Source organism: Pannonibacter indicus (assembly GCF_001418225.1).
Classification (GTDB): Bacteria; Pseudomonadota; Alphaproteobacteria; order Rhizobiales; family Stappiaceae; genus Pannonibacter; species Pannonibacter indicus.
In genome coordinates this window covers 114240-216090 of the sequence record NZ_LIPT01000005.1, presented here as the reverse complement: position 1 = coordinate 216090, position 101851 = coordinate 114240, and the positions used below count along the sequence as shown (strand labels likewise).

General features: G+C 63.5%; 85 protein-coding genes and 1 pseudogene. 56 read left to right on the top strand and 30 right to left on the bottom strand.

Going from position 1 to position 101851, the window contains the following annotated elements; genetic code table 11:
• A pseudogene (locus ASC48_RS19955) lies at nucleotides 1–125 on the bottom strand (IS3 family transposase); the annotation flags it as partial.
• On the opposite strand from ASC48_RS19955, the gene ASC48_RS10440 reads away from it, so the two are divergent.
• The 14 genes from ASC48_RS10440 (at nucleotide 125) to ASC48_RS10375 (ending at nucleotide 10042) form a co-directional block, all read left to right on the top strand.
• Nucleotides 125–1288, top strand: coding sequence for a methyl-accepting chemotaxis protein (locus ASC48_RS10440; RefSeq protein ID WP_208975648.1), 1164 nt, complete (start codon nucleotides 125–127; stop codon nucleotides 1286–1288). The pseudogene ASC48_RS19955 and the gene ASC48_RS10440 sit on opposite strands and share 1 nt — an antisense overlap.
• Nucleotides 1289–1639: 351 nt before the next feature.
• Nucleotides 1640–2203 (top strand): hypothetical protein, encoded by a 564-nt coding sequence (locus ASC48_RS20100; protein ID WP_055455686.1) that lies wholly within the window; start codon nucleotides 1640–1642, stop codon nucleotides 2201–2203.
• Nucleotides 2184–3428: a DNA-packaging protein gene (locus ASC48_RS10430; RefSeq protein WP_055455709.1), complete on the top strand. Its 1245-nt coding sequence runs from the start codon at nucleotides 2184–2186 to the stop codon at nucleotides 3426–3428. The genes ASC48_RS20100 and ASC48_RS10430 overlap by 20 nt, the downstream gene beginning before the upstream one ends.
• Nucleotides 3429–3515: 87 nt before the next feature.
• Nucleotides 3516–4709 carry a phage portal protein gene (locus ASC48_RS10425; RefSeq protein WP_055455685.1) on the top strand — a complete coding sequence of 398 codons (1194 nt, stop codon included), beginning with the start codon at nucleotides 3516–3518 and terminating at the stop codon, nucleotides 4707–4709.
• Nucleotides 4706–4900: a hypothetical protein gene (locus ASC48_RS10420; RefSeq protein ID WP_019962746.1), complete on the top strand. Its 195-nt coding sequence runs from the start codon at nucleotides 4706–4708 to the stop codon at nucleotides 4898–4900. The genes ASC48_RS10425 and ASC48_RS10420 overlap by 4 nt, the downstream gene beginning before the upstream one ends.
• 335 nt (nucleotides 4901–5235) lie before the next feature.
• Nucleotides 5236–5724, top strand: coding sequence for an HK97 family phage prohead protease (locus tag ASC48_RS10415; RefSeq protein ID WP_055455684.1), 489 nt, complete (start codon nucleotides 5236–5238; stop codon nucleotides 5722–5724).
• 11 nt (nucleotides 5725–5735) lie between these two features.
• On the top strand, nucleotides 5736–7022 hold the full coding sequence (locus ASC48_RS10410) for a phage major capsid protein (protein ID WP_244270041.1): 1287 nt from the start codon (nucleotides 5736–5738) through the stop codon (nucleotides 7020–7022).
• Between the two features lie 111 nt (nucleotides 7023–7133).
• Entirely contained in the window at nucleotides 7134–7700 is a 567-nt protein-coding gene (locus tag ASC48_RS10405) for a head-tail connector protein (protein ID WP_055455683.1), read from the top strand.
• Entirely contained in the window at nucleotides 7697–8020 is a 324-nt protein-coding gene (locus ASC48_RS10400) for a phage head closure protein (RefSeq protein WP_050471122.1), read from the top strand. The genes ASC48_RS10405 and ASC48_RS10400 overlap by 4 nt, the downstream gene beginning before the upstream one ends.
• Entirely contained in the window at nucleotides 8017–8424 is a 408-nt protein-coding gene (locus ASC48_RS10395; protein WP_055455682.1) for a DUF3168 domain-containing protein, read from the top strand. The genes ASC48_RS10400 and ASC48_RS10395 overlap by 4 nt, the downstream gene beginning before the upstream one ends.
• Nucleotides 8425–8455: 31 nt before the next feature.
• A complete protein-coding gene (locus ASC48_RS10390; RefSeq protein WP_055455681.1) occupies nucleotides 8456–8869 on the top strand; it encodes a phage major tail protein, TP901-1 family in 414 nt (137 codons plus the stop codon).
• A 14-nt stretch (nucleotides 8870–8883) separates the two neighbouring features.
• Nucleotides 8884–9234: a gene transfer agent family protein gene (locus ASC48_RS10385; protein ID WP_055455680.1), complete on the top strand. Its 351-nt coding sequence runs from the start codon at nucleotides 8884–8886 to the stop codon at nucleotides 9232–9234.
• Complete coding sequence (locus ASC48_RS10380) at nucleotides 9231–9479, top strand: phage tail assembly chaperone (protein WP_055455679.1); 249 nt, start codon at nucleotides 9231–9233, stop codon at nucleotides 9477–9479. The genes ASC48_RS10385 and ASC48_RS10380 overlap by 4 nt, the downstream gene beginning before the upstream one ends.
• A gap of 50 nt (nucleotides 9480–9529) precedes the next feature.
• Nucleotides 9530–10042 (top strand): phage tail tape measure protein, encoded by a 513-nt coding sequence (locus ASC48_RS10375; RefSeq protein WP_425270019.1) that lies wholly within the window; start codon nucleotides 9530–9532, stop codon nucleotides 10040–10042.
• 99 nt (nucleotides 10043–10141) lie between these two features.
• Here the strand turns inward: ASC48_RS10375 and ASC48_RS10370 are convergent, their stop codons facing one another.
• Nucleotides 10142–10378, bottom strand: a complete 237-nt coding sequence (locus ASC48_RS10370; protein ID WP_055455677.1) for an HP1242/YdcH family protein — start codon at nucleotides 10376–10378, stop codon at nucleotides 10142–10144.
• 94 nt (nucleotides 10379–10472) lie between these two features.
• Between ASC48_RS10370 and ASC48_RS10365 the strand changes: the two genes are divergently transcribed.
• From ASC48_RS10365 to ASC48_RS10290, 16 genes are all read left to right on the top strand, one after another.
• Entirely contained in the window at nucleotides 10473–11105 is a 633-nt protein-coding gene (locus ASC48_RS10365; RefSeq protein WP_055455676.1) for a DUF2460 domain-containing protein, read from the top strand.
• 55 nt (nucleotides 11106–11160) lie between these two features.
• A complete protein-coding gene (locus ASC48_RS10360; RefSeq protein WP_055455675.1) occupies nucleotides 11161–12054 on the top strand; it encodes a DUF2163 domain-containing protein in 894 nt (297 codons plus the stop codon).
• Nucleotides 12044–12499, top strand: coding sequence for an NlpC/P60 family protein (locus tag ASC48_RS10355; protein WP_082440074.1), 456 nt, complete (start codon nucleotides 12044–12046; stop codon nucleotides 12497–12499). Before ASC48_RS10360 ends, ASC48_RS10355 begins: the two co-directional genes overlap by 11 nt.
• Nucleotides 12487–16353 carry a baseplate multidomain protein megatron gene (locus ASC48_RS10350; protein ID WP_055455673.1) on the top strand — a complete coding sequence of 1289 codons (3867 nt, stop codon included), beginning with the start codon at nucleotides 12487–12489 and terminating at the stop codon, nucleotides 16351–16353. Before ASC48_RS10355 ends, ASC48_RS10350 begins: the two co-directional genes overlap by 13 nt.
• On the top strand, nucleotides 16346–17071 hold the full coding sequence (locus tag ASC48_RS10345; RefSeq protein ID WP_055455672.1) for a DUF2793 domain-containing protein: 726 nt from the start codon (nucleotides 16346–16348) through the stop codon (nucleotides 17069–17071). Before ASC48_RS10350 ends, ASC48_RS10345 begins: the two co-directional genes overlap by 8 nt.
• Nucleotides 17072–17116: 45 nt before the next feature.
• Entirely contained in the window at nucleotides 17117–18001 is an 885-nt protein-coding gene (locus ASC48_RS10340) for a glycoside hydrolase family protein (protein ID WP_072242586.1), read from the top strand.
• 24 nt (nucleotides 18002–18025) lie between these two features.
• Entirely contained in the window at nucleotides 18026–18226 is a 201-nt protein-coding gene (locus tag ASC48_RS10335; RefSeq protein WP_050471135.1) for a hypothetical protein, read from the top strand.
• 120 nt (nucleotides 18227–18346) lie between these two features.
• Entirely contained in the window at nucleotides 18347–18604 is a 258-nt protein-coding gene (locus ASC48_RS10330) for a PepSY domain-containing protein (protein ID WP_055455670.1), read from the top strand.
• 57 nt (nucleotides 18605–18661) lie between these two features.
• Nucleotides 18662–19324: a response regulator transcription factor gene (locus ASC48_RS10325; RefSeq protein ID WP_055455669.1), complete on the top strand. Its 663-nt coding sequence runs from the start codon at nucleotides 18662–18664 to the stop codon at nucleotides 19322–19324.
• Nucleotides 19321–20721: an ATP-binding protein gene (locus ASC48_RS10320; RefSeq protein WP_055455668.1), complete on the top strand. Its 1401-nt coding sequence runs from the start codon at nucleotides 19321–19323 to the stop codon at nucleotides 20719–20721. The genes ASC48_RS10325 and ASC48_RS10320 overlap by 4 nt, the downstream gene beginning before the upstream one ends.
• Before the next feature lie 303 nt (nucleotides 20722–21024).
• The gene (locus tag ASC48_RS10315) at nucleotides 21025–21480 is read left to right on the top strand and encodes an RT0821/Lpp0805 family surface protein (RefSeq protein ID WP_055455707.1); all 456 of its coding nucleotides are present in this window, start codon (nucleotides 21025–21027) and stop codon (nucleotides 21478–21480) included.
• A 274-nt stretch (nucleotides 21481–21754) separates the two neighbouring features.
• A complete protein-coding gene (locus ASC48_RS10310) occupies nucleotides 21755–23113 on the top strand; it encodes a hypothetical protein (RefSeq protein WP_208975647.1) in 1359 nt (452 codons plus the stop codon).
• Nucleotides 23114–23216: 103 nt separating this feature from the next.
• Nucleotides 23217–24362, top strand: coding sequence for a c-type cytochrome biogenesis protein CcmI (gene ccmI / locus ASC48_RS10305; RefSeq protein WP_055455667.1), 1146 nt, complete (start codon nucleotides 23217–23219; stop codon nucleotides 24360–24362).
• Between the two features lie 41 nt (nucleotides 24363–24403).
• On the top strand, nucleotides 24404–24856 hold the full coding sequence (gene ccmE, locus ASC48_RS10300) for a cytochrome c maturation protein CcmE (protein WP_055455666.1): 453 nt from the start codon (nucleotides 24404–24406) through the stop codon (nucleotides 24854–24856).
• A gap of 48 nt (nucleotides 24857–24904) precedes the next feature.
• Nucleotides 24905–26896 carry a heme lyase CcmF/NrfE family subunit gene (locus tag ASC48_RS10295; RefSeq protein WP_055455665.1) on the top strand — a complete coding sequence of 664 codons (1992 nt, stop codon included), beginning with the start codon at nucleotides 24905–24907 and terminating at the stop codon, nucleotides 26894–26896.
• Nucleotides 26897–26901: 5 nt separating this feature from the next.
• The gene (locus ASC48_RS10290; RefSeq protein WP_055455664.1) at nucleotides 26902–27399 is read left to right on the top strand and encodes a cytochrome c-type biogenesis protein; all 498 of its coding nucleotides are present in this window, start codon (nucleotides 26902–26904) and stop codon (nucleotides 27397–27399) included.
• A gap of 25 nt (nucleotides 27400–27424) precedes the next feature.
• Here the strand turns inward: ASC48_RS10290 and ASC48_RS10285 are convergent, their stop codons facing one another.
• Complete coding sequence (locus ASC48_RS10285; protein WP_072242582.1) at nucleotides 27425–28504, bottom strand: DUF2336 domain-containing protein; 1080 nt, start codon at nucleotides 28502–28504, stop codon at nucleotides 27425–27427.
• A gap of 274 nt (nucleotides 28505–28778) precedes the next feature.
• Between ASC48_RS10285 and ASC48_RS10280 the strand changes: the two genes are divergently transcribed.
• The 4 genes from ASC48_RS10280 to ASC48_RS10265 all read left to right on the top strand — a co-directional run bounded on the left by ASC48_RS10280 (nucleotide 28779) and on the right by ASC48_RS10265 (nucleotide 35596).
• A complete protein-coding gene (locus ASC48_RS10280) occupies nucleotides 28779–30326 on the top strand; it encodes a Do family serine endopeptidase (RefSeq protein WP_055455662.1) in 1548 nt (515 codons plus the stop codon).
• 192 nt (nucleotides 30327–30518) lie between these two features.
• Nucleotides 30519–31205 (top strand): winged helix-turn-helix domain-containing protein, encoded by a 687-nt coding sequence (locus ASC48_RS10275; RefSeq protein ID WP_019962717.1) that lies wholly within the window; start codon nucleotides 30519–30521, stop codon nucleotides 31203–31205.
• Complete coding sequence (locus tag ASC48_RS10270; RefSeq protein ID WP_055455661.1) at nucleotides 31189–32652, top strand: sensor histidine kinase; 1464 nt, start codon at nucleotides 31189–31191, stop codon at nucleotides 32650–32652. Before ASC48_RS10275 ends, ASC48_RS10270 begins: the two co-directional genes overlap by 17 nt.
• Nucleotides 32615–35596 (top strand): bifunctional [glutamine synthetase] adenylyltransferase/[glutamine synthetase]-adenylyl-L-tyrosine phosphorylase, encoded by a 2982-nt coding sequence (locus ASC48_RS10265; RefSeq protein WP_055455660.1) that lies wholly within the window; start codon nucleotides 32615–32617, stop codon nucleotides 35594–35596. Before ASC48_RS10270 ends, ASC48_RS10265 begins: the two co-directional genes overlap by 38 nt.
• Before the next feature lie 92 nt (nucleotides 35597–35688).
• Here ASC48_RS10265 and ASC48_RS10260 read toward each other — a convergent pair whose 3' ends face one another.
• Both ASC48_RS10260 and pepN read right to left on the bottom strand, forming a co-directional pair.
• Nucleotides 35689–38001 (bottom strand): ATP-binding protein, encoded by a 2313-nt coding sequence (locus ASC48_RS10260; RefSeq protein WP_244270040.1) that lies wholly within the window; start codon nucleotides 37999–38001, stop codon nucleotides 35689–35691.
• A 207-nt stretch (nucleotides 38002–38208) separates the two neighbouring features.
• Entirely contained in the window at nucleotides 38209–40842 is a 2634-nt protein-coding gene (gene pepN / locus ASC48_RS10255) for an aminopeptidase N (RefSeq protein WP_055455658.1), read from the bottom strand.
• 187 nt (nucleotides 40843–41029) lie between these two features.
• Between pepN and ASC48_RS10250 the strand changes: the two genes are divergently transcribed.
• The 7 genes from ASC48_RS10250 (at nucleotide 41030) to ASC48_RS10220 (ending at nucleotide 51141) form a co-directional block, all read left to right on the top strand.
• Nucleotides 41030–42208, top strand: coding sequence for a CaiB/BaiF CoA transferase family protein (locus ASC48_RS10250; RefSeq protein ID WP_055455657.1), 1179 nt, complete (start codon nucleotides 41030–41032; stop codon nucleotides 42206–42208).
• 97 nt (nucleotides 42209–42305) lie between these two features.
• Nucleotides 42306–44180 (top strand): adenylate/guanylate cyclase domain-containing protein, encoded by a 1875-nt coding sequence (locus ASC48_RS10245; protein ID WP_208975646.1) that lies wholly within the window; start codon nucleotides 42306–42308, stop codon nucleotides 44178–44180.
• Nucleotides 44181–44390: 210 nt separating this feature from the next.
• A complete protein-coding gene (locus ASC48_RS10240) occupies nucleotides 44391–46280 on the top strand; it encodes an ABC transporter ATP-binding protein (protein WP_055455655.1) in 1890 nt (629 codons plus the stop codon).
• On the top strand, nucleotides 46277–48193 hold the full coding sequence (locus tag ASC48_RS10235; RefSeq protein ID WP_055455654.1) for an ABC transporter substrate-binding protein: 1917 nt from the start codon (nucleotides 46277–46279) through the stop codon (nucleotides 48191–48193). Before ASC48_RS10240 ends, ASC48_RS10235 begins: the two co-directional genes overlap by 4 nt.
• A gap of 78 nt (nucleotides 48194–48271) precedes the next feature.
• Complete coding sequence (locus ASC48_RS10230; protein ID WP_055455653.1) at nucleotides 48272–49297, top strand: ABC transporter permease; 1026 nt, start codon at nucleotides 48272–48274, stop codon at nucleotides 49295–49297.
• Nucleotides 49294–50457 (top strand): ABC transporter permease, encoded by a 1164-nt coding sequence (locus ASC48_RS10225; protein WP_055455652.1) that lies wholly within the window; start codon nucleotides 49294–49296, stop codon nucleotides 50455–50457. Before ASC48_RS10230 ends, ASC48_RS10225 begins: the two co-directional genes overlap by 4 nt.
• Nucleotides 50458–50547: 90 nt before the next feature.
• Entirely contained in the window at nucleotides 50548–51141 is a 594-nt protein-coding gene (locus ASC48_RS10220; protein ID WP_055455651.1) for a class I SAM-dependent methyltransferase, read from the top strand.
• On the opposite strand, the gene ASC48_RS10215 is transcribed toward ASC48_RS10220, so the two are convergent.
• The 5 genes from ASC48_RS10215 to ASC48_RS10195 all read right to left on the bottom strand — a co-directional run bounded on the left by ASC48_RS10215 (nucleotide 51125) and on the right by ASC48_RS10195 (nucleotide 57166).
• Nucleotides 51125–52798, bottom strand: a complete 1674-nt coding sequence (locus ASC48_RS10215; protein WP_055455650.1) for an ABC transporter ATP-binding protein — start codon at nucleotides 52796–52798, stop codon at nucleotides 51125–51127. The genes ASC48_RS10220 and ASC48_RS10215 overlap by 17 nt on opposite strands.
• Entirely contained in the window at nucleotides 52795–53613 is an 819-nt protein-coding gene (locus tag ASC48_RS10210) for an ABC transporter permease (protein WP_055455649.1), read from the bottom strand. Before ASC48_RS10210 ends, ASC48_RS10215 begins: the two co-directional genes overlap by 4 nt.
• On the bottom strand, nucleotides 53610–54560 hold the full coding sequence (locus tag ASC48_RS10205; protein ID WP_055455648.1) for an ABC transporter permease: 951 nt from the start codon (nucleotides 54558–54560) through the stop codon (nucleotides 53610–53612). The genes ASC48_RS10210 and ASC48_RS10205 overlap by 4 nt, the downstream gene beginning before the upstream one ends.
• Nucleotides 54561–54621: 61 nt before the next feature.
• Nucleotides 54622–56124 carry an ABC transporter substrate-binding protein gene (locus ASC48_RS10200; RefSeq protein ID WP_055455647.1) on the bottom strand — a complete coding sequence of 501 codons (1503 nt, stop codon included), beginning with the start codon at nucleotides 56122–56124 and terminating at the stop codon, nucleotides 54622–54624.
• 115 nt (nucleotides 56125–56239) lie between these two features.
• Nucleotides 56240–57166 (bottom strand): pirin family protein, encoded by a 927-nt coding sequence (locus ASC48_RS10195; protein WP_055455646.1) that lies wholly within the window; start codon nucleotides 57164–57166, stop codon nucleotides 56240–56242.
• A gap of 122 nt (nucleotides 57167–57288) precedes the next feature.
• On the opposite strand from ASC48_RS10195, the gene ASC48_RS10190 reads away from it, so the two are divergent.
• Nucleotides 57289–57810, top strand: a complete 522-nt coding sequence (locus tag ASC48_RS10190) for an AAA family ATPase (protein WP_055455645.1) — start codon at nucleotides 57289–57291, stop codon at nucleotides 57808–57810.
• Nucleotides 57811–57822: 12 nt separating this feature from the next.
• Here ASC48_RS10190 and ASC48_RS10185 read toward each other — a convergent pair whose 3' ends face one another.
• Nucleotides 57823–58704, bottom strand: coding sequence for a LysR family transcriptional regulator (locus tag ASC48_RS10185; RefSeq protein ID WP_055455644.1), 882 nt, complete (start codon nucleotides 58702–58704; stop codon nucleotides 57823–57825).
• Between the two features lie 133 nt (nucleotides 58705–58837).
• On the opposite strand from ASC48_RS10185, the gene ASC48_RS10180 reads away from it, so the two are divergent.
• From ASC48_RS10180 to cydX, 6 genes are all read left to right on the top strand, one after another.
• Nucleotides 58838–60337, top strand: a complete 1500-nt coding sequence (locus ASC48_RS10180) for a CoA-acylating methylmalonate-semialdehyde dehydrogenase (RefSeq protein ID WP_055455643.1) — start codon at nucleotides 58838–58840, stop codon at nucleotides 60335–60337.
• A 402-nt stretch (nucleotides 60338–60739) separates the two neighbouring features.
• Nucleotides 60740–62548 carry a thiol reductant ABC exporter subunit CydD gene (gene cydD / locus ASC48_RS10175; RefSeq protein WP_055455642.1) on the top strand — a complete coding sequence of 603 codons (1809 nt, stop codon included), beginning with the start codon at nucleotides 60740–60742 and terminating at the stop codon, nucleotides 62546–62548.
• Complete coding sequence (gene cydC / locus ASC48_RS10170; RefSeq protein ID WP_055455641.1) at nucleotides 62545–64209, top strand: thiol reductant ABC exporter subunit CydC; 1665 nt, start codon at nucleotides 62545–62547, stop codon at nucleotides 64207–64209. The genes cydD and cydC overlap by 4 nt, the downstream gene beginning before the upstream one ends.
• A 256-nt stretch (nucleotides 64210–64465) precedes the next feature.
• Nucleotides 64466–66049 carry a cytochrome ubiquinol oxidase subunit I gene (locus ASC48_RS10165; protein WP_055455640.1) on the top strand — a complete coding sequence of 528 codons (1584 nt, stop codon included), beginning with the start codon at nucleotides 64466–64468 and terminating at the stop codon, nucleotides 66047–66049.
• 4 nt (nucleotides 66050–66053) lie between these two features.
• Nucleotides 66054–67208 (top strand): cytochrome d ubiquinol oxidase subunit II, encoded by a 1155-nt coding sequence (cydB, locus tag ASC48_RS10160; protein WP_055455639.1) that lies wholly within the window; start codon nucleotides 66054–66056, stop codon nucleotides 67206–67208.
• Between the two features lie 12 nt (nucleotides 67209–67220).
• Complete coding sequence (cydX, locus tag ASC48_RS10155) at nucleotides 67221–67334, top strand: cytochrome bd-I oxidase subunit CydX (RefSeq protein ID WP_019962693.1); 114 nt, start codon at nucleotides 67221–67223, stop codon at nucleotides 67332–67334.
• Between the two features lie 146 nt (nucleotides 67335–67480).
• On the opposite strand, the gene ASC48_RS10150 is transcribed toward cydX, so the two are convergent.
• A complete protein-coding gene (locus ASC48_RS10150; protein ID WP_055455638.1) occupies nucleotides 67481–68026 on the bottom strand; it encodes a peroxiredoxin in 546 nt (181 codons plus the stop codon).
• Between the two features lie 258 nt (nucleotides 68027–68284).
• Here ASC48_RS10150 and dusA point away from each other — a divergent pair, with 258 nt between their 5' ends.
• Entirely contained in the window at nucleotides 68285–69376 is a 1092-nt protein-coding gene (gene dusA, locus ASC48_RS10145; protein ID WP_072242581.1) for a tRNA dihydrouridine(20/20a) synthase DusA, read from the top strand.
• Between the two features lie 74 nt (nucleotides 69377–69450).
• Nucleotides 69451–70272, top strand: a complete 822-nt coding sequence (locus tag ASC48_RS10140; RefSeq protein WP_055455704.1) for a sulfite exporter TauE/SafE family protein — start codon at nucleotides 69451–69453, stop codon at nucleotides 70270–70272.
• A gap of 284 nt (nucleotides 70273–70556) precedes the next feature.
• On the opposite strand, the gene ASC48_RS10135 is transcribed toward ASC48_RS10140, so the two are convergent.
• From ASC48_RS10135 to cobS, 4 genes are read right to left on the bottom strand one after another with little or no spacing between them, the layout of a single operon-like run.
• The gene (locus tag ASC48_RS10135) at nucleotides 70557–71261 is read right to left on the bottom strand and encodes a retropepsin-like aspartic protease family protein (protein ID WP_055455637.1); all 705 of its coding nucleotides are present in this window, start codon (nucleotides 71259–71261) and stop codon (nucleotides 70557–70559) included.
• 12 nt (nucleotides 71262–71273) lie between these two features.
• Nucleotides 71274–71492: a DUF1289 domain-containing protein gene (locus ASC48_RS10130; protein ID WP_055455636.1), complete on the bottom strand. Its 219-nt coding sequence runs from the start codon at nucleotides 71490–71492 to the stop codon at nucleotides 71274–71276.
• 32 nt (nucleotides 71493–71524) lie between these two features.
• A complete protein-coding gene (locus tag ASC48_RS10125) occupies nucleotides 71525–72694 on the bottom strand; it encodes an alpha/beta hydrolase (protein WP_055455635.1) in 1170 nt (389 codons plus the stop codon).
• A gap of 17 nt (nucleotides 72695–72711) precedes the next feature.
• On the bottom strand, nucleotides 72712–73551 hold the full coding sequence (gene cobS, locus ASC48_RS10120) for an adenosylcobinamide-GDP ribazoletransferase (RefSeq protein ID WP_055455634.1): 840 nt from the start codon (nucleotides 73549–73551) through the stop codon (nucleotides 72712–72714).
• Between the two features lie 111 nt (nucleotides 73552–73662).
• Here cobS and cobT point away from each other — a divergent pair, with 111 nt between their 5' ends.
• On the top strand, nucleotides 73663–74682 hold the full coding sequence (gene cobT / locus ASC48_RS10115) for a nicotinate-nucleotide--dimethylbenzimidazole phosphoribosyltransferase (RefSeq protein ID WP_208975652.1): 1020 nt from the start codon (nucleotides 73663–73665) through the stop codon (nucleotides 74680–74682).
• A gap of 13 nt (nucleotides 74683–74695) precedes the next feature.
• Here cobT and ASC48_RS10110 read toward each other — a convergent pair whose 3' ends face one another.
• On the bottom strand, nucleotides 74696–76249 hold the full coding sequence (locus tag ASC48_RS10110; protein WP_055455632.1) for a sensor histidine kinase: 1554 nt from the start codon (nucleotides 76247–76249) through the stop codon (nucleotides 74696–74698).
• Between the two features lie 169 nt (nucleotides 76250–76418).
• On the opposite strand from ASC48_RS10110, the gene ASC48_RS10105 reads away from it, so the two are divergent.
• Together ASC48_RS10105 and ASC48_RS10100 are read left to right on the top strand one after the other, a co-directional pair.
• A complete protein-coding gene (locus tag ASC48_RS10105) occupies nucleotides 76419–77051 on the top strand; it encodes a uracil-DNA glycosylase family protein (protein ID WP_055455631.1) in 633 nt (210 codons plus the stop codon).
• 172 nt (nucleotides 77052–77223) lie between these two features.
• On the top strand, nucleotides 77224–77715 hold the full coding sequence (locus ASC48_RS10100) for an Lrp/AsnC family transcriptional regulator (RefSeq protein ID WP_462686816.1): 492 nt from the start codon (nucleotides 77224–77226) through the stop codon (nucleotides 77713–77715).
• Nucleotides 77716–77781: 66 nt separating this feature from the next.
• Here the strand turns inward: ASC48_RS10100 and ASC48_RS10095 are convergent, their stop codons facing one another.
• The 8 genes from ASC48_RS10095 to ASC48_RS10060 all read right to left on the bottom strand — a co-directional run bounded on the left by ASC48_RS10095 (nucleotide 77782) and on the right by ASC48_RS10060 (nucleotide 92429).
• A complete protein-coding gene (locus ASC48_RS10095; RefSeq protein ID WP_055455630.1) occupies nucleotides 77782–82131 on the bottom strand; it encodes a translocation/assembly module TamB domain-containing protein in 4350 nt (1449 codons plus the stop codon).
• A 6-nt stretch (nucleotides 82132–82137) separates the two neighbouring features.
• The gene (locus ASC48_RS10090; protein WP_208975644.1) at nucleotides 82138–84111 is read right to left on the bottom strand and encodes an autotransporter assembly complex protein TamA; all 1974 of its coding nucleotides are present in this window, start codon (nucleotides 84109–84111) and stop codon (nucleotides 82138–82140) included.
• Nucleotides 84112–84358: 247 nt separating this feature from the next.
• Nucleotides 84359–85270 (bottom strand): bifunctional methylenetetrahydrofolate dehydrogenase/methenyltetrahydrofolate cyclohydrolase FolD, encoded by a 912-nt coding sequence (gene folD, locus ASC48_RS10085; protein ID WP_055455629.1) that lies wholly within the window; start codon nucleotides 85268–85270, stop codon nucleotides 84359–84361.
• A gap of 136 nt (nucleotides 85271–85406) precedes the next feature.
• Nucleotides 85407–86612 carry an AGE family epimerase/isomerase gene (locus tag ASC48_RS10080; protein WP_072242584.1) on the bottom strand — a complete coding sequence of 402 codons (1206 nt, stop codon included), beginning with the start codon at nucleotides 86610–86612 and terminating at the stop codon, nucleotides 85407–85409.
• A 211-nt stretch (nucleotides 86613–86823) separates the two neighbouring features.
• The gene (locus ASC48_RS10075; RefSeq protein ID WP_055455628.1) at nucleotides 86824–88494 is read right to left on the bottom strand and encodes a formate--tetrahydrofolate ligase; all 1671 of its coding nucleotides are present in this window, start codon (nucleotides 88492–88494) and stop codon (nucleotides 86824–86826) included.
• Nucleotides 88495–88580: 86 nt separating this feature from the next.
• Entirely contained in the window at nucleotides 88581–90575 is a 1995-nt protein-coding gene (locus ASC48_RS10070) for a putative bifunctional diguanylate cyclase/phosphodiesterase (RefSeq protein WP_055455627.1), read from the bottom strand.
• 31 nt (nucleotides 90576–90606) lie between these two features.
• Complete coding sequence (locus ASC48_RS10065; protein WP_141658917.1) at nucleotides 90607–91092, bottom strand: putative pterin-binding protein; 486 nt, start codon at nucleotides 91090–91092, stop codon at nucleotides 90607–90609.
• Between the two features lie 290 nt (nucleotides 91093–91382).
• Nucleotides 91383–92429: a GlxA family transcriptional regulator gene (locus ASC48_RS10060; protein ID WP_055455625.1), complete on the bottom strand. Its 1047-nt coding sequence runs from the start codon at nucleotides 92427–92429 to the stop codon at nucleotides 91383–91385.
• Between the two features lie 326 nt (nucleotides 92430–92755).
• Here ASC48_RS10060 and ASC48_RS10055 point away from each other — a divergent pair, with 326 nt between their 5' ends.
• Entirely contained in the window at nucleotides 92756–93568 is an 813-nt protein-coding gene (locus ASC48_RS10055) for a ferredoxin--NADP reductase (RefSeq protein WP_055455624.1), read from the top strand.
• A gap of 87 nt (nucleotides 93569–93655) precedes the next feature.
• Here ASC48_RS10055 and ASC48_RS10050 read toward each other — a convergent pair whose 3' ends face one another.
• Nucleotides 93656–94351, bottom strand: coding sequence for a TylF/MycF/NovP-related O-methyltransferase (locus ASC48_RS10050; RefSeq protein WP_055455623.1), 696 nt, complete (start codon nucleotides 94349–94351; stop codon nucleotides 93656–93658).
• 220 nt (nucleotides 94352–94571) lie between these two features.
• On the opposite strand from ASC48_RS10050, the gene ASC48_RS10045 reads away from it, so the two are divergent.
• Both ASC48_RS10045 and ASC48_RS10040 read left to right on the top strand, forming a co-directional pair.
• Nucleotides 94572–96269, top strand: coding sequence for a Rieske 2Fe-2S domain-containing protein (locus ASC48_RS10045; protein ID WP_055455622.1), 1698 nt, complete (start codon nucleotides 94572–94574; stop codon nucleotides 96267–96269).
• A complete protein-coding gene (locus tag ASC48_RS10040; protein ID WP_082440070.1) occupies nucleotides 96266–96985 on the top strand; it encodes a class I SAM-dependent methyltransferase in 720 nt (239 codons plus the stop codon). The genes ASC48_RS10045 and ASC48_RS10040 overlap by 4 nt, the downstream gene beginning before the upstream one ends.
• 31 nt (nucleotides 96986–97016) lie before the next feature.
• Here ASC48_RS10040 and neuC read toward each other — a convergent pair whose 3' ends face one another.
• From neuC to ASC48_RS10020, 4 genes are read right to left on the bottom strand one after another with little or no spacing between them, the layout of a single operon-like run.
• On the bottom strand, nucleotides 97017–98138 hold the full coding sequence (neuC, locus tag ASC48_RS10035) for a UDP-N-acetylglucosamine 2-epimerase (protein ID WP_055455620.1): 1122 nt from the start codon (nucleotides 98136–98138) through the stop codon (nucleotides 97017–97019).
• Nucleotides 98135–99184: an N-acetylneuraminate synthase family protein gene (locus ASC48_RS10030; RefSeq protein ID WP_055455619.1), complete on the bottom strand. Its 1050-nt coding sequence runs from the start codon at nucleotides 99182–99184 to the stop codon at nucleotides 98135–98137. Before ASC48_RS10030 ends, neuC begins: the two co-directional genes overlap by 4 nt.
• Nucleotides 99181–99870, bottom strand: coding sequence for an acylneuraminate cytidylyltransferase family protein (locus tag ASC48_RS10025; RefSeq protein WP_055455618.1), 690 nt, complete (start codon nucleotides 99868–99870; stop codon nucleotides 99181–99183). The genes ASC48_RS10030 and ASC48_RS10025 overlap by 4 nt, the downstream gene beginning before the upstream one ends.
• Before the next feature lie 6 nt (nucleotides 99871–99876).
• Complete coding sequence (locus ASC48_RS10020) at nucleotides 99877–101742, bottom strand: tetratricopeptide repeat protein (RefSeq protein ID WP_055455617.1); 1866 nt, start codon at nucleotides 101740–101742, stop codon at nucleotides 99877–99879.
• Nucleotides 101743–101851 lie beyond the last annotated feature (109 nt).

Here is a 101851-nt window from a genome sequence, read left to right as displayed (position 1 = left end):
AACGTCAGCTCGGAAACGCCGATCTGGCGAACGGCATCCGCCATCGCCATGCCTTGGCCGCGCAAAACCTCAACCTGCCGAAGCTTCGTGACGATCTCGTCGGGCTTGTGTCGCTTGTTTGCCATTGTGGTCCTCCTTCAGGGTCAAAACCATACTTCAAGGTGGACCCGTTCAATGGGGGTGGATCACGGCGCTGGAGACAGGCAGCAAACTCTCGGCCATCAACCGCTCGAACGCCATCATTGAATTCGAGCCGGATGGCACGATCGTCGAGGCTAACGAGAACTTCCTGAAAACGGTCGGCTACCGCCTGGATGAGATCAAGGGGCGCCATCACAGCATGTTCATGCCTCCGGAAGAGGCCAAGAGTGCAGACTACCGGGCATTCTGGGAAAGTCTGAGCCAGGGAAAGTTCCGGGCCGGCGATTTCCATCGCCTTGGCAAGGGGGGCGTGGATATCTACATCGCCGCAAGTTACAATCCGGTCTTCGATGAGGCTGGGCATGTCGTGAAGGTCGTCAAGTTTGCCGTGGATCGGACTGAAGCTGTCCGCAGGCGGATGGAGCGCGAAGAAATCCAGCGGCAGATCGTGGCAGAACTGGCGAATATTGCCGGTGAGGTGGATATTGCCAATAGCCAGATCCGCGAGGTTTCGGCTGCGTCATCGAACACGTCCAGCAATGTTCAGACTGTTGCCGCGGCATCTGAGGAACTGGTGGCTTCGATTGCCGAAATCAGCCGTCAGGTGAACCAGGCGAGCGAAATTTCTGCGCAGGCGGCAGAAGAGGCGGCCCAGTCCCGCCAGATCATGGAAGGGCTGAATGCCAACTCGCAGAAAATCGGCGAGGTTCTGGAACTGATTGAAGCGATTGCCGGTCAGACCAACCTTCTGGCGCTCAACGCCACCATTGAGGCTGCGCGTGCCGGTGAGGCAGGCAAGGGCTTTGCGGTGGTGGCTTCGGAAGTGAAGAACCTCGCGTCCCAAACCAGCAAGGCGACGGAGGACATTGCGGCGCAGATTGCCTCGGTGCAAAGCTCTGCAGACCGTGCCGGCAACGCAATTGGCTCCATTCTGGCGACGATCGAGAGTATCCGGAATATCTCGTCTACGATTGCCGCTGCTGTGGAGCAGCAGACATCGGTGACACGGGATATTTCGCACAACATGCAGGCGGCCTCGACAGGCGTGCAGTCGATCACATCCAGTATGGATGATATCAGAAACTCCTCGCAACGCATTGCGCAGGCGACGTCTGAAGTACGGGAAATGTCGCGCAGGATTGCCTGAGGCTCAGAGATTTGAAACCGGCCCCTGACCTGGGCCGGTTTTTTCTTGCAATGGAATAGGAAAATAATCCTTGACACCCGCACGCTGTTTGGGTAGGGTTTTGTCATGATCCGAAAAGTGCAGCTGCGGCGCGCATCTGGGTTCAGTGGCAGTTTAGGCTGACGTGGACCGGTGAGGGATAGAATTCGGATGAAGATTTTGGCGGGCGCCAGCGAGGGCTGGGTGGCCCGCTTTTTGTTTGAGCTGGAAAGAGCCCGGGCAGGCTGCGGCCTGCACCGGCTTATGAGACTGGTGCAGGCGGTTTGCCTGTGAGCGCTGCACGCGCGTTTTGAACACTCCGGAGACGGCGGGATGACTGGGGATGCAACGGCGGACGGGCCGGGCAGGGATGGGACACGTGTGCTTGCAGCGCGCAAGGCTACGCGCAGCTGCAAGGCGGCAGCTTCTCCACCCGAGGCAGGTGGAGAAGGGCTGAAAGCCGAGGCAGTGGCCAAGGCGCCGGTGCGGCGCAAGCGGACGGCGAAGGGCGCGGCAGAGGCTGTGGCGCTTTCGCTGGATGCGGCGGCTTTTGCGGCAGCGGGGCCTGAGGCGCGGGGCGTGATGGTGGTCCGGCTCTACCGGGCCTTCGAGGCGCAGGTGGCGCAGCTGGAAGAGCGGCTGGCGGGACTGGCCAAGGGCGAGCTGAAGCTGACCGAGATGGATCAGGGCGCCAAGACACTGGCGAGCCTGGCCCGGACGCTCGACACGCTGCTGGAATTGCACAGGGACCAGAGCGGGGAGGCGGATGAAACAGGCGATCCCGAACAGATGCGCGAGGAACTTGCGCGCCGCCTTGGCAGCCTGCCGGACGGCGGGGCGGATCGGCACGGTGCTGGACAGCCTGACCCCGGCGGAGATGGCGTTTCTGCTGCATGACTGGCCGACCTTCGCCCATGAGCACCAGCTGCCGCCCGAAGGGGACTGGGGCATCTGGCTGATGATGGGCGGACGCGGGGCGGGCAAGACGCGGGCGGGGGCCGAATGGGTGCGGGCGATGGCGCTGGGCCACCGCTGGTGCGCGCCGTACGGACCTGCCGGCCGGATCGCCCTGGTGGGGGAAACCTATGGCGATGTGCGGGAGGTGATGATCGAGGGGGTCTCGGGCCTGCTCGCCATTCACCCCAAGACAGAGCGGCCGCAGTGGAATGCCAGCCGCAGGCGGCTGGAGTGGCCGAACGGCTCCATTGCACAGGCCTTTTCCTCGGAAGACCCGGAGGCCCTGCGCGGGCCGCAATTTGACATCGCCTGGGCCGATGAACTGGCCAAGTGGCGCCACGGCGAGGAGACTTTCGACATGCTGCAATTCGGACTGAGACTGGGGCTGCGGCCCCGGCAGCTGGTGACGACGACACCGCGTGCGGTGCCGCTGCTGAAGCGCATCATGGAGATGCCGGCAACGGTGCTGAGCCGGGCGGGGACGCGGGACAATGCGCTGTTTCTGGCGCCGGGATTTCTGGAGCAGGTGGTGGCCCGTTATGCGGGCACGCGTCTGGGGCGGCAGGAGCTGGACGGCGAGCTGATCGAGGACCGGCCCGGTGCGCTGTGGCGGCGGGACCTGCTGGAGGCCTGCCGGGTGAGCCGGGCGCCGGAGAGTTTCGCCCGCATCGTCATTGCCATTGATCCGCCTGCGAGTGCGACCAAGCGGTCGGACGCCTGCGGGCTGGTGGCAGCAGGCATCACAGATGCCGGGCAGGCCTATGTGCTGGGGGATCATAGCATGGCACAGGCGCACCCTTCCGACTGGGCGGCGAAGGCGGTGGCCTTGTGGCATCACCATCAGGCGGACTGCCTTGTGGCGGAGGTGAACCAGGGCGGTGACATGGTGCGGGAGGTGATCCATGCGGCGGACCCCACTGTACCGGTAAAGTCTGTCCGCGCGAGCCGGGGCAAGTTTGCACGGGCCGAGCCGGTGGCGCTTTTCTACGAGCAGGGGCGGGTGCACCACGTTGGCACCATGCCGGAGCTGGAAGACGAGATGGCCGACTTCGGGCCTTCGGGTCTTTCCAGCGGGCATTCGCCGGACCGGATGGATGCGCTGGTTTGGGCGCTGACGGAGCTGCTAATGGGCGGGCGGGCAGAGCCGCGCCTGCGCCAGCTTTAACCCTCCGCACGAATTCTCCTGCACTGAATCACAGTCTCAAGACGCTGACTCATCACGTGAAGACGGCGCAAAAAGGAGTCTGAAATCATGAACTTGCGATGGCTTCTGGACTCTTTTCGCAAGGCGCCTGCGGTTGAAGAGAAAGCTTCAAGAACGGCGCCGGTGATCGCCTGGCAGACGGCGGGGAGGCCCGTCTGGAGCCCGCGTGACTATGGCGCCCTGTCCCGCGAAGGTTATTGCCGGAACCCGGTGGTCTACCGGGTGATCCGCATGGTGAGCGAGGCAGCGGCGAGCGTGCCGCTGCTGCTGTTCGAGGGGGAAGAGGAGCTGGTGCGCCATCCGCTGCTCGCGCTGCTGGGGCAGCCCAATCCGGGACAGAGCGGACCGGATTTCCTCGAGCAGGTCTATGGTCATCTGCTGACGGCGGGCAATGCCTATGTGGAGCAGGTGCCGCTGGACGGCAGCCCCCGCGAGCTGCATGCGCTGCGCCCGGACCGGGTGAAGGTGGTGCCGGGAGCTGACGGCTGGCCGGCGGCCTTCGACTACAGCAGCGGCGCAAGGACGGTGCGGTTGTCTGGCGAAAGCGGGGGGGCGGGAGAGCCGGCGCAGGTGCGGCAGTTGAAGCTGTTTCATCCGCTTTCCGATCACTATGGCTTTGCGCCCATCGAGGCGGCGCAGGTGAGCCTCGACATCCACAATGCGGCGTCGGGCTGGAACAAGGCGCTGCTGGACAATGCGGCGCGGCCCTCCGGCGCGCTGGTCTATGGGGCGGGGGAGGGAGTGAACCTCTCGGCGGACCAGTTTGAGCGGCTGAAGGCGGAGCTGGAGGCGGGCTATCAGGGTGCGCGCAATGCGGGGCGCCCGCTGTTGCTGGAAGGCGGGCTGGACTGGCGGCCCATGGGACTGACGCCAAAGGACATGGACTTCATCGAGGCCAAGCGCGAGGCGGCGCGGGAGATCGCGCTGGCCTTCGGCGTGCCGCCGATGCTGATCGGCATTCCGGGCGACAATACCTTCGCCAACTATCAGGAAGCCAACCGGGCCTTCTGGCGGCAGAGCGTGCTGCCGATGGTGCGCAGAACCGCACTGAGCCTTTCAGCCTGGCTGGGGCCTGCCTTCGGCGAGGGGTTGAAGCTGGAGCCGGATATGGATGCCATTGATGCCTTGTCCACCGAGCGCGAAGCGCTGTGGCGGCGGGTGGGGGAAGCGGACTTTCTGAGCCGGGACGAGAAGCGGCAGGCGGTCGGATACGGCACGGAAGGCGGCGAGGCCGGGGCATGAGCGGGGTGACGCAGGCCGTCATCGAACGGGGCGACCTGGCGCATCTGGCGCTGTTCCTTTGGGCGGCTTCCGCCTCGGCGCTGGCCGTTGCACTGCTGAAGGAACTGGCGGCCTGCAACCGGCGTTTCGGCGACTTCGTTGATGAGATCGACCGCTTGAATCAGATCTTCAACGACCGTGATGCGGGTTGAAGGGATGCAGGCAGAGCGTTGGAATGACTCATGGAACGGGCTTCATTCTGACCCTGGGTGAAATTGGCCGGTACGGTATTCCGGACTCAGGATGTGAAGCATCTGACGTGCGTCAGAAAAGCCTCGTCCGGAATCAAACCGGACAAAAGAGGGAAGAACCTCATGACATTGCTGGGATTTTTGCGAGGGCGGGCACCGGATGCCCGCCGCGAGGGCTCAAGCTTGCCCAAACACACGGGTAACCGCTGCCACCACCGCTTTGTTTTTGCGGCCTTTGTCTGCCGTCTGGCGCAGCTGGCCGGAGCTGGTGAGCGGACCGGTGACGGGAGGGCCTCATGAAGGCTCGCCTCAAGCGCCTGGCGGCTGCTTCTGCCGGTGAGCCCGCCTTGCGGATCGCGGGCTATGCCAGCCTGTTCAACCTGAGTGATGGCGGCGGCGACGTGGTGGCCAAGGGGGCGTTCCGGACGGCGCTGGGCCGCCGGGGCGCCTCCGGCGTCCGCATGCTCTGGCAGCATGACCCGTCGCGCCCCATCGGCATCTGGGACCGGATCGAGGAGGACCAGCTGGGCCTTTATGTGGCCGGGCGGCTGCTGACCGGGCTGGAGCTTGGGCGGGAGGCGGCGCTGCTGATCACGGCGGGGGCTCTGGATGGCCTCTCCATCGGGTTCCGGGCGATCAAGGCTCAGAAAATGGCAGGCGGCGCGCTGCGGCGGCTGGCTGAGATCGATCTCTGGGAAGTGTCGCTGGTGACCTTTCCGCTGCTGGATGCGGCGCGGCTGAAGCCCGTGCCGTCTCTGTCCTCTTCTGCAACTGGAGACGCATGATGGATTGCGAGATGAACGGCATGACAGTGGATCACGGCCTTGAGACCAAGAGCCTGCCGCCCTATGAGACCAAGGCGGGCGCTGCTCCGTCCGTTTCCGGCGAGCATCCGCTGAACGAGATGTATGCGGCCTTCGCGGCCTACCGTGAGGCCAACGAGGAGCGGCTTTCGGATATCGAGCGGCGCGGTTCGGCCGATGTGCTGACGCTGGAGAGGCTGGACCGGCTGGATACGGCGCTGGATGCCACCCGCCGCCGCCTTGACGAGCTGTCGCTGAAGAGCCGCCGCCCTGAGCTGAGCCACAAGAGCTTTGAAGGCAGCACACAGGTGCTGGAGCACAAGGCCGCCTTCGAGGGCTACATGCGCTCCGGCCGCGAGGAGGGGCTCCGGCCGCTGGAGGTGAAGGCCATGTCCATCGGCTCGGATCCTGATGGCGGCTATCTGGTGCCGGAAGAGACGGAAGCGGGCATCCTGAGCCGCCTTGCGGCTGTCTCGCCGATCCGTGCCATTGCGGGCAACCGGCAGGTGTCGTCGAGTGTGTTCAAGAAGCCATTCGCCATCTCCGGCCCGCAGACCGGCTGGGTGGGCGAGACCGCAGCACGGCCGCAGACGGCCGCTCCGGCGCTGGCTGAGCTGACCTTCCCGGCGATGGAGCTCTATGCCATGCCGGCGGCCACTGCCTCGCTGCTGGAGGATGCGGCGGTGAATGTGGATGAGTGGCTTGCCGAGGAGGTGGAAACCGCCTTTGCCGAGCAGGAGGGCGCGGCCTTCGTCAATGGCGACGGGGTGAACAAGCCGGTTGGCTTCCTGTCGGTGCCGCGCCTTGCGGACAGTGCCTGGGCCTGGGGCTCGCTTGGGACGCTCAACACCGGTGTCAATGCCGCTTTTGCCGCCACCAGCCCGGCGGACAAGCTGATCGACCTCGTCTATGCGCTGAAGAGCGGCTACCGGCAGAACGGGCGCTTCGTCATGAACCGGCGCACGCAGGCGGCGGTGCGCAAGATGAAGGATGCTGACGGCAACTACCTGTGGCAGCCGCCGGTAAGTTCCGATGCGCCGGCGACCCTGCTGAACTTCCCGGTCAGCGAGGCGAAGGCGATGCCGGATATTGCCACGGGAGCTGCGGCAATTGCCTTCGGTGATTTCCGCCGCGGCTATCTGGTGGTGGACCGCACGGGCGTGCGCATCCTGCGTGATCCCTACTCGGCCAAGCCCTATGTGCTCTTCTACACGACCAAGCGCGTCGGTGGTGGCGTGCAGGACTTCGCGGCCATCAAGCTGCTGGTGTTCTCCGCCTGAGGACAGGCTGAGCCGATGAGATGAGGATGGGCCGTCCCGGCAGACCGGGGCGGCCTTTTTTCTGCCCGTCTTTTTCTGGCCGCGCGGGTGGCGTGATTTTCCGAGGACAAGATGACCCATATGGTGACGAGCCCGCCAGCGGTGGAGCCGGTGAGCGTGGCTGAACTGCGGGCGCAGGTGCGCCTTGTTCACACGCAGGAAGATGCCCTGCTGGAGCATTACATCAAGGCGGCGCGCCAGCATGTGGAGGGCCTGACGCGGCGGGCGCTGATCACACAGACGCTTCAGGTGGTGCTGGATGCCTGGCCTGCAGGGCGGGTGGTGCGCCTGCCGGTGGGGCCGGTGCAGGACGTGCTGGCGGTGAGCCTGATGGACGGGGACGGGGTGCTGCAGCCGCTGCCGTCCGGTGCCTGGCGGTTCTACCGCGGTTCCGAGCCGGGAAGCCTCAGGGCGGCGCCGGGAATGGGGCCGGTTGAGCCGGTGAACGGGATCCAGATCGAGTTCATTGCCGGATACGGGGCTGATGGTTCGTCGGTGCCGGAGCCTTTGCGGCAGGCAATCCTGCTGCTGGCGGCGCATTGGTACGAGAACCGGGAGGCCTCCGTCGAATTCGGCAACGGCACCATGCCGCAGGCGCTGGACCGGCTGCTTTCCACCTATCGTCTGGTGCTGCTGTGAGCGGGGCAGGGGATCTGCGCCGTCTGGTGCGGCTGTGGAAGCCGGAGCGGACGGCGGATGCCGGGGGCGCGGCGCAGACAAGCTTTGAGGACATGGGCGCCGATCATGCGGCGGTGCGGCTGCGCAGCCAGGCAGAGCGGGCGAGTGATGCCCGGGCCGATGGCGTGGCAACGCATGAAATCCGCCTGCGGCACCGCGAAGACATTGCAGGCGGGTGGCGCATCGCTGACGGGGCGAAGAGCTACCGCGTGCTGGCGGCGGCGGACCCGGACGGGCGGCGGCGCTGGACCCAGTGCCTGTGCGAGGAGGAAGAGGCATGACCGGCGAAATGGCGCTGCGCGACGCGCTGATTGCCAGGCTTTCAACTGACGCAGACCTGACGCTGCTTCTCGGCGCGGGGCACGTGCATGACGGGGCGCCGCGCAGTGCGGCGCATCCCTATCTGACGCTGGAGAGCATCACGTCCCGGCCTTTGGCCGGTGAGCCGGACGAGGGCATGGAGCATCAGGTGGTGCTGGCGCTCTACTCCCGCGCGGACAGCCGCGATGAGGCGGTGAAGGGCGTGATGGCTGCGGCTGCGGCGCTCTTCGGTTCCAGCCTCAGTCTGAACGGCTGGCATCTGGCTGACCTGCGGGCCGTCGAGACTGCCAGCGAACGGCTGAGGGACGGGCGGAGCTGGCGGGCGGCATTGCGCCTGCGCGCCGTGACCGGCCCGGAAGACTGACTGCAACACATCAAACGGCAAGGAGCGCGCAATGGCGGCGCAGCGTGGACGTGACCTTTTGCTGAAGCTCGGCACGGGCAGCGGCAATTCCTTTGTGACACTGGCGGGGCTTCGGGCCCGCAGGATCGCGCTCAATGCGGCGGCGGTGGACATCACCAATGCGGACAGCGCCGGGCGCTGGCGGGAATTGCTGGCCGGGGCTGGCACCCGCAGCGCCAGCATCTCGGGCTCTGGCCTTTTCCGTGATGCCAGTGCGGACGAGACGGCGCGGGCGCTGTTCTTCAGTGGCGAGATACGGGCCTTTCAGGTGGTGATCCCGGATTTCGGCACGCTTCAGGGGCCGTTCCAGATTTCGGCGCTGGAATATGCCGGACAGCACGACGGAGAGGTGACCTATGAAATCGCTCTCGAGTCGGCGGGCGAACTGGCCTTTACGGCCCTTTGAGGGGAACGGCGGTGATGACGAACCGGCTGAGAGGCGAAATCAGCGCCATGCTGGACGGGCGGGAATGGACGCTGGTGCTGACGCTGGGCGCGCTGGCGGAACTGGAGGCGGCCTTTGCCTGCGAGGATCTGCAGGGGCTGGTGGAGCGCTTTGCCAGCGGGCGGCTGGCGGCGCGGGACATCATCCGCGTCCTTGGTGCGGGGCTGCGCGGGGCGGGCAACAGCGTTTCCGACGAGCAGGTGGCGATGATGCGGGCGCCCGGCGGCGTTGCCGGTTTCGCGGCGATTGCGGCAGATCTGCTGCGGATCACCTTTGGCAGTGACGATGAGATGGCGGAGGCAGCAGGGGCCCCCACGCACCCTTGAGGGGCGGCGCGGGGCAGAAGGCTGCGGCGGGCGGGGCCGGGGCGTTTCCATGGGAGGCGGTGCTTCATGCCGCCATGGGGCGCCTCGGCTGGAGTCCGGCCGGAACCTGGGCCGCGACGCCGCGTGAACTGGCCTTCGCGCTGGGCCTCCGGCGGGGAGCGGGCGCTCTCAACCGCCGTGGGCTGGAGGCGCTGATACAGCGTTTTCCGGATGAAGGAGGAACTGGATGGCAGACGACAGCCTGATTGGTGCGGGGAGCGCGGACCTCGACCGCATGGCCCAGTAGATGCAGGACATGCAGAGGACAGCGGGCGACTTCTCCCGCGTGCTGAATGCCGGACTTCGAACGGCGGTGGTTAGCGGAAAGTCACTCGACAGCGTGATGAAGTCGATGGTTCTGAGCCTGTCGTCGCGGACGCTTTCCAGCGCGCTGGCACCGCTGACAAACCTGGCGGGAAGTGCAGTGAGCAGCCTGCTGGGTTCGGCAGCCTCAAGCGTTGCAAGTGGTGTGTCCGGGCTGTTCAGCTCCGGTGTATCGTTGTTCGCAGATGGGGGCGTGGTGTCCTCACCGACCTTTTTCGGTCATGGCAGCGGGCTTGGCCTGATGGGAGAGGCAGGGGCAGAGGCCATTTTGCCCTTGCAGCGCGGCGTGGACGGGCGGCTGGGGGTGGCTGGACCTGGCGGCAATGGCGGGGGAACGGTGGTCGTCAACGTGACCACGCCGGATGCGCCCAGTTTCCGCAGGTCGGAAGCGCAAGTGTCGGCAATGGTGGCCCGCGCCGTCGGACGGGGACGGCGCGGGCTCTAACACCGGCTTGAAGAGGAGGGGCTCAATGGCCGGTGTTCCCGGGAAACATTGGCCGGTCAGGTGAGATACCGGACCGGCCGATGCTTGCATCTGTAAACTTCAGGCAGCCAGCATGGCTGCAATCTGGTCCTTCAGGTGAAGGCGTTTCTTCTTGAGGTCTTCCGTAGCTTCATCAGAGGCAGGAGCAATGCCGCTCTCGATCCTGTGAAGCTCCCTGTTCACTTCATGATAATCGTCGGCCAGTTTCGCAAAGTGGGCGTTGGACAGCTTCAACGCGTGAAGCGCCCCGGCCGCCTCCGGAAATTCCTCATGAAGTTCGTGGGCAACGTGGCTCATTCAGGTCCTCCTTATGTGTGCTGACCATGGCCGGGCGACCCGGAACCGTCTTTGAGCAAGATCAAAAAACCGCAAGAACACGGGGGAGCATGCCGTGGCTGGATTTCTGGATGAGAGTTTTCCATTGCCGGTGACCTTTGGTGCCAGAGGCGGGCCGGAACGCCGGACCGAGGTGGTACAGCTGGCGAGCGGTCAGGAAGCGCGAAACGCCAGATGGGCGGACAGCCGCAGGCGCTATGATGCGGGCTCCGGCGTGCGGTCTTTGATGGACCTGCGGGCGGTCGCCGGGCTTTTCGAGCGGGCAAGGGGGCGGCTCTACGGGTTCCGGTTCCGAGATCCCTTTGACAACAGTTCTGCCTTGGCCGGGGGGGCGCCCGGGGCAGGAGATTGTCTGCTGGGACAGGGGGATGGATCGCGGACCCGGTTTGCGCTGGTGAAGACCTACGGGACAGGCAATCTTTCCTATACGCGCAGTATCACGCTGCCGGTTGCCGGAAGCCTGCAGGTCAGCGTGGAAGGTGTGGCGCTGGCTCCGGCGGCGTTCAGTTTTGATGCCGGGACGGGCGAGGTGGTGCTGACCGCCGCGCCTGCAAACGGGGCGAGGGTGCGGGCGGGGTTCCTGTTCGATGTGCCGGTGCGGTTTGACACCGATACGCTGGATTTCAGCCTGACCCACTTTGAGGCAGGCGAGGCGCCGGCCATTCCGCTGGTGGAAATCCGGCTCTAGGAATTTTGCCGCGAGCTGCGGAAAGCGCCGGTACTGCGAAGCAGGAAAATCATCCATGAAAACAATCGACGAGGCACTGGCCGCCCATCTGGCGGGCCGGATCACGACGCTTTGCGCCTGCTGGCTGGTGACGCGCAGTGATGGGGTGACGCTTGGCTTCACCGACCACGACCGGGCGCTGACCGTGCAGGGCGTGATGTGCCACCCGGCCAACGGGCTGGAGCGCAGCGCGGTGACGGAAGGGCCGGGATTGGCCGTTGGTGGCGGCGAGGTGAGCGGCAGCCTGACGAGCGAGGGCCTGAGCGACGCCGAACTGGAGGCGGGGCTGTGGGATGGGGCCGAGGTGCGGGCCTATCTCGTCAACTGGGCTGATCCCTCGCAGGTGCTCCTGGAGCGGCGGGCGACGATCGGCGAGGTGACACGGGCGGGGCTTGTGTTCCGGGCCGAACTGCGCGGCCTTTCGCAGGCGCTGGAGGCGCGGCGGGGGCGGGTGTTCTCCGGCCAGTGTGACGCGGATCTGGGGGATACGCGCTGCGGCGTGGATCTGGCCTCGGCCACCTTTCGGGGAACAGGAACGGTGCTCCTTTCGCATGACGCACGGCGGCTGCGGGTGTCAGGACTTCATTCCTACGCCGTCGGCTGGTTCGACGGCGGGCGGCTGGTGGTGACGAATGGTGCGCTGGCGGGCTTTGCCTGCGAGGTGGCCCGGCACGGCCGGACGGATGAGGGCGCGGAGCTGGTGCTGTGGCTGGCGGCGCCGCAGGTGCTGGCGCCGGGGACCGGCATCACGGTGACGGCGGGCTGTGACAAGCGTTTTGCCACCTGTCAGGCGAAATTCGCCAATGCGCTGAACTTTCAGGGCTTTCCGCATATGCCGGGGACGGATTTCGTCCTGTCCTACCCGAACCGCAATTCAGGCCAGAACAATGGAGGGGCGATTGTCTCCTGACGGGATTTCACGGGCGGTGTTGCTGGCCGAAGCGCGCAGTTGGATCGGCACACCCTACCGGCATCAGGCCTCGCTGAAGGGCGTGGGGTGCGACTGTCTTGGACTTGTCCGGGGGCTGTGGCGCCAGTTTGTGGGGCCGGAGCCTGTGCCTGTGCCGGCCTATTCGCCGCAGTGGGCGGAAGCGGGCAGTGCGGGCGAGAGCTTGCTGAAGGCGGCCGGGACCTGGCTTGTGCCGGCGTCAGGGACTGGCGCGCCGGGCGATGTGGTGCTGTTCCGCTGGCGCAACGGAGCGCCAGTGAAACACGCGGGTCTCCTGAGTGAAACGGGCGGCCTGATCCACGCCTATGAGCGGGCAGGCGTGATCGAAAGCCCGCTGGTGCCTGCGTGGTCGCGGCGCATTTCGCATGTGTTTTCCTTTCCCGGAGTTCTGCCATGGCAACCCTGATCCTTGCAGCGGCCGGTCAGGCCCTTGGCAACATGGCTGGAATTGGAGCCATCGGTGGCATTCTGGGGCGCGCGGCGGGCGCTGTGGCCGGGAGTCTGATCGACAATTCCCTGTTCGGCAGCAGCCGGACGGTGGAGTCCGGCCGGCTGGCCGACCTTTCAGTCCAGTCCTCTGTTGAGGGGGCCTCCCTGCCATTGATCTATGGCCGGGTGCGGCTGGCGGGGCAGGTGATCTGGGCGACACGTTTCGAGGAGGAAGTTAGCGAGGAGACCTCCGGCGGAAAGGCGGGCGGCGGATCACGCACGACGGTCCGCAGCTACAGCTATTACGGCAATTTGGCCGTGGCCCTGTGCGAAGGGCCGGTGGCGCGGATCGGGCGCGTGTGGGCCGATGGCAAGCTGCTGGATCTCACCGGCATCAATCACCGCATCTATACGGGCACGCGGACGCAAGGGCCGGATCCCTTGATCACAGCCGTGCAGGGTGTGGCCCCGGCCTATCGCGGAACGGCCTATGTGGTGTTCGAGCGGCTGCCGCTGGAGAGCTTCGGCAACCGTCTGCCGCAGCTTTCCTTCGAGGTGGTGCGGGTGGTGGAGCGGCTGGAGCCGATGGTGAAGGCTGTGACGCTGATCCCCGGTGCGGGCGAGTTTGTCTATGCTCCCACCAAGGTCACGGACGAGCCCTCCACCGGCACGACGGTGGTGGTTAACCGGCATACATCCATCGCCGCCAGCGACTGGCACGCGGCACTGGATGAGTTGCAGGTCCTGTGTCCGGCGCTGGAGAGCGTGGCACTCGTGGTGGCCTGGTTCGGCGATGACCTTAGAGCCGGACAGTGCTCCATCCGGCCGAAGGTGGAGACAGCGAGCCGCAACACCTCCGGTATGACCTGGCAGGTGGGCCCGGTGACACGAGCGGGTGCGCAGCTTGTTTCGCAGATTGACGGGCGGCCAGCCTTTGGCGGAACGCCTTGTGATGCCAGCGTGATTGCAGCCATCCGCGATCTGAAGGCCCGGGGGCTGAGGGTGGTGCTCTATCCCTTCATCCTCATGGATATCCCGGCTGGCAACAGCCTGCCTGCGCCTGAGGGCGGCGCGTCGCAGCCGGTCTATCCCTGGCGCGGACGGATCGTGCCCTCGGGGAGTGTTGCGGCAGATGTTGCGGCCTTCATGGGAAGCGCGATGCCCGCCCATTTCAGTGTGAGCGGCGAGGCGATCGGGTTCAGCGGCAATGCGGAGGACTGGGGCTACCGGCGTTTCATCCTGCATCTGGCGCATCTGGCGGAAGCGGCGGGCGGTGTTGATGCCTTTCTGACCGGCTCGGAAATGCGCGGGCTGACCAGGGCAAGCGCTGGCGGCGGCATCTATCCCTTCGTGACGGCACTGAGAGCGCTGACCGCAGAGGTGCGCGGCGTGCTGAGGGCCGGGACGAAGATTTCCTATGCGGCGGACTGGTCCGAATATGGCGCGCATCAGCCACATGAGGGCGAAGTCCGGTTTCCGCTGGATTCGCTGTGGGCTGACCCTGCGGTGGATTTCGTCGGCATCGACAATTACCTGCCGCTGACGGACCTGAAGGGTGCAGACGATGAGGCACCCTACGATCTTGAAGCCTTGCGGGCCGGAGTGGCGGGCGGGGAGTATTTCGACTGGTATTACCGCTCGGCTGCGGAGCGGCGGGCCGGACAGCGCACGCCGATCACCGATGGGGCCTATGGCAAGCCGTTCGTCTACCGGGCCAAGGATATCCGGGGCTGGTGGGAAAACCCGCATGTGGAGCGGGTGGGCGGGGTGGAGCTTGGTGCGGTGACGGCCTGGGTGCCCATGTCCAAGCCCATCTGGTTCACCGAGTTGGGCATTCCGGCGATTGACCGGGGGGCGAACCAGCCGAATGTGTTCGTCGATCCGAAATCGTCGGAATCCACCCCGCCGCATTTTTCCAGTGGAACGCGTGACGACGCCATGCAGCGGATGGGGCTGGAGGCGGTGCTGAGCTACTGGGGCGGCAGTCATCCGGAGCTGGCGCGCGGGGACAATCCAGTCTCACCCGTCTATGGCGGGCGGATGGTGGATGAGGCCAATCTGCATCTTTGGACCTATGATGCGCGGCCCTTTCCGGCCTTTCCGGTCTATGGCGACGTCTGGTCGGACGGGGGCAACTGGGAGGTCGGGCACTGGCTTAACGGGCGGCTTGGCTCGGTGAGTATTGCCGGATTGATACGGCAGATGCTGGAGGATTTCGGCATCGATGGTCAGGCTTGCGACGTGCTGGGGCCTGCGGCGGTTATCGAGGGGATGACGCTGGCGGGGCCGGTTTCCTTGCGAGATGCCATCGAACCGCTGCTGGAGGCCTTTGGCGGGCAGGCGCTGGATCTGGGGGACCGGCTGCGCTTTGCCATTGCCGGGACGGGCAGGGTGCATGCACTGGATGGGCACCTGCTGGCAGAAGAGGCGGAAGACCAGCCGCTGCTGAGCCGGGTGCGGGCGCAGAATGCCGAGCTGGCGAGCGAGATCCGGCTTTCAGGCGAGGACCCGCAGCAGGATTTCCGCCGGCAGGTGGTGGCCAGCCGCCGCCTGGAAGGAGGAAGCCGGACGGTGAGTTCGCAGGATCTGGCCGTGACCGCCAATCCGGTGGTGCTGATGCAGGCGGCGGATGCGCGCTTGCAGCGGGTCTGGGCGGAGCGCGAACGGGTGGAGTTTTCCCTGCCGCCCACAGAGGCCAGATTTCAGGTGGGCGATCTGGTGGAGATTGCGGAAACGCCGGATCAGGTGTTCTCGCCTGCGCTGCGTCTGCGGATCGAGCGGATCGAGACTGCGCAGACGCGGAAGATCGAGGCGGTGCGCAGCGCGCCGGTTCTGGCGGTGTCCCGCACGCCGCAGAGCCGGGCGGCTGTCTGGCAGGATACGGAAGCGGGGCCGCCGCATGTGGTGATGATGGACCTGCCGCTGCTGCAGGACGCGGATGGTGCCTTCTCTCCCGTGGTTGCGGCTTTTGCGCGGCCCTGGCCGGGGGAACTGGCGGTGCTGCGCAGCCGGACGGGCGACAGTTTCGAGGAAGTGGCGCGGCTGGAGCGGCCGGCCACGACGGGCACGCTGAGGGCGGATCTGCCGCCGGGGCCGGTGTGGCGGTGGGATGAGGCCTCCGTCTGCGAGGTGGAGATCCATGGCGGGTTGATGCAGAGCCGCAGTGCGGAAGCTGTGCTTTCCGGTGCCAATGCGCTGGCTGTTCTGAGCCGGACGGGTGGATATGAGCTGCTGCAATTCCGCAATGCGCAGCTGATGGGTACGCGGCGGTACCGCCTGACCGGGCTGCTGCGCGGGCAGAAGGGCAGCGAGGCAGAGGCGGCGGCTGGAGCTGAAGCCGGTGCGGTCATCGTTCTGCTGGATGGCACCCAAGGGGTGCTGCCGCTGGAGGCGGATCTGCTGGGGCGTTCGCTGACCTATCGAATCCTGCCCGCCGGTGCGGCTTTGGACACGGCAGCCCGGAGGGATGTGGACTTTGCGGCGAGCGGCCGGGCGGCCTTGCCGCTGGCGCCGGTGCATCTGAGGGCATCACGGGAGAGCGGAGGCATCCGCCTGTCGTGGATCCGGCGGACCCGAAAGGGCGGCGACAGCTGGGACCTTGCCGAGGTGCCGCTGGGCGAGACGGCGGAAGTCTACCGTGTGGACATTCTGTCCGCCCCGGGCGGAAGCGTTCTGCGGTCGCTGACCAGCACGGCCACCAGTCTGGTTTATCCAGCAGCGGATGAAGTTGCCGATTTCGGCGGGCCGGTGGCGAGCCTTGCGGTGCGGGTCTGCCAGATTTCGCCCGAAGCAGGGCCGGGCGCATTCCTGAAAGAGGTGTTGAATGTCTGAGACAGCAAGGCTGGGCCTGCCGCTGATTGCGGCAGCGCAGGCGCAGAAACACGTAACCCACAACGAGGCGCTGGCGCGGCTGGATGCGCTGGCGCATCTGCGGCTGATCGAGGAGCGGCAGGCGCCGCCTGCCTCTGCCGGAGAGGGCGATACCTTTCTGGTCGCCTCGGGTGCCTGGGGGGATTTCACCGGACACGAGGGCAAGGCGGCGCATTACAGTGGCGGTGCGTGGGTGTTTTATCCGGGCTTTGAGGGGCTGCGGGCGTTTCTTGCGTCCGAGGGCAGGCTGCTGGTTTTTTCCGGCGGGGGCTGGCGGGACTATGCCGCACTGCTCGGCCCGCAGATGGTGCTGGCACGCAGCGGCGGCGGAGCGACGGCGGGTCTCTCCGTGCTGGAGGCGACGCTCTCAGGGATGAGCGGCGCTCATGTGGAGGCGCCGGACCTGATCCCGGACCGGGCGGTGGTCTTTGCCGTCTCCTGCCGGACACTCACAACAGTCACAGGTGCAGCGTCCTACGACTGCGGACTTTCTTCCGAAAGATCGAAGTTTGGCGGAGCTCTGGGCATCAGCGCCGGAGCGCAGAATGCGGGGGTGATTGGCCCTACCGCCTTCTATGCGCCCACCAGCGTGCGCCTGTCGGCCAATGGCGGGAACTTCACCGGCGGTGCCGTCCGCGTGGCCGTGCAGTGCCTGATCGCGGGAGTGCCTGCAGCGTGAAGGCGCAAGGCCACGAGTTCAAGTGTTGTCGAGGGAGTGATGATCATGAATGTCAGTCCTGAAGGGCTTGCCTTTATTGCCCGGCACGAGGGCTTTTCCTCGCGTGCCTACATGGATCCGGCTGGGGTGCCGACGATCGGCTACGGCTTCACCCTGGCCTCCCGGCTGTTCCGTGACTGGTGGGCGAAGCGGGGCCGCAAGGACCTCAAGGCCGGAGACATGATCGACCGCGCTGATGCCAATACCGTGCTGAAGACGCTGGCGGATCATGAATATGGCGCTGCGGTGCTGCGCCGCTTCGGCAAGCTGCCGCAGAACCAGTTCGATGCGGTTGTTTCGGCTGTCTACAATCTCGGGGAACAGTGCCTCTCCTGGCGCTGGGCGGCGGCGCTGGCGGCCGGAAACGTGGCCGAGGCCGCGCGGCTGCTGGCCATGACCGGCATCCGGGCCGGAGGGCGGATACTTCCGGGACTGGTCCGGCGCAGGTCCGAAGAAGCCCAGCTTCTTCAGGGCGGCGATTATGGCTTCAACGGGCATGACTCCTTGCCAGAGCCGGACCCTGAGGTGATGCGGGGCCAGCAGATGCTGGCACGGCTTGGCTTCAAGCCCGGCCCTGCCGACGGGATCGAAGGGCCGCTTACGCGGGCGTCCGTGCTGGCGTTCCAGATCGAGCACCCGCCGCTGAAGCTCGACGGCAGGCTGGGCCCGGCAACCCTCTCCGAACTGGAGCGTGCCGTCGGAAAGCAGAGAGGTGTGGCCGGAACACTCATCTGCGGTGCGACTGGCGCGGGCGTTTCCGTTTCGAATGGCGACGCCTGGGCGGAAGTCCTTGGCTGGGGGCTGGCGCTGGCTGGCCTTGCCTTCGTGACCTATCTGGTGTGGGCAAACCGGGGCCGTATCCGGCTGCTTGCCCGCCAGCTCATTTCCTGAAACCTGATGCGGAAGGACTGGCACATGAATGGTTGGAAGACACTTGCCTTCAATGGTGCGGTTGGTATCGCCAGTCTGGGTGGCGGAGTGCTGGACCAGCTGGAGGTGATCGACTGGAGCAAAATTTTACCGGGCGGCTGGGGGCCGTTTGCCGTCATGGCGATCGGCCTCATCAACATCCTCCTGCGGCATGTGACGACGGAGCCTGCGGCCTGGCGCAAGTAAGCGGGGCCTGAAAGGATGCCCGGGGCTGACGGCAGACTGTCAGCCCCGTTCATTTGCCATTCAGGCAGAGGCAGTTACAAAAGGGATACTTCCGGCCCGAACCGAAGCAGGAACAGTCCCGTGACCAGATCTTTTGCCGCCGCCCTTCTCTTTCTTCTTGCCGGACTTGTTCCGGCCGCCGCCAATTGCCTGTCGCAGGGCGAGGCACAGCAGGCCGTGGCAAGCGGGCAGGCGCAGCCGCTGGGTGCTGTCGCAGGCTCCGTGGGCGGCGAAATCGTCAAAGCGCAGCTGTGTATCGAGGGCGGGCGCTATGTCTACCGTCTCTCCGTGCTGGCCAACGGACAGGTGACGACAGTCGTTGTCGACGCCAGCCGGTAGGCACAGGGCGAAGACTCGCCTAAATGTGACGATAGACAGATCCATCCGGGAAGACAGATGCGCCTCCTCATTGTTGAAGATGACAGGGACCTGAACCGCCAGCTTGCCGAGGCGCTGACCGAAGCGGGCTATGTCGTGGACCGTGCCTATGATGGCGAGGAGGGGCACTATCTCGGTGATACGGAGCCCTATGACGCAGTGGTGCTGGATCTGGGTCTTCCAGTCCTCGATGGTCTCTCGGTACTGGAGAAATGGCGCCGCAACAAACGCACCATGCCTGTGCTGATTCTGACCGCCCGTGACCGCTGGTCTGACAAGGTGGCTGGCATTGATGCGGGCGCAGATGATTACGTGGCCAAGCCATTCCATATGGAAGAGGTTCTGGCGCGGGTGCGGGCGCTGGTGCGCCGCGCCGCCGGCCTTGCCTCCAATGAAATCGAATGCGGTGACCTGCGCGCCGATTTGCGCACCAGCCGGGTAACGGTGGGCGGCAATCCGGTGAAACTGACGTCGCTGGAATACCGCCTTCTGGCCTACCTGCTGCACCACAAGGGCAAGGTGATCTCCCGAACTGAGCTGGTGGAGCATCTCTACGATCAGGATTTTGACCGGGATTCCAATACGATCGAAGTTTTTGTCGGACGCCTGCGCAAGAAGCTGGGCGGTGACTATATCGAAACCATCCGTGGGCTTGGCTACCGGATGGGAGAACCAGTGTGAGCGGGCCGGATCAGGCTTCGCGGAGTGAGGCGGCAAGGCCGCCGCGGCGCAGGTCCCTGGCAGCACGGCTGGTGCTCGCTGCCTCGCTCTGGTCGACGGCAGCGCTTGTGATCGCGGGCGGCATTCTGGTTGGCCTTTACCGCGAGGCGGTGGAACGCGGCTTTGACAGCCAGCTCGAAGTCTACCAGAAGAGCATCATCGGCGCGATGGCTCCTGCCGCTGCCGGAGAGCCGCTGAACCGGCCGGACAATCTGGGAGAACCGCGCTTCTCCCTGCCGCTTTCGGGCTGGTACTGGACGGTGACGGATCTGGGAGGAGGCGAGCGGGTGTTCGCCTCGCCTTCGCTGCTCGGAGATCCGTTGAACCTTCCCGCGCTGGGCGAGGGGGAGCGCAGCGGCAGCGCTGCCATGACGGGCCCCGGCAACGACGAATTGCGGGTGACGCAGCGGATCATCTCTTTCGACGGCAAAAGCTATCTCATTGCTGTGGCCGGGCGCACTGCGGGGCTGCGGCAGGATGTGAGAGCCTTTGCCGGGCAGGTGGCGCTGACGCTGTTCGTATTTAGCCTCGGGCTGGTGGCTGCGGTGTTTCTTCAGGTCCGCTATGGACTTATGCCGCTGAAGCGCCTGCAGGCATCGCTGGCGGCGGTCCGTCAGGGCGACGCCGAACGGGTGGAGGAGGATCTGCCCTCGGAACTCGCGCCGCTTGCCGTGGAGCTGAATGCGCTGATTGCCTCGAACCGGGAAGTGGTGGAGCGCGCCCGCACGCATGTGGGCAATCTGGCCCATGCCCTGAAGACGCCGCTGAGCGTGATTTCCAATGAAGCCAGAGCACAGGGCGGGCCATTTGCGGAAAAGATGGCCGAACAGGCCGGCATCATGCGTACGCAGGTTGACCATCATCTTGAGCGGGCGCGGATGGCTGCCCAGCGGCGGGTGATTGGCGTCGCAACTCCGGCTGAACCGGTTCTGACGAAGCTGGCCCGCGTGATGGAACGCATCCATGATGCCAAGGGGCTGGATATCTCCGCCGATTGCGCCGAGGGGATGCGCTTCCGGGGCGAGCAGCAGGACCTTGAGGAAATGGCCGGGAACCTGTTGGACAATGCCTGTAAGTGGGCAAGGTACGAGGTGCGGCTGACATCGCGGCTGACAGACACCGGAGCCCCGGGCCGTCAATTTATCGAAATCATCGTCGAGGATGACGGGCCCGGCCTGACGGAGGAGCAGCGCAAGGAAGCCGTGAAACGCGGCAAGCGGCTGGACGAAAGCGTGCCCGGCACGGGGCTCGGGCTGTCGATCGTTGCAGATCTTGCCGGGCTTTACGGCGGCAGTTTCGAGCTGTCGTCTTCGGAACTTGGCGGACTGAAAGCACGCCTGCTGCTGCCTGCGGTCTGATGCCAGGTCTTTCGGTGCTGACGCACCACACCGTGACACAGCCCATGCGCAGCACGGGTTTGTAGGAGGGACCCTGTAAGGTTGGGTAATGCAGCTTTACTGGACGTCCGCCACCTTGTGACCTACATCACTAAGAGTGCGCTGCAACATCCCTAATGTTTCATCAAGATGGCGTGATTCGGCCATAAATTTGGGAAATTTTAAGGATAACGGGCGCAATATGGGAACCTTGTTACCATTCTTGCGTTGTCGCGTTTGAGAACGCGCGAACCGGTCCTTGGCGGCCGGTTGATGGAGTGCGAGATGCGGTTGAGCAAAATTGGGTTGATTGTGCTCTTGTCCGCAGGCCTGTCGGCTTGCGGCTCGCTCGGCAGTGACAGCAGCACCGGCGGTGCGGATCTGTGGGGATCGGCATTCGGGCGCTCCGAGAAATCGATTGCTGAGGCAGAAGCCAATGCAGCTATCAACAAGCTGCTGGAAGGCACCCCGGGCCTCGTGCTTGAATCGAGTGACCGGCGCGTGGCAGCAGAAGCGCAGAAGCAGGCGCTGGCTACGCCGGGCGCTGGTGGTGCCGTGCGCTGGGATAACCCCCGCACCGGACGTCAGGGTGAAGTGCGTCCCGGCCCCAAATATCAGGTCAACAACACCGAGTGCCGGGAGTTTACCCATCAGGTGACGTCCAAGGACAATCCTGTGCCTGTGGTGGCCCGCGCAACGGCCTGCACCGACGAAAAGGGGCTGTGGCGTCCGATCGGTTGAGCCGCATCGAATCTTTGTATATCCCGTTCCGACTTGCGGCCCGCCGGTTCCCGGCGGGTTTTCTGTTTTTGTAAGCAACGCCGTGATCTGGAGGACGTGCAGGATTTTAACGTTCAGATCAACCAATCGGAAAGGAACACTTAAGCCCTGAAGTGCTAGGCTTCCCGCCAGTCATATCCGGTTGATCAAAGTTCTGCGTATCATGACCGATCAGGATCTTCTGAAAAGGAAGATACAGTCCTATCTCGGAGAGCTCTCTCCGGGCGCTGTCTCCATGCTGGCCAGAAGCCTGGAGAGGACACATGCACTTGGACAGAACGAGCCACATGCAGAGCTTATTCTGGCTGCCGCGCTGGCTCTGTTGTCTGGGCAGACCTCCGGCGAAGAGCCTGAGAATGCAATTCCAACCCGGCGGCATGCCGGCCGCGACGGGCGCCAGAAGCTGGAGCGGAGCTTTTTCGCGCCGCTCGATGCCTTTGCCATAAATGAACAGCTTCCCCACAAGCAGGAAGGCCGGATTTACCGGCCTTATCTGAGTGAATTCTGGAGCTGGATGGAGCGTGATGTCCTGGCGGACGAGATTTCCCGGGCGGTCGAGTTTCTGGAAAAGCGTCCGGATGATGACGAGCGGGTTCACCGTGTGGCTGCGGTTTTGCGCAAGAAGGCGGGAGAGGCGTTGACGGGCATTCTGGAGGCCTGTGCCGCATCTGAACGCGAGCAGCGCCGGCTGAAGATGATGCTGGGCGGTGAACGTGCGCTGCAGGATCTTGCCGATGTGGCCAAGGTGTTCAAGGCGGAGCCCTGGCTGAGAGCGTTCCTCCGGCGCATTCCAGACACGCTGAGCGAGCGGGCGTTGAAACAGGATGGGGATATCCTTGATCTGGTTTCCGCCTATGCGGCGCGTCATCCCGAAGATGTGCCGGTGATCGCGGCAGCTATGCTGGACCGGACGGAGGCACCCTGGTCGCTGGGCCCCTTTGCGGAGAGGCTGGCGAAGGTGCGCGGCGCCAGGTGGCTGACGAAGACCCGGTTTGCGCCCTTTGTCTCGATTGTGATCTCGGAGGTGGAGCGGCTGCATCTGCTGGCCCATGAGCACCGCAAGAACAACCCCGACCCCGTTGGTTTTGCTGCCGCGCTATCCGCCTATGTCTGTGTGGTCAAAGGGGTGGAACTGGACATGGATCTGACGGGCGCCGACCAGTGGCGCAGCCGGATCGCCGAAACCCGCCGGAGCATTTCGGGTGCTGTTGCTGATGAGCTTTCCGGGGCTGCGGGCGCTGTCCGCCGCGCCTTGCTGGTGCCCAAGGCCGGAGAGCCTGGTGAGAATCGGCCGGATGAGGCGGCCCTTGATGCGGCCGTTCGCGCGCTCCGTGTGCTGGACCTGAGCCGCAGCGCTGCCGAGGTCCTGGCCGTGAACGAAGCTGGAAAGCGGGCACGCCAGTCGGTCGAGCAGACGCTGGAGATTATCTCGCGCTCCCTGATTTCCGATCTGGGAAAGGCGAAAGGAGCCCAGAAAGAGGCTGTTGCTTCTGCCACCGAGGCAGCCATTCTGCTGAGTGAAATCTGTTTCGGGCAGGAATATGCCGCTCATCTGAGGCGAAGCCGGCAAAGCGCGATGGCCGCAGCAGCCTGAGGGCGCCGGTCTTTCCGTGTTTCCAGATCCGTGTTTTCACCGCGACCCAAGGTCACACACTCTTTTGTTGCCAGACGGGGTGTGTCTCGATCTATATGACCGCATGACACTGTGGATCTTTTTTGCCGTTCTGACCGCCCTGGCTGCGCTGACCATTCTCGTGCCCCTGCGGCGCGGGCCCGCCACGTTTTCCAAATACGGCGAAGCGTCTGCGGGCGAAGCTGTCTATAAGGCGCAGCTCGACGAGCTGGAGAAGGATCTTGCCCGGGGCGTCATTGACGAGACCGCGGCCAAGGCGGCGCGCACCGAAATTGCCCGGCGTCTTCTGGCTCTGCGCAAGGGCGCAACGGAAGAGGCCGGCGGGCCGCTGGCTGGGTCCGGCAGCGGCGGGGCCCGGCACACGGCAGTCTTGATGCTGGCGCTGGTTGCGGTGCCTCTGGCCACTGTCGCTGTTTACCTGGCCATCGGTTCTCCAGCTTACCCGGACCAGCCGCTGCAGGCGCGGCTTGATGTGCCGGCTGAGACGTTGCCGGTGAGCCAATTGATTGCCCGCGTCGAGCAGCACCTCGCCCAGAACCCGGCCGATGGACGCGGCTGGGAAGTTCTTGCACCCGTCTATCTGTCGATGGGGCGCCCTGAAGAATCTGCAAGAGCCTACAGCAACGCCATCCGCCTGAACGGCAGCCGAGAGGATCTGGAATCGGGATTGGGTGAAGCGCTGACCGTTGCCGCCCGCGGTGTGGTGACAGCGGATGCCAAGATGGCTTTCGAGCGGGCGGCCGCTCTATCGCCTGATGCTGTGAAGCCCCGGTTTTTTCTGGCCTTGGCATTGGGGCAGGACGGCAAACGGGACGAAGCCATCAGGGCATGGAAGCAACTGCTGGCAAGTGCTGATGGCAATGAGCCCTGGGTGCCTGTCGCCCGGCAGGAGCTGGCAGTTGTCGAGGGGCGCGTCCCGTCTGCTGCATTGCCAGACCCGGCGGCAGAAGACATAGAGGCCGCCAGCGAAATGGCTGCAGAAGATCGTCTGTCCATGATCCAGAGCATGGTGGACGGCCTTCAGCAGAGGTTAGATGCGGGTGGTGGCTCGATTGATGAATGGGAACGGCTCGTGCGCTCCCAAATCGTTCTCGGGGCGCGTGGCGCAGCGAGGGACAGCCTCCGCAAGGCACGCGAGGCGATGGCGCAGGATCAGGACGCACTGGCCCGCCTGAAAGGCCTGGAAAAGGAACTCGGGCTCGGATCCTGAGGACCTGAAATAGCTGGAACCGTGAGGGAGCGGAGCGGGGAATGACCAGAAAACAGCGCCGCCTTACGCTGATCGGAGGAGCCGGAGCCGTGCTTGCCGCTGCTGCCGGCCTGATCCTTTATGCGCTGAGCGACCAGATTGTCTTCTTCCAGACACCGACCGATGTGGTCACGAAGCAGATTGCGCCGGGCCAGCGAATCCGTCTGGGCGGGCTTGTTGAAAACGGCTCGGTCGAGCGGCGTGCCAACGCGGAAGTTCTGTTCCGTGTGACTGACACTGCGAACACCGTGCAGGTGACCTATAAGGGCATATTGCCCGACCTGTTCCGCGAAGGGCAGGGCGTCGTGACAGAGGGCATGATCGGACCCGACGGGGTGTTCAAGGCTGACAACGTGCTGGCCAAGCACGATGAGAATTATGTACCGAAAGAAGTCGCCGATGCCCTGAAGGAACAGGGCGTCTGGAAGGGCGGTGAGGATCACCAAAGCAATTGATGCCGTCCGTGCCGGGGAGCCGGACTGGCGTGAGGGAGAACGGGACGCATGATCGTTGAGGCCGGCCATTTCGCCCTTGTACTGGCGCTTGTCATGTCGCTGGTGCAGTCGGTGGTGCCCGTGTGGGGCGCCAAGACCGGCGATCTGCGCCTGATGTCCGTTGCGGCGCCTGCCGCCAATCTGATCTTTGTGCTGGTCGCGATTTCCTTTGCATCGCTGACCTGGGCCTATCTGAGTTCCGATTTTTCCGTCCTGAATGTCTGGGAGAACTCCCATTCGGCCAAGCCGCTGATCTTCAAGATCTCCGGCGTCTGGGGCAATCACGAAGGCTCCATGCTGTTGTGGGTGCTTATTCTGGTGCTCTTTGGGGCCTTGGTGGGCCTGTTCAGCAGCAACGTGCCCGCGCCGCTGCGTGCAACCGTTCTTGCCGTCCAGTCGTGGGTGGCATCGGCCTTCCTTCTGTTCATTCTCGTCACGTCGAACCCGTTTCAGCGGATTGCCGAGGCGCCTTTCGAGGGCAATGACCTCAACCCGATTCTGCAGGACATTGGCCTCGCGATCCATCCGCCGTTGCTCTATCTGGGTTATGTCGGCTTCTCGATCACTTTCGCCTTTGCGGTCGCTGCGCTGATTCTCGGGCGGATTGATGCGGCCTGGGCGCGCTGGGTGCGGCCCTGGACGCTGCTGGCGTGGCTTTTCCTGACGCTCGGCATCTCCATGGGCTCCTACTGGGCCTATTATGAGCTCGGCTGGGGCGGCTGGTGGTTCTGGGACCCGGTGGAGAATGCCTCCTTCATGCCCTGGCTGGCTGGCACAGCACTGCTGCATTCGGCCATCGTCATGGAAAAGCGTGAGGCACTGAAGGTCTGGACGGTTCTGCTCGCCATCTTCACCTTTTCCCTGTCGCTGCTTGGAACATTCCTCGTCCGCTCGGGCGTTCTGACCAGCGTGCATGCCTTTGCAGTCGATCCGGCACGCGGTGTGTTCATTCTGGGGATTCTTTGCGTCTTCATTGGCGGCTCGCTGGCGCTCTACGCCTGGCGTGCGCCGATGCTGAAGCAGGGGGGGATCTTCTCGCCGATCAGCCGTGAAGGTTCGCTGGTCCTGAACAATCTGTTCCTGACGGCGGCCTGCGCGGCGGTGTTTGTGGGCACGCTCTATCCGCTGGCGCTCGAGACGCTGACTGGGGGGAAAATTTCCGTAGGGGCACCGTTCTTCAACCTGACTTTCGGCCCATTGATGATTCCGCTGCTGATTGCGGTTCCTTTTGGTCCTCTGCTGGCCTGGAAGCGCGGCGATCTGCTGGCAGCCTGTGAAAGGCTCTATGCAGTGTTTGGCCTGACACTTTTGGCTACGCTCTTTGTCTTCTGGCTTTGGGGCATGGACCGTGTTCTGGCGCCGCTGGGTGTTGGCCTCGCAGTCTGGGTGATGGCGGGCTCGATTGCGGAAGTCATCTCCCGCAGCAGGCTTCTCGAAGTCGGCCTTGCGCGTGGTCTGCCGCGCCTGTTTGGTCTGCCGCGTTCGGCCTGGGGAACGGTGCTGGGGCACTTTGGCCTTGGCATGACCGTTCTGGGCATCGTGGTGGCTTCTGCTTTCCAGATAGAGGTGGTGCGCAACGCCAAGCCGGGCGACACGTTTGACGTATCCGGCTATCAGTTCACGTTTGACGGTGTCGCGCCCCAGCAGGGGCCGAACTTCACGGCGCAGGTGGGGCATTTTACCGTGCGCTCGGGCGGAAGCGAAGTCGCAAAGCTGGATCCCTCGAAGCGGGTCTATACGGCGCGGGGCATGCCGACGACCGAGGCGGCGATTGCCACTTTCGGTTTCTCGCAGCTCTACATCTCTCTGGGCGAAAGCCACGCGGACGGCAGTGTGGACCTGCGCGCCTATCACAAGCCGCTGATCACCCTGATCTGGCTTGGCACGCTGGTGATGTCGCTGGGTGGAGCCGTATCCCTGACTGACCGGCGCCTGCGGGTCGGTGCGCCCAAGCCGGCCAAGGCGAAGGCAGGCAAGCCGCAAACCGTGGCAGCGGAGTAGGCCGGATGAGACGTTTTCTTGCAAGCCTGCTCATGGTCTTTTCGCTGTGCGGAACTGCCCTCGCCATTGGACCGGACGAAATCCTGCCAGATCCTGCGCTGGAAGCGCGCGCGCGGGAGCTCTCTGCACAGCTGCGCTGCATGGTTTGCCAGAACCAGTCGATCGATGACAGCGATGCGCCGCTCGCCAAGGATCTGCGTGTGCTTGTGCGTGAACGCCTTGTCGCGGGCGACAGCAATGAGGCTGTCATCGACTATCTCGTCTCCCGCTATGGTGAATTTGTGCTGCTGAAGCCGCGGATCGGCTGGAACACGATCTTTTTGTGGGCCTCTGCGCCCCTGGCTCTCTTCGCTGGCGGTATCGCGGTTCTGGTGGCGTCCCGGCGTCAGAAGCGAAGGGCAGCCATAGCCGAAGCAGAGCCTCTGACAGCTGCCGAAGAGGCAGAGCTGGCGGCGATCCTCAAGGAGGAACCAGAGGCAGACGTATCCGGGCAGGGCAGGTAATACCACGCCTCCCGATGCGGGCTCCTCACGCCGCCGCAGCTGCCATGACAGACAGGCGGACCTTGATGAAGCGCATGGTGCGCTGTGCTTCTGCTTCCGAGAGGATCCGGTATTCTCCTGCCCAATGATCCACCTGAGTGGAGGGGCAGCGCATGTGGCGGCAGCGGGCCTTGCAAAGCGCGCCAAAGGCGGTGTCGCTTACTCCGACTGATTTGCACAGGACGGCGATGGCCTCAACATCTGGGCGCACCATGATATTGCGGACAAACCTTTCGTCGATCTGGGCGGACTGGCCGAGCAGGAAAGCGAGCTCGTAGAGTTCGTTGGACAGACTGTACTCGATGACAGCCTGGTCCAGCTGCTTGTGACCGTCGCGCAGATCCTTCAGGGTTGCCTTTGAATTCAGGCGCGATTTGCGCCGCTCCAGCTTTCCCTCGTCAACAAGAGCGCTCGCCTCCTTGAACAGGTTGCGGGCCATCCGCTCGTTGTTTTCAAAGATGTAGCGCAGCTTGGCCTGACGGTCGGCGGGCAGCATGGACAAAAGCCTGTCGAAGTTCGGCTTTGACAGATCATGCCGTTCGGTCAGAGCCTCGCGCAGCTCCCGGTCACTCTCGGCGAGTTTCACCAGAAGCCGCCCACCCCAATCCGAAAGCTTTGCGCCCGTATTGGCCGCAACCGAGTGCTGGACAGGCTTTTCGCCCCGTTCCAGCAAGACATCGGTGATCCGTGGCTTGAGGCTTTCGCGCTGCGCAATGGCGAGCAGATGCTCCTGTCCCTTGGTCCGGGCCAATGTGAACAGGTCGTCGTCTGTCAGCACCTCAGAGTGCTGCAGAACTGGAGCTGCCACATCTGCCTTGTCATTTGCCAGCTTGAGGATGAGCGGCCTGGGGGTTTCCGCAACGTGGGCTACCTTGCCGGAGAATTCCCTGCGGTCTTCGATCTCAACGAGATCCAGGAGATTTGTGAGGATGTCATTGAAAAGCGATAGCTCGTCATTCGAATATCGGTCTGCGCCTTCAAAGAAAAGACTGGCGATATGCCCCATCAGTTCGCGGCGTTTCTCGCTACAGCTCTCCTTAGCCAGATCTACAAGCGACCTCAGCATTCTTTCCTCTGTCCGGTGTTCTGCATTCAGATTGGATATTGCAGAAAACAGATTTACGAAGAGATAAGTTGAATGCTGAAAGTTTGATGTTTCCTATTGTATTTTGCTAATTGTTACTTGTAACAGTGTCTGATTTTTCATGCGTGAAAATACATTACGAAGGTTTAATCCGCCGGTCAGGCGCCTGTAATGCGGCGCTCTCCATATTCATTTGCAACAAGGCGCGGTGCCCCGCCTGCGCCGGAAAGACAGTCAGACGATGAGGAGTGATTTCATGTACGAGCAGCAGAATTCTGAGCAGTCCGGCAAGCCGTCCGCCGGGTTCTTCGCCCGCCGCAAGGCAAGCCTGCTGGCTGGTGCCATGGCTCTTGGCCTTGCCGGAGCTCTGACCGTTCAGGGTCTCGTTCCTTCCAATTATGCTTTTGCCGCCCCCGTCGAGGTGAGCCAGCCCGCACCGCTGAATTTCTCCCACGTCGTATCCGCCGTGCAGCCGGCCGTGGTCAGCGTCAAGGTGAAGCAGGCCGCCCAGCCGCGCATGATGAATTTCCGTGGCGGCGAAGACTTCTTTGGCCTGCCAGGGATGGATGAGCTGCCGGACGGTCATCCGCTCAAGCGCTTCTTCGAGCGCCGTGGCCAGGGAGGACAGGGCGGGGGGCAGCAGAATTCCCGTCCTTATGAAATGTCCCAGGGCTCCGGCTTCTTTATCTCGGATGACGGCTATGTGGTGACCAACAACCACGTGGTCGACAAGGGCACGGAGTTCACCGTGACCGACAACGAAGGTCATGACTACAAGGCCAAGCTGATCGGGACGGACCCGCGCACGGACCTTGCTGTCTTGAAGGTGGAATCGGACAAGAAATTCACCTACGTGGCTTTCGCAGAGGACGCCCCTTCCGTCGGTGAGTGGGTCGTGGCCATTGGCAACCCCTTCGGCCTTGGCGGAACCGTGACTGCCGGTATTGTCTCGGCGCGTGGCCGTGACATTGGCGCCGGCCCCTATGACGACTTCATCCAGATCGATGCCCCGGTCAACCGCGGCAACTCGGGTGGCCCGGCCTTCAACATGAAGGGTGAGGTGATCGGCATCAACGCCGCCATCTACTCGCCGTCCGGCGGCAACGTTGGCATTGCCTTCGCCATCCCTGCTTCGACGGCGCGTGATGTTGTTGCCTCGCTGCAGAAGGATGGCGCGGTAACGCGCGGCTGGCTGGGTGTCCAGATCCAGCCGGTAACGGATGACATTGCAGCCAGCCTCGGCCTCGCCGATGCTCAGGGAGCAATCGTCTCCGATCCGCAGAACGGCAGCCCTGCCGCCAAGGCCGGGATCGAGGCCGGCGACACGATCCTCAAGGTCGATGGCGTGGATGTGAAGGGTCCGCGGGAGCTGTCCCGCATGATTGCGGCCTATGCGCCGGGAACGAAGGTGAACCTGACGGTCTGGCGCAATGGCAAGGAAAAGAATGTCTCCGTCACGCTCGGCAAACTGACCGACAGCCAGCAGATGGCGTCCGCCGGTGATGAGGGTGCGGGCAAGACCGAGCTTGAAGATCTCGGAATTGATCTGGCATCCGCTTCCCAGGCCGGACTTGATGTCGAGGGCGTGGTGGTCCTGAACGTGGACCCGGCTGGGCCTGCCGCAGACAAGGGCCTTGCCCGTGGTGATGTGATTGCCGAAGTTGCCGGTCAGAAGGTCTCAACCCCGGCGGACGTTCAGGCGGCGCTGGCCAAGGCCGAAAAGGATGGCCGCAAGGCCGTGCTGATGCGGGTCTTCCGCGATGACAGCGCCCGTTTCGTCGCCTTGCCGCTCAACGTCGGTTAAGCCGCATGGATTGGGGTGGGGCAACCGGCGGCCTCCGGTGATCCCCCGCCTCATGCCTGGCCTTTCGGGTCTCCGCGGCCCCCGATCCCACCCCGCAGAGGTCAGGCCAAGTGTCCGCAGCACCCGCAAGAGGGTTGCTGCGGACACTTCTTTCCGGTTCTTTCCGGGCAAAAGCTCAGGTAAAAGATTGGCATGTTGAAAATTCTCATCATCGAAGACGACAAGCAAGCCGCCGCCTATGTTGCCAAAGGGCTGCGCGAGGTCGGCCACTCTGCAGATCTTGCCGCCGATGGCGAGGAGGGGCTGCAGATGGCGCAGGACAGCCGCTATGACGTGCTGATCGTCGACCGCATGCTGCCGCGCCTGGATGGTCTTGCGATCATTCAGTCCCTGCGCAAGAGCGGCGACCACACGCCCGTGCTGATCCTCTCGGCGCTCGGCCAGGTCGATGACCGGGTGACGGGCCTCAGGGCAGGGGGCGATGACTATCTGCCCAAGCCCTTCGCCTTCACCGAATTGCTGGCCCGTGTCGAGGCGCTGGGGCGCCGGCCCAAGGCCGGTGGTGACAGCGAGACGACCTACCGGGTTGCGGATCTTGAGCTGGACCGCCTTGCCCACCGCTGCACCCGCAGCGGCAAGGACATTCCGCTGCAGCCGCGCGAGTTCCGCCTGCTTGAGTATCTGATGCAGCACGCCGGTCAGGTGGTGACGCGTACCATGCTGCTGGAGAATGTCTGGGAATATCACTTCGACCCCCAGACCAATGTGATTGACGTGCATGTGTCCCGGCTGCGGTCCAAGATCGACAAGGATTTTGACGTGCCGCTGCTTCACACTGTCCGTGGTGCGGGATACACGATCCGTGACAGCGCTGGCTAGGCTCATCCGCACGACGGCTTTCAAGCTGTCGCTGCTCTATCTGGCTGTGTTCACCGCGCTGTCCGGGTTTCTGCTTTTCTCCATTTCCAGCAACACCAACACGCTGATCACCGGTCAGGTGGTGCAGACCGTTGATGCGGAAATCGAAGGCCTTGCCGACCAGTTCGCACGCGGCGGCGTCCGGGCGCTGGTTACTGCCATTGACGCCCGGGCGCGCCGTCCTGACGCCAGCATCTATCTTCTCATCGATTTTGCAGGCAATGCGCTTGCCGGGAACATCTCCCGTCTTCCTACGACCGTGCTGGAGGAGGCGGACGGCGGCGTGCGCCGGGTGACCTATTTCCGCCGCGAGGCTGATGGCGAGGTCAACCGGGAAAGCGAGCGGCAGGCCGTTGTCCGGACCTTCGAAATCCCCGGCGGCTTCCGTCTGCTGGTCGGGCGTGATCTTGGGGAGCAGCAGCGCTTCAAGGAAGTGCTGGCCGGGGCCATGCGGGTATGGCTTCTGGTGGTTCTGGCCATGGCGGGCGTGTCCTGGCTCTTCGTCTCGCGCTATGTGCTGCGCCGCATCGACGCGATGGCTGCGACCAGCAACCAGATCATGGAAGGCAATTTGTCCCGCCGCCTGCCCGTCGCCGGAAACGGCGATGAATTCGACCGTCTGGCCCTCAGCCTCAACGGCATGCTGGAGCGGATCGAGCAGTTGATGCAGGGCCTGCGCGATGTGACCGATAACATTGCCCATGATCTCAAGACGCCGCTCACCCGCATGCGCACCCGTATCGAGGCAGCGCTGCGCGATGGCGGAACCGGGGCGGACTACCGGCAGGCCATGGAAGAAACGCTTGAGGACTGCGATGGCCTTCTGCGGATCTTCGATGCCTTGCTGCGGATTGCCCGTGTTGAAGCCATGTCGCCGGAAGCCGGGCATGAACAGGTCGATCTGAAGCAGGTCGCGCTAGAAGTGGCGGATCTTTATCAGCCCGTCGTCGAGGATGACGGCGGAAGCCTCACCGTCGTGGGGGAGGGTGAATTCCGGGCTCTGGCCAACCGCGAGCTTGTCGCCCAGGCGCTTGTCAACCTCATTGAGAATGCTCTGAAATACGGCCATCCCGAGGATGGACAGCCGCTCGCGATCACCTTAAAGCTCGAACAGGGGCATGACCGGATCGCCATAAGTGTCGCTGACAACGGGCGGGGCATTGAAGAAAAGGATCGCGGGCGTGTTCTGGACCGCTTTGTCCGGCTGGAGGAGAGCCGGACCGAGCCGGGATACGGGCTGGGCCTGAGCCTTGTGAAGGCGATTGCCCGGCTGCATGGCGGATCCCTTGCACTGGGGGATGCCGGGCCGGGGCTGGTTGCGAGGATTGATCTTCCGGCAGCTCAAGTGGACATGCCGGGAGGCGCAAGACGTGACGACAGAAGCAGAGAAGCGGGAAGCCGGAGCTGAAAAGGGGCCGCTGCGCCATCGCATCAAGGTCGTTCCGCGGCCACAGTCTCCCGAAAGGGCTGATAGCGTTCTCTCCGATCTGCTGATCCGGGCGGCGGAGGATGCAAGCACCTCGGATCTTGCGGCATGGCTCGGCCAGGACCCTCAGCTTCGCGCGTTTCTCGCCGGTGTCTTTGCCAATGCCCCTTATCTGCGGGAACTTGCCATGGTGCGCCCGCAGCGTTTGCAGCGGGTGCTTGGGGAGGATCTGGAAGGCCTGATCTCCGGCACGATCCATGCTGCCCGGGAGGCGCGGCCTGCTGATGAGGCCGGGCTGATGCGCGAGCTGCGCCAGCTCAAGCAGGATCTGGCCCTTGCCGTTGCCCTTGCCGACATTGGCGGGGCGATTGACCTTGATGATGTGACGCGCGCGCTGGCCGAACTGGCCGATGCCAGCCTCACCGCCGCCATCCGCCTGTGCCTGCGGGAGCTGGCCGCGCGCGGCAAGTTCTCGCCGCAGGACTTGGACGAGCCGGAAAAGGGCTCCGGCCTCATCGTTCTTGCCATGGGCAAGCACGGTGCTTTCGAGCTGAACTACTCCAGCGATATCGACCTCATCGTCTTCTATGATCCGGAGATCGCTCCGCTGTCCGCCAATGCCGAGGCTCCGGTGGAGTTCGTGCGCCTGACCAAGCGGCTGGTGAAGATCATGCAGGAGCGCACGGCGGACGGCTATGTCTTCCGCACCGATCTGCGGCTCCGGCCGGATCCCGGCGCAACGCCAGTGGCCATCTCTGTGCCCGCCGCTCTCGCCTATTACGAAGCGCTGGGGCAGAACTGGGAGCGTGCGGCACTGATCAAGGCGCGGCCTTGCGCCGGTGACATTCCGGCAGGCGAAGCCTTCCTGCACGAGATCGTGCCCTTCATCTGGCGCAAGTATCTGGACTTTGCCGCCATTGCGGACGTGCATTCCATCAAGCGCCAGATCCACATGCACAAGGGGCACGGCAAGATCGCCGTTGCCGGGCACAATGTGAAGCTGGGCCGGGGCGGCATCCGCGAGGTTGAATTCTTCGTCCAGACCCAGCAGCTGATCGCAGGCGGGCGCAATCCCGAACTGCGCGGGCGCCGCACGCTCGACATGCTCGACCGGCTTGTCACCTTCAACTGGATCAAGCCGGACACCCGCGACGACCTGAAAGAGGCCTACCGCTTCCTGCGCAAGGTCGAGCATCGCATCCAGATGCTCAATGACGAGCAGACCCACCTGCTGCCGCAGCTGGGCGAAGGCTTGCAGCGCGTGGCTTTCCTCGCCGGTTTCGAGGACCTGCCGTCTTTCGAGGCCGAACTGCTGAAGCAGTTGCAGACCGTGCAGAAGCATTATGCCGGTCTGTTCGAGGATGAGCCGGAGCTGGCGTCGGATCTGGGCAATCTTGTCTTCACCGGCGACGACGATGACCCGGACACGCTGGAAACCCTCTCCCGTCTTGGCTACCGCCAGCCTTCGGATGCGGCGAAGATCATCAAGGCCTGGCATTTCGGCCGCTATCCGGCCATGCGCTCGACCAAGGCGCGCGAGCGGCTGACCGAGCTGCACCCGGCGCTGATTTCGGCACTGGCCCGCACCGACAATGCGGACGCGGCATTGCGCGCCTTCGACGCGTTTCTGGCCCGTCTGCCGGCAGGTGTGCAGCTTTTCTCCCTGCTGCGCTCCAATCCCCAGCTTCTGCATCTGATGGCAACGGTCATGGGTTCCGCCCCGCGTCTGGCCGAAACGGTGGCGCGCCGGGTGCATGTGCTGGACGCCGTGCTGGACCCGGCTTTCTTCGGTGCCATGCCGAGCCGCGAAGAGTTCCGCGCTGGTCTTGATCAGACACTTGCTCTTGCCCGCTACTATGAAGAGGCGCTCGACAGGGCGCGCATCTTCGCGCAGGAGCAGCAGTTCCTGATCGGCCTGCGGCTGCTGTCGGACACCCTGTCAGCCGATCAGGTCGGCCATGCTCTGACCCGGCTTGCCGAAGTGGTGCTGGACCGCATTCTGGCGCGGGTGGTGGAACATGTGGCTGCGTCCCATGGGTATGTGCCGGGCGGGGAGTTCGCGCTTCTGTCCATGGGCAAGCTAGGCGGCGAGGAGATGACAGCCAGCTCCGATCTGGATCTCATCCTGCTCTATGATGTGCCGGAAGATGCCTCCGGCTCTGATGGTGCGAGGCCGCTGCCGGTCAGCCAGTACTACATCCGCCTGACCCAGCGGCTTGTGACGGCCCTGTCCGCACCGACGGCGGAAGGCAGCCTGTATGAGGTGGATTTCCGCCTGCGGCCCTCCGGCAATGCCGGTCCGCTGGCCACCAGCATCGCCGCTTTTGAAACCTATCAGCGCAATGAGGCCTGGACCTGGGAGCATATGGCCCTGACCCGGGCACGTGTGCTAACCAGCTCGTCGGAAGCCTTCTCCGCCAAGGTCTCCGCCTTCCTGCAGGAAATCCTCTGCAGGCCGCGTGAGGCGCAGAAGATTGCCGCTGACGTGGCATCCATGCGCGGGCGTATCGAGAAGGAGAAGGGCACCAAGGATATCTGGGACCTCAAGCAGGTGGCAGGCGGACTCGTCGATATCGAGTTCGTTGCCCAGTATCTGCAGCTGGTGCATGGCCACGCCCATCCTGAAGTTCTGGCTCAGAACACGGAGATTGCCCTTGGCCGGGCGCTGGAACTCGGGCTCCTCAATGCAGATGACGCGGGCGGACTCTTGCAGGCGTTGCGGCTCTATCACCGCCTGACCCAGATCCTGCGCATGACGCTGACGGGCAAATTCCAGCCGGTCGAGGCGCCGGGCGGCGTGCTCGCGCTGCTGCTCAACGCAGCGGCAGCACCCGATCTCGCCCGTCTTGAGGTGGAACTGGCCGAGACACAGGCCAACGTCCGCAGAATCTTCGAAAGGTTGGTCGGCCCGGTCAATCCGGACTGACATGCTCTCTTTCTTGAACGAAGAAGAAAAAAATCCCGGGATGTGCTTCGGTGCATCCCGGGATTTCTTTGGTTCAGGAAGCTGTTCCTGCTTCACGCCGCCACGGCGTCCTGCGTCAAAGGCAGAGTGAAGGAGACGGTGGTGCCCTGGCCGGGAACGGAGTCGATCATCATGGCGCCGCCCTGCATTTCGATCAGGGACCGGGCGATGGCGAGGCCGAGGCCCGAGCCCTTGTGCGTCTTGGTGAACTGGTTCTCCACTTGGACGAAAGGCTTGGCGAGGCGTTCCACATCCGACTTGCGGATGCCGATGCCTGTGTCCGTGACTTCGATCCGGGCAAATCCGTCCGCAGTCGTGGCCTTGAGGCGCACCTCGCCGTGGTCCGGCGTGAATTTGATGCCGTTGGACAGGAGGTTCAGCAGCACCTGCTTGAAGGCGCGGCGGTCGGCGGTGATGTCTAGCCCGTCCTCGACTTCACAGGTGACCTCGATGTTCTTCTCCTGTGCCGGGGCGCGGATGATGCGCACGGCTTCCTCGATCACCGACTGGGCATCGAAGGGCGTTATGCTCATGTCCATGCGGCCAGCCTCGATCTTCGACATGTCGAGGATGTCGTTGATCACGTTGAGCAGGTAGGTGCCGCTTTCGTAGATGTCGCGGCAGTATTCTGCATAGCGCTCCGAGCCGATGGGGCCGAACATGGCCTTGTCCATGATGTCGGAGAAACCGATGATGGCGTTCAGCGGCGTGCGCAGTTCATGTGAGATATTGGCAAGGAACTCGGACTTGGCACGGTTGGCGTTCTCCGCGTTGGTCTTTTCCTGGGCGTATTTGTCGGCCAGTTCCACCAGCTGCTGCGCCTGCATTTCCAGCGTCTGGCGCGACTTGCGCAGGTCCGAAACGGTGGCCATCAGGCGGCGCTCACTCTCCATCAGCCGCTCTTCCTGCCGCTTCAGCGGGGTAATGTCCGTACCCACAGACACGAAACCGCCGTCCTTGGTGCGCCGCTCGGAGATCTGCAGCCAGCGGCCGTCATCCAGCTGCGCTTCATATGCGGTATTGCTGCCCGGTATCAGCGTGGAGGGCAGGGAGGGCACGGTCTTGATGTGCGAGTTGCGCGCCGCTGCCATGACGGTTGTGTAGGGCGTACCGGGGCGCACCACCGTATCGGGCAGATTATGCAGCGACTGGTAGTTCGAGTTGCAGATCACCAGCTCGTTGTCCGAGTTCCACAGCACGAAGGCTTCGGAGATCGTCTCGATGGCGTCGCGCAGGCGCAGGTCGGCGGTGCGGCCCTGCTCGGCAAGCTGATGCTGCTCGGTCACGTCGATGCAGATGCCGATCAGATGCGGCTCATGGCGGCCCGGCTCGGTCTGGACTTCACCGCGGGCCCGCAGCCACACCCAAGAGCCATTGGCATGGCGCATGCGGAACATGCGGTCCACAGTCGTCTCGCCATCCGCCAGCAGGCTTTCGGCCAGAGCGTAAAGGTTGATGTCTTCCGGGTGCGTCAGGTCGGAAATCTCGGCAAAGCCAAGGATATCGTCCTTCGGCTCGCGGCCCAGCAAGTGGTAGAGCGAGGCAGACCAGAAGATCCGTCCGCGCGACAGGTCCCAGTCGAACAGGCCGCAACGGCCATGGGTGAGGGCCGTATCGATGCGGCTGCGGGTGGCGGCGTAGATTTCGTCTGCCTGCTCGGCGCGGGTGGCCTGCGCGAAGAAGCCGTAGATCATCACCAGCAGAACCGTCGATGTGCCGACGAAGAGGGTGACGTTGGTCGAAACATCCGAGCGCCATCCGGCGAAAAGCTGATGTTCCGGCTGCATCACGGCAACCATGCCCAGCCGGCCGGCCAGATGATGCACGGTGGCCAAGGCGGCCTCGTCGCTGCCCTTGTTGATCGTGAGCACACCGGCGCGGGCGCCGAACACCGTCAGCGGCTGCGAAGGGCCGAACAGGTCAGCAATCATCGTGCCTTCCAGCTCCGGACGCATCGGGGAGGAGGCAACGATCTGGCCTTCCGGATCGGTCAGCAGGATCTGGCGGCCTTCGCTGGTGGCACCTGCCGGCAGGGCGTCGGCCAGCACGCGCTGCAGCGCGGTCCGGTAGCCCACTTCCGGCATGGCGCTTTCCTCACTGACGAGCCGCGACGACAGGACCGAGGCGATCAGCGCGATCTTGTCGCGCGCCTGCTGCTCGGTCTCCTGATAGGCGAATGTCAGCTCCAGCACGCGGTAGAGCGCAAGGCTGGCGATAAAGACGAGGCAAAGCGCCGGGATCAGGCGGCGGAACAGGGGTTCGGTCCGCAGCAGCCGCTGATAGGTCGGCTGAGCCAGAAGCCGGATGTGCCCGGTCAGAGAATTCGTGGCCTTGTTAGAGCCTGTAATTTGGGCAAGGCGTCGCATGGACGCGCTGCCGGCAAAAGCCCGCGCCATCGGCAAGGTCCCGATTGTGATGAATTTCGTTGATCCGGTAATTGGTTACGTCCGAATCAACTGCATTTGAATCCAGCTTTAACAGTTTGTCCAGATGCAAAATGAAAAAAATGGTTAACGCCAGAGGCTTGGCAAAACCTCTGGCGTTAACATTTCCCGGTGTGGTTTTTCTGCCGCTCAGGCGAGGCAGCGTTCCACGATGTCGCGGCAATCACGAGACAGATCCGGCTGCGCCGCGATGGACTTCAGCGCCGCTTCAGCAAGAGCCGCCCGGTCCGGCTCATAGGCCTTCCACGAGCGGAACACCGTCAAGAGCCTTGCGGCCACTTGCGGGTTCTTCGGGTCCAGCCGCTTGATTGCCTCGGCGGCAAAGATGAATCCGGCCCCGTCCGCTCTTGCAAATTGCGACTGGTTCCCGGTGGCAAAGGCGCCGATCAGCGCGCGCACCCGGTTGGGGTTGAACCAGTCGAAGGCGGGATGGTGGGTGAGGCTGTCGGTGGTGGTCAGCGCGGAAGGATGCGGCCGCGTGGCTTGCACGGTGAACCATTTGTCCATTGCCAGCGCATGGCCTCCGTGCCGGGCCTCGAAACTGAGCAGCGCCTCTTCGGCAACCGGCAGCCCTTCGTGAACGGCGGCCGTCAGGGCCGCCAGACGGTCGGTCATGTTGCCAGCGCTCCGCACGGCACGGGCCACAAGTTCCGGCGTCTCCGGCAGCCCGGAAGCCGCGGCATAGCTCAGGCACAGGCCTTTCAGGGCGCGCTGCCCGGCGCTGGCTGCATCCGGGCGGAAGGGGCCGCCGTCATCCAGTCTGACCACCATGTCCGCAAGAAGTGCCCCGTGCTGACGGCCGATGGCCTGACGCAAGGTCTTGCGTGCGGCAAGGATTGCGTCGGTGTCCACGTTGCTGCCGATGTCGCGGGCAAGGTCTGCCTCGCCCGGCAGGGTCAGGATCTGCGCCCGGAAGGCATGGTCCAGGTCCTCGTTGCCCAGAACGTCTCCCAGCGCATTCACCAGAGCCATGTCGCAGGCGAGCGTTCCGCCCCGGCGGGCCTCTTCGTAAAGCCGCATCAGTTCGCGCGTTGCCAGATCCTGCCCGGCCTGCCAGCGGTTGAAGGGATCGCTGTCCTTGCGCAGCATCATCAGCAGATCGGCCGGTGTCAGTCCCGACTCCAGCTTCACCGGCGCTGAGAAGCCGCGCAGCAGCGAGGGCAGGGGCTTTTCGAAGATACCTTCAAAAGTGAAGCTCTGCCGCCGTTCCGTCAGAACCAGCACGCCTTCCGGGCCGCCATCCCGACGCTCAAGCGGCAGATCCCTGCCATCGGGGCCGATGAGGCCGAAGCTGACCGGAATTTCGAAGGCATAGCACCCGGCATCCTGCGCCGCCTTGGAGAGTTCCTGCGTGAAGGTCAGGGTCAGGCGCCCGGCTGCCGCATCATGATGAACGTCTGCCTGCAGGCGCGGCGTGCCGGGATGATCGTACCAGCGGGCAAATTGCGTCAGATCCCGGCCTGAAGCCCCGGCGAAGCAGGCGATGAACTCCTCGATGGTTGCCGCCGTCCCGTCATGCCGTTCCACATAAAGGTCAAATCCCTTGCGGAACGCCTCAGCCCCCAGCAGGGTCTTGAGCATGCGGATGATCTCTGCACCCTTTTCATAGACCGTGGCCGTGTAGAAGTTATTGATTTCCTTGTAGGCGCGCGGCCGCACGGGGTGGGCGAGGGGGCCGGCATCCTCGGGAAACTGATGCGAGCGCAGCAGCCGCACATCGGCGATGCGCTTCACCGGGCGCGAGCGCATGTCCGAGCTGAATTCCTGATCCCGGAACACGGTCAGCCCTTCCTTGAGGCACAGCTGGAACCAGTCGCGGCAGGTGATGCGGTTGCCGGTCCAGTTGTGGAAATATTCGTGCGCGATCACGGCTTCCACGTGGGCATAGTCCTGGTCGGTCGCCGTTTCCTCATCGGCCAGAACGTATTTGTCGTTGAAGATATTGAGGCCCTTGTTCTCCATCGCGCCCATGTTGAAATCGGACACAGCAACGATGTTGAAGACATCAAGGTCATATTCGAGGCCAAAGACCTCCTCGTCCCAGATCATGGAACGGCGCAGGCTGTCCATGGCCCAGCCGCACATGTGCTCCTTGCCGGGCTCAACATAGATGCCCAGTTCCACTACGCGGCCCGATCGGGTGGTGAAGCTCTCCGTGAGCCGGGCGAGCTTGCCCGCAACCAGCGCAAACAGATAGGCGGGCTTGGGGTGCGGGTCATGCCACACCGCATAGTGACGGCCGGTGCCTTCGATCCGCCCGTGCTCCACCGGGTTGCCGTTGCCCAGCAGCACCGGTGCCTCGGCCTCATTGGCTTCGATCCGGGTGGTGTAGATGCTCAGCACATCCGGCCGGTCGAGGAAATAGGTGATGCGGCGGAAGCCTTCGGCCTCGCACTGGGTACAGTAGGTGCCCGACGACCGGTAGAGCCCCATCAGCGTGCTGTTGGCCTCCGGGTTGAGGCAGGTCACGAATGTGAGGGTGAAGGGCGCCTGCGGCGTCTGCTTCAGTTCAAAACGGCTGGGTGAAGCCTCGTAGCTGTCCTTGTCCAGAGGCTCGCCATTCAGATGCACCTCCAGTAGAGCGAGCCCGTCACCGTCCAGAACGAGGGCGCTGCGATTCTGGCTGGTAGGCTCGATCTCCAGTGTGGCTGTTATGCGCGTGTCATGCGGCGCCAGATGCACATCCAGCGAAATGCGGGGAATCCCGAACTCGGGCGCCCGGTAGTCTTCGAGGCGTATGATGGCGTTTTCCTGCGATGACATGGGGCACTCCTGAAGGCTGGCTGGATGCCTGTTCAAACAGACCCGGCGGCTGCTTGCAACCCCGTGGAAAAGCGAAGTCCCTGCTGGCAGCTAGTTTGCATCCGTCAGGCCGCAGATTGTGGTGATTGCACCCGTGCGCCCAAGGCGCTACGCAGGGTCCGGCAATCGTTGATGAGGAGATTCCATCGTGGGCGCACCGCTCGAAGGTCTCAAGGTACTGGAACTTGCGCGCATTCTGGCAGGCCCCTGGGCTGGGCAGACGCTGGCAGACCTCGGCGCGGATGTGATCAAGGTGGAAAGTCCCGCCGGCGACGACACCCGCACGTGGGGGCCTCCCTTCCTGACCGGCGCGGATGGCGAGCCGTCCGATGCGGCCTATTACCATGCCTGCAACCGCGGCAAACGCTCCATCACAGCGGATTTTACCACGGCGGAAGGGCAGGCGCTGGTGCGCCGCCTTGCGCAGGATGCGGACATTCTCATCGAGAATTTCAAGGTCGGCGGCCTCGTGAAATACGGGCTGGACTATGACAGCCTGAAAGCGGTCAACCCGCGGCTGATCTATTGCTCCATCACTGGCTTCGGTCAGGATGGGCCCTATGCCCACCGGGCCGGCTATGACTTCATGATCCAGGGCACTGGCGGGCTCATGGATCTCACGGGAGACCGGGACGGCGAACCGCAGAAGGTTGGCGTTGCCATTGCCGACATCTTCACCGGCGTTTACGGCGTCATCGGCATTCTGGCAGCGCTCCGCCGCCGCGACATGACCGGTGAGGGCGAGCATGTGGACATGGCGCTTCTGGACACGCAGGTGGCGGTGCTGGCCAATCAGGCGGAGAATTACTTCATCTCCGGCAAGGCGCCGCGCCGCCTGGGCAATGCCCATCCCAACATCGTGCCCTATCAGGTGTTCCCATCCAGCGACGGGCACCTGATCATCGCCTGCGGCAATGATGGCCAGTTCCAGCGTCTGTGCGGCATCCTCGGCTGCCCGCAGTTTGCCACAGATCCGGCTTATGCCACCAACGCAGGCCGCGTTGCCGGGCGCGATGTGCTGGTGCCGCAGCTGGCGGATCTCACGGCCCGGTTCACGCGGGATGATCTTCTGGCAGCGCTTGAGACGGCAGGCGTTCCCGCCGGTCCGATCAACACGGTCGCTGATGTCTTTGACGACCCTCAGGTTCTGCACCGCCAGCTCAAGGTGGACCTTCCGGCAACCCATGTTGCCGCCGGCTCCGTGCCTTCGGTGCGCACGCCCATCCGCTTCCGCAACGCGGAGCTGTCCCTTAAAACGGCCGCTCCGGGCCTTGGCGAGCATACAGCCTCTGTCCTTGCCGAAATCGGCTGGGAGAAGGGCGAATAGGACCTTCACATTTGCATTGCCCGGCAAAGCGGGACAAGGATGTAAGGGCAGCTGAGAGCGGGGCAGGTGCCGCAGCTATTTGGAGGACGATGCGGAATTGAACATCTTCCGGATTTTCGGCGGCAGGCGGCGCAACTTTGCCCTGACCCGCATCGTGAGCTTCAGCTTCGGGCTTTTGATAGCCTCAGGCATGGCGCTGGTGCTCTTTATGTCCGTGAAGGCCAATTTCGAGAACACGTTCTCCTTGCTCAACGACAAGGCAATCCTGACCATCCAGAGCATGGAGCGGCAGGTTCGTGGCCATCTGGATCAGGTCGAGGATGCCGCCGTCGCGCTCAAACGGCTCTTTGACGAGGGCAGGATGAAGCCGGAGGCAAGCGAGCAGACGCTGGCTGACCTCAGCGCCGCTGCGGCTGCCAACGGCCGCCTCTCCGTGATCGTGATCCGGGATCTGCGCGGCAACAGTTTCGGTATTTTCAAGGCGGATAATGGTAAGCTCTGGCCGTTCAAGGAAGCAGCCGACGTGCCTGGGCGCACGCCGGACAGTCTGCCGCGGCTGGAGCCCTCGTCCCGCCCGGTCTGGGGCCCGCTGGTCACGCATCCCACCGGTGTTTACGCCAATGTGACGGTTCCTCTGCTCCGTGATGGCCAGACTGTCGCCTATTTGACGGCGGCAACGTCGCTTGCCAGCATCGGCGAAGCCGTGAGGGCTTTGGATGAAGGGCCGGACACGACAACGTTCGTGCTCACCTCCGGCGGCGACGTCCTGGTGCATTCCGACCAGCATCTGCTGATCACCGGCACAGCCCCGGCCACTGCGCCTCCCGCCAGTCTTGAAGATTTCGGCGATCCGGTTCTCTCAGGTATCGCCACGGGGCGGCGTTACGCGACCTTCCAGCGTGCCGCGGATCTGGGTATCGAAGTGATTGGCATCAACGCAGCTGCTCAGGAGTTCATTCTGATGCGGGTGCCGGTTTCCGGCTACAGTCCGGAACCCTGGATCATCGGGCAGTATTTCCGCGCCACTTCCGTCTCGCGTGAGATCCAGCGCGTTTCCGGTTCCGCGCTTGTGGGAGTGGCGGCCATCGTCATCGGCGTCCTGATCGCGGTCTGGCTTGGCCGCCGCGTCGCCCGGCCCTTGCGGCTTCTGGCGGCCCAGTCCGAACATGTGGGCCGTCTCGCTCTGGATGAGGTCACCCCGCTGCCGCGCAGCCGCGTCAAGGAAGTCGATCAGGTGGCGCTGGCCTTCAATGCCATGGTCATCGGCCTCAAGGCCATGAACACCTATGTGCCCCGTTCCCTGTTCCGCAAGCTGATGCGGATCGGTCTTGACCAGGCCGCTCTTGCCCGTGAAGCGGAACTGAGCATCCTCTTCACCGACATCATGGGCTTCACGTCCCTGTCCGAGAGCCTGACAGCCTCGGAAACGGCAGCGATGCTGAATGAGCATTTTGCCATTCTGGTTGCGGCCGTGGAGGAGGAGGGCGGCACGGTCGACAAGTTCATCGGTGATGGCATGATGGCCTTCTGGGGTGCCCCGGATGCGCGGGAGGATCACGCTCTGGCTGCCGCCCGCACCGCCCAGAAGATCGGTCAGGCAATCATTGTCCAGAACCGGCAGCGGCGCGAACAGGGGCTTACGCCCGTCCGTGTGCGCGTCGGTCTGCATTCCGGGCCGGTCGTGGTTGGCAATGTCGGGGCGCTGGACCGGTGGAACTACACGATCGTGGGCGATGCCGTGAATGTCTGCGAGCGGCTGCAGTCTCTGGGGCGTGAGTTTGCCGGTGAGGAGGATGTCATCATCCTTGTCAGTGGCGAGACGGTCTGTCAGCTCCCGCAGGATGCGTGTGTGCAGAGGGTCGGACAGCAGCAGCTGCGCGGGCGCAGCGGCGACATCGAGGTGTGGAGGCTCGATGTGCATGGCAAGGCCCTGTCTGCCATGCCCGCCAAAGACGCCTCCGCTGCGGAATAAGGTCCCGTCAGCACTGCATTTCTCCGGATCATCAACGCCTGTCTCTTGCCGCCGGGTATTCTGTGCGGATAGGCTGAACATGTGATGGCTGTCACGGAAGCGGCATGACTTCCCTATACCGTTATGCCCACAGGAATTACGGGGGAGAGCATGCCAGGCGGCAGGCGGCCTTCGTGTGGAGCAACTGTCTCTTGGGGGAGGGACACCAGAGTGAATGTACTCTCGATCAACGGCCTGACCGTTGATTTCCATACGGACGAAGGCGTCTCGCGCGCCGTCGACGGAATTTCTTTCGCCATTCCCCAGAACAAGACAGTTGCCCTGGTGGGCGAGTCCGGTTCCGGCAAGACTGTCGTATCCCAGACGATCATGGGCCTGCTGCCCGCATCGGCCCACGTTTCGTCCGGTGAAGTGGTGTTGAGCGATCCCACCGGCAAGACCCCGCCGGTGAATATTGCAGCGCTCGACCGCAAGGGCCCGCAGATGCGGCACTTGCGCGGCAACCGGGTGGCCATCATCTTCCAGGAGCCGATGACCTCGCTTTCGCCGCTGCACACCATCGGCGATCAGATCGGCGAGGCGGCACGGCTGCACCGAAATTGCGGGGCGGGCGAGGCGCGGGAGCTGACGCGCGAGATGCTGCGTCTCGTGTATTTCCCGGACCCCGCCCGCGCGCTCGACAACTACCCCTTCGAGCTGTCCGGCGGCCTGCGCCAGCGCGCCATGATTGCCATGGCCCTGATCTGCCGCCCGGCGCTGCTGATCGCCGATGAGCCGACGACGGCCCTCGATGTGACGATCCAGGCCGAAATCCTCAAGCTCATCAAGGAAGTGCAGTCCGAGCTGCAGATGTCCGTACTGATGATCACCCATGACTTCGGCGTCGTCGCCAACATGGCGGACGAGGTGGTGGTGATCTATCATGGGCGCATCATGGAAAAGGGCACGGCCAGCCAGCTGTTTTCCGCGCCGGGCCACCCCTATCTCAAGGCGCTGCTTCATGCCGTACCGCGCTTTCATATGGACAAGGCCGAGCGGCTGGAGCCGATCCGCCCGATCAAGGTGGACACATCCGGTATCCGCAGAACCGCATGTGCGGCCTCTGACCTGCCGGCCGGCAAGCCCCTGATCGAGATCAAGGGTGTTTCCAAGGATTTTACCATCCGCAAGGGCAGCCTGTTTTCGGGCAAGCCGCGCACGGTGAAGGCGCTCGACGATATCAACCTGACGGTCCGCAAGGGCGAGTGCCTGGGCATCGTCGGCGAGTCCGGCTCTGGCAAGACCACCCTCGCCAAGGCGATCCTGCGGGCCATTCCGGTGTCCGGCGGCTCGATCATCTATCACGGCGGCAAGACACCGGCCAATGTGGCGGAACTCTGCGGCGCCGAACTGCTCGACTACCGCCGCCGGGCTCAGTTCATCTTCCAGGATCCGTTCTCCTCGCTCAACCCGCGCATGACGGTGAACGAGATCCTCAGCGAGCCGCTGCAGATCCACAAGATCGGCACGCCGAAGGAACAGGCCGAGCGGGTGCGCGAGCTGATCCAGCTTATCGGCCTCGATCCGCGCCATCTGCGCCGCTATCCCCATTCCTTCTCCGGTGGCCAGCGCCAGCGCATCGGCATCGCCCGCGCCCTGGCACTCGGACCGGAGTTCATCCTCTGCGACGAGCCAACCTCTGCGCTTGATGTGTCCGTGCAGGCGCAGGTTCTGAACCTGCTGCAGGATCTCAAGGCCGATCTCGGCCTCACCTATCTCTTCGTCAGCCACAATCTCGCGGTCGTTGACTACATCGCCGACCGCATCGCCGTCATGTGCCGCGGGCGGCTGGTGGAGCTGGGCCGGACGAGGGACGTCATATCCAATCCGCAGCATCCCTATACGCGCGCCCTTCTGGCTGCCGTGCCGGAGCCGGATCTGAATTGTCCGCTGGATTTTGCCGCTCTCGGTGCCCAGCGGGCATCCGATCCCTCGGAATGGCCGGAGCCCTACCGGCTTGGCGCTGGCATGGCGCCCACGCTGGTGGAAGTGGCGCCGGAACATCTGGTCTGCGCCCCGGGCCTTGCCGCTGGCGGCGCCCTGGAGGAGACCGCAGCATGAAAGGGCATTTTCTTGCCGCAGGCAGGCTGTTTGCCACGGCCTGCCTTGTCGCCGCCGCGCTTCTGTCTCCGGCATCCGCGCTGGTGCTGAAGGAAACGGAAGGCCTTGAAAAGCTCGGCTTCATCAATCCGCCGCCGGTCAGCGAGCGCGTGCCGCAAGAGCCGCTGATCGTGGATCTGGAGGCCAAGGGCCGCAAGACCGGCGTGCCGGGCGGCGATATCAACACTCTCATCGGCCGGGCCCGTGATGTGCGCCTGATCAATGTCTGGGGCTATGCACGGCTTGTCGGCTACAATGCGGATCTGGAGCTTGTTCCCGATATTCTCAAGGATGTCGAGGTGGTGGACGGGCGCATCTTCACGCTGCATCTGCGCAAGGGGCACAAGTGGTCCAACGGCCAGCCCTTCACCTCCGAGGATTTCCGCTACTTCTTCGAGGATGTGATCACCAATCCGGAGCTGACGCCGGCAGGCCTGCCGCCCTTCCTGCTGGCGGGCGGCAAGGGGCCAGTGTTCGAGGTTCTGGACGAGACAACCGTCCGTTACAGCTGGGACAGCCCCAATCCGCTGTTCCTGCCGGAATTGGCACTGTCCCGCCCGCCGTTCATCTACCGCCCGGCCCATTACCTGAAGCAGTATCATGCCCGCTATGGCGATCCGGCCATCATCGAACGGGCGGCGCAGGCCCAGAAAGTACGCTCCTGGGGGGCGCTGCATAACAAGCTGGATGACATGTACAATGCCGGCAATCCGGATCTGCCCACGCTGCAGCCCTGGGTCCGGATCACGGCAGAGAGCGACCAGCGGTTCGTTCTGGTGCGCAATCCCTATTACCACCGGGTGGACAGCACCGGCCAGCAACTGCCCTATGTGGACCGGGTGATCATGACAGTGGCCGACGGCAAGCTGATCCCGGCCAAGACCCAGGCTGGTGAAGTCAATCTTCAGGCCCGTAATCTCTCCTTTGCCGATATCACCGTACTGAAGAAGGGCGAAAAAAACCAAGGCTACAAGACGCTTCTCTGGCCGATTTCCAAGGGTGCGGAGATTGCCATTCTGCCGAACCTGACGGTGAAAGACCCGGTGTGGCGCACGCTTCTTCGCGACACCCGCTTCCGCCATGCCCTGTCTCTGGGCATCGACCGGGAAATGATCAACCGGGTGCTCTATTTCGGCCTTGCCGTGCCGGGCAATGACACGGTCATCGACATCAGCCCGCTCTACAGGGACGAATACCGCACCCGCTGGTCGGACTTTGATCCGGACAAGGCCAATGCCCTGCTGGACGAGATGGGCCTGACCAAGCGGCGCGGCGATGGCATCCGCCTGCTGCCCGATGGCCGCCCGCTGGAAATCATCGTGGAGACCTCCGGCGAGAGTCAGACTGAATCCGATGCGCTGGAGCTGGTGGGCGAAACCTGGCGCGATATCGGCGTGAAGCTGTTCGTCAAGCCAAGTCAGCGCGACACGATGCGCGACAGGGCCATTTCCGGCGATCTCGTCATGGCGGTCTGGTCCGGCCTCGACAATGGCATCCCGACATCGGAAATGCCGCCCACCGAGCTTGTGCCCTCCCGTGTCGACTGGCTGTCCTGGCCGTCCTGGGGGGATTTCTACGAAACCGGCGGCAAGAGCGGTGAAAAGCCTGACTGGGAGCCTGCCGTCAAGCTGATGCAGCTTTACGACGCCTGGCTCACCTCCATCTCGCCGGAACAGCGCGAACAGATCTGGCACCAGATTCTCCAGATCCACGCAGACGAGACCATCCGCATCGGCCTCGTCTCGCAGGTGCGCCAGCCGGTGGTGGTGAAGGGTGTCGAAAACGTGCCGGAGGAAGCCATCTACGGCTGGGACCCCGGTTCCCAGTTCGGGCTTCACCGCATGGACGAATTCTGGCTGTCCGGTCAGCGTTGAGGGGGCGTGAGAGAGAATGACTGTCCTGTTGTTTGAGCAGGTGTGCGCCATCCGCGCCGGGCAGAGAGAGGGGCTCTGATGTTTGTCTATATCCTGCGCCGGATCCTGACGATGATCCCGACGCTCTTTGTCATCAGCCTGCTGATCTTCTTCATCATCGAGCTGCCGGCGGGGGATTACATCTCCAACCAGATCGCCATGCTGCGCTCCACCGGCGAGGCGTCCTCCATTGCAAAGCTGGAATTCCTGCGCGCCGAATTTGCCATGGACCGGCCATTCTTCGAGCGCTATCTCATCTGGATCGGTGCCTGGTCCGGTCCCCACGGCTTTGACGGCTTGCTCCAGGGCAACTGGGGCTGGTCCTTCGAGTTTGAAAAGCCGGTGTCCGAAGTGGTGGGGCCGGCCCTGCCGCTGACCCTGATCCTGAATGCCGCCACCATCCTCTTCGTCTATGTCGTTTCCTTCCCCATCGGCATCTACTCGGCAACACGGCAATATTCCTGGGGGGATTACGGCTTCACCCTGCTGGGTTATCTTGGCCTTGCGACCCCGAATTTCCTGCTGGGCCTGATCCTGCTCTATTTCTTCAATCAATGGTTCGGCCTGTCGATCGGCGGCCTGATGGACCCGCAGTACATCGGCCAGCCGTGGAGCATGGACAAGGCCATGTCCGTCATGGCGCATCTGATCGTGCCGACCATCGTCATCGGCACCTCCGGCACGGCCGCGATGATCCGCCGCCTCAGGGCCAACCTGCTGGACGAACTGCACAAGCAATATGTCACTACAGCCCGTGCCAAGGGCCTCAGCGAGGGCAAGGCACTGGTGAAATATCCGCTGCGCATGGCGCTCAACCCCTTCATCTCCGACATCGGCAACCTGATTCCCTCGCTCGTCTCCGGCTCGGTCATCGTCTCTGTGGTGCTCAATCTGCCCACCGTCGGGCCGGTGCTTCTGTCGGCGCTGCAGTCGCAGGACCAGTTCCTGGCCGGCTTCATCCTGCTCTTCGTTGCCATGCTGACCCTGCTGGGCATGCTGGTGTCCGATCTTCTTCTGGCGGTTCTTGATCCGCGCATCCGTCTGGGCGGGAGGGCCGGGGCATGAGTGCAACCGATCGTGACGAGGGGCATTTCGTTGACGATGCGCCCTTCAATCCGCGCGAAACCAAGGCCCTGACGCCGGAGCAGGAACGCTATTTCCAGGCCTCCCAGTGGCAGATCATGTGGTGGAAGTTCCGCCGCCGCAAACTCGCCCTGTGGTCCGGCGTCATTTTGCTGCTGTTCTATCTCTGCGTGCCCTTCGCCGAGGTGATTGCTCCCTACAAGCCGTCGGAGCGAGATTCCCAGCATCTCTATGCGCCGCCGCAGATCGTGCGTTTCTTCCATGAGGGCAGCCTGACCACGCCCTTCGTCTATGACCTGAAGGCCGAGGTCGACATGGAGAACCTGCGCTGGGTCTATACGGAGGACCGCAGCACACCGAAACATCTGCGCTTCTTCTGCCGTGGCAGCACCTATGAGTTCTGGGGGCTGTTCGACGCCAGCTTCCGTCTGGTCTGTGCCCCCACTGATGGAACTTTCTATCTTCTGGGAACCGACCGCCTCGGCCGCGACCAGTTCTCCGGTCTCGTCTATGGCGCAAGGCTGTCGCTGACGGTTGGCCTCGCCGGCGTTGCCATCTCTATAGTGCTCGGGCTCTTCTTCGGCGGCATGGCCGGCTATTTCGGCGGGCTCATCGACAGCGCCATCCAGCGCCTCATCGAGATCATGCGCTCCCTGCCGGAACTTCCGCTGTGGATGGCGCTCTCCGCTGCCCTGCCGGTGACGTGGAACCCGGTCTGGATCTATTTCGGCATCACCATCATTCTGGGCCTGCTCGACTGGCCGGGCCTTGCCCGTGCGGTGCGCTCCAAGCTCCTGTCCCTGCGCGAGGAGGAATATGCACAGGCGGCCTTGTTGATGGGGGCAAAGCCGTCCCGCGTCATCCGCAAGCATCTGCTGCCGGGCTTCACCAGCCACATCATCGCCTCGGCAACCCTGTCCATTCCGGGCATGATCCTGGGGGAAACGGCGCTATCCTTCCTCAATCTGGGCCTGCGCCGCCCGGCCGTCTCCTGGGGCGTGCTGCTCAACGAGGCGCAGAACATCTCGGTGGTGACGGTCTATCCCTGGCTGATGGCGCCGATCATCCCGATCATCATTGTCGTCCTCGCGTTCAATTTCCTGGGAGATGGTTTGCGCGACGCCGCCGACCCCTATAAGTGAAGCCATGCGAGAATGAGCGCTTCCGGCGCTTCAGGAGAATACAGGGCGTGATGCACCTGCATGCCGGCGCCCTGGCACAGGAGTTTTGACATGTCGAAGAATGCCACCACCGCCGAAGGCTGGGACGAGGAATACGAGGCCGGCCGCTGGGCCTTCCTGCGTGATCTTCCAGAAAGCGGGCGCTACGGCATCATCGGCATGTGGCTGCTGCTGAACAAGGCCTTTGACCGGGTGCTGGATATCGGTTGCGGCGAAGGCCTTCTCTATGAGCGCCTCGCTCCGCTCGGGCTCAAGCACTACACCGGCGTGGATCTGGCCCCGCGTGCGCTGGAAATCGCCAATGTGGACCCGTCCATCGCCTCGCTGCAGGCGGCCGACATGCACAGCTTCACACCGGGCGAGGGCGAACACTACAGCGCCGTTGTCTTCAACGAGGTGCTGCATTTCGCCGATGATCCGGCAGCCGTCGTTTCCCGCTACGTGCCCTTCCTGGCGGAGGACGGGGTGATTGCCCTGTCGATGTATTCCCCGAAGCGGCCCGAGTCCGGTGCGAACAAGCTCATCGCCCGCCTCTGGGAAGCGACGGATGATGCCAGCCGCTGGCAGGTGCTGGATGACTACCGGCTGGTCTCGGACAAGAAGGGCGTCACCTGGCGTCTGCGCCTGATCAAGCCGGTGCGCTGAGCCCGGATTCTTCCGCCTCCCGACGCCGCAGGACGGCGTCGAGATCCGGGGCGGAAGCCACCAGCAGTTTCGTATAGGGATGGGATGGCTCGGTCAGCACGGCTGCGGTCTTCCCTTCCTCGACAGCTACCCCCCCGTTCATCACCACCACCCGGTCGGTGATTGCGCGCACCACCGTCAGGTCGTGCGAGATGAAGAGATAACTCAGGCCCAGCCGGTCCTGCAGGCTGGCAAAAAGATCGAGCACCTGCGCCCGTATCGACACATCCAGCGCCGATACGGGCTCATCTGCGATGATCAGCTTTGGCTCCGTCACCAGAGCCCGGGCGATGCCGATGCGCTGGCGCTGCCCGCCGGAAAACTCATGCGGGTATTTCTTCCCGTCCTCGGGCGTGAGTCCAACGGACACCAGCGCATCCGCCACCCGCCGCCGCTTCTGTGCGGGCTTCAGCTCCGGATAAAGATGCAGCGGCTCGGCAATCGCCTGTTCCATCGTCTGGCGAGGATCGAAGCTGCCGTAGGGGTCCTGAAACACCACCTGCACCTTGCGCCGCAGCGCCCGCATGGCCTCACCGCGCACCTCGTGCGGCGCCTCGCCGTCAATCAGGATCGTGCCGCCGGACGGTTTCTGCAGGCCGAGAATGGTCCGCGCCAATGTGGACTTGCCGCAGCCGGATTCGCCCACCAGCCCGACGCTTTCCCCTTCCGCAACTTCCAGGCTGACACCATCGACCGCCCTGAGCCGTCCTCCGCGTCCGGTCAGGCGGGAGAGAAATCCTGCGCCGGGGACGGGATAATCAACCGTCAGCCGGTCCACCTTCAAGAGCGGCGTGGCCGCTGTCTGCTTGCGGCCGGCGGCAGCCGGGCTGGCCGCAATGCGCTTCGGCATATGGCTGGAGGCCGCCAGCAGGCGGCGGGAGTAGGGGGCATTGAAACCGCGCAACAGCTGGCGGGTGGGGCCTTCTTCCACCAGTTCCCCGTCCTTCATGATGGCGATACGGGCGGCCATGTCGGCCACCGCGGCCAGGTCATGGCTGATCAGCAGCAGCGCGATCTTCTCGCGGCCGACGATCTCCTTCAGCAGATCGAGGATCTGCGCCTGAACGGTTACATCGAGGGCCGTTGTCGGCTCATCGGCAATCAGCAGCTTCGGGCGGCAGGCAATGGCCATGGCGATGACCACGCGCTGGCGCTGCCCGCCTGACAGTTCATGCGGAAACCGGTCCGGCGAGACGCGGGCGCGCGTGAGGCCCACCCGGTCCAGCAGCAGGGAGGCTTCCCGCGCTGCCTCCGCGCGGCTCGCCTTGCCATGCACGGTAAGACTCTCCGCCACCTGCGCACCGATGGTCTTCACCGGGTTCAGTGCCGTCATCGGCTCCTGAAACACCATGGAGACGAGATTGCCGCGCAAGGCGCACATGGCGGCTTCGCTCTTGGCCGTCAGTTCATCTCCATCCAGCCGGATGGAGCCGGAGAGCCTTGCCCGGTGCGGCAGCAGGCGCAGAATCGAGAGCGCCGTCAGCGACTTGCCCGATCCGCTTTCCCCCACCAGCCCCAGCACTTCGCCCGCATGGATTTCGAGGCTGAGATCGCGGATGATCTGCCGGGAACCGATGTCCAGCGACAGGTTGTTGATGGTCAGCAGCGGCGCGCTCATGGGCGCCCCCGCAGTTTCGGGTCGGTCAGGTCGCGCAGGCCATCCCCCAGCAGGTTGAGCCCCATCACCGTCAGCACGATGGCAAGGCCGGGGTAAAGCGCCAGTTGCGGCGCAAAGGCCATCATCGTCTGCGCCTCGTTCAGCATCCGCCCCCAGCTCGTCAGCGGCGGCTGGGCGCCGAGGCCGATGTAGGAGAGCGAGGCTTCGGCAAGGATGCCGAGCGAGAACTGGATGGTCGCCTGCACGATCAGCAGGTTGGCGATGTTCGGCAGCACATGTTCCACCGTCACCCGCACCTCGCCCTTTCCCGCCACCCGCGCCGCCATCAGATATTCGCGCGAGGAGAGGGCCAGCGCCGCGCCGCGTGCCACGCGGGCAAAGACGGGGATGTTGAACAGGCCGATGGCAAGAACCGCATTGAAGGCGCCGGGACCGGCCAGCGCCGTGATCAGTACGGCGGACAGCAAGGCGGGGAACGCGAACACCAGATCGTTGAAGCGCATGATTGCTTCGTCCATCAGCCCCCGCCGGTTCGCGGCCCACAGCCCCAGCGGAATGCCGGTCGCCATGCCGATGCCCACCGCCACCAGCGCCACGGCAATCGAGGTGCGTGCGCCCACCATGAGCATGGAGAGCACATCCCTGCCATAGTGGTCAGTTCCCAGCCAATAGGTAAGGCTGGGGCCCTGCAGCTTGGCGGATACCTTGAAGGTGGCAATGTCATGCGGCGTCCACACCAATGACAGCAGGGCCGCGCCGAGGAACAGCAGCGTCAGCGCAAAGCCAAGTGCGAAGGAAAAATGCCGTCTGCTCACGCCGCCCTCCGCCGCAGCCGCGGATCCGCCAGCGCATAGGCTGCATCCACGAGGAAGGTCACGAAGATGACGAAGCCGACCATCAGCACCACGACGCTTTTGACGACGATCAGATCGCGCTGGGTGATGGCCTGGAAGATCAGCCGCCCGAGCCCCGGCAGATAGAAGACGTTTTCGATGATGATCGTGCCCGTCACCAGAAACGACAGTTGCAGGCCAAGGATCGTCAGGACGGGGATCATCGCATTGCGCAGCGCATGGCCCCACAGCGCCGCACGTTCCGTCAGCCCCTTGGCACGGGCGGTGCGGATGTAGTCCTCATGCAGCGTATCGACCAGCGCCGAGCGCATGATGCGGGCAAGGATGGCTGCCTGCGGCAGGGCGAGCGCCACAGCCGGCATGATCAGCGCGGCCAGCGCAGCGCCGATGCCCTTGTCCCAGCCCGGAAAACCGCCGGAGGGCAGCAGCCGCAGGCTGACGGCAAAGACATAGACCATCAGCATGGCGAACCAGAAATTCGGCACCGCCACGCCCACCTGCGTCAGCGCCATGATGCCAGTGTCTGCCGCCCGGCCCCTGCGGCTCGCCGCCAACACCCCGGCGGGGATGGCAATCACGATGGTCAGCAGCAGCGCGATGAGGGCCAGCGGCAAGGTGACGGGCAGCCGCGCGGCCACCAGATCGCGCACGGGCACCGAGTAGGTGTAGCTGACGCCCAGATCCCCTTGCAGAAGGCCTGCAATCCAGAGCAGAAACCGTTCCGCCGCCGGGCGGCCGAGCCCCATCTGGTTGCGCAGCGCCTCCAGCGTGTCGGGCCGCGCCTCCACGCCAAGCATCAGCTGGGCCGGGTCGCCGGGGATGACTTCCAGGATCAGGAACACCGCCAGCGCCGCCGCCAGCAGCGTCAGGCACAGGCTCACGAACCGGCGCAGCAGGAAGCCGGTCATGCGGCCATCCTGCGGGGCGCGGGGACGCAAGACTCCTTTTGCGCGCTGGCTCCCATGCGCCTTAGTCTTCCCAATAGACGCCGGTCAGGTCATTGGCCTGCACGGGCGCATTCTCCCAAAGGCCCTTCAGCTTCACGTCCCACACGCCGGTCTTGGGCAGCTGGAACAGAAAGCCGTTGACGGCATCCTTCGCCAGCATTTCCTGCGCCTGCCGCAGCAGCGCATTGCGCTCCGCCTCATCGCTGGTGACGCTGACCTTTGCCATCAGCTCGTTGAAGGCGGGGTTCTTGTAATTGAAGTAATAGTCATCGCGCCCATAGATATCGATATCATTGGCTTCGGTATGGGCGACGATGCTGAGGTCATAGTCCTTGCCCTTGAACACCTGCTCCAGCCACTGCGCCCATTCCAGAGGAATGATTTCCAGCTCAATCCCGGCTTCCTTGAACTGGGCGGCCAGAATTTCCCCGCTGCGGCGGGCATAGGCCGGGGGCGGCAGTTTCAGTGTTGCCTTGAAGCCATCCGCATAGCCGGCCTCCGCCAGCAGGGCCTTGGCTTTCTCCACGTCGAAGGGATAGGTGCCGGTCAGGTCTTCATAGGCCGGAGCATGCGGGGCAAAATGCGAGCCGATGGGCGTGCCATAGCCGAACTGCGCCCCTTCAATCAGCGCCTGCCGGTCGATCAGATGCGCGATGGCCTGCCGCACCCGCAGGTCATCAAACGGTTTGCGGGAATTGTTGGTGGCCAGCACCGTCTCGCCCTCGGTGGTGCCCACCACCACGGCAAAGCGTGGATCGGCTTCGAATTGCGGCAGGTTTTCCGGCGCCGGATAGATCGGGAAGCCGTCCACATCGCCCGACATCAGCGCCGAGAAAGAGGCGGCATTGTCGCCAATGAACTTGAACACCGCCTTGTCCAGCTTCACCGGTGTGCCCCAGTAGTCCGCATTCTTCTGCAGTTCCACCCGGTCACCCTGCACCCACTGGCCGAAGCGGAAAGGCCCGGTGCCGACGGGAGCCGTCTTGTTGGTTTCCGCGCTTTCCGGCGCCACGATCACAGCGTCACCGGTGCCCAGCAGGGTGATGAAATCGCCCACCGGCTGTTTCAGGGTAATGATCACTTCGGAGGCGCTGCTCGCCTCGACGCTGTCTATCGCCTCGAACCGGGCTTTCTGGGCGTTGACACTGCCGTCTGCCTTGGCCCGCTCCAGCGAAAATTTCACGTCCCCGGCGTCAAAGCTGGTGCCATCGTGGAAGGTCACGCCTTCGCGCAGCTTGAATGTGTAGGTCTTGCCATCATCCGAAATGGTCCAGCTTTCGGCCAGCGCGGGCTTCACCGTGCCGTCGGCTGCAACCTGCGTCAGGCCCTCGAAGAGGTTGATGAACACCACCTCGTCGATGGCGGCTGCCGCGCCTGCGGTGGGGTCAAGATGGGGCGGCTCAAGCCGTACGCCGAGCGTCACGTCTTTGCGCGCCGCCTCGGCGGGAACTGCAGCGAGGATCGCAAACGTCGAGAGACTGCAAAGCGCCATCCGGCGCAGGCCAAGGGCTGAAATCCGCGTCATTTCCCACTCCCCAACGGTTGAACTCCGCTTTGTGTTCAGGAGTTTAACCGCACACACGGGGAAGGGAAGTGAAAACTCGGTAAAGCCCTGGTGCCTTGCCCGTCAGGCTCTCCGATCAGGCCTCGGGCAGCGGGATGAAGTCTTCCTCATCGCCCGGCACGATGTCGAAGCGGCCCTTGCGCCAGTCTTCCTTGGCCTGTTCGATCCGCTCCTTCGACGAGGAGACAAAGTTCCACCAGATGTAGCGCCGCCCGTCCATCGGCTCGCCGCCCAGTAGCATGAAGCGGGCAGGTCCCTTCGCCGTGGCGCGGATTTCCAGCCGGTCGCCGGGCTTGAAGACGAGCAGCTGCGCCGGGCCAAAGGTCTGGCCGGACACTTCGACATCGCCTTGCAGCATGTAGATTGCGCGCTCCTCATAGCCTGCATCCAGCGGAATGCGGGCGCCTGCCTCCAGATGCACATCGGCGAAGAAGAGATCGGTTGCAGTCTTCACCGGCGACTGCGCCCCGTAAAGCCCGCCCGCAACAATGCGAACGGTTGCTCCCTGATCACTCAGCGCGGGCAAAGCCGCATCGGAATGGTGGGCAAAGAAGGGCTCGCTCTCCTCCAGGTGCTTGGGCAGCGCCACCCAGCTCTGGGTGCCGAACAGGGGCCGTGGCGCCGCCTTGCGCTCGTCCCGCTCCCGTTCCGAATGCACGATGCCGCGCCCGGAGGACATCCAGTTCAGCTCGCCCGGCTTGATCAGCTGGTCCGAGCCGAGGCTGTCGCGGTGGTAAAGCTCGCCTTCCAGCAGATAGGTGACGGTGGCAAGGCCGATATGCGGATGCGGCCGCACATCCACGCCGCCGCCGGCGATCAGCTCCGCCGGGCCGATCTGGTCGAAGAAGATGAAAGGCCCGACCATGCGCCGCCGGGTGGAGGGCAGGGCGCGCCGCACCTCGAAACCGCCAAGATCCGACGTGCGCGGCATGATCACCGTTTCGATCTGGTCGCAGCTTGCCGCATCGCCGGGAACCGGATCAGGTGCATTCAGCCAGGTCATCGTCTTTCTCCTTGTGCGAACCCTTGCCATATTTGAACTTTAAGGTGGCCTTCCTCGTCCGGCCTGTCCATTGAACAGTCCGTTTCCTCTCCCGTTCCCTTCCACTTCACCAGAGACAGAACATGCAGCGCGTGATGATTGTTGGCGGCCCCGGTTCGGGCAAAAGCATCCTGGCACGGCAACTGGGCGAGCGCACGGGCCTGCCCGTCTTCCACATGGACCAGATCCATTGGCTGCCGGGCTGGGTCGAGCGCAGCAAGGAAGACAAGGACCGTTTGACCAGCGAAGTCCACCGGCAGGAGCGCTGGATCTTCGAGGGCGGCCATTCGCGCACCTATCCTGAACGGATCACCCGGGCGGATACCTTCATCTGGCTGGATGTGCCGGTCTGGCTGCGCATGGCCCGGGTGCTGCGCCGCAGCTGGCGCTACCGCGGGCAGAGCCGTCCGGACCTGACGGAAGGCTGCCCGGAGCAGTTCAGCAAGGAAACATTCAAGTTCCTGCATTTCATCTGGACGACCCGGCACTCCGCCCGCGCAAAGCTGCTGGAGGTCTGGCAATCCCCGCCGCCGCATCTGACAGTGCACCGCCTGAAAAATCTTGCGGAGGTCAGGGCCTTCCTCGAAACGGTGGAGCGGTCATAAGCTTCCCGTGCCTCACCCGAACATAGCCCTGTCCTCCGCCACACAGGCGCGCAGGAAGTCCTGAACGGCGGCGATGTGGCGCAGCGGGCGGGAGCTTTCGTGCGTCACCATCCAGTAAGCGCGCTTCACCTGCACATCTGGCAGAACGGGCCTGAGGTTTGCATCATTGCGGGCAATGAAGGCGTGGAGAATGCCGATGCCAGCCCCGGCCCGCACAGCCTCCGTCTGACCAAGCGCCGAGGCGATTTCGAAGCGCGATGTCCAGTTGCGGGTGAAGTCCGCAGCATAATTGAGGGCAGGGGAATAGATGAGGTCTTCCACCGAGCCGACGAGATCGTGTTCAGAAAGATCCGCCAGCGTCTGCGGCGCGCCGCGCCGGGCGAGGTACTCTGTCGAGGCATAAAGGCCGAGGGCATAGTCGACAAGTTTCGCCGCCACCAGCCGCCCATGCTCAGGCCGCTCGATGGTCACCGCAATATCCGCCTCGCGCCGGGAGAGCGAAAAGGAGCGCGGCATGGGGACAAGCTGGATGGTCAGCCCCGGATGCGCCCGTGTCAGCCGGGCGAGGCGCGGAGCGAGATAGGTGACGCCAAAGCCATCAGGCGCGCCGATGCGTACCGTGCCGCTGATGCCCGGATGCGTGCCGGACAGGCTGGAACTGGCCGCCAGAAGCTCCGCCTCCATCCGCTCGGCTGCGGGCAGCAGCCGTTCGCCCGCTTCCGTCAGGCTGCACCCGGCCGTGCCGCGCTCCACCAGCCGTGTGTTCAGGCAGTCTTCCAGCGCGGTCAGCCGCCGGGCAACAGTGGCATGGTTCACCCCCAGCCGCTTTGCGGCGCCCAGCATCTGGCCCGAGCGGGCGACAGCCAGAAAGATCCTCAGGTCATCCCAGTTCATGCAGTGCCCCTGGATGTGCAAAAATGCACAGCGGTTGCGGGAAATGCGTTGTTGTTTTTGCAAAATAACACAGGCAAGACAAGGGCATCAAAAGAGATGCCATGCGAGGCATCTCCAGCCCGGAGGACAGCAGATGCGCAAGATCGGACATTTCATCGGCGGCAAGCATGTGGAGGGCACGTCTGGCCGCTTTGCCGATGTCTTCAACCCGGCAACCGGTGAAGTTCAGGCGCAAGTGGCGCTGGCCACCAAGGCCGAGCTGCGCGCGGCCGTCGAAAATGCCGCTGCCGCCCAGCCCGCCTGGGCCGCGCAGAACCCGCAGAAGCGCGCCCGCGTGCTGATGAAGTTCGTCGATCTTCTGCACCGCGACATGGACAAGCTGGCCGAGGCCCTGTCCCGCGAGCATGGCAAGACCATTCCGGACGCCAAGGGCGACGTGATCCGCGGTCTCGAAGTGGCCGAATTCTGCATCGGCGCGCCGCACCTGATGAAGGGTGAGTTCACCGAAGGCGCTGGCCCCGGCATCGACATGTATTCCATGCGCCAGCCCCTCGGCGTTGTCGCAGGCATCACCCCGTTCAACTTTCCGGCCATGATCCCGATGTGGAAGTTCTGCCCGGCCATCGCTGCTGGCAATGCCTTCATTCTGAAGCCTTCCGAGCGCGATCCTTCCGTGCCGCTGATGCTGGCCGAACTGATGATCGAGGCTGGCCTGCCTGCCGGTATCCTCAACGTGGTCAACGGTGACAAGGACAGCGTGGACGCCATTCTGGACGACGATATCATCCAGGCCGTCGGCTTCGTCGGCTCCACCGCAATCGCCCATTACGTCTATTCGCGCGGCTGCGCGGCCGGCAAGCGCGTGCAGTGCTTCGGCGGCGCCAAGAACCACATGATCATCATGCCGGATGCTGACATGGATCAGGCGGTGGATGCTCTGGTCGGCGCCGGCTATGGCGCGGCAGGCGAGCGCTGCATGGCCATTTCCGTGGCCGTTCCGGTGGGCGAAGACACGGCAGACCGCCTTATCGCCAAGCTTGCCCCCCGCGTCGAGAGCCTCAAGATCGGGCCTTACACCGGCGGCAACGACATCGACTTCGGTCCGCTGGTCACGAAGGATGCCTATACCCGCGTCAAGGGGCTCGTCGACAAGGGCGTTGCGGAAGGCGCCAGGCTTGTCGTTGATGGCCGAGGCTTCAAGCTTCAGGGCTATGAGAACGGCTATTTCATCGGCGGCTGCCTGTTCGACAACGTCACCAAGGACATGGAGATCTACAAGACCGAGATCTTCGGCCCGGTTCTTTCCGTCGTCCGTGCCAAGACCTATGAGGAAGCCATCGACCTGCCCATGAGCCATGAATACGGCAACGGTGCTGCCATCTTCACCCGTGATGGTGATGCCGCCCGTGACTTTGCCTCGCGCATCAACATCGGCATGGTCGGCATCAACGTGCCGATCCCGGTTCCGCTCGCCTACCACACCTTCGGCGGCTGGAAGAAGTCCGGCTTCGGCGACCTGAACCAGCACGGCCCAGATGCCTTCAGGTTCTATACCCGCACCAAGACGGTCACCTCCCGCTGGCCGTCGGGCATCAAGGACGGTGCCGAATTCGTCATCCCGACGATGCGCTGATCCGGTTCAGATTGAATTGGAAAGGGCGGTCCCTGTGGCCGCCCTTTTTGTCTTTGCCCCATCACTGCCCCTCCACCTCCGCCATGCCACGGCCCAGACCGTGGCATCCATGCCGTGCCCTCTCTCTGCGGGGTGCCCGGAAACTTGCGCACCCCGGCGCAGGCAGGAACGGCATGGCATGGATGCCATGATCAAGTCATGGCAGGACGGAGCGAGGGGAACGGGGCAGGCCATCGGAAGTTTCCTGCCCAAATGCGACAAAACGCGTTTTTTTCCCAAGTTGCCTCCCTCTGTGGCCAGTCTATAACCGGACCAAGGTAAAGCTGGCTGCCGTGACCCGCATGGCGGCTGGCCCTGTTGGGGGACAGACAAGGCTGCTTCGTGCGGCCGGTCAGGAAACGCATGAGTGAGCAGACAAGCGCCCACACCGCAGCGGACGGCTGCGCGGCGCATGGCGTGGAGGCCGTCAAGGCCGCAGCACAACCCGTTCCGGCCGGAACGGAACTTCTTCGCGCCATCACGGCACCGGAGCGCCGGACCATCGCCCGGGCCGGGATGCTGGCCGGGCTTGCTGATTGTCTCTGGATTGTCCAGGCCGCCGCCATTGCCACGGCAGTGGTGCAGATTGCCTTTCCCGTTGCCCTGAAGCTGCCCGGCTGGCCCACGCCGCTGTCTTCCCTTGAAACGGCGCAGGTGATGGCCGGCATTGTCATCCTGCTGGCTGTCCTGCGTTACGCGCTCTCCCTTGCTGCTAGCCGCCTTGCCTTTGACGCCTCCGAGCGGGTGAAAGCCACCCTGCGCCGCCGCCTGCTCACTGGCCTCGCCAAGGCGGGGCCTGCCGCACAACTGCCGGTCAGCGGCGCGGTAGCGGCCGCCGTCACCGATCAGGTGGAGGCCGTAGGCCCCTATATCCGCCGCTTCCTGCCGGTCCGCATCCGGCTGGTTCTGGCGCCGCTCGCGATTCTGCTCATCAGCTTCTGGGTCAACTGGTTCGTGGCCGTGATCCTGCTGGTGGCAAGTCCCATGATCCCGCTTTTCATGGCGCTCATCGGCATGCGGGCACGATCGGCCTCTGACGAACAGCAGGGCGAACTGACCCAGCTCGGCGGTTTTCTGATGGACCGGCTGGCCGGGCTCGAAACCCTCAAGCTTCTGGGCGCGGCAGAGCGCACGGGCCGGCAGGTGGCAGAGGCCGGGCAGTCCTTCCGCGTGGCAACCATGAAGGTGCTGCGCATTGCCTTCCTCTCCTCCACCGTTCTGGAGCTGTTCAGCGCGCTGGGCGTTGCCTTTGTCGCCGTCTATGTTGGTTTTTCCCTGCTCGGGCAGCTCAACTTCGGCACATGGGGTGCACCGGTTGACCTGTGGTCCGGCCTGTTCGTGCTGCTGCTGGCACCGGAGTTCTTCTCGCCCCTGCGTGCCTTTGCCGCGGCCTATCACGACAAGGCGGGCGCGCAGGCCGCAGCCGGGCATCTGGCGCTCCTGCCAATGGCGGAGGAAGATGCAGCCGCCACTGCGGCTCAGCCAGCCGTGACGCCGCCTGCCGGGCCGGTGGCCGTCACGTTCCGCTCTGCCGCGCTTGGTCACGAGAACCGGGCAGTACTCGCCGGACTTGATCTTGATCTGCGTCCGGGTGAACTGCTGCATCTGCGCGGGCCGAGCGGCTCGGGCAAGTCCACACTGATGGACGCGCTCATCGGTCTCAATCCGCCGCTGTCGGGCGAAATCCTGATCAGCGGCACGCCGCTTTCCGCGCTGGACCAGCGGCTCTGGCGCAGCCGCATTGCCTGGCTGTCGCAGGATCCGCGCCTGTTCTTCGGTTCCGTGCGGGCCAATCTGCGCCGCGCCGCGCCAGACGCCACAGATGCCGGCATCTGGGCTGCGCTGGAACTGGCAGGGGCTAAAACTCTTGTCGAGCAGATGCCGCGCGGCCTGTCCACCAGCTTGGGCGAGGATGGCTTCGGCCTGTCGGTTGGCGAAGCGCGCCGCATTGCCCTTGCCCGCGCCATGCTGCGGCCTGATCCGCTGCTGGTGCTGGCAGACGAGCCCACCGCCGGGCTCGATGAGGACACAGCGGCCGTCGTCATCGCGGGCCTTAAAGTCCTGTGCCGGGGCCGCAGCGCGCTCATCGCCAGCCACGATCCGGCGCTGCTCGCACTGCCGGGCCGGGTGTTCGATCTTGAGCCCCAGAGCCTGCCGGAGGTGGCCGAATGAGATCCCTTCTCCAGCTGCTGCGCCTGCAATTTGCCGCTGGCCGTGCCAGTTTCCTGCTGGGGCTCGCGGCTGCCCTCGTCCCTGCGCTGGCGGGTTTCCTGCTGCTTGGTGTCTCCGGCTGGTTCATCACCGCCTGTGCACTCGCCGGTGTGGCGGGCACGATGGTCAACTATTTCGTTCCCAGTGCCCTGATCCGTGCCTTTGCCATTGCCCGCACCGCCGGGCGCTATGGTGAGCGGGTGCTGACCCATGACGCCACCTTCCGTTTTCTGGCGGATCTGCGCGCCCGTGTCTTTACCGGCTTTGCCCACCGCCGCGCCGCCAGCGCCCAACAGAGCCGCAGCGGCCTGAAGCTCTCGCGCCTGACGCTGGATATCGAGCAGCTCGACCGGGTCTATCTGCGCCTTGCCGTGCCTGCCGCAGCCCTTGCCGCCGTGCTGGCGGTGGCAGCGCTCATGGCCGCCAGCCTTGTGCCCGCCGCGCTGCTGCTGGTGCTGCTTGGCCCGCTGGTGCTGCTGGGCGCTGCCCGCCGGGTGATGGCACCAGGCATGGCAGGGGAGGCGCGAAGGGTGGAAGCGGCCGAAGAGGCGATACGCCTGCGCACCGTTGATCTCGTGGCTGGCCGCCGCGATCTTGCCGTCTATGGCGGGCTGGAGCAGCCGGTGGAGGCAGTTCTTTCCGCAGACCGGCGCCGCGCCAAGGCTGCCCGCCGCATCGAGCATGTCACCTCCCGTGCGGAACTTGCCGTCATGGCCTCGGGGCAAGCGATTGCCGCCATTGCGCTGGCCGTGATGGCACGTGAAGTGGAAGGCGGGCTGGCGGGCGCTGCCATTGCCGCAGGTGTCATTCTGGCCTCGCTGGCCTTGGCTGAAACGCTGGCCGGCTTGCTGCCCGGCCTTGCCGCCTTCACCCGCAGCCGCCGCGCGGCGGACCGGCTGGTGCCGCTTGCCGCCGGTGCGGATGTCCGTCCGGCGGAACCTGCTGCGGCCTCTTATGCCGGAACCGCCCCCGCTGGCGCCGTGCTGGCACTTTCATCGGTCAGCTTCACCTATCCCGGCGCCATCCGCCCCGTGCTGGAGGATTTCAGCCTCACGGTTGCGCCGGGCGAATGGCTTTGCCTTGCCGGACCCAGCGGCTGCGGCAAGTCCACGGTTCTGGCCCTCGCCAGCCGCCTGATACCGCCAGACAGCGGCCAGATCTGGCTGGAGGGTCAGCCCCTCGAAGCTCTGGAGGAGGCTGCCCTGCGGCGCTCTGCCGCCGTGGTCACGCAAAAGCCCGTCCTCTTCGCCGGTACGGTGGCCGAAAACCTGCGTCTTGCCGCCCCGGAGGCTACCCCGGACGAGATGTGGCAGGCGCTGGAGCAGGTGGGTCTTCAGGATGTCATCGCTGCCCGGCCGGAGGGGTTGCTGAGCCCCCTGGGGCAGGGCAGCACCGGCCTTTCCGGCGGCGAGGCCCGGCGCTTCACGCTGGCCCGGGCGCTCTTGCAGCATCCCCGCCTCTGGCTGCTGGACGAGGTGACGGAAGGGCTCGATCCGCAAAGCGCTGCCCGCGTGCTCGATACGATTGAAAGCCTGCGCGGCGACTCTGCCGTCCTGATGATCTCGCATCAGAGACGTGAAATGGACCGCGCCACTCGCGTTCTGCACTTCCGCCAGTCTTGATCTCGATCAGGCGCATCAATTGTCTGAAATCGGGGCTTTTACGTATCAAGAGGGGGCGAAGCCTTTGAAATTAAGGTGTCATCAGTCTGAAATTCCCTACGGGCTGGACCTTGGTGCACCTGCGCGAAACCGCCGCGGCAACTGCTGGTAACAAAACGTCCATCAGCGGTATATTATTGTTTGTCTAATCCGAAACTATGTCGCCGGCAGAACGTGAGATGGGGCTCTCACGCCAGTCCGGGACGGGAGACAAGCCATGGATATCGGGGTCGTAGAACTCTCGCGCCTGCAGTTTGCCATGACTGCGCTTTACCACTTCCTCTTTGTGCCACTCACCCTCGGGCTCTCCATCATTCTGGCGGTCATGGAAACCGTCTATGTGATGACGGGCCGCGAGATCTGGAAGCGCATGGTCAAATTCTGGGGCACGCTGTTCGGCATCAACTTCGTGCTGGGCGTATCTACGGGGCTCACCATGGAGTTCCAGTTCGGCATGAACTGGAGCTACTATAGCCAGTATGTGGGCGATGTCTTTGGCGCGCCGCTGGCCATCGAAGGACTGATGGCCTTCTTCCTGGAGGCAACCTTCGTCGGGCTGTTCTTCTTTGGCTGGGACAGGATGACCCCGCGCGGCCATATGACCGCCACCTGGGCCATGGCGCTGGGCACCAATTTCTCCGCCCTGTGGATTCTCATCGCCAATGGCTGGATGCAGCACCCGGTGGGTGCGGTGTTCAACATCGACACCATGCGTATGGAAGTCGCAAGCTTCTATGATGTGATCTTCAATCCGGTGGCGCAGGCCAAGTTCGTGCACACGGTCTCCGCCGGTTATGTCACGGCGGCCCTCTTCGTGCTGGGCGTGTCGGCCTGGTACATGCTGAAAGGCCGCCATCTGGAGCTTGCCCGCCGCTCCATCGCCGTGGCCGCCGCCTTCGGCTTTGCCTCTGCCCTGTCTGTCGTCGTGCTGGGCGATGAAAGCGGTTACGAGGCCAACACGAACCAGAAGATGAAGCTGGCCGTGATGGAAGCCATGTGGGAAACAGAGCCCGCTCCTGCTTCCTTCAACATCATCGCCATTCCGGACATGGCAAAGCGCGAGAACAGCTTCGCCATCCACGTGCCTTACGTGATGGGCCTCATCGCCACCCGCTCGCTGGATCAGGAAATGCCCGGCATCAAGGATCTGGTGGAACAGTCGAAGGACCGCATCCGCTCCGGCGCCATTGCCCTTGAGACCTTGCGCGAGATCCGCGCCGGAGACGACACGCCGGAAAAGCGTGAGCTGTTCCAGCAGCATGTGCAGGATCTTGGCTACGGCTATCTGCTTGCGCCCTACACGGACACGCTGACGCAGGCTTCGGAGGCACAGATCGACGCTGCCGCCTGGAACACCGTGCCCAATGTCTGGCCGATGTTCTATGCCTTCCGCATCATGGTCGCCTGCGGCTTCTTCTTCATCCTGCTGACGGCGGTGTTCTTCTACATCACCTCGGCCGGCAAGCTGGAAAAGGTCCGCCAGAACCACCGCTGGCTGCTGCATGTGGCTGTCTGGGCCATTCCGCTGCCCTGGCTTGCCTGCGAGATGGGCTGGTTTGTCGCCGAATATGGCCGCCAGCCGTGGATCATCGAAGGCATGCTGACAACGGCTGCCGGTGTGTCCAGCCTGTCGGTCACGGAGGTTCTGCTGACGCTGGCCGGTTTCGTGGCGCTTTACACCGTGCTTCTCGTGATCGAGGTGAAGCTGCTGCTGAAGGCCATCCGCAAGGGGCCCGAAGAGCCCTCCCTTCCCGAGACGGGCATGAGTGCGCCACGTCCCATCCAGATTGCTGCGGAGTAAGACCATGGTCCTTTATGAACTCATCGACTATTCCGTCCTCAAACTCGTCTGGTGGGGCCTGCTCGGCATCCTGCTGATCGGCTTTGCGGTCACGGACGGCTTCGACATGGGCGTCGGCACCCTTCTGCCGGTCGTGGGCCGCACCGACATCGAGCGGCGCGTCGCCATCAATTCCATCGCCCCCACATGGGAAGGCAATCAGGTGTGGTTCGTGCTGGGCGGAGGGGCCATTTTCGCCGCCTGGCCGCCGCTCTATGCGGTCAGCTTCTCCGGTTTCTATCTGGCCATGTTCGTGACGCTGGCTGCACTCATCCTGCGGCCCGTCGCCTTCAAATACCGCTCCAAGAGCCCGGATCCGGTCTGGCGCAGCCGCTGGGACTGGGCGCTGTTCACCGGCAGTGCCGTGCCTGCGCTGGTCTTTGGCGTGGCCGTCGGCAACGCGCTGCAGGGCGTACCCTTCAGCTTCGACAATGACCTGAGGATGACCTATTCCGGGTCCTTCTTCGGCCTGTTCTCGCCCTTCGCGCTGCTCTGCGGCCTTCTCTCGCTCTCCATGCTGGTCATGCATGGTGGCGCATGGCTCGGCCTCAAAGCGGATGGCGTGGTGGCCCGGCGGGCGCGTTTCTACGGCACGATGGCCGCGCTTGCCGTCATCGTGCTCTTTGCCCTTGGCGGCCTTGCCATCTCCTCCGGCTTTGTCGAAGGCTACCGCATCACCAGCACCATTGATCCGCAGATGCAGGCCAACCCGCTGGCCAAGGTGGTGGAACGGGCGCCCGGCGCCTGGATGGAGAATTACAGCCTCTATCCCTGGATGATCCTTGCCCCCGTGCTCGGCTTTGCCGGGGCGCTGGGTGCGATCATCGGCCTCAACACCCGCTTCGAGGCGCTGACCTTCATTTCCTCTAAGCTCTCCGTCTTCGGCATCATCGCCACGGTGGGCGCGTCCATGTTCCCCTTCATCCTGCCCAGCTCCCTGCAGCCGCAGGCCGGGCTGACGGTCTGGGACTCGTCCTCCAGTCACGCAACCCTGTTCAACATGCTCGTTGCGGCCATCATCTTCCTGCCGCTGGTCCTCATGTACACCGCCTATGTCTACCGGGTGCTGTGGGGCAAGGTGAGCGAGGAAAGCGTCGCCAACGATCACGCCTCTTACTGAAGGAACCCGCCCATGTGGTATTTCGCTTGGATTCTCGGCATGCCGCTGGCCTGCTGTCTCGCCATCCTCAACGCCATGTGGCTTGAAATGCGCGAGGACACCGAAAAGCAGAAGAAGGCAAGCTGAGAAAATAGGCGCGGCCTCATCCGCGCCGCCCATTTCTCCACTTTCGTCATGCGGTTGCCTCTCCACCCGCAAGGCCCCATCAAACACAAAACCCCGGCGCGGGCATCGCGCCGGGGTTTGTTGTTTCCGTCAGCCGGAAAGCCGGATCAGGCAGCCTTGGTGGCTGCGTCCGCCTTCAGGGCTTCGAGGATATTCTGCGGTGAGGAGACGCCATAGGGGTCGGTGGCGCAGTTGTCGGAAAAGCCTTCTTCCTCGAACCACTTCTCGACGCGGCCATTGTCCACAACGGCCGCATAGCGCCAGGAGCGCATGCCGAAGCCGACGTTGTCCTTGGCAACCAGCATGCCCATCTTGCGGGTGAACTCGCCCGAGCCATCCGGAATGACCTGAACGTTCTTGATCTCCTGAGCCTTGGCCCAGGCGTTCATCACGAAGGCATCATTGACCGAGATGCAGTAGATGGCATCAATGCCGAGCGCCTGAAATTCGCCGAACAGCTTCTCGAAGTCCGGCAGCTGATAGGTGGAGCAGGTCGGCGTGAAGGCGCCGGGCAGGGAGAACAGCACCACGCGCTTGCCGGCAAAATAGTCGGCCGTGGTCTTGTCTTCCCAACGGAACGGGTTCGGGCCGCCAATGCTTTCGTCACGCACGCGGGTGCGGAAGGTCACATCGGGAACGTTTCTGCCGAGCATAGGTCAACTCCTTGAAGTCATGAGTGTTTCCAGCGGCGCAGGAAGGTGCGCCGGGAAAAGCGGGGCTTGCCGCCCCTTGAATTTGGGTGCCTGAACAGCCGGGAGGGGCCATCCGGAAAAACCGCTACCCCAAATGCTGCAATGCCGCAACCCCATGCGGCAGTGCAGTGGGGGAGGTCGCTGCCAAATGACGCGGCAAGGCTGCCATGACGGCGCCCATTCTGGAATTCCTGCGGGAATGGGCGTATATGCGGCGCCATGACGATCAAGAAACCCAACGCGGCCGGGGCAAATGCCTCTGATGCCTCCAGCGCAATCTACACACCGGGCGCGCCGGTCTTCTCCGTCGCCCCCATGATGGACTGGACTGATACCCACTGCAGGAGCTTCCACCGGCAGTTTTCGGCGCGGGCGCTGCTCTATACGGAGATGGTGACGACCGGGGCGGTGATCCATGGCGACCGGGAGAAGCTCTTGGGCTTCTCGGGTGCGGAGCATCCGGTGGCCTGTCAGCTGGGCGGGTCGGAGCCGCAGGATCTGGCGGCGGCGGCGCGGATCGTCGAGGACTTCGGCTATGACGAGGTAAACCTCAATGTCGGCTGCCCGTCCGGCCGGGTGCAGTCCGGCTCTTTCGGCGCATGTCTGATGCAGGAGCCGCAGCTGGTGGCCGATTGCGTGGCGGCGATGAAGGCGGTGGTGAATATTCCTGTTACGGTGAAATGCCGCATCGGCGTTGATGATCAGGACCCGGAAGAGGCGCTGGATGCCTTGGCAGACCGTGTGCTGGCAGCGGGTGTGGATGCGCTGTGGGTGCATGCGCGCAAGGCCTGGCTTAAGGGCCTCAGCCCCAAGGAAAACCGTGATATTCCGCCGCTGGATTATGGCCGCGTGCGGCGGCTCAAGGCGCGGCTGCCGCAGCTGTTCATCGGCATCAACGGCGGTATTCCTTCGCTTGATGCCAGTGAAGCCCTGCTGGCGGAGGCTGATGGCCTTCCCGGTCTTGACGGGGTGATGCTGGGCCGCGCCGCCTATCATGATCCGGCGCTGATGGGCGCGGTGGACCGGCGGATCTATGGGCTGGAGATGGGCGACGTCAGTCCGCGCCAGGCCATCGAGGCCTATATTCCCTATATCGAGGACTGCCTGTCACGGGGCATCCGCCTGTCGCACATCACGCGCCACATGCTGGGGGCCTTTACCGCTGTTCCGGGCGCGCGCCTCTTCCGCCGCATCCTCACGGTGGAGGGCGTCAAGGCGGGTGCGGGCCTCGAAGTACTCACTTCGGCCCTTGCTGCCCTTGACGAGGCACAGGAAAGGGCGGCAGATCGGATTGCGGACAGCGCCGCCTGAGTGACCGGGCAGGCTGGCCTGCCCCTGAAACTTCGATCCGCCCGCCAGCGTCCTTTCAAGAGGCCCCCATGGATATGTCATTTCTCACCGGCGAGACGCTGGGTCTCGTTGCCGCGCTCGTTGCCTCCGGCATCATCGCCGGGCTCATGGCCGGGCTTTTCGGCATTGGCGGCGGGGCGGTGCTGGTGCCGGTGTTCTATCAGTTCCTGGCCATCGTTGGCGTGGACGAAGCCGTCCGCATGCATGTGGCTGTGGCGACTTCGCTCGGCATCATCGTGCCGACGTCCCTGCGCTCGTTCTTTGCCCACAAGGCCCGCGGCGCGGTGGATCTGGAGCTGCTGAAAAGCTGGCTCATTCCGCTGCCGCTCGGTGTTGTCGCGGCCTCGCTGGTGGCCGCACATGTGTCGGGGCAGGGGCTCAAGGGCATCTTTGCGGTGATTGCGGTGGCCGTCAGTCTGCGCATGTTCTTCAACCGGGACAGCTGGCGCCTTGGCAGTGACATTCCGGGCTTTCCCATCCGCCCGCTCTGCGGCGCGCTCATCGGCTTCTTTTCGACGCTCATGGGCATCGGCGGCGGGGTGATGAACAACACCTTCATGACTCTCTACGGCCGCCCCATCCATCAGGCGGTGGCGACCTCGGCAGGCACCGGCGTGCTGATCTCCATCCCCGGCGTCATCGGCATGGTCTGGGCCGGCTGGGGCGAGCCTCTGCTGCCGCAGTTCTCGCTGGGCTATGTCAACCTGCTGGGCGTTGCCGTCATCATGCCGCTGACAACCCTTGCCGCCCCCTATGGGGTGAAGCTGGCCCACCGCATGCCCAAGCGCGCGCTCGAGCTTGCCTTCGGCACCTTCCTGATGCTGGTCGCCATCCGCTTCGGCATCAGCCTGTTGTAACAACGCAGGGCTGCCCTCCCCACAACGCCGTCCCGGCCTCTGTGCCGCGACCGGTCAGGAACGCACTGCCAAGCGGCTCCCTCAGGCCGTCACCCCGGCCTTTGAGCCGGGGCCTACCCGCTTGCAGAGAGCTGCCGTCAGCTCACGCCGCGGGGCAGCGGGATCTTTTGCAAGCCTTGACGCTCCCCTCCAAACTCGCCGCTCTGCAAGCGAGTGGACCCCGGGTATGAGGCACGGCTGAGTTTCTACGGCAGGAGCGGCAATGAATTATCCGCCCGCTGCCCTCACGGCTTCAGCACCAGCCGTTCACCCTCCACCTGCCAGCCGGACAGGCGGGAGAGGGCGGTCATGCCGAGAAGGCTGGTTTCGAGGCTGCCGGGGCGGGCAACGAAGCCGCGCACGTTGGACAGGGAGATGCCGCCGATGCTGACCTGTGCGAGGCTGACCGGTGCCACCATGGTGCGGCCATTGGCGGTGGACACGGGCACGGAATAGGACAGGCTCGCGGGGTTGATACCTGAGGCCTCTGCATCCTGTTCCGTCAGCACCACGGCGGAGGCGCCTGTATCGACAAGAAACCGCACCTTGTTGTCATTTACCAGTGCTTCCAGCTGAAAATGGCCGGAGGCATCGCGCATCACGGCAACGGTGCCATCGGTCTGCGGCACGGTCATGCCCGGCGCCAGCGCTCCCAGAATGCGGTAGCCACCGGCCACCAGTTCTGTCCGGTAGGTGTAGCCGCCCACGAGCACAAGGCCGATCAGGCCCCAGACCACGACAGCCCGCAGCACTTCGCCCGCGCGCGGCGCGCCAAAGACAAGACTTGCCATCACCACGCAGCCGATGGCCGACAGGGCCACGATGCGCGGGGTTTCCGAGGCGCCGGAAAATGTCTCTTCCAGCATGGGAAATTCAAAGAGATACGTCAGGCCGGCCGCGATCATGACGAGCACGAGGACGGCCAGTGTAAATCCATAGATCTGCCGCATGGGTGCTCCTGATCAAGTGGCCGGGACGGGAGCAGGGCTGGAAATTGCACCAAGGGAGGCACCCATCCGCGCCCGCCGTGCGTCAAGCTCCGCCATCACCTTGCGGCGGTGCTCCGGGGCAAATCCCGCCCAGCCGGCGATCTCGTCCAGCGTCCGGGCGCAGCCGTGGCACAGTCCGCTCACCGGCTCCATGATGCAGATCTTCACACAAGGGCTCTCAATGCCCGCCATCGGTCCATCCTGTCTCCTGCAACTCCCTTGGCCTAGCGGCCTCCCATCACAATCTCAACCGGCGTTGTCACCAAAGTCACAGGCAATGTCACGGCGATGTTGACCGTGCCTGTCACAAAGCTTCCAAGCGTGCGGCCGGTGCTGGCCAGGGCGCCGCCATCCCCATTGGGAACGTCCAGTTTGTTCTGACCCAGAACGGAGGATAATTGTGGCGCGATGGCGGCGAGGGCGGCAAATTTGGAGTGATTGGCCGCGTCCGGTCCCTGCAGATCGGTGAGATCAACGACAACCGCACCGAGCTTTGCCAGCGCTGCGTCATCGTCATAGCCGCCCACACGTGCCTTGCCGCCTGCAATCAGCCGGGAGACGCCTAGCGCCCTGTCATCGCGCGACAAAAGCAGGATCAGGGGGCTTTTCAGTTTGCCGATGCGCTGCATCTGGTCCTTGAACACATCAAGATCGATGTCGGGTGCGGCTAGAACCACCTGATTGATGCGGCTCCGCTGGGCCGGTGTCATCTGACGCAGGGTTTCCATCAGCAGCCATGTGCCCATGGAATGGGCCAGAACGTTGACTTCCGTTGCACCGCTGGCGGCAAGGTCCTCAAGGGTTGCCTGCAACTCATCGCGCGCCACGGTGGCGCTGTTGAGGTCATAGACATATTCGCGCACATCCCCGCGCGAGGCCCAGGTGAACAGCACCGGCACGCCGGGGAAGGCGGAATCATGCACCACCTGTGTGAAGCGGTAGAGCCCTTCGGCAAACAGCGTGTTGTAGCCGTGGATGAACAGCATCACGGAGCGGTCTTTCGGCGGGCGGGCGGCCAGTTCGCTCTTCAGCGCCTGCCGGAAGGCCGTTGCATCCTCAAGATAGCCGGTGGACCGGGGCACCATTTCCTTTGCCGGGTCGCCGGGAAGAGCGGCAGGCCATTCGATCGCACCGGAGACATGCGTGGGCGGCACGGAGATGACGGCCTGCGCAAAATCGCGTCCGCCGCTCCGCTCCCCGTCAAACAGGGTGTTGGGCGTGTCCGTGCGGCTGCGCGTGGTGGCGATCAGGATCTTGTGGTCCTTTGCGCCGGGGGCAGGTTTGTCCGTGGGCACCAGCGCCCCGGAAACCGGGCGGCTTGCGCAGGAGCAGAGCAGAAGCCCCACAAAAGACATGCTGAAACTGCGGCGTGACAGAAGCACGGATTTTGTCATCAGAAGGCTGTGTCCCTTCAAGTCCAGGCCAGAAGCCCGCCAAGAAAAACTGTCAATGTGACCTGCTGAATGGCTCCTAACACGTCTCCTGTGATCCCGCCAATTGCTTTGAGTGCCAGTTTTGCTGTGAACATGGCACTATAAACTGCAAGGCCGAGGCCAAAGATAAGCCCGAATGCCGGTTGCACACTGAACAGGCAAAGAAAAACCGGCAGCGTAAACAGTCCGCCCTCAAGGGCAGCTTCCGGTCCCGGCACGCCGAAGCGGGCGCCCAGCCCGTCCGGCCGGGCGGAGGGTTGAGCGGTCCACTGCCAGAGCATCAGCGTGCGGCTCAGCATCTCCGCCGCCGCCAGCACCAGCATGGCCGCAGGCGCACCATTGCGCTCCAGCAGGGCGGCGGTCAGTGTGATGCGCAGGGTCAGGAACAGGATCAGCGCCATGGCACCGAAGGCGCCGGTGCGGCTGTCCTTCATGATCTCCAGCCGCCGCTCCGGCGTGGCCCCGCCGAAGAAACCATCCGCCACATCCGCCAGCCCATCCTCATGCAGTGCGCCGGTCACGGCGGCTGCCGTCATCACGGCGAGCGTGGCAATGGCAAGGGCGGGCAGGGCGGTGAGGGAAAGCAGCCCCAGAACCAGCGCCGGGATGAGACCGGTCATGGCCCCTGCCAGCGGCATGGCCCTTGCGATTTTCCGGAAGTCTGGAACGGCGGCCGGGTCATCCAGCTTGTTGATGGCAGGCAGCGGCAGGCGTGAAAAGAAGCGGATGCAGGCCGCCGTATCGGCGGCGAGTTGCCGCAGCCACCCGCGGCTCTCTGGCGTGCTTTCGGGCTTCTGCGGCTGGCCTTGCGGTGTCATGCGCCCTCGCTGTCTGCCATGGCGGTTGTCTTTTGCCGGAGGAGCCTTATAGAACGGCAAACCTTTGGCGCCAATCGCTGCCCGCAAGTCCGGAGAACACCTCTCGTGTCCATGTCCCCGTCCGCTCTTCCTTTCGATGATATCCGCAACCTTGTGGCCGAAATGCCGGGGCCGGACGAGGCTGCCGTGGCAACCGTGCGGGCCCGTGACAGCGAGTTGACCAAGCCTGCCGGTTCACTCGGCCAGCTGGAAAGCATTGTCGAGTGGCTGGCCGCCTGGTCCGGCAAGCCGGTGCCGAAGATCACCCGTCCGCTGGTCGCCATCTTCGCGACCAATCACGGCGTCGCTGACAAGGGCGTTTCGGCCTATCCGCAAAGCGTCACGCGCCAGATGCTGGAGAATTTCGCCGCAGGCGGCGCGGCGATCAACCAGATCTGCGCGGCCTATGACCTGGGCCTGAAGATCTTTGATCTGGCCATCGACATGCCGACACCATCCATCACGGATGAAGACGCGCTGGACGAGCCGAACTGCGCTGCCACCATGGCCTATGGCATGGAAGCGATTGCGGGGGGCACGGACCTCCTGTGCCTTGGCGAGATGGGCATTGCCAACACGACTGTGGCCGCTGCCGTCTTCAACGGCCTTTTCGGCGGTACGGCGGCAGACTGGGTTGGACCGGGCACCGGCGTGGATGCGGCCGGGCTGGAGCGCAAGCGCGTGGCCGTGGAAATGGCCGTATCGCGCCTGGGTGCAGCCGCCAAGGACCCGCTGGAAGTCTTGCGCAAGGTGGGCGGGCGCGAGATTGCCGCCATGGCAGGTGCCATTCTGGCGGCCCGCCTGCAGCGCACGCCGGTGATTGTGGACGGCTTCGTCTCTACGGCGGCGGCTGCGGTGCTGTACAAGATGGACCCGTCCACGCTCGATCACTGCCTCTTCGGCCATGTATCGGCAGAACCGGCGCACCGCCGGGCGCTGGCGGCCATGGGCAAGACGGCGCTGCTGGATCTCGGCATGCGGCTGGGGGAAGGCACGGGCGCGGCCTTGGCCGCAGGCATCGTCAAGGCGGCTGCGCAGGTTCATGCGGACATGGCAACCTTTGCCAGCGCCGGCGTTTCGCAGAAGGACTGAGCGCCCGTTCCGGTCAGGACGCCCGGCGGCGCATGTTCGGCCGCCGGACCGGCAAGGTGTAGATATCATCGAACAGCTGCGGCATGGCGGGCAGCACGCGGGAAGAGGGCAGTGTCACGCGCACTTCCGTTCCCTCGCGCAGGCGGGACTTCAGCTCGAATGTGCCGCCATGCTGGTTGACCAGCGCCTGGACGATGGACAGGCCCAGACCGGTGCCGGGCTCGGCGCTCTTGATTGCCATCGAGCCTTGCCCGAAGGCCTGAAGCACGATCGGGATTTCCTCTTCCGGAATGCCAGGGCCATTGTCCTTGATGGAGACATACTGGCCGCCGTCGCTTGTCGAGCCGATGCGGATCAGCACCTCGCCATTGGAGGGCGTGAACTTCACCGCATTGGACAGGAGATTGAGGATCACCTGGCGCAGCGCGCGCTCGTCAGCCCAAAGGCGGGCAAGGCCTTCCTCGTGGCTCTCGCGGATCGCAATCCCCTTGGCCCTTGCGCGCACCTGCATCATGCTCTGGCAGTCTTCCACCACATCCTGCAGGCAAACGGCTTCCTCATTCAGCTCATACTTGCCCGCTTCGATGCGCGACAGGTCAAGGATCTCGTTGATGAGGTTCAGCAGGTGCTGGCCGGAGCCGTGAATGTCGGAGGCATAGCCCCGGTAGATCTTGTTGTTCATCGGCCCCATCACCTCATCCTTCATGATTTCGGAGAAACCGAGGATGGCGTTGAGGGGGGTGCGCAGCTCATGGCTCATGGTGGCCAGGAAGCGCGACTTGGCAAGGTTCGCCTCTTCGGCGCGGCGGCGGGATTCATCAGAAACGGCGTTGGCCTGTTCCAGCTCGGCGATCAGATGGTCTTTCTCGGCGCGGAAGGCGAGCATGGCACGCGAGGAATTCAGCAGCTGGTTACCCAGCACCAGGAAGAAGCCCTGCGCGCCGACGGCCATGGCGGCCATGGCATAATGCAGCGGCGCGTGGCGCTGCAGCAGCGCCAGCGACATGGCCAGCGTCACCGGAAGGGTGCTGGCCAGCAGCGCATGGGGCAGGGTGGAAGACTGCATGGTCGCCATGGCAATGACGATCAACATGATCGAAAACTGGAAGATCTCAATGCCTTCTGCCGTGCCACTGGATGCGGGCAGCAGGAAGAAAGCGCCCCAGCACAGGCCGTACAGGAAATCGCCAACCGTAAAACGCCGCCGCCAGGGGCTCGTCTGGCGCTCCTCCTGCGTCATGCGCTCGAACCGCCGGCAGGTGGACACGGTCAGAATCCAGATGCTCACCGTGAACATGAGCCAGCAGGCCACCAGAACCGGGGAAATCCACAGGAGAGACACGGCGGCCACGATGACGAGGAACATGGGCCCGGCGAAGGCGGCGCTGACACGCGCCCTGGCAAACAGCAGCAGCAACTCGGTGTTGAAATCAGGCGGAACACCTTCCTTCGCCGACAGGCGGTCGCGGACCTGACTGACCGTGCGGGCAACCTCACGGCGGCGCTGGGCACGCTCGCGGTTGATCGCCGTCTTGTGGTCGCCCCTGCCGGGGGAAGTCTGGGTCATTGCGGTTCTGGCCTGAGGCGGCCATCCTCCTCGCGTGGTTTCCTGATGCTTGACACAACTGTGCCTCTTTCTGTGTTTTGGATCAGCAACCCTTAAGAAGCGGCTCAAGGACTTGGTTAAAAAAGGCAAAACAGCGGCAGACAGTGATCCGGAAAGGGCAGGCGGCGTCGTGGCTTCGCCGGGGCTTGCTCCGCTGGCCCAGCGGGTGTCGCTTTGCCGGGTATGTCTTGAAACGCCCCGCGGCCGGCCACTTCCGCACGAGCCGCGCCCGGTTGCCCGCCTGTCGGAGACAGCAAGGCTCTGCATCGCGGGGCAGGCGCCTGGAACCCGGGTGCATGCGTCCGGCGCACCTTTCACGGACCCGTCCGGGGACCGCCTGCGCAACTGGCTTGGTATCGGTAATGATGTTTTCTACGATGTCTCACGTGTTGCGATCGTGCCGATGGGCCTGTGCTTTCCGGGCCTCGATGCCAAGGGCAGTGATCTGCCGCCACGCCCGGAGTGCCGCGCCACCTGGCATGACAGCCTCTTTGCGGCCATGCTCCAGCTGAAGCTGGTGCTCGTCATCGGCCGCTATGCTCAGACCTATCACCTGCCGCATCTCAAGGGGGCCGGATTGACGGAGATTGTCGGCAACTGGCGCGCCATCCTGGCGGAAAGCGAAGCGCGCGCAGGGCCTGCCTATCTGCCGCTGCCTCATCCTTCCTGGCGCAACAACACCTGGCTGCGCCGAAATCCCTGGTTCGAGGAGGAACTGGTTCCTGAGTTGCGCCGCCGGGTGGCACAACTGCTGCAGCCTTGAGGTGGCCGTACTGAGTTGAGGAAAATTGTTCTTCACACTGTCACAAAATCAGCGGCAGGACCCGTTCAGTCTTCGATTTACCGCTTGCCAAAGAAACAAAAATCCATTCTCTCATGAGATGTGGCAGGACAGTGTCCGGCCGCCGTTGTACCGCATCTGGAACCTGAGCATGATTGACCGCATCGACCGGCGTATTCTGTCCATCCTGCAGGAGGATTGCACCGTTCCCGTCGCCGAGATCGGCCGCCGGGTCGGCCTGTCCACTACGCCCTGCTGGCGCCGCATCCAGAAGCTGGAGGAGGATGGCGTGATCACGGGCCGTGTTGCCCTGCTGGATCCGGAGAAGGTCAATGTCAAGGTGACGGCCTTTGTCGCCATCACCACCAACCAGCACACGGAAGACTGGCTGCGCAAGTTTGCCGATGTGATCAAGGAACTGCCGGAAGTGGTGGAGTTCTACCGCATGGCAGGGCAGGTGGACTATCTGCTGCGCGTGACCGTGCCGGATATCGCCGCCTATGATGCCTTCTACAAGAAGCTGATCTCGAAGATCGACATCACCGATGTGTCGACCACCTTCGCCATGGAGCAGATCAAGTGCACGACGGAACTGCCGCTGAGCTACATCCCCGTTGAGAAGACCCGCGCGGAAAGTCAGGACTGACGGTCCGCGCCGCAGACCTGACTGAATGGGCAGGGAGAGGCGGAGCTGGCCTGCGGCCCTTTCGCCTCAATATTCCTTTTCGTAGAAGATACCGGCCTTTGACGAACCGTCAGCACCCACTTCACCGCGGGCCTTGAGGTTGCGGCTGAGGTCGATGTCCACCTTCACCCGGCTGGAATTGGCGGAAGTTCCCTGTTCCACACCCAGATAGATGTTCTCGTTGATGTAGCGCCCGGCGGAGAGCGAGGGCCCATCGGCGCCGCCAAGGTTCACGTCCACCGCATCCAGCCCGAGAGACTTGCGCAGCTGTGACAGCGGTCCGGTGTCACTGCCACCGGTCAGCGAACTCACAGCAGTTGCAAGCTGGGCGATCTGGGTGGGCGACAGGTTGGTCACCGAGCGGTCGAACAGCAGCTGCGCCAGAATCTCGTCCTGCGGCAATTCCGGGCTGGAGGTCAGGCCGATGACCGGGTCCGCTGCACTGCCGGTCACCGTCACGTTGATCGAGGTCGAGTTGGCTGACGTTGCCGCCAGGAAGTCCAGGTTTGGCGTCAGCGAGCCTGTGAAGCCGATGGAGCCGCGCGAGAAGGTCAGCCGCCGCGTCAGGATGTCGAGCAGGCCACGGCGCAGGGTGAAGCCGCCAAGGGCCTGCGGATTGGCCGTCGTGCCGGCGAGCCGCAGCGTGCCACCCAGTTCCGCATCCACACCGCGTCCGCGCACGAACACGCGGGAGGGTGCGGACAGCGTGATATCGAGCCCGATCGGGGCAGAGGCGGAACTCTGCTGTCCGCCGCTGCTGCCGCCTTCGGCCTGCAGCTCTGCAATCTGTTCCCGAACCGGCTTGGGCGCATTCACATGCCGCACGGCGAGGGGCGACAGGGCACCCGGCAGGCTTTGCGGAATGTTGATGTTGGCGGTGCTGATGTTGACGGTGCCGCTCAGCCGTCCGCCCGTACCGGTCCCTGCCAGAGGGCCGGAGAGCCTGAGGTCAGCGTTCAGGTCCGCCGTCACCACACGCCCGTCGCTGTAGCGCGCATTCACAGCCTGAATGGCCAGCTCCGCCGGAAGCCCCTCACCCAGTCCGACCGTGCCATTGGCGGAGACCCGGCCGCCTGCCGAAAGTGCGGCGTTGAGGCCCGAGATAGTGATCTGCTCGCGCGTGACGCCGATGGAGCCGGCGAAATCGCGCAAGGTGAGGCCGGTGGCCAGCTCCGTCATTTCCAGGCCCTGCGGCTGCATCTGAAGGTTGATCGCCGGATTGGTCAGCGGCCCGCTGATCCGGCCGCTGACGGCCAGCGTGCCTGCGCCCCGGTATCCCATTTCCGTCAGGCGCACGCGGGCAAGGCCCAGCGGCACCGAACCGTTGACGCTGATATCGAGCGAGCCAGATCCTGCCAGATTGACCGGGCCTTCCGCCGTCAGCGCCAGTCCATCAGCTCCGGTGATGCGGGTGGTCTGGGTGATGCGGTTGCCGGAATAGGCGCCGGTGCTGTCCAGCCCAAGCGAGGTGATGCCGTTCTGCGTCAGCAGGGATGCAGTCAATCCCCGCCCGGAGAGGTTCCACGACGCTTGCGGTGCGGCGGCCGCGCCCGTGACCGTGGCCGTGCCGCTTAACGTGCCGCCGAGGCCGTAACCGGGCGCAAAGGCATTACCGAGCGCCAGCGGCACATCGGCCAGCGCCGCCTTGATGTCGAGCCTGTCGCCCGCCGTGCCGGAAATGTCCAGCCGCCCGCTGCCGAGCGCCAGCTGCAGCGGCTCGATCCGGGCCACGGCGCCCTCATAGGTCAGCCGGGCCGGGCGGGCGAGAGTGGTCTTCAAGCCGCTGTAGCTGCCCTGCAGCCGTTCCAGCGCCAGATCGAATCCGGCCGCGGTGGCCGTCAGGCTGCCGGTGGCCGACACGCCATCGGCGCCCTGCAGACGGGTGTCGAGTGTGAAACCCGTGCGCGTGCCATCGCTTTCTGCCGATAGGGTGAGGCTCTCGGCAGCGGTTGCACCGGCCATGATCTGGCGGGCCTCCAGCTTGCCGCGCGCCTGCGGCACACTGAGGAGATCAAAAACTTCGCCATGGATGGCAAGCGTGCCGACGCGGTTGTCCTGATAGGCCACGTTGCGCCCGCTGGCCGTCAGGCTGACTTGCGGGCCGCTCTGATTGGCGGAAATGCGCGCCGTTGCATCCAGCGTGCCCGAGACCGGCGTCAGCAGCAGCGGCGACAGGTCCTCAAGCGCCGCGCCCTTGAAGACAAGCTCGCCCGTCAGGGTTTCGAGGGCACGGGTGAGGCTTGCAACGCTCATGGCGCCATTGAGTTCGTTGCGTCCCGCGACGAAAGAGATGTTCCTGACTTCGGCTGCGCCTTGCGAGGAGCTGACATCGGCACGGGCTGTCAGCGGCGCGCCGTTGAGGCTGCCGCTCAGGCGCAAGGCACCTGCCGGGGCTGCTGCATCGGCCTTGCCGTCCAGCTCCAGCACCAGATCGGTCAGAGGCGTGCCTGCAAGCGTCAGCTGCGCGGATTTGGCGCTGAGGCTTACGTCCGGACCGGACAGGGGGCCATTCGCCCTCACGGACGCCTCCAGCGCACCTGTCAGCCGCGGGTCGATCTCCTCCACCCGCGTCAGCACCGCCTTCACCTCACCGTCGACAGTTGGGGTGGTTCCGCCTGTGCCGAGTTTCCCGGTTCCATCCAGTTTCAGAGCAGAGGTGCCAAGCGCAAACCGCTGGAAGGCAATCTCCCCGCTGCTGTTGATGCCGGCATCCAGCTGTCCTTCCAGCGCACCGGCCAGCAGCCTGTCCACCTGTTCGAGACCGGTGGCGACATTCGTTCCGGCTATCGAGGCGCGGATGGAGCCCGCCTGCTGGGAGGGATTGCCCTCCACCACCATGTTCATCGCCAGTGCGCCGGAGGTTTCAAGGCCGGTCATGCCCGAAAAGCGGGAAAGGTCAGCAAGGGTCAGTTCTGCGGCAAGCCGGGCGTTCGAGTGGGCGATCACGCCTTCCTGCAGGCGCATCTGCACGCCCGGAGCGCTCAGGATGCCGCGGCCAATGGACACCTGCTGCTGGTTGCCGAGAAGCTGGCCGACGATTTCCAGGCTGGAGTCGCCTGCCAGACTGGAGAGACTGGCGTCTGCCGGTTGCAGCCCGCCCAGAGTGAGCCGGGCAGAGAAGGGCAGGCGGAAGTCATTCTTGAGTTCGGCGCCGATACCGGTTGCGGACAGTTGCAGGCGCTCCAGCGCCCCTTGCGGCGCCGACAGGCGGTCCCCCTGCAGATTGAGGTTCCAATCCGCCTTGGCGAGGGAGCCCGAAATGTTTCCTGTCAGCGACAGCGCCTGCATGATGTAGCGCTGGCCGTCAGCTTCCAGAGCCAGAAGCGCATCCCCGCCTGCGGCAATCCGTGCATCCGCCTTTGCCGAAAGGGCCCCGGACACGGGGTCGAGGCTGCCGCTGGCATTGGCCTGCAGGGTGCGGGTGGTTACGGCAAGCGAAGCCGACAGGGGCTTGTAGTCCTGCGACATCATCAGGCTGAGATCAGCCTGCGTGTCGCCTGCCGCCAGCGCCGAGGCCGCCGGTGGCACCAGCGGCTCCAGCTGGCCTGTCAAAGCCAGCTTCAGCTCTCTCCCGGCATCGGTACGGGCCAGCTGTGCGGCCCCGGTGACGGTGCGCCGGCCATCCAGAGCAACGGCCAGATTGGCGGCCCAGTTGTCCAATGGGCCGGAGCCATCGAGGTTGAGGTCAACCGCAGGAAGACCCTCGATCCCGGCAAGCCGGGCGACAAGCCCGCCGCGCGGCTCGCTTGCCCTCAGGGACAGGGTGAGGGCGCCGGACTGGGAAACATAGGCAAGCTGGCCCGAAATCACGCCTCGGATGCCGTCGGTCCGCTCGATGTGGAGGGAAGCATTGACCGAATCAGCCGGTCCCGAGGCCGATGCCTGCCCCCTGACGGAAAAGCGCATCGGGGCGCCTGCAACATCTTCGCCAAGGTCGGCGTCGGCGATGTTGAGACGCCCAAGCGTGATCCGGCGCAAGGGCGGCATGAAGCCGTCCTGCTGGTCATTGCTGGCCGTCTCCGGCAGCGCAGGGCGGCGCGGCAGCGCCACGCGCTGTGCGCTCACACTGTCGATGTTCAGCGAAAGCCCGAACAGGGCCAGCGGGCTCCAGACGATGCTGAGATTTTCAATTTCACCATAAGTGCCAACAGGATCCGTCAGTTCCAGCCTGTCGAGCCCGATGTTGCCATTCCAGCCGATGGTCAGGCCTGACAGCCGTGCACCGCCGTCTGCGGTATCCAGAAAACGGTTGGCCAGCCGCTCGGCCGCAGCCTCGCCAAGGGGCGTCGGCAGCAGTGCCAGCGCAAGGCCGGTCAGAGCCGTCGTCGTCAGGGCGGCAATGCCAAGACCCTTCAGGATGCGTCGTGTTGCGGTCATGGGCCTTTAGAATGCCTGGCTCAGTCCAAGATAGATGCCGAACTTCGGATCATCTTTTTCCGGCGAAAGTGGGACCGCCACGTCCAGCCGCAACGGGCCGATCGGCGTGAAATAGCGGATGCCGCCGCCCACGCCGATCTTGAAGGGGCGGGAAAGGTCCGGAGCGATGGCATTGTAGGTGTTGCCCGCATCGACAAAGCCCACGACGCCAAAACTCTCCGTGATGCGAACACGCACCTCGCCGGAGAGTTCCACCATGCTTCGTCCGCCGGTGACTTCGCCATTCCGGCGCGGGCCTGTGTTGCGGTAGGCATAGCCGCGGATCGAGCCGCCGCCGCCTGCAAAGAACCTGCGGCTTGCCGGCACATCATCGACGCCCGGCGCCACGATGCTGCCTGCCGCCACACGTCCGGCAAGGATGAAGCGTTTGGCATCATCCAGCGCGGCATAGGTGGAGAAGGAGCCTTTCATGAACATCATGCCGTTGCCATTGCGGATGTCATAGGCTGGTTCTGCAAAGGCGACCGCCAGCAGCCCGCGCGACGGATTGAACACATCGTCGCGGGTGTCATAGGTCAGTTCCGCCGGGATGCCGGCGAGAAGATAGGTGCGGTTGCCGAAGGCATCCGTCTCGTCAATGAAGCTCACCTGCGCACCCACCCGGCCAGACAGCTGGTCCGAGAAAGTGTGCTTCAGATAGGCATCGCCCGAGACCGACCGGCTGGTATAGGCATCCGGCGTTTCCTGCTTGGCACTGAGGCTTGTGGAGAAGCTCGTCAGCGGCCCGAAGACGCCGGGCTTCTCAAAGGCGATTCGTGCCGCATATTCCATGTCCTTGGCCGCCTGGTTGCCAAGCCGGCCGGCGGATCCTTCGACGCTCAGAAGCTCGCCCTTGCCGAAAAGGTTGCGCCGCCGCCAATAGGCCTCGACGCCGCCGCCTTCGGAACTGGACCAGGTGGCACCGGCGCCCAGCACATGGCGCTTGCGCTCGGCCACCTGAATGGTAATGGGCATTCTGCCATCGGCTCCGGCAACCTCGCCCTCCACCATGCTGACCGAAGCGAAGATGCCGAGATCATTCAGCCGCTTCTGCGCCTTGGCCAGGATCTCCGGATCGTAGCGTTCCCCCTCGGGGATATTGGCCATTTCCGCAATAAACGCCGCATCGGTGACGTTTGTCCCCTCCACGGTCACCGTGCCGAAAGTGGCCGCTGGGCCAGCCTCTGCCGTCAGTTCCACGTCCAGCCGTCCGGTGGCATGGTCGGCGGTGATGTCGCGGTTCGCGATCCGGGCCTTGGGATAGCCATTCTGCTGCAGGGCATTGACGATCTGCCGTTCGGCGGCAACGATCTTGGCGGAGTTGGCCGTTTCTCCAGGCACAAGACCCCAGTTCTGGGGGCTATCGGGAACACCCGGTGCACCGGTGGAAACCTGAAGGTTGCCGAAGGTGAACAGCGGTCCTGCCGTGACGTTGACCGACACCTGCACGGGCCGCGGACCTGGAATTTCTCCCCGCTCCAGCACGCTCTGCAGGGGCTGCCCGCCTAGCTGGATGTTGACGGTCCCGCCGTAGAAGCCTTGCAGATAGAGCTGAGCCACCAGCCTGTCGAAATCATTGAGGGCGCGTGCGATCAAACCATCGCTGCCGGAGGGCGGGGAGCTCATCTCGGCGATCAGAACGGAAGCTGCTTCCAACTGGTCCTTCAGGACGTCCGATCCGCCGGAGAGGTTCAGCTCTGCCTCATAAGGCAGGGCATCGGGCGCCACCGTTTCGCTGCTGCCCCACAGGCGCACGCCAAACAGTTCGAAAGCGGCCACAGGAGTGGCCAGCGGCGAGGCGGACAGAACAAGGGCCACCGCAAGGCATGCCGCAGGCAGCCGGAGAGCACGCGGCAGCATCACCTGCCGGGCGGCCGGCACAGCGGCGGTGCTGCGGAGCCGGAAATCCGGCACGAGCCTGTCTTCTGACGGAAGACGCATCAACTTGCTACCGTCCCAAACCTCATGCCGGTCCGTTTCCCGGCGTGTCCCATATCCTCGCGCGAAGCGCAGCGTCATGCCCCTGTATGGCACGGCCGGACGCCGTTGGCGAGCCTCTTGCTAACCATACGGGAGCCCGGAGATACCCCAATCCCTGGGGTCAGTCTGACGCAGAAGTGTCAATAGTTTCCAAAGATTGAGACCAGCCTGGCAATCCTTCCGCAGGGCAGGGAAAACACCGGAAACCTCAGAACAGCTCCGGCTCCGGCGCCACGCCAAGCTGGCGGCGGGCGGCGGTGAGGGTGTTGGCCATCAGCATGGCGATGGTCATCGGGCCGACGCCTCCCGGCACCGGCGTGATGGCGCCTGCCACTTCGGCAGCTTCTGCGAAGGCAACGTCACCCACGAGTTTTGTTGCCCCTTCGCCCTTGGCCGGATCGGGCACGCGGTTGATGCCCACGTCGATCACGGTTGCGCCAGGCTTGATCCAGCTGCCGCGCACCATTTCCGGGCGGCCGACGGCGGCCAAGACGATATCGGCGCCGCGCACCACTTCGGGAAGGTCCTTCGTGCGGCTGTGGGCGATGGTCACGGTGCAGCTTTCGGCGAGCAGCAGCGCGGCCATCGGTTTGCCGACGATGTTGGAGCGGCCGATGACAACCGCATTGAGGCCGGCGAGCGGTGTCTGGAGTGTGCGCTTCAGCAGCACGAGGCTGCCAGCCGGGGTGCAGGGCACAAGTGCCGTATCGCGGGCACCGGTCGCCAGCAGACCCACGTTGACTGGATGGAAACCGTCAACGTCCTTCTCCGGGCGGATCAGCCGCAGCACCTTGGTCTCATCGATATGGCCGGGCAGTGGCAGCTGCACGAGAATGCCGTGAATGGCATCGTCTTCGTTGAGCTGTTTCACCAGCGCCAGCAGGCTGGCCTCGGACGTGTCTGCGGCCAAGGTGTGCTTGACCGAGTGAAAGCCGCAGGCTTCCGCCGCCCGGTCCTTGTTGCGCACATAGACCTGGCTGGCCGGATCCTCCCCCACGAGCACCACCGCCAGCCCCGGCCGCTTGCCGGTTTCTGCCAGAAGCCGTGCGGCACGGGCCGTAATTTCGCTGCGCACGGAGGCGGCAACCGCCTTGCCGTCAATGAGGTTTGCCTTGCTCATGGGTCATGTCTTTCACAAGCGGCGCGGCAGGCGCACCGGCTGGCTGAATTTGCGCGCACCATAGGCAGCAAGGCCCGCGCTGAAAAGAGGTTTCAGGCCGGTTTCCGTGTCTTTCCGCCGCCGCTTTTGAACGGCTTCAGAACGTGCGGGCGAAAGCGGCAAGACAGGAGATGGCGCAGACGATGTGATAGAGCGAACTCGCCGGTGCAGGCTCGTCCACGAAACTGCCGTCCGCGCGCCACTTGTCACGCCACAACCCGCGCAAGGGAACGTCGAGATAGGTCTCCAGTGCCTTGCCAGCCCGCAGAATGGATGCCAGCGCTTCTTCCCGCTTCGCTCCATTCGGTGTTTCGGCCAGTGTCTCGGCCAGTGCAATGCCCGCCTTCAGCCACTCCGTCTGGCCCCAGAGGCGGGCCATTGTGTCGCGTGGGCTCAGGTCTGCATTAAGGGACATGAAGGCTGCACCACGAACAGGATCTACCCCGCATGTCTCGGCAATCTCCACAAGCCTGACTGCAACTGGCAGGGCTTCCGCCGTCCGGCCGCGCCGCCTTGCCCATGTCAGCAGCAGCCAGGCCCATTCAAACTGATGACCGGGCTCCACCGCCTGCTTCGCCGGGTCGTCGGGCAGCGACCAGTCGAGCGTGAAAAACTCGTGCAGGGCACCGGTCGCCGGATCTATGAAGCGGGTGAGGGCAAGAGTTGCGATCTGGTCCGCCAGATCCCGCCAGCGCATGCCGCCGCCCGCGTCTTCCATTGCAAGGCATGCCTCCAGCATGTGCATGTGCGGGTTGGAGCAGAGCGGCGCGCGCGGTGGATTGGCCTCGTGAAAACCGCCTGCCGGGTGGGCGTATTCTCTCAAGAGCTGCAGAAGGGTTCTGTCGGCGCGTGCCAGCAGATCCGCCGTGCACGCCGGAAAGGCAATGGCTGCAGTGGCGAGCCCAAAAAGTGCAAAGGCCTGATTGTAGAGATCAAACGCCGTGTCGCGCGTCTTTGCGTCGATGCTTACGGCGTTGATCACAAGATCGCGCTCGTCAAGATAGGTATCGCGAAAGTACGCCATACCCTTCGCCGCCATGTTGAGCGCTTCAGGGTCCTTGAACCCCAGCCTTGTGCCCTCGATCAGGCTGTAGATCTGCCGCGGGGCAACACGTGCGCGCACCATGCCGCCCGCGGGTGCCAGGGCTTCATTAATGGACAGGGTCTCGGCAAAGCGGCCCGTCTGCGCATCAAACCCGGCCTTCAGCCAAAGCGGCAGCGCAGCGCCACAGAGCCAGGTTCTCAGGCGCAGATCGAGATCTTTGATGGCGGCGAGTGCCGGAGACTTAGAGGCGGATGATATCACAGCACAATCCAGTTCTCTGCGGCGCGGCAGCATACGGCGGTTCCCAGTAGTTCTACTAGCACAGCCTCTGCCGCATAGGCAGGCCGCAGCGGAACCTTGGTGTCAGACAAGCGGACATAGTTATTGTCTGATTTGCGGAGGCTTGAAAAGGATGTATCCATCCGCAACCGGTCTGGCGTATCTGGAGAACGCGTATCCCTCCCGCGCCTCAGAACAGACCCTCTACCTGACCGTCCGCATTCAGGTGAATGTCGAGTGCCGCCGGATGGCGGGGCAGGCCGGGCATGGTCATGATGTCGCCGCAGATGGCAACGATGAACCCGGCTCCTGCCGACAGCCGCACTTCGCGCACCGGCAGGGTGTGCCCTTCCGGTGCGCCCAGCAGGGCAGGGTTGGCGGAGAAGGAATATTGGGTCTTGGCCATGCAGACCGGCAGATGGCCGTATCCGCTCTCCTGCCAGCGCTCCAACTGGCGGCGGGCGGCGGCGTCAAAGGAAACCGGGCCGGCCCGGTAGATCTTCCGGGCCACGGTTTCGATCTTGTCCGTCAGGGGCATTTCATCCGGATAAAGCGGTTCAAAGCGGGCGCTGCCACCTTCCGCCAGTTCCACCACCTTGTTGGCGAGAGCTTCCGCGCCCTTCGAGCCTTCGGCCCAGTGGGTCGCCAGAATGGCCTCGACGCCGAGATTGCGGCAATAGGCGGTAATGGCGGCAATCTCCGCATCCGTGTCCGAAGTAAAGTGGTTGAGGGCCACGACAACCGGAACGCCGAACTGGCGCAGGTTCTCGATGTGGCGGCCGAGATTGCACAGGCCGGCCTCGACAGCGGCTACATTCTCATGGCTAAGATCGGCCTTGGCGATGCCGCCGTTCATCTTGAGGGCACGGACTGTTGCAACGAGAACCACGGCAGCCGGCTCAAGTCCCGCCTTGCGGCATTTGATGTCGAAGAATTTTTCAGCGCCAAGATCCGCGCCGAAGCCTGCTTCCGTCACCACATAGTCAGCCAGCCGCAGGGCCGTCTGCGTCGCTACCACGGAATTGCAGCCATGGGCGATGTTCGCAAAGGGGCCGCCGTGGACAAAGGCGGGCGTGTGCTCCAGTGTCTGCACCAGATTGGGCTGGAAGGCCTGACGCAGCAGCACGGTCATGGCGCCGTCGGCGCCCAGATCGCGCGCCGTCACCGGACTGCGGTCCGTGCGGGTACCAGCCACGATATCGCCAAGACGGCGCTGCAGGTCGTCAAGATCCGTCGCAAGACAGAGGATTGCCATCACTTCCGAGGCAACGGTGATGTCGAAACCTGCTTCCCGCGTTATGCCATTGGCCCGTCCGCCCAGACCGGTGACGATGGCGCGCAGGGCCCGGTCGTTCATGTCCATCACACGGCGGAAGGCAATGCGCTGCGGGTCCAGTCCCAGCGCGTTGCCCCAGTGCAGGTGGTTGTCGATCAGCGCCGCCAGCAGGTTGTGGGCCGAGGTGATGGCGTGGAAATCGCCGGTGAAATGCAGGTTGATGTCCTCCATCGGCACGACCTGCGCCTTGCCGCCGCCGGCCGCTCCCCCCTTGACGCCAAAGCAGGGGCCGAGCGAAGGCTCGCGCAGGCAGATCGCCGTCTTCTTGCCGATACGGGACAGGCCGTCGCCGAGGCCGACGGTTGTCGTCGTCTTGCCTTCGCCGGCCGGTGTCGGGTTGATGGCGGTGACGAGGATGAGCCGGCCCTTCGGGCGGCTCTGCACATTGGCGATAAATTCGCCGGAAATCTTGGCCTTGGTCTTGCCAAAGGGCTCAAGTGCCTCTTCCGGAATGGCGAGCTTCGCGGCAATATCTCTCATCGGCAGCAAGTGTGCTGCCCGCGCGATCTCAATGTCGCTCGACATGTATGCTCCCCTGGAATCAGTCTGGTGCTTTCTCACCTTGGTAGCCTGCCGGGGGCTTGCGGGGGAGAGAATTCTTGTTTTTCAGGTCAGGAGCTGGCCTGGGTGTCAATGACAGTAAACCGGCTTCTGCCGCTTGGATCCTGGGTCAAAAGCCCGTGCCCGCCAGCCTGATCCATGATCTTGGCAGCGAGCGCTTCCAGCGGCACGGCTGCCCCGAACAGATAGCCCTGTCCCTTGGAGCATCCAGCCTTCTGCAGCATCGCCTGCTGCTCCAGAGTCTCTACGCCTTCCACGGTCACCGCAATGTTCAAGTCGCGCGCCAGACTGACCACGGCTTCGATGATCGACTTGCTCTGCGGGTCCGAAGACAGGGACCGCACGAAGCTGCGGTCGACTTTCAGTTCGTCCCAGTCGAACTGGCGCAGATAGGAGAGGGACGAATAACCGGTGCCGAAATCGTCCAGGGCTATCGTCACGCCAAGCTGCTTCAGTCTGTCGAGCGTCGAGATGCAGCGTGCCGTGTCACTCATCAGAATGGATTCGGTCACTTCCAGCCGCAGCCGCCCTGGTGCAAGGCCGGTGTCGAGCAGGATCTGGCGCACGGTCTCGAGCAGGTCATCGCGCAGGATCTGGGCCACGGAGAGATTGACCGACACAGGCAGCGTGCCCAGAACGCGGGCGGCATCCGAACAGGCCTGCTGCATAATGGAGCGGCCCAAGTCGACAACCTTGCCAGAGCTTTCGGCTATCGGCACGAATTCATCCGGCCCGATGCGCCCCAGCTGAGGGTGGGTCCAGCGGGCCAGCGCCTCCACGCCGATGATGCGTCCGGTGCCAAGTTCCACCTGCGGCTGGTAAAAGGGGAGAATATCGCCGGCCATGATCGCCGGATGCAGATCGGCTTCGATTTGCCGCCGCCGGGACAGGTTGGCCCGCATGCCGACATCGAACAGTTGCACGATTCCCTTGGCCCGGCCCTTGGCAAGGCTGAGGGCAAGATCGGCGTTGTCGGGAAGCTGTGTCCGGTCCTGAAGCCCGGGGCTATCGACAGCAAGACCGATCGTGGCATCCACCATCACGGTGCCATGTTTCATGTGATAAGGCTCCCGCAGGGCCTTCAGCAGGAACTCAGCCTTCTGGCGGGCATCCTGAAGCCCGTTCTCCGTGCGCAGCAGGACGAGGAACTCATCGCCGCCGAAACGGGCTGCAATGGCATTTTCCCAGAGCGATACGATGCTGGTAAGCCGCTGGCCGACGCCGCTCAGCAGGGCATCACCTGCGGCGTGGCCGAGCGTGTCATTGACGGTCTTGAAGCCGTCAAGGTCAATGGCGAGCACAGCGAGCGGGCGGCTGCTTTTGCGCTCCAGTTCAGCTCGGAAAAAGTCCTGAAAGGCCAAGCGGTTCGGCAGGGAGGTAAGCTGATCGTGGCGGGCAACGAAGGCATGATCGGCTGCCGAACGCTCCGCCTGCGCCCGGGCGGCCACCAGCGTTCTGTTCTGCAGGAAAAGACTGGCCAGAAGCACGCCGCCGACTGCAAGAAGCGCATAGGTCAGCCAGTTGCCGGCCGTCACGGAAGCCTGCAGCCGTTCCCGGATCTTGTCTGCCTCGACGAGGCTCAGGCTATAGGCTTCCCCGCCAATACGGTCGACGGCGGCCTTGACCGGAACCATACGGTCGATGATCTCAAGTTGCGCTGCGGGATCTTCGATCCGGCCGAACAGTGGTTCAAGGGCTTCCAGGTCGGCAGCCAGCTGTTCGAACCGCGCGACCCGCTCGGCGGACAGCTCCAGGAAGGTCCGGAACTGTCCGGAGTTCCAGATTTTCATGCGGCCGATCATGATCTGATAGTAGAGCTGCGCTTCGCTTGCGGCGGACTTGTCCCCCGTCGCTGCATAGCGCGCGACCAACTCGCGCAGGGTCGACACCTCCAGACGGCCGTTGAAGCCGGTCCAGGCAATGTCGTAGCGCTTGGCCTGAATGACGGCACTCTGGTTGGCTGCTGTGATATAGGGCTGGATTAAGGCAGCAGCGGCCAGACAAATGAAGAGTAGAACAGTTATTCGCCGGAACCATATCGTCATGGCAACAGTCACCAGTAAGAGGGAGGGCTTGTTACCTGATGGTGATCTGGCGGATCTGCCAGACAGCGCGCGAATAATAGCTTTCCGTCTTGAGGTCAGGCCTGTCACTGAAAGGGAAGATCAGAAAAAGAGGGCCTTTGTCTGCCACGGGCATATGCTTGCCGTTCTGCCGTGTTGCCAGAAGGCCTTGCGCCTGAACAACGTCGTCAAACGGCATCTGGACGAAGTAGCTGTTGAGGGCCATCACCTCGACCGTGCCATCTTTCACGCCTGCATGGGCCATGAGCCTTGCAAAGGGAACACCTTCAAACGTTACCGGACCATCATGCCAGGGCGTAACCGTTGTCATGGTCTCCAGCCCCAAGGCCTCAATCTCATCCATTGTCATGGCGATGGGGCCAGAGGGGAGTTTTCCGTCAATCGTCAGTATAGTGGGGGCGCCGGAAGCTGTTGATGCCGCTGGAAAAAATGAGATTATAAAAAGAACGCCGGCAAAAATGACAGTAAGGAGACGCATCGGAACTCTCCGCAATATGAATAAAATTAGAGTAGCCTTTTCCCATCCAAGACTGGGTAAAGGAAACCGGTAAAATTTTAGGCAATTATCCTTTTATGACCTAACGTCAAAGGGTGCGTTCCCAAAGGGGAAGCGCGTTCCCGGGGCTGCAGTGCTGATAATAGGTCAATTCGCTAAGGAAATGGTAAAATTTGGCGTACTTGGATAAAATATACTCGCAACACGAGAAATGCGCCGCGTCAGCCTGGGGGCTGACGCGGCTGTCACGATCTCAGCTCTTTCAGGTGGATTCAGACCGGCACAGCAGCCTGCCGGAGCTGCATGCGCGCGCTGCGTGAACTCCGGTTGCCGCCTTGATAGGTGTTGCGCTCTTCTGTCGGGGTGACGAGGAAGCGTTCCCGGTAGCATTTGGTGAAATGCGAGGTGGATGCAAAGCCGCAGGCAATGGCCACATCCAGCACGGCACGTGAGGTGCGCCGCAGAAGATCACGGGCCGTCTCGAGGCGCAGTTTCAGATAGTATTGCCCCGGCGTACAGTTGAAGTGGCGCCGGAACAGCCGCTCCAGCTGGCGGGGTGACAGGTTCACCGTCATCGCCAGTTGCTGGCAGGAGAGGGGATCCTCGATATGCATGTCCATGATGCGGATGGCTTCCAGGATCTTGGCATTGGAGATACCCGTGCGGGCCTCGATGTCATGGCGCTGCGCGCTCTCGCCCGAGCGCATGTTCTGATACAGGGCCACTTCCGCCACTTCATGTGCCAGTGCCGCGCCATGGCGGATGGCGATCAGCCGCAGCATCATGTCGAGCGATGCCATGCCGCCGGCGCAGGTGATGCAGTTGCGGTCGATGGCGAAGATGTCCGATGACACATCCACGCCTGGAAACTCCTCACGGAACGAGCGCAGGTTCTCCCAGTGCAGTGTGCAGCGCCGGCCTTCCAGAAGGCCATAGCGGGCCAGCAGGTAGGCGCCGGTGCAGATGGCGCCAAAGGTGCGTCCGCGTGAATTCAGTTTCCGCAGCCGTATGCCCAGTTCCTTGTCCAGCGGCAGCCGCTCCACATCGATGCCGCTGCAAAGCAGGGTGATATCGGTATCCTCAAGTTCGCGGATGCTGTGGTTCACGCTGATCTCACAGCCATTCGAGGCGGTCACCGGGGCGCCATCCAGGGAATAAGTGCGCCAGCGGTAAAACTCCCGCCCCAGCACCCGGTTGGCAAGGCGGAGCGGTTCAACGACGGAGGTGAAGGCAATCATCGAAAACCGGTCAAAGAGGACGAGGGCAATGGTCTGCCCTTCGGGATCTGACCTGTGCGGCTGCGGACCGGAATTGGACATGGAACGCGGCACCCTTGCTCTGGAAGATTATGTATTTTCCTGTATGGAGCGGCATGATTGGTTCAGCTGTCAATGAAAATTGCAGAAATCCGCTGCTGCAGAAACCATTCCTGCATCGAAGGGGGGCGATTAGATTTTTTTTTATGCGGAAGGCGTTTTCCTGGGCGGTTGTTGCTTCATATCAAGGCGAAGAAAGTGGTAGGTGATACGCCACAATAGCCCGTGTCTTGCCGGTGATGAGGCGACTCTCTCATGCCGTGCTGGCGGGCCGTTCCGATGGACTGGCCGCAGGCAGGAGTGTCGCGGCGTAACATGACTGGACCGCCATGAACGTTCTTGCCAAACCCGCCGACCTGGAAACTGTCGCAGGCCCGAGTGCCTTCGTGCAGGAAGTGACGGAGGTCAAGCATTACACCGACCGCCTCTTCAAGTTCCGCACCACGCGGCCTGCCGCATTCCGTTTCCGCTCCGGTGAATTCGTGATGATCGGCCTGCTGATCGACGGCAAGCCGCTGTACCGCGCCTATTCCATCGCCAGCCCGTCCTGGGATGAGGAACTGGAGTTTTTCTCCATCAAGGTGCCGGATGGCCCGCTGACCCAGCATCTGCAGAAAATCCAGCCGGGCGACGCGCTGCTTCTGAAGAAGAAGCCGACCGGAACGCTCGTCAATGATGCTCTGACGCCAGGCAAGCGCGTCTACATGTTCTCCACTGGCACCGGCATTGCCCCCTTTGCCAGCCTGATCCGTGATCCGGAAACCTATGAGAAGTTCGATCAGGTCATCCTGACCCACACCTGCCGTGAAGTTGCGGAACTGCGCTACGGCGAGGAATTGGTCGAGGCAACCAAGAACGATCCGCTGATCGGTGAACTCGCCAGCGAAAAGCTGGTGCATTACACCTCCGTCACCCGCGAGGACTTCCCGCGCCAGGGCCGCATCACCGATCTGATCGAGAGCGGCAAGCTCTTCACCGATCTCGGTGTTCCGCCGCTGGACCCGGCCATCGACCGCGGCATGATCTGCGGCTCCATGGAAATGCTCCGCGACACCAAGGCCCTGCTCGAAAAGGCCGGCCTCAACGAAGGCGCCAACAACAAGCCCGGCGAATTCGTCGTGGAACGGGCGTTTGTGGGCTGAGTCTCAAGCCCGTGCGGATGCTGAGCATTTCAAGCCAGCATCGAAGCCTTGGTATGATACTCCGGTCTGAAAGTTCGTCCGGCCCGGTCAGGGCCGGACGAAGAAGGCGGGTACGCGATAGTTTGGCAGTTTCTGCAAGCTGAGACCCGCAGACGCGCCTCCCGCTGCTCTCAGGAAGTCATCCACTGCATTGGTTGCTCCCGCGACAGCATTATAGTCATCAACGACGACCAGCCCGCCCGGCACGACACGCTCAAACAGATGTTCCAGCGCAAAGCGCGTCGGTTCGCCCACATCCATGTCGAGATGCAGCAGGGATATGCGAAGCTGCGGATTGCGGGCCAGGTAGTCCGGCAGGGTCTGGAACACGTTGCCCTCCACCAAATCCACATTGCCGATCCGCTTTGCCTCCAGAATGGCGGCCATTTCGGCCTTTGACAGCCCCTTGCCAGCCTCCGTCTCGAATTTCTCGATGAATTTGTGATCCGATGGATCAGACAGACCCTCCGCCGGAAAGTCTCCGAAGGCGTCGAAGCCGATGATGCGGCGTGAAGCCTCGGTTTCGAGCAAGGCGCGGAACTGGGCGAAGCGGATCAGGGACAGGCCCTTGAAGACGCCGAGTTCCAGCACATCTCCTGGAAGCCCTGTAATCCTCCGGTAGAGCTCGTAATGAGCCAGCATCTTGTTGAGGCGGCTTGGATCGGAGAACCAGTAGAAGCCGTTCTCGTAGTCCCAGACCTTGCCGGGCGACAGGCCCTGAACGCTGTCCGTGCCCTTTGTCATCTGCCTTCTCCCTTGGCATGTGCGGGTGACCGGTACGGCCGGGTGAAACTGACGCCAGAATCGTCAGATGCCCAAAGAGATTACGCCGGGCTCGCCGGTTTTCTCTATGTTTTTCCCTGTATGTCCGGGTGGAGCCCGCCTAAGCTATCTTATGCCGTAGTGGAAGAGGCTGAAGTGATTCCACCGCTTCGGCAGCGGGCGAGACCGGAAAGGTGCGGCAATGGCGGTTTGGGACAGGTTTTCTATCGTGCCCGCGGCCTTTGCCATGCGCGAGCAGCCGCAAGAGATTGACCCGCGCTCTGTGCCGGAAGGTATCAGCCATGCGGACGACTGGATCATCTTTCGCGGCGGCGGTGAGATTCGTGTTTATGACCGGATCTGCGACCATAATGGCGGGCGCCTGATCTTCAACAACGGCCGTGTCTCCTGCCCCATGCACGGCTGGGAACTGGATGCTGCGACCGGGCGCTACAAAAATGTGGAATGCACCAAGGCGCCTCTGGTGGTGGCTGTGGATGATCCTGTGCCGGCAGCACCGGTGCGTTTTGCCCTGAAGTCCATGTCGCGCTCGCTGGCAGGATATTCAAAGCCGCTGCCGGTTGAGATTGAGTTTCTCAACCATGCCTGCCTCATCATCCGTACAGAGGGCTTGAGCTTTGCGACGGATCCCTGGCTGCTGGGGCCTGCTTTCTGCAATGGCTGGTGGCTGGCATTACCATCGCCTGCCGATGCATTTGAGAAGATCAACGCCTGTGATTTTCTGTATATCTCTCACAATCACCCGGACCATCTTCACCGGGAAACTCTGGAACGCGTGCGCAAGGACATGCCTGTCCTGACACCGGCCTTCGGCAGCGGGTCGACCGTCCGCTATCTGGAGGATCTGGGTTTTGTCAGCATTCTGGCTGCCCCTTTTGATGCCGCCTTGCGCGACGATGCGGCGGAAATCTCCCTTTCGGTTCTGAAAAGCGGAGACTTCCGTGATGACAGCGGCTTACTGGTGGAAATTGGCGGTTTCAGTGCCCTGCTGGCGGTGGATGCCAACTTCATCGACTTTTACCGCTTCCCTGAGGGGCTGACCGTCTTTGCCTCATCCTTTGCCAGCGGGGCGAGCGGCTTTCCCCTCTGCTTCGACAATTATGATGAGCGCGAACGCCAGCAGATCATCATCCGCAATCGCAACACGGTCAGATATCTGGCGTCTCAGATCCTTGAGAAGACGGCTCCGGCTGCCTTTCTCCCTTACGCGGGGTTCTTCTCGGAAGCCGCGCCGCGGGACAGCTACATCAAGGAGCATAACCGGAAAAACGCGGTGTCTGACTATAGCAACATCTGTAAGGCTCTGGGCGTCCGGCTGCTGGATGTGACCGTGGATACGCGTTTTCTGTTCGAGGGACGGGATTTCAGGACAAGCCTGCCCCGAAGTGGGACCGTTCTGGATCAGGCACCAATGGAGGCCTATCTTGCCGCACCACCTCCGGGCGGGGCTGCGCTCGATCCGGCTGAAGTTGCCACTTATTTCCTCGGCTCAGGCTATGCCAAGCCCCTGAATCTTCTTGTCCGCCTGACGGATGATGCGTTTGAGGAAGGGGAAGAGGCCTTTTTTTGCCGTTTCGACGAAAAAGGCCCGGGAAGCGTTACGCCGCTCAACCGCGCTGACTATGAAGCATATCTTCTCAGCCTGGACCGGTTTCTGTCGCTGCGTATCCGCCGTAACGAGTTCATCCGGGTCATCCGGCTTGGGCTGCCCTGGGAAGATCTGTCGATCGGTTTCCAGTGCCGGGTGAAGCGCCAGCCAAATATCTACCACTCAGACTTCTGGTATCATTTTTCGAATGTCTATGTGAACGACAGGGTCAAGCGCGCTTCGCTCGCGTGCGACGCCTGTATCAACATTCAACATGAATTCGTGGTATGAGACCTATGCAAAAGGACACGAGACGCAGCGAGTGGAACGCCGCCTATGACCGTGGCGGCAACTTTCTTTTCTATCCCAATGAGGAAGTGATCCGCTTCTTCGCCCGTCATGTGGCCAAGCGTACCGGTCTGGACACGGTGCAGTACAGGGAGGGCTTTGGCCCCGCTTCCCGCATTCTGGACTTCGGCTGCGGCCTCGGCCGTCATGTCCGCCTTGCGCTGGACCTCGGGCTGGATGGCCGGGGCATTGATCTGTCTGACAAGGCCATTGCGGCTGGCCGTAGCTGGCTTTCGGCTGTCGGCTGCGGGGATGCAGAAGGGCGTCTGATCTGCGGCGACGGGCGCAGTTTGCCCTTCGAGGATGGCTTTTTTGATGCGGCTGTCTCCCATGCTGTTCTTGATTCCATGCCCTTCGAGCATGCCAGAGTGGCGATAGGGGAAATTGCAAGGGTATTGAAGCCCGGCGCCCTGTTCTATCTTGATCTGATCAGCCCGGAAGACAGTGAGTTGCAGGATCAGGGATTTACCGGAGAGTTGACCGTCTCCAAAGACCATGAGCTTGGCACGGTCCAGAGCTATTTCGATCCAGACAAAATTTCGCGGCTGCTTGAGGGGCAGTTCCAATTGAAGGAGCTGGTGCTGGTCCGCCGGACGGTGTTGACCGTCTCGGCGCACGCTTCCCGGTATCACGCGGTGGCGCAACGCATTACGTCTTGAAAAAGCAGAAGCTGGTCAGGAGCATCAGCTATCACGCGCTGTAGAAGTGCTTCTGCAGCGGGGCATCCCAGAAGCCGGGACCATTCAGGATCTCGACAAAACGGGCCGCCGAGTTGCCCTGCCCGAAGCTGCGGTCGGAGGCGAAGCGCTGGCCCCATCTGTTGGTCAGGAAATCCGCGATGGCCTCGCGGTCGAAGGCTGAGGCTTCCGTGATGGTTGGCGCCACGGATCTGTTGAGCTGCCGGGTGCCGAGATTGAGGCTGGGAATGCCTAGGAACGGGGCTTCACGCACACCGGCACTGGAGTTGCCGATGATGGCAGCCGCATTCTTCATCAGCTCAGAGAAGTAGGCAAAACGCATGTTGGGCAGGTGCCGGAAGCGCCCGGGATCCAGCCGCTCGATCTCGGCAAAGATATCCTCTGAGCCGGGATCGTTGTTCGGGGAGATGACAATAAAGTTCCGTCCGCTTGCCGACAAAGCAGAGAACAGGCTTTGCGCCTGTGCAGCGATCGTGTCCCGCTCCGATGTTACCGGATGAAACACTGCAATCCCGTAATCCTTGAAGGGAATTGCGTAATGCTTGCAGACTTCATCGAGCGTGACGCCGGATGGTCCGCCATGGAAGTCCAGCTCCGGAGAACCGATGTTGAAGACCGTACCTGGCTCTTCCCCCAATGTCAGGACCCGTGCTCTTGCGGCTTCAGAGCTGACAAAGTGGTAGGTACAGAGCTTGGTGTTGCAATGGCGGTAGACCTCATCGATCGTGCCTGACACCTCACCGCCTTCAATATGGGCACAGCGGATGTAATTGGTCGCGCAGACCAGCGCACCGGCAAGGGCTTCGATCCGGTCGCCATGCACGATGGTCAGATCCGGCCTGTTCTCATGAACCCAGTCCGAAAGACCGAGGATCGTCTTGGACAGGATGATGTCCTGCGGGTCGCCCAGCCGCTGGTTGATGAACTCATGCTTCACCACACCCGGCAGCCGCTGCACCTCGTTGCGGGTGAGGCCGTATTTTTCCAGCATATGCATGCCGGTGACGAAAAAAGTCACCTCGTGGCCGGCATCTCTTGCTGCGATGGCAAGCGGTTCCAGCTTGCCGAAATCGGCCCGGGTACCGGTCAGAAACAGGAGCCGCCGGGCGGTCATTGGCGGGTCTCCGGAGCAGGAGCCAGATCGCTCCAGCGCAGTTGCTGATTGCGCCTGACCGCAAGCGTCAGCTTCCGCCCGATGATTTCGTCAAACCGCGAGACGGGGATCTCGCCGTTGCCCGGCCGCCGCGCCCAGATATCGGCTTCGGTGATCACATGGCCTTCCGGCAGATCCCGGTCCGCCACAACGGATCCGCGGGCGAAGCGGTAGACATCTTCCTCCGGCGCCGTGCGCTTCTTTTCGTTGTGAAGCGCCATGTGGATCTCCCGCGAGCGCTCGATCAGAAACCGCAGTTCAGAAGGGTCCATGGAACAGGAAATATCCGGCCCCTTGCGGTAGCGTGTGTCGGTGAAATGCCGCTCCAGAATACAGGCGCCGAGTGCCACGGAGGCCAGCGCCATCTCCGGGCCGATGCTGTGATCGGAGAAGCCGACAACCGCATTGGGAAATGCCGCCTTCAGATCCGTCACCCCCCTGAGGGAAACGATCTCCGGTGGGGAGGGATAGAGGTTCGTGCATTCCAGCAGGGCATAGCCAATGCCGGCCTTGTCAAGGATCTCGACCGAAGGGCGGATGCTCTCCAGTGTCTGCATACCTGTGCTCATGATCACCGGCTTGCCGAAACCGGCAATGTGCCGGATCAGCGGCAGGTGATCGCATTCACCGCTGCCGATCTTGAAGCCGGGCACATCGATGGAGTTGAGGAAATCGGCGGCCGCGCGGGAAAAGGGCGTGGAGATGTAGATGAGGCCGAGGCTTTCGGTATAGGCCTTCAGCTCTTTCTCCGCCTCCAGCGGCAGGGCGCAGCGCCGCATCACCTCGAAGATCGAGACATCGGCATTGGGCGGGAAGATCTCCCTGGCCTCATCCGTCATCTCGTCCTCGACGATATGCGTCTGGTGCTTGATCATCTCGCAGCCGCTCTGGGCTGCAGCGCGCACCATGGCCTTTGCAACATCAAGGTTGCCGCCATGATTGATGCCGATTTCTGCAATCACCAGCGGGGGATGCGCGGGACCAATGTCTCTGTGAGCGATTTTCACGTCAGTTCCCCCTTCGCCATCAGATCTGCGCAGCGCTGAAAGTCTTCAGCCGTATCAATGTCCTGAGCCTCGTTCGCGCTAACCGGCAGCACGCGGATCGATGCAGCAGAAAAGTTGCCATCTGCGATGAACTGCGCCGCATCAAAAACATAGAGAACGCCGTTGGGCCTGATCAGGGCTGGCAAGTCCTGCCGGTTCGCAAAACAGAAATCTGGAGAAACCAGCGGCACGAACCGGTCTCCCTCCGCAAAACCCCACTTCAGCACGGCGGAATCTGCCGGAGATACGCTCATGACCATGCTGGCGTCGCCTTGCCGGAACAGACCGATGCCCTTGCGCACGGTCTCGGCCTTGCGCAGCGGCGACGTGGGCTGCAACAGAACGGCAAGGCCTGAAGTGACGCCTGCGCTGGGCAAGAGGTCGCGCAGCACCTCCGCCATCGTCGTGCTGTCCGTTGCCAGTTCCAGCGGGCGCCGGATGCATTCCACCTGCGGGGGCAGGTCATGAGTGAAGATCTCACCGATATCGGTGCTGATGATCACACGGCCGATTCCAGCGGCGAGCGCAGCATCGACACTATGCCGGTACAGCGGCTTGCCCGCCAGCGGCCGGATGTTCTTGCCCGGCAATCCCTTTGACCCGGCCCTTGCAGGAATGATGGCGGTGACTTGCGTGGGCGCTGCCATGATGCCTCACAGCTGCAGGCGCTTCATGCGCTCTTCGGGAGAGAACGACGATTTCCAGCTTTCCAGCCGCTCGACAAGCCCCGGAATCAGCTCAACGACAGGCTGGCCGGGCTTGAGTTTCGTGTAGGTTGTCCTGGGGAACCAGGGTGTCTGCTCCTGCCCGAGCATGTAATGACTGATGTCGTCGCCGAAGGTCCAGCAGGGCATGCCGTAGCAGCCGGCAATGTCTGAAACGCTTGTGTTTGCCGTTATGACAAGATCACAGCACGAGGCAAGTGCAGCCGCATCCTCAATGTTGTTCATCTGGTCAATGTCGGCAAAGTGAATCAGGTTTGCGCCGCGCCCTTCCTGAAGGTAAGTAACCTCCCGGTCGATGCAGGAATATTGCAGATTGACGAAGACGATACCTTTCGTCTCGACAACCGGTGCAAAATCCATCACCGAAAGGTAATTTTTCGCACGGGCAGGAGCCAGCTTGCTGGAGCGCCATGAGACACCGACAACCGGTTTCTTGTCGGCGTCAGGAATCCGGCGGTAAAGTTCACGGGCGCGCCGGGTGTTGATCTTGAACACGGGATGCCGTGTTTTCTTGAAAGACTCCAGATCATTGCGGATATAGCGCGGAAGATCTGCCGAGGAGATCTGGAAGTCATAATCATCGGTGGTGGCCATCAGGGTGATGGATTCAAACGTCGGTGTGCGTGTCAGGGCATCCGGGAAACTATGCTCGAAAGGTGCGACCAGTTTCTTCGGCACCTCGATGATCACCTTGTCTGCCATCTCCATGATGTCGGCAATCAGCGTGCCGGAGCGGAGGCAGTCGCCAACCCCCTGATCATTCCAGATCATGATCGTCTTGCCAGTCAGATCAGACCCATCCCATTGGGGCTTCCGGAATTTGCGGTTGAGGCAGGACGTGATTTCCGCCTTGAAGCGGGCACCATAGTGCTTCCAGCCCTCTGCAATGTTGCCCGCTCCCAGATAGGCTAGGGCGAGATTCCACTCCGCAACCGGAAGGTCGCCATTCGCCAGTTCGATACCCTTCCGCAGGACCTTTATCGCGTCCGTGGACCGGCTCATGCTTTGCAGAATGACACCTAGGGTGACATGCCTTGCAACATCCTGCGGGTTCGCTGCCATGGCAGCTTCTGCAAAGGGCAGGGCATCCGATGCTTCGCCAATCCGGAACAGCAGGCGTGCCATTTCATGCTGGAGATCATCATTCCCGGGGAAGAGTTGAAGAGCAAGCCTCAGTTCCTCGCCTGACTTGTCATACTGCTCTGCTTCAAGTCTTGAGCGGGCCCGCTGGACCCATATGTCGGAATTGCTGGGATCGATCTGGATGGCCTTGTCGAAGAACTCAACGGCCTGATGGAACTTCTTCTGATCCCGCAACAGAACGCCATAGTTGCGGTAGGCATCTCCGTAGCCTGGATGATCCGCGACAATCTGCTTGAAGATTTCCTCTGCCTCAGTCTCCCGGCCCAGTTTGGTCATGGCCACGGCACGCAGGCTTTGCGCTTCGGCAAGCCTGGGATCCAGTGCCACGGCCCGTTCGGCTGCGGCCAGCACATCGGCATGGTTATCTTCATCAAGGTCAGAGAGCGCGCGTGCCAGATTGGCATGATAGGGGGCGCGGTCCGGTGCGAGGGAAATTGCCTTGCGGATGAACTCCACTGCCCGTTTGGGGAAGCCCAGCTGCCGGTAGCAGACCCCCAGAAGGTGGTTGGCATCCGGAGAGGAAGGGTTCTTCTTAAGGACGGTTTTGTAAAGCCGCTGCGCTTTCTCGACTTCACCGGCCTGCTGCAGGGCCACGGCCTTGCGCATTATGTCGAGTGTCGTGGTGGCAGCATTTGCCGGCTTGAAGCTCATTCGCCCATCCGCTGACTTCGGAGAATCACTGCGCAAAGTCTAGCAAGAAAAGCTCGGAAATGGGTGAGCTGTCCGTATTTGCCTGTTCTGCCGCTGATTTGCCCTAGGA

What these genes read in the sequence shown, in the direction of transcription:
- ASC48_RS20100 (WP_055455686.1), top strand. Translation starts at nt 1,640, where the DNA reads ATGACTGGGGATGCAACGGCGGACGGGCCGGGCAGGGATGGGACACGT.
- ASC48_RS10430 (WP_055455709.1), top strand. Translation starts at nt 2,184, where the DNA reads ATGGCGTTTCTGCTGCATGACTGGCCGACCTTCGCCCATGAGCACCAG.
- ASC48_RS10425 (WP_055455685.1), top strand. Translation starts at nt 3,516, where the DNA reads ATGAACTTGCGATGGCTTCTGGACTCTTTTCGCAAGGCGCCTGCGGTT.
- ASC48_RS10420 (WP_019962746.1), top strand. Translation starts at nt 4,706, where the DNA reads ATGAGCGGGGTGACGCAGGCCGTCATCGAACGGGGCGACCTGGCGCAT.
- ASC48_RS10415 (WP_055455684.1), top strand. Translation starts at nt 5,236, where the DNA reads ATGAAGGCTCGCCTCAAGCGCCTGGCGGCTGCTTCTGCCGGTGAGCCC.
- ASC48_RS10410 (WP_244270041.1), top strand. Translation starts at nt 5,736, where the DNA reads ATGAACGGCATGACAGTGGATCACGGCCTTGAGACCAAGAGCCTGCCG.
- ASC48_RS10405 (WP_055455683.1), top strand. Translation starts at nt 7,134, where the DNA reads ATGACCCATATGGTGACGAGCCCGCCAGCGGTGGAGCCGGTGAGCGTG.
- ASC48_RS10395 (WP_055455682.1), top strand. Translation starts at nt 8,017, where the DNA reads ATGACCGGCGAAATGGCGCTGCGCGACGCGCTGATTGCCAGGCTTTCA.
- ASC48_RS10390 (WP_055455681.1), top strand. Translation starts at nt 8,456, where the DNA reads ATGGCGGCGCAGCGTGGACGTGACCTTTTGCTGAAGCTCGGCACGGGC.
- ASC48_RS10385 (WP_055455680.1), top strand. Translation starts at nt 8,884, where the DNA reads ATGACGAACCGGCTGAGAGGCGAAATCAGCGCCATGCTGGACGGGCGG.
- ASC48_RS10375 (WP_425270019.1), top strand. Translation starts at nt 9,530, where the DNA reads ATGCAGAGGACAGCGGGCGACTTCTCCCGCGTGCTGAATGCCGGACTT.
- ASC48_RS10370 (WP_055455677.1), bottom strand. Translation starts at nt 10,378, where the DNA reads ATGAGCCACGTTGCCCACGAACTTCATGAGGAATTTCCGGAGGCGGCC.
- ASC48_RS10360 (WP_055455675.1), top strand. Translation starts at nt 11,161, where the DNA reads ATGAAAACAATCGACGAGGCACTGGCCGCCCATCTGGCGGGCCGGATC.
- ASC48_RS10350 (WP_055455673.1), top strand. Translation starts at nt 12,487, where the DNA reads ATGGCAACCCTGATCCTTGCAGCGGCCGGTCAGGCCCTTGGCAACATG.
- ASC48_RS10345 (WP_055455672.1), top strand. Translation starts at nt 16,346, where the DNA reads ATGTCTGAGACAGCAAGGCTGGGCCTGCCGCTGATTGCGGCAGCGCAG.
- ASC48_RS10340 (WP_072242586.1), top strand. Translation starts at nt 17,117, where the DNA reads ATGAATGTCAGTCCTGAAGGGCTTGCCTTTATTGCCCGGCACGAGGGC.
- ASC48_RS10335 (WP_050471135.1), top strand. Translation starts at nt 18,026, where the DNA reads ATGAATGGTTGGAAGACACTTGCCTTCAATGGTGCGGTTGGTATCGCC.
- ASC48_RS10325 (WP_055455669.1), top strand. Translation starts at nt 18,662, where the DNA reads ATGCGCCTCCTCATTGTTGAAGATGACAGGGACCTGAACCGCCAGCTT.
- ASC48_RS10315 (WP_055455707.1), top strand. Translation starts at nt 21,025, where the DNA reads ATGCGGTTGAGCAAAATTGGGTTGATTGTGCTCTTGTCCGCAGGCCTG.
- ASC48_RS10310 (WP_208975647.1), top strand. Translation starts at nt 21,755, where the DNA reads ATGCTGGCCAGAAGCCTGGAGAGGACACATGCACTTGGACAGAACGAG.
- ccmI (WP_055455667.1), top strand. Translation starts at nt 23,217, where the DNA reads ATGACACTGTGGATCTTTTTTGCCGTTCTGACCGCCCTGGCTGCGCTG.
- ccmE (WP_055455666.1), top strand. Translation starts at nt 24,404, where the DNA reads ATGACCAGAAAACAGCGCCGCCTTACGCTGATCGGAGGAGCCGGAGCC.
- ASC48_RS10295 (WP_055455665.1), top strand. Translation starts at nt 24,905, where the DNA reads ATGATCGTTGAGGCCGGCCATTTCGCCCTTGTACTGGCGCTTGTCATG.
- ASC48_RS10290 (WP_055455664.1), top strand. Translation starts at nt 26,902, where the DNA reads ATGAGACGTTTTCTTGCAAGCCTGCTCATGGTCTTTTCGCTGTGCGGA.
- ASC48_RS10285 (WP_072242582.1), bottom strand. Translation starts at nt 28,504, where the DNA reads ATGCTGAGGTCGCTTGTAGATCTGGCTAAGGAGAGCTGTAGCGAGAAA.
- ASC48_RS10280 (WP_055455662.1), top strand. Translation starts at nt 28,779, where the DNA reads ATGTACGAGCAGCAGAATTCTGAGCAGTCCGGCAAGCCGTCCGCCGGG.
- ASC48_RS10275 (WP_019962717.1), top strand. Translation starts at nt 30,519, where the DNA reads ATGTTGAAAATTCTCATCATCGAAGACGACAAGCAAGCCGCCGCCTAT.
- ASC48_RS10260 (WP_244270040.1), bottom strand. Translation starts at nt 38,001, where the DNA reads ATGCGACGCCTTGCCCAAATTACAGGCTCTAACAAGGCCACGAATTCT.
- pepN (WP_055455658.1), bottom strand. Translation starts at nt 40,842, where the DNA reads ATGTCATCGCAGGAAAACGCCATCATACGCCTCGAAGACTACCGGGCG.
- ASC48_RS10235 (WP_055455654.1), top strand. Translation starts at nt 46,277, where the DNA reads ATGAAAGGGCATTTTCTTGCCGCAGGCAGGCTGTTTGCCACGGCCTGC.
- ASC48_RS10230 (WP_055455653.1), top strand. Translation starts at nt 48,272, where the DNA reads ATGTTTGTCTATATCCTGCGCCGGATCCTGACGATGATCCCGACGCTC.
- ASC48_RS10225 (WP_055455652.1), top strand. Translation starts at nt 49,294, where the DNA reads ATGAGTGCAACCGATCGTGACGAGGGGCATTTCGTTGACGATGCGCCC.
- ASC48_RS10220 (WP_055455651.1), top strand. Translation starts at nt 50,548, where the DNA reads ATGTCGAAGAATGCCACCACCGCCGAAGGCTGGGACGAGGAATACGAG.
- ASC48_RS10215 (WP_055455650.1), bottom strand. Translation starts at nt 52,798, where the DNA reads ATGAGCGCGCCGCTGCTGACCATCAACAACCTGTCGCTGGACATCGGT.
- ASC48_RS10205 (WP_055455648.1), bottom strand. Translation starts at nt 54,560, where the DNA reads ATGACCGGCTTCCTGCTGCGCCGGTTCGTGAGCCTGTGCCTGACGCTG.
- ASC48_RS10200 (WP_055455647.1), bottom strand. Translation starts at nt 56,124, where the DNA reads ATGACGCGGATTTCAGCCCTTGGCCTGCGCCGGATGGCGCTTTGCAGT.
- ASC48_RS10195 (WP_055455646.1), bottom strand. Translation starts at nt 57,166, where the DNA reads ATGACCTGGCTGAATGCACCTGATCCGGTTCCCGGCGATGCGGCAAGC.
- ASC48_RS10190 (WP_055455645.1), top strand. Translation starts at nt 57,289, where the DNA reads ATGCAGCGCGTGATGATTGTTGGCGGCCCCGGTTCGGGCAAAAGCATC.
- ASC48_RS10185 (WP_055455644.1), bottom strand. Translation starts at nt 58,704, where the DNA reads ATGAACTGGGATGACCTGAGGATCTTTCTGGCTGTCGCCCGCTCGGGC.
- ASC48_RS10180 (WP_055455643.1), top strand. Translation starts at nt 58,838, where the DNA reads ATGCGCAAGATCGGACATTTCATCGGCGGCAAGCATGTGGAGGGCACG.
- cydD (WP_055455642.1), top strand. Translation starts at nt 60,740, where the DNA reads ATGAGTGAGCAGACAAGCGCCCACACCGCAGCGGACGGCTGCGCGGCG.
- cydC (WP_055455641.1), top strand. Translation starts at nt 62,545, where the DNA reads ATGAGATCCCTTCTCCAGCTGCTGCGCCTGCAATTTGCCGCTGGCCGT.
- ASC48_RS10165 (WP_055455640.1), top strand. Translation starts at nt 64,466, where the DNA reads ATGGATATCGGGGTCGTAGAACTCTCGCGCCTGCAGTTTGCCATGACT.
- cydB (WP_055455639.1), top strand. Translation starts at nt 66,054, where the DNA reads ATGGTCCTTTATGAACTCATCGACTATTCCGTCCTCAAACTCGTCTGG.
- cydX (WP_019962693.1), top strand. Translation starts at nt 67,221, where the DNA reads ATGTGGTATTTCGCTTGGATTCTCGGCATGCCGCTGGCCTGCTGTCTC.
- ASC48_RS10150 (WP_055455638.1), bottom strand. Translation starts at nt 68,026, where the DNA reads ATGCTCGGCAGAAACGTTCCCGATGTGACCTTCCGCACCCGCGTGCGT.
- dusA (WP_072242581.1), top strand. Translation starts at nt 68,285, where the DNA reads ATGACGATCAAGAAACCCAACGCGGCCGGGGCAAATGCCTCTGATGCC.
- ASC48_RS10140 (WP_055455704.1), top strand. Translation starts at nt 69,451, where the DNA reads ATGTCATTTCTCACCGGCGAGACGCTGGGTCTCGTTGCCGCGCTCGTT.
- ASC48_RS10135 (WP_055455637.1), bottom strand. Translation starts at nt 71,261, where the DNA reads ATGCGGCAGATCTATGGATTTACACTGGCCGTCCTCGTGCTCGTCATG.
- ASC48_RS10130 (WP_055455636.1), bottom strand. Translation starts at nt 71,492, where the DNA reads ATGGCGGGCATTGAGAGCCCTTGTGTGAAGATCTGCATCATGGAGCCG.
- ASC48_RS10125 (WP_055455635.1), bottom strand. Translation starts at nt 72,694, where the DNA reads ATGACAAAATCCGTGCTTCTGTCACGCCGCAGTTTCAGCATGTCTTTT.
- cobS (WP_055455634.1), bottom strand. Translation starts at nt 73,551, where the DNA reads ATGACACCGCAAGGCCAGCCGCAGAAGCCCGAAAGCACGCCAGAGAGC.
- cobT (WP_208975652.1), top strand. Translation starts at nt 73,663, where the DNA reads ATGTCCCCGTCCGCTCTTCCTTTCGATGATATCCGCAACCTTGTGGCC.
- ASC48_RS10110 (WP_055455632.1), bottom strand. Translation starts at nt 76,249, where the DNA reads ATGACCCAGACTTCCCCCGGCAGGGGCGACCACAAGACGGCGATCAAC.
- ASC48_RS10095 (WP_055455630.1), bottom strand. Translation starts at nt 82,131, where the DNA reads ATGACCGCAACACGACGCATCCTGAAGGGTCTTGGCATTGCCGCCCTG.
- ASC48_RS10090 (WP_208975644.1), bottom strand. Translation starts at nt 84,111, where the DNA reads ATGCGTCTTCCGTCAGAAGACAGGCTCGTGCCGGATTTCCGGCTCCGC.
- folD (WP_055455629.1), bottom strand. Translation starts at nt 85,270, where the DNA reads ATGAGCAAGGCAAACCTCATTGACGGCAAGGCGGTTGCCGCCTCCGTG.
- ASC48_RS10075 (WP_055455628.1), bottom strand. Translation starts at nt 88,494, where the DNA reads ATGTCGAGCGACATTGAGATCGCGCGGGCAGCACACTTGCTGCCGATG.
- ASC48_RS10070 (WP_055455627.1), bottom strand. Translation starts at nt 90,575, where the DNA reads ATGACGATATGGTTCCGGCGAATAACTGTTCTACTCTTCATTTGTCTG.
- ASC48_RS10065 (WP_141658917.1), bottom strand. Translation starts at nt 91,092, where the DNA reads ATGCGTCTCCTTACTGTCATTTTTGCCGGCGTTCTTTTTATAATCTCA.
- ASC48_RS10060 (WP_055455625.1), bottom strand. Translation starts at nt 92,429, where the DNA reads ATGTCCAATTCCGGTCCGCAGCCGCACAGGTCAGATCCCGAAGGGCAG.
- ASC48_RS10055 (WP_055455624.1), top strand. Translation starts at nt 92,756, where the DNA reads ATGAACGTTCTTGCCAAACCCGCCGACCTGGAAACTGTCGCAGGCCCG.
- ASC48_RS10050 (WP_055455623.1), bottom strand. Translation starts at nt 94,351, where the DNA reads ATGACAAAGGGCACGGACAGCGTTCAGGGCCTGTCGCCCGGCAAGGTC.
- ASC48_RS10045 (WP_055455622.1), top strand. Translation starts at nt 94,572, where the DNA reads ATGGCGGTTTGGGACAGGTTTTCTATCGTGCCCGCGGCCTTTGCCATG.
- ASC48_RS10040 (WP_082440070.1), top strand. Translation starts at nt 96,266, where the DNA reads ATGAGACCTATGCAAAAGGACACGAGACGCAGCGAGTGGAACGCCGCC.
- neuC (WP_055455620.1), bottom strand. Translation starts at nt 98,138, where the DNA reads ATGACCGCCCGGCGGCTCCTGTTTCTGACCGGTACCCGGGCCGATTTC.
- ASC48_RS10025 (WP_055455618.1), bottom strand. Translation starts at nt 99,870, where the DNA reads ATGGCAGCGCCCACGCAAGTCACCGCCATCATTCCTGCAAGGGCCGGG.
- ASC48_RS10020 (WP_055455617.1), bottom strand. Translation starts at nt 101,742, where the DNA reads ATGAGCTTCAAGCCGGCAAATGCTGCCACCACGACACTCGACATAATG.